Origin of the sequence: Pseudomonas aylmerensis (genome assembly GCF_001702265.1) — a bacterium.
Lineage (GTDB): Bacteria > Pseudomonadota > Gammaproteobacteria > Pseudomonadales > Pseudomonadaceae > Aquipseudomonas > Aquipseudomonas aylmerensis.
In genome coordinates this window covers 57,672-173,014 of the sequence record NZ_MAUE01000003.1, presented here as the reverse complement: position 1 = coordinate 173,014, position 115,343 = coordinate 57,672, and the positions used below count along the sequence as shown (strand labels likewise).

The following is a 115,343-nucleotide window of genomic DNA, read 5'->3' as shown; positions in this document are numbered from 1 at the left end:
TCCAGGCGCCGCATGATGGCGTGCACCCGGCGCAGGCCGCTGAGGGTCTTGAGGAAGACGGTGCTGTCGCGCACGGTGAGGTCGCCGCCCTCCACCAGCGGGTAGCCGAGCTGGCGCGCGAGGTAGAGGTGTTCGAAATAGCTCTCGTTGAAACGCCCGGGTGTGAGCAGCACGATCAGCGGCGGCTGGTCATCGCCGGGCGCTTGGCGGGCCAGGGTTTCCTGCAGCGTGCGGAAGAAACCGGTGAGGTGCTGCACCTGCAGGTCGCGGTACAGGTCCGGAAACGCCCGCGACACGATGGTACGGTTTTCCAGGGCATAGCCGGCCCCCGACGGCGCTTGCGTGCGGTCGGCCGTCACCCACCAACGGCCATCCGGGGTGCGCGCCAGATCCACCGCATACAGGTGCAGGAACGCCCCGTCCGGCGGCTGGATGCCCTGGCACGGCCACAGGAAGTTGTTGTGCCCGAACACCAGCTCAGCGGGCAGCAAGCCCTCGGTGATCAAGCGTTGCGGCCCATACAGGTCAGCCAGCACCGCATTGAGCAGGCGCGCCCGCTGGGCGATACCCGCTGCCAGCTGCTGCCACTCATCGGCAGCCAGTACGTGCGGCAACAGGTCCAATTCCCACGGACGGTCAGCGCCCTTGGGGTCGGCGTAGACGTTGTAGGTTACGCCATTTTCCTGGATCTGCCGGGTCAGCAGCGCCTGGCGCTGGGCCAGTTGCGCGGGAGTGCTGCGCTGCAGGTGATCGAGCAGGCGCTGCCAATGGGCACGCACCGCGCCGCTGTCGTCGAGCAGTTCGTGATAAGTGCCCGCAGTCAGCGGGTAACGGTCGAGCAAGTCGGGCATGGAACGCTCGGCAGAGGCAAGGGAAGTCAGATTAACTCAAATTTACTGCGATCCAATGTGGGAGCTGGCTTGCCTGCGACAGCGGTTTTCCAGTCATCTTATTGGCTGGCTGATACACCGCTATCGCAGGCAAGCCAGCTCCCACATTTTTCGAACCGCGTTCAGTCATTTTTATTGGGGAAACGCCGTAAATCCAGGGTCATCGGTAGCTCATCGTTGATGATCATCGTCGGTACCTGCAGCTTCCCAGGCGTATGCCCCAACCTGAAAAACCGCGCCATCCGCCGGCTCTCGGCTTCATTGGCATTCACCGGCAAGCTGTCGTAGTTGCGCCCGCCCGGATGGGCCACGTGGTACTGGCAGCCGCCCAGGGAGCGCTGCATCCAGGTGTCGAGCAGATCGAATACCAACGGCGCATGCACCGCGATGGTCGGTTGCAGACAGTTGGCCGGTTGCCAGGCGCGGTAACGCACGCCGGCAACGAACTCGCCGACGCGCCCGGTGGGTTGCAGCGGCACCGGGATGCCATTGCAGGTCAGCAGATAACGCTGCGGCGGCAAGCCGCTCAACTTCACCTGCAAGCGCTCCAGCGATGAATCGACATAGCGCACCGTGCCGCCCACCGCGCCCTCTTCACCGAGTACATGCCAGGGTTCCAGGGCCTGGCGCAATTCCAGTTCGATGCCGCTGACTGCGTAGTCGCCGACCTTGGGAAAACGGAATTCCAGGTGCGCGGCAAACCATTCGGCGCGCAGTGGGTAACCGGCGGCATTGAGTTCGACGATCACATCGGCAAAGTCCTGCTCGATAAAGTGCGGCAGCAGGAAACGGTCGTGCAGTTCGGTGCCCCAGCGCGCCAGCTTTGGCGGTGCATAGGGTTCACGCCAGAAGCGCGCGACCAACGCGCGCAGCAACAGCTGCTGGGTCAAGCTCATGCGCGCATGGGGCGGCATTTCAAAGGCGCGCAATTCCAGCAGGCCCAGGCGGCCGGTGGCGCCATCCGGTGAGTAGAGTTTGTCGATGCAGAACTCGGCGCGGTGGGTGTTGCCAGTCACGTCGATCAGCAGGTTGCGCAGCAAGCGGTCCACCAACCACGGCGGACACTCCTCGCCCGGTTCGGGCATTTGCGCGAAGGCGATTTCCAGCTCGTACAGCGCATCGTTGCGTGCTTCGTCGACCCGTGGCGCCTGGGAAGTCGGGCCGATGAACAGCCCGGAAAACAGGTATGAAAGCGAAGGATGGTTATGCCAGTAGCTGATCAAACTGCGCAGCAAATCCGGCCTGCGCAGGAACGGTGAATCCTTGGGCGTGGCGCCGCCGAGTACAAAGTGGTTACCGCCGCCGGTGCCAGTGTGACGGCCGTCGATCATGAATTTCTCGGTGGTCAACCGGGTTTGCCGAGCCTCTTCGTAGAGGAATTCGGTGCGCTCCACCAGCTCGTCCCAGGTGGCGGACGGCTGCACGTTGACCTCGATCACACCAGGGTCCGGCGTGACGCGGAAGTTGCTCAGGCGCGTATCCGCCGGCGGCTCGTAGCCTTCGAGCAGCACCGGGCAAAGCAGCTCTTCGGCGGTGGCTTCGATGGCGGCCACCAGCTCCAGGTAATCCTCCACGCGCTCCAGCGGCGGCATAAACAGGTACAGGCGCCCTTCCCTGGCCTCGGCGCACAGGGCGGTACGGGTCAGCCAGTCGGCGGACTCGTCTACCTTCGGCACGCGCTCGTCGCTCGGCGCGGGTTCACCGTGGCTCTGCAGTTGCGCGGTTGTCGGCAGCCCCGGCTGATCCTGGTTCGGGTCGGTGGGATGCACAAAGGGATATTCCGCCGCCGTCACCCACGGTTGCGAGGCCAAGGGCAAGCGATAGCCCAGCGGCGAATCGCCCGGCACCAGCCGGCAATGGTTATCGCGCAAGTACCAGCGCCCGCTCTGCCAGCGATCATTGGCGGCGGTGCGCGCCAGCGGCAGCACCTGGCCGATGACTTTATCCAGGCCCTGGCTGAACACTTTGCGCAGGCGTTCGCGCTCAAGGTCATCACTCAGGCGCGGGTCTTGGGCGGTGACGTTTTGCGGCAGCGCGCCTTCGCGCCACAGGTAATAGAAATTGTCTTCGAAGGCCGGGAACACGAAACGCGCCGGCAGCTTCAGACGCTCGGCGACACTGGCCAGAAAACGCCCGGCCAGCGCGCCATCGGCGCCGTAGTCCTGTTGTTCATCGGCGATCAGCGCGCTGTTGTGCCAGATCGGCACGCCGTCGCGGCGCCAGTAACAATTGAGCGACCAACGCGGCAGTTGCTCGCCGGGGTACCACTTGCCCTGGCCAAAGTGCACCAGGCCTTTGGGCGCATAGTGCTTGCGCATGCGCTGGAACAGCTCGGCGGACAGCCGTCGCTTGTCGGGCCCGAGGGCGGCGGTGTTCCACTCGGCGCCGTCGGGGTCGTCGATGGACACGAAGGTCGGCTCGCCGCCCATGGTCAGGCGCACGTCATCCTTGAGCAGGTCGCCGTCAATCTGCCGGCCCAGGGCCTGGATCGCCAGCCATTGCTCTTCGGTGTAGGGCTTGGTGACGCGTGGCGCTTCCCAAATGCGTTCAACCGACATCTCGTGGGTAAATTCGCACTCGCAGGGTTCCACCAACCCACTGATTGGCGCGGCGGATGATGGATCGGGACTGCAAGCGAGCGGGATATGCCCTTCACCGGCGAACAGCCCGGAGGTGGCATCCAGACCAATCCAGCCGGCGCCGGGCAGATACACCTCGCACCAGGCGTGCAGGTCGGTGAAGTCCACCTCCGTGCCGGACGGGCCGTCGAGGGCTTTGACGTCGGCGGTGAGCTGGATCAGATAGCCGGACACAAACCGCGCCGCCAAGCCCAGGTTGCGCAACAATTGCACCAGCAGCCAGGCCGAATCGCGGCAGGAACCGGAGGCGTTTTCCAGGGTAAATTCCGGGGTCTGCACGCCCGGTTCCATGCGGATCAGGTAACCGATATCGGCAGCCAGGCGCTGGTTGAGGCCGACCAGGAAATCCACGGCCGGCAGCGGCGTACGGTCGATGCCGGCAAGGTAGGCGGCAAATCTCGGCGTCAGCGGCAGGGTTTCCAGGTACGGCGCCAGCTCGCGCTGTTCATCGGCGGCGTAGGTGAACGGGATTTTTTCGGCGTAGGGCTCGAGGAAAAAGTCGAATGGGTTGAACACCGCCATCTCGGCGACCAGGTCGACTTCGATGCGCAACTCGTCGGTCTTTTCCGGAAACACCAGGCGCGCCAGGTAATTGCCCTGGGGGTCCTGCTGCCAATTGATGAAGTGCTGCTCGGGCAGCACTTTCAGCGCGTAGGACAAAATCCGCGTGCGGCTATGAGCCGCCGGGCGCAAACGCACGATCTGTGGGCCGAGTTCGACAGCGCGGTCATAGCGGTAATGCGTAACGTGGTGCAACGCGACATGAATCGACACGGCGGCCTCCTGCGAGCCAGGGCATGGACACAACGCGCGCAAGACTTATGCCAGAGCGGCGGTCATTGCGCTTTATCGTGGGACCCGGTGCAGTACAGCACCAAAACGGCGCCGTGGCTGCGGTAATGGTGCGAGGGTTGCACATTTATGTGGCGGTCATGTGAGCGGGGGTGGTGAATCTACCCAGTCAGCGAGCTTTTTGGCGGGCGCTGATGGCTTCGCGCAGGAGGCGAACTTCGACCAGTTTCTGGCGCATTTCACGGTGACGCTTGCTGTTGAACAGCAATAGCCCAAGCAATGGGAACACGAGGCTCAAGGCATACATCAGCGCATTCGGTTGATCATTGAGGGTTGGCAGTACACTCAGAAAGCACACCCCCAAAAGCACCACGACCGGCCACGTCCATTGGGGATGCCCGCGGGCGATCATGAAATTGCAGTGCACGATGATTAGCGTGAGCGCGATACCCACCAGGAAGGCGTACTTGGCGTTATCTGCCATGGACAGGCTGGGCATATAGCTGTCGAAGAACACCGGAACCGTAAACACGAGGGTGAAAATCGAGGCAAATATCGCCCCCATGAAGACCGGGAAATACGTCGACAGAAAACTGCGAATGCTGGGCAGTTCGTTCATTGCTCGGCCTCCTCATACAGCCCTACGGCAATTGTGCGCACGTTCCCCGACACTGCGCTGCCGGTAAAACCAATGACTGCGCCCAAGGCATCCTTGATCTGCGTGACCGTTGCATGTTTGACCTCGGTGGGCGTGAACCGCTTAGGCAACTCGCCCGACAACTGCTTCAGCTTGATCATCTTGGACGTCAGGCGTGGATCGTTGATGCTCAACAGCTCTTTGGTCAACTTGGCGCGCTCCTGTCGATTCAGGCCCCTGAGCACCTCCCTCACACTTTTTCCGGTGGCGGCCTTATTCAGCCGCACCAGCTTGACCGTTGCCAGCGCCGATGAACCTACCCCGACCAACGACGCCGCATCCAGGGCAATCATGGTGTATTGGTACCACTCCTCACTGTCGAGCTGATCATTGCGCGCGGGGTTACGGATCTCATTGACCGTGCGATAGCCGCTGGCAAAACACTGCACGGAACTGGCTGCCGCAGCCGTGTAGCCAAGCGCCACGACCACCGAACTGGCGCCTGCCGAAAACGGGACCGCGACGGAACCACTGAGCACCACAATCCAACCGATGACCGCGCCGGCACACGACAGCGTGGTATTGACCGCTTCGCCCACCAGCCGGGACTCACGCGGGTTGTCTTGCACCTGTTGGGCGAATTGCGTTGGCGCGATGTACTTCTGTGCCTCACGCAGGATCAACCGCTTGGGTGCGATGCTGCAGATAGGCTGGAATTCGCGCAGAGTGACGACGTTGAACTCGGCATCGATATACACAACACCGGCACCGACAATGGCGGGGTCGGCATCGATGGCAGCGAACAGGCGCGGCAGGTTGATCTGGCTTTCGATGCGCTGGCGCGCCATGAATTGGGAGCGGTTGGAGTCCATGCCAATGTTGAGCAGGGGGTTGCTCATGGGTGTTCTTCCTTGAAATGAAGGGTGCCTGAACTGACGCCTTCGCGAGCAAGCCCGCTCCCACATTCGCGCGCATTCTCATGCTGGAACTCGGACAAATGTGGGAGCGGGCTTGCTCGCGAAGGCGATTCAATGGGCGCCACCTTAACAAACAGGTACGCCAGCGAATAGAAAGCAAAACGCCAGCACGAGGCTGGCGTTTTGCATTTTCAGGTTGCGATCAGCGCGGCACGACCGGCTTGCGCGCAGGCTTGCCGCCCTTGCCCTTGGCCGCATCCGCGCGTTCCTTGGCTGCCTGCTTGTTGCGCGCCTGGGCGGCGGCCTTGGCTTGCTCGCGCTTGTCCCACGGGTTGCTGCCGTCGCTGCCACGCGGTGGCAGGCCGGTGTGCTGGGTGAGGATCCGGGTGGTGGTTTCCTTGGCAACCTTGTGGCTGCCGGCCGGCGTCGAGTTCTTGCGACGCGCGCTCTGGTAGCTGTCGGTGCTCGGCTGATGCAGCGGGATCAGTTGGTCCTTGCCCGGGCCGATCAAATCGGCACGGCCCATGCGGGTCAGCGCCTCACGCAGCATCGGCCAGCCTTTCGGGTCGTGGTAGCGCAAGAAGGCCTTGTGCAGGCGGCGCTGCTCTTCGCTCTTGACGATGGTCACCGCGTCGCTCTTGTAGGTGACCTTGCGCAGCGGGTTCTTGCCCGAGTGGTACATCGCGGTGGCGGTGGCCATCGGCGACGGGTAGAACGCCTGCACCTGGTCGGCGCGGAAGCCGTTGCCCTTGAGCCACAAGGCCAGGTTCATCATGTCTTCATCGGTGGTGCCCGGGTGGGCGGCGATGAAATACGGGATCAGGTACTGCTCCTTGCCCGCTTCCTTGGTGTACTTCTCGAACATGCGCTTGAACTTGTCATAGCTGCCAATGCCCGGCTTCATCATCTGGTTGAGCGGACCTTCCTCGGTATGTTCCGGGGCGATCTTGAGGTAACCACCGACGTGGTGGGTGACCAGCTCCTTGACGTACTCCGGCGACTCGACCGCGAGGTCGTAGCGCAGGCCGGAAGCGATCAAAATCTTCTTCACCCCCGGCAACGCGCGGGCGCTGCGGTACAGCTGGATCAAGGAGGAGTGGTCGGTGTTCAGGTTCGGGCAGATACCCGGGAACACGCACGACGGCTTGCGGCACGCGGATTCGATTTCCGGGCTCTTGCAGGCGATGCGGTACATGTTCGCGGTCGGGCCGCCGAGGTCGGAGATCACGCCGGTGAAACCCGGCACTTTATCGCGGATCTCTTCGATTTCGCGGATGATCGACTCTTCGGAACGGTTCTGGATGATGCGACCTTCGTGCTCGGTGATCGAGCAGAAAGTGCAGCCGCCGAAGCAGCCACGCATGATGTTCACCGAGAAACGGATCATGTCGTAAGCCGGGATCTTTTCCTTGCCGTACACCGGGTGCGGAACGCGGGCGTAAGGCATGCCAAACACGTAGTCCATTTCTTCGGTGGTCATCGGAATCGGCGGCGGGTTGAACCACACGTCCACTTCACCGTGCTTCTGCACCAGCGCGCGGGCGTTGCCCGGGTTGGTTTCCAAGTGCAGCACGCGGTTGGCGTGTGCATACAGCACCGCGTCGCCACGGACCTTTTCCACCGATGGCAGGCGGATCACGGTCTTGTCGCGGGTCATCTTCGGGCTGGCCAGGATCTGCACGACCTTGGCTTCTTCCGGATCGTCCTGCGGGCCTTTTTCCTGCTCGATGGCGCAGGCCTGGGTGTCCTGGGTGTTCACGTACGGGTTGATGATCTTGTCGATCTTGCCCGGACGGTCGATCCGCGTGGAGTCCACTTCATACCAGCCTGCCGGCGTATCACGACGAATGAACGCGGTGCCGCGCACGTCGGTGATGTCTTCGATCTTGTGACCCCACGACAGGCGCTGGGCCACTTCGACGATAGCGCGCTCGGCGTTGCCGTACAGCAGGATATCGGCGGTGGCGTCGATCAGGATCGAGTTGCGCACACGGTCCTGCCAGTAGTCGTAGTGGGCGATGCGGCGCAGGGAGGCTTCGATGCCACCGAGCACGATCGGCACGTTCTTGTAGGCTTCCTTGCAACGCTGGCTGTACACCAGGCTCGCGCGGTCCGGGCGTTTGCCGGCCATGCCGCCAGGGGTGTAGGCGTCGTCGGAACGGATTTTCTTGTCGGCGGTGTAGCGGTTGATCATCGAGTCCATGTTGCCGGCCGCGACGCCGAAGAACAGGTTCGGCTCGCCAAGCTTCATGAAGTCGTCTTTGGACTGCCAGTTCGGCTGGGCAATGATACCGACGCGAAAGCCCTGGGACTCCAGCAGCCGGCCGATGATGGCCATGCCGAACGATGGGTGGTCCACGTACGCATCACCGGTGACGATGATGATGTCGCAGGAATCCCAGCCAAGCTGATCCATCTCCTCCCTGCTCATTGGCAGGAATGGCGCAGGACCGAAACATTCGGCCCAGTACTTGGGATAGTCAAATAACGGCTTGGCTGTTTGCATGACGGTGACCGGTGTTGAGATGAAAAATCGCGGGCGCGGAATATAGCACAAATTTTGACCAATTCCGACGGCAACAGTCGGAATTGTGCTGAAGCCATCGGGGGCAAGCCCGCTCCCACACTGATTAGTGAATACATCCAGATGTGGCCGCTGGCGTGCCGGCGATGAGGCCGTTGAAGGCGCTGGGGCTTACTCGTCGTCGTCGAAGTTGTAACTACCTGGAGCCAGGTTCTCGAAACGCGTGTACTTGCCGATGAACGCCAGGCGGATAAAGCCGATCGGCCCGTTCCGCTGCTTGCCGATGATGATCTCGGCAATGCCCTTGTGCTCGGTTTCGGGGTGGTACACCTCGTCGCGGTACACGAACATGATGACGTCGGCGTCCTGCTCGATCGCTCCGGATTCACGCAAGTCGGAGTTCACCGGGCGCTTGTTGGGACGTTGTTCCAGGGAACGGTTGAGCTGGGACAGCGCCACCACCGGGCAGTTGAATTCCTTGGCCAGGGCCTTCAGGGACCGCGAGATTTCGGAAATTTCGTTGGTCCGGTTGTCGCCGCTGGAGCCCGGGATCTGCATCAACTGCAGGTAGTCGATCATGATCAAGGCGATGTCGCCGTGCTCGCGCACCAGGCGGCGGGTACGTGCGCGCATCTCGGACGGGCTGATACCGGCGGTGTCATCGATGAACAACTTGCGGTCGTTGAGCAGGTTGACCGCCGAGGTCAGGCGCGGCCAATCGTCGTCTTCCAGGCGACCGGCACGCACCTTGGTCTGGTCGATACGGCCGAGCGAGGAAAGCATACGCATGACCAGCGATTCGCCTGGCATCTCGAGGGAGTACACCAGTACCGTCTTGTCGCTGCGCAACACCGCGTTTTCCACCAGGTTCATCGCAAAGGTGGTTTTACCCATGGATGGACGGCCGGCGACGATGATCAAGTCAGCCGGCTGCAGGCCGCTGGTTTTCTCGTCGAGGTCGGTGTAGCCGGTGGAGATACCGGTGATGGCGTTGTCGGTGTTGAACAACGTGTCGATACGGTCGATGGCCTTGGTCAACAGCTCGTTGACGCCTACCGGGCCGCCGGTCTTAGGACGCGCTTCGGCGATCTGGAAGATCTGGCGCTCGGCTTCGTCGAGAATCTCGGCGGCGGTACGGCCTTCGGGGTTGAAGGCACTGTCGGCGATCTCGGTGCTGATGCCGATCAGTTGGCGCAGCGTGGCGCGCTCGCGAACGATCTGCGCATACGCCTTGATGTTGGCGACGGACGGCGTGTTTTTCGCCAGCTCGCCGAGATAACCCAGGCCGCCGACCTGGGAGGTCTGGCCTTCCTTGTCCAGCTGTTCGGCCAGGGTCACCACGTCGATCGGCGAGTTCTGGTCGGCCAGCTTGGCAATGGCACGGAAGATCAGGCGATGGTCATGCCGATAGAAATCACCGTCCGAGACTTGATCCAGCACGCGTTCCCAGGCGTTGTTGTCCAGCATCAGGCCACCGAGCACAGCCTGTTCGGCCTCGATGGAATGCGGCGGCACCTTCAGGGCAGCGGTTTGCAGATCGTATTGCTCAGGAGCTGAAATATCGTTCATGGCCACTTGGAATTAGGGGTTTGTAGAAAAACAAAAGGCACGACCTGTAAACAGGATCGTGCCCGATGTTAACCGCCTGGCACGCGAGGTGCCAGTCAGTTAGGTGCTGCTTAAGCTGCTACCACGACAACGCGTACGGTGGCTTCAACTTCAGCGTGCAGGTGCACGGCTACGTCGAATTCGCCTACGTTGCGGATGGTGCCGTTCGGCAGACGAACTTCGCTCTTCTGCACTTCAACGCCGGAGGCGGTCAGTGCATCAGCGATGTCGTGGGTGCCGATCGAACCGAACAGCTTGCCTTCGTCACCGGCGGTGGCAGTGATAGTCACTTCCAGCTCAGCCAGTTGGGCAGCGCGAGTTTCGGCCGACGCTTTTTTGTCTGCTGCGGCTTTTTCCAGCTCAGCGCGACGCTCTTCAAACGCAGCCAGGTTGGCAGCGGTTGCAGCGGTGGCTTTGCCGTATGGCAGCAGGTAGTTACGACCGTAGCCGGCCTTAACGTTCACTTTGTCGCCCAGGTTGCCCAGGTTGGCGACTTTTTCCAGAAGGATCAGTTGCATGTGAAAATCCTCTAACTTTTAACCTTCACCGTTCGCGTTATCGGCGTCTTTCGACGCGAGACGACCGCGAAAATCAATCAGGCCGTCGACAATGGCCAAGACCACGAGTAACGGATAGATCAGCTGCATGAACAGCAACAGCGTGACGTACAACCCCACCAGCCAGAACTTGGCCAGGCGCTTTCGCGCAACCAGCCCGTGAATCAGGGCCAGTCCGGCAAACACCAGCGGTACGCTGCAAATCGGCGCCAGCAAGGCCATCTGTGGACCGAAGTTCGGTCCGACAACCATGCACGCCAGCAGCAACATCGCCGGCCCCGCAGGGATTCTGATACTGCGAAATTCGCGACCAAAACCACCCGGGTTGTACAACAACGCCTGCCAATAACGCCCAAGAATCAGGCTCAGCACGCTGACGATCTGCAACAGTGCCGCTATCAGGCCGGTCAGGACCGGTGCAATCAGTGCCGCAAGGCGCGCTCGCTCATCTACCGTCAACTGCTGGTAGAGATCCCCGAGGGCCAGCGGCAGGATCTTGACGATCTCCTGCGCCAGCGCCTCGATATGCGGGCGGAAAGCCGCGCCAAGCATTACTGAGTACACCAACCCCAATGCCACGCTGACCAGCAGCGTGCGGACCCAGGACTCGCTTGCGCGTAAAACCAACGCAAGGCTCGATGACCCCAGCAGTACCAGAAGCACGCGTGGATCGTCGAATTGCAGCCACCAGACCAAGGCCGGCAGCAGTCCCAGGGCGAGAACGCCAAGGGCGTCCTTCAAACCGCGCCGCAGGAGCACAAGGCAACCTGCGGCAGCACCCAACCAATAAAGCAACGGCAATGCCGCACATCCAGCCACTACCAGAGTGGCCTGCACACGACCGCGCATGATGAACTCAGCTAAGGCGCGCATGCATTCAATCCCTTACTACTTGTCGACTGCCCGGTCTCAGCGGCCGTGGCTGTCGGTGTAGGCCAGCAGGGCCAGGAAGCGGGCGCGCTTGATAGCGGTGGCCAGCTGACGCTGATAACGTGCTTTGGTACCGGTGATACGGCTTGGAACGATTTTGCCGGTCTCGGATACGTAGGCTTTCAGAGTGTTGAGATCTTTGTAATCGATCTCTTTCACGTCTTCAGCGGTGAAGCGGCAGAATTTACGACGACGGAAGAAACGTGCCATTTGATAGGCTCCTTAAAAGGTCCGTGGATTACTCGTCAGCGTTATCGCTGTTGTCGCTGTCATCACTGTCAGCGCTATCAGCGCCTTCGTGCTCAGGACGGTCGCGACGCTCACGGCGCTCACTGCGGTTTTCTTCAGCCTTGAGCATCTCGGATTGGCCGGTAACGGCTTCTTCGCGACGGATGACCAGGTTACGGATCACTGCATCGTTGTAGCGGAAGTTGTCTTCCAGCTCGGCCAGGGCCTTGCCAGTGCACTCAACGTTCAGCATCACGTAGTGAGCCTTGTGAACATTGTTGATTGCGTAGGCCAGTTGACGACGGCCCCAATCTTCCAGACGGTGGATTTTGCCGCCGTCTTCTTCGATCAGCTTGGTGTAACGCTCAACCATGCCGCCGACTTGCTCGCTTTGATCCGGGTGGACCAAAAAGATGATTTCGTAATGACGCATGAATGCTCCTTACGGGTTGTAGCCTGCCGCTCAAAAACGGTCAGACAAGGAGTGAATGACACTTATGGATCTTGCCGCAGGGAGGCACATCGGTGCCTGCCAGGAAGGCAAGGGGCGCAATTGTAGAGAAGGGGGAGAAAGGGTGCAAGGTGATTGGTGATTATTTGAACAGCGCCCATACACCACAAAAACAAATGTGGGAGGTGGCTTGCTCCCGAAAGCGGTGTGCCAGTCACCCAATGCACTGGCTGATACACCGTATTCGGGAGCAAGCCCCCTCCCACATTTTGACCTGCGCCAGACTTGTTTATTTCTTGGCTTTAGCCTTGGCGCCGCGCTGGCGCTGGGCTTCGAACAGGCAGACGCCCGTTGCGACCGATACGTTGAGACTGCTGACGCTGCCGGCCATCGGCAGGTGCACCAGGTAGTCGCAATGCTCACGGGTCAGGCGACGCATGCCTTTGCCTTCGGCGCCCATGATCAGGATGGTCGGGCCGGTGAGGTCCTGGTCATAGATGCTGACCTCGGCCTCTCCCGCCGTGCCCACGACCCACAGGCCGCGCTGCTGGAGTTTCTCCAGGGTACGCGCGAGGTTGGTCACGGCCACCAGCGGAATCACTTCCGCCGCGCCACAGGCGACTTTACGTACAACCGGCGTCAACGTCGCCGACTTGTCCTTGGGCACGATCACTGCCAGCGCGCCGGCGGCATCCGCCGAACGCAGGCAGGCACCGAGGTTGTGCGGGTCGGTCACGCCGTCCAGCACCAGCAGCAGCGGCGCACCTTCGGTACGGTCGAGCAGCTCGTCAAGCATGGCTTCGCCCCAGACCTGGCTCGGGCTCACGTCCGCGACCACGCCCTGGTGGACACCTTCCACCCACACGTCCATTTCACGCCGCTCGGCCTGGCCGATCGCGACTTTGTTGGCAGTGGCCAGCTCGACCAGCGCTTGCACGCGCGGCTCGCTGCGACCTTCGGCCAACCAGACTTGCTTGACGCGCTTGGGATGGTGACGCAGCAACGCTTCTACGGCGTGTACGCCGTAGATTTTTTCCAGACTCATGACTTGGCCTTAGGTTTGCGCGACCCGCCGCTTTTCGCGGGGGCCGAACCCGCTTTTGGCGGGCCTTTACGGTGTTTACTCGGCTTGCTCGACGGCTTTTCCGCCCCGTGGGACTTTCCCCCAGACGCCGCTTTACCACCGCTTTTGGCTTCGTTGAGCAACTGCTGCTTCAACTCACGGCTCTTGCGCAGTTCGGCGTTTTTCGCCGCTGCGTCACTTGGGCGATAGGCTTCGGGGGCCTTGTCCTTGGCAGACGAACGACGACCCGCCTTGGCCGGCGCAGGCTCGGTGGCCGCCGCTTTCGCAGGAGCCCCCTTGCCCTTGGCGGCCGGGGCTGCGGTGTCGCTGCCACGTTTTTTCCGGCCAGTCGGTTCGGCCGGTTTGTCAGGCATGCCGAAGTCGATCTTGCGCTCGTCGAGATCGACGCGCATGACCTGCACTTCCACCGTGTCGCCCAAGCGGAAGCTGCGACCGGTGCGCTCGCCCGCCAGGCGGTGATGCACAGGATCGAAGTGGTAGTAGTCGCCCGGCAACGCGGTGACGTGCACCAGGCCCTCGACGTAGATGTCGGTCAGCTCGACGAACAGGCCAAAGCCGGTCACGGCAGTGATCACACCCGGGAACGACTCGCCCACGCGGTCTTTCATGAACTCGCACTTGAGCCAGTTCACCACGTCGCGGGTGGCTTCGTCGGCGCGGCGCTCGCTCATGGAGCACTGCTCGCCCAACTGTTCCAGGGCCGCTTCGTCGTACGGATAGATCCGCGCCTTCGGAATGGTCATGGCACCGGCGCGCTTGACGTGCGGGGTGTTCTGCTTGGAGTGGATCACGCTGCGGATCGCCCGGTGCGTGAGCAAGTCCGGGTAACGACGGATCGGCGAAGTGAAGTGGGTGTACGCCTCGTAATTCAGGCCGAAGTGGCCCTGATTATCGGCGCTGTACACCGCCTGGCTCAGGGAGCGCAGCATCACGGTCTGAATCACGTGGTAATCCGGACGGTCCTTGATGCTCGCAAGCAGAGCCTGGTAGTCCTTCGGCGTCGGGCCGTCCTTGCCTTTGTGCAGGGACAGGCCGAGTTCGCCGAGGAACGCGCGCAGTTTTTCCAGGCGCTCCGGCGGCGGGCCGTCGTGCACACGGTACAACGCAGGGATTTCGTGCTTTTTCAGGAATTCAGCAGTGGCCACGTTGGCCGCCAGCATGCATTCCTCGATCAGCTTGTGCGCGTCGTTGCGGGTGGTCGGGGTGATCGCGGCGATCTTGCGCTCGGAACCGAAGACAATCCGGGTTTCCTGGGTTTCAAAATCGATCGCGCCACGCACGTGACGCGCGCCCAGCAACACCTTGTACAACGCATACAGCTGCTTGAGGTGCGGCACGACGCCGGCGTATTCAGTACGCAGGGCCTTGGCTTCGCTGGTCTTCGGCGTTTCCAGGATGGTGCTGACCTTGTTGTAGGTCAGGCGCGCCTGGGAGTGGATAACCGCTTCGTAGAACTGGTAATCGGTCATTTCGCCGGTTTTCGAGATAGTCATCTCGCACACCATGGCCAAACGGTCGACTTTCGGGTTCAGCGAGCACAGGCCGTTGGACAATTCTTCCGGCAGCATCGGGATCACGCGCTCGGGGAAGTACACCGAGTTGCCGCGCACCTGGGCTTCGTTGTCCAGTGCCGAGCCGATTTTCACGTAGCTGGAAACGTCGGCAATCGCTACGTACAACTTCCAGCCGCCGGAGAACAGGCGCAACTTGCCAGGCTTGGCTTCGCAGTAGACCGCGTCGTCGAAGTCGCGCGCGTCTTCGCCGTCGATGGTGACGAACGGCAGATGGCGCAAGTCGATGCGCTTCTCTTTGTCCTTCTCTTCCACTTCGGGCTTGAGCTTGCGGGCTTCTTTCACGACGGCTTCAGGCCATACGTGAGGGATGTCGTAGGTGCGCAGCGCGACATCGATTTCCATGCCCGGCGCCATGTAGTTGCCGACCACTTCGATCACGTCGCCCTGCGGCTGGAAGCGCGGGGTTGGCCAGTGGGTGATCTTCACCTCGACGAACTGGCCGATCTTGGCGTTGGCGTTGCGGCCCGGGGTGATCAGCACTTCCTGCTGCACCTTGGGGTTATCCGGCACCACAAAGCCGATGCCGCCTTCTTCGAAGTAACGGCCGACGATGGTCTCGTGACCACGGGACACCACTTCGACGATCACGCCCTCACGGCGACCGCGACGGTCGAGGCCGGAAACGCGTGCCAGCGCACGGTCGCCATCGAACACCAGGCGCATCTGCGCCGGGCTCATGAACAGGTCGTCACTGCCATCATCCGGGATCAGGAAGCCGAAGCCGTCACGGTGACCGGCAATGCGGCCAAGGATCAGGTCGAGCTTGTCCACAGGCGCATAGGTGCCACGGCGGGTGTAGATCAGTTGAGCGTCGCGCTCCATGGCGCGCAGGCGGCGGCGCAGGGCTTCGAGCTGGTCTTCGGTGGTCAGACCGAATTCTTCGACCAACTGCTCGCGGCTAGCAGGCGAACCCCGATCGGCGAGATGCGCCAGGATCAGTTCGCGGCTAGGAATAGGGTTTTCATATTTTTCCGCTTCACGAGCGGCCTCGGGATCGAGGGACTGCCAATCGGCCATTAGAGAGTTTTCACCTTGTCTATATGCGGGTTAGTTTGGCATACGCGTATTGAAACGGGAAATTTCAGGCATCAACAAGCGTTTTAAAGGCCTTTGCAGCCCTCGGAACGCACCTTGCACGACCACTGGCGAAATTTTCCAGGTTTTTTTGATAGCAGGGCTTTACAGCCAAAATAGCGCTGCGTATAGTGCGCGCCATCGACGACGGCAACGTTGCCAGATAATGCCCAGGTGGTGAAATTGGTAGACACGCCAGCTTCAGGTGCTGGTGATCGCAAGGTCGTGGAAGTTCGAGTCTTCTCCTGGGCACCAAATTCAGATCAAACCCGCGAAAGCGGGTTTTTTCGTTTCAGGCCTTTGATTTTTAACGTGAATCCCGATTTATATTTTTGATATCAGGGGTTTACAGATCAAAAAGCCCTCCGTATAGTTCGCTCCATCAACAGCGCAAGCGTTGTTGATAATGCCCAGGTGGTGAAATTGGTAGACACGCCAGCTTCAGGTGCTGGTGATCGCAAGGTCGTGGAAGTTCGAGTCTTCTCCTGGGCACCAAATTCAGATCAAACCCGCGAAAGCGGGTTTTTTCGTTTCCGGGGTTTGAAAACATCAGCCTGGAAACTTTCCCGCCCGATTTACCCTCCCGTCCGCACCTGAGAAACTTTATCGTTTATCCTTGCAATGATTTGTTGCACTCAAGTGAGGAAAACCCCGGATGATGATCCGCGATACCCGTCTCAAGACATCCCTTCTGCGTGGCCTGACCATCACTCTGCTCGGCCTGACCCTGCTCTCGCCCAGTGCCTATTCCGCCGACAAGGTTTCCCTGACCTTGTACAACGGCCAACACAAAGAAGTCGGCGATGAACTCGCCAAGGCCTTCGAAGCCAAGACCGGCATCCACGTCAATGTGCGCAAAGGCAGCAGCAACCAGCTGGCCAGCCAGGTCGTGGAAGAAGGCGAGCGCTCCCCTGCCGACGTGATCTACACCGAAGAGTCACCGCCCCTGAACAAGCTCGGCGAGCAAGGCCTGCTGGCGAAGATCGATGCCAGCACGCTCGCGGTGTTGCCCAAGGACTACGTCGGCAGCAACGGCGACTGGATGGGCGTGACTGCACGTACCCGCGTCGTGGCGTTCAACCCCAAACTGATCGCCGAAAAAGACCTGCCCAAGTCGGTACTGGATTTCGCCGGTCCCGAGTGGCAAGGCAAGGTCGGCTTCGTGCCCACCAGCGGCGCGTTCCAGGAACAGGCCGTGGCGATCATCAAGCTGCACGGCCGCGAAGCCGCCGAAGAATGGCTGACCGGCCTGCGCGCCTTCGGCAAGGTGTACAGCAACAACATGGTCGCCCTCAAAGCTGTGGAAAATGGCGAAGTGGCTACCGTGCTGGTGAACAACTACTACTGGTTTGCCCTGAAGAAGGAAAAAACCAACCTGGATTCCCAGTTGCATTACTTCACCAATGGCGATGCCGGCGGCCTGATCACCGTGTCTTCGGCAGCAGCACTGAAATCCAGCAAACACCCCCAGGAAGCACAGCAGCTGCTGGCGTTCATGGCCAGTGAAGAAGGCCAGCGTGTGATTACCAACACCTCGGCCGAATACCCACTGCGCAAGGGCATGGAATCCAACCGTGGCCTCAAGCCCTTCAGCGAGCTGCAACCGCCGAAAGTCACGCCTGCCGACCTGGGTAACGCCGAAGAGGCCCTGGACCTGGAACGTGACGTTGGCTTGAACTGATGAACCCATCGCCACCCGCCCCCGCCCTGCGCGGGGGTTTCACCCCGCGACGCAAGCGCCCCTCGATCTGGTTGTTGCTCCCCGTCCTGCTCCTGGTGGGCCTGAGCCTGCTGCCGCTGGTGTATGTCGGGCTGAAGACCTGGCAGGCAGGCTGGGCAGAAGCGGTGCACTTGCTGTGGCGGCCTTACGTGTTTGGACTGCTACGCAACACCCTGGCGCTGATGGTCGGGGTGACGGTCGCGTGCGCCGTGATCGGCCTGTCCCTGGCGTGGCTGCTGGAGCGCAGCAACCTGCCGGGACGGCGCATCTGGGGCGTGATCCTGTGCCTGCCGTTTGCGGTACCGGCGTTTGTCAGCAGCTTTACCTGGGTGTCGCTGAGCGCCCAATTCGAAGGGCTCGGCGGGGCGATCCTGGTGATGAGCCTGTCCAAATACCCGCTGGTGTTCTTGCCGGTGGCGGCGACCCTGCGCAATCTTGACCCCTCGCTGGAAGAGTCGGCCCGCACCCTGGGGCTCAACCGCTGGGGCATATTCTTTAGGGTGACATTGCCGCTGCTGTGGCCATCGCTGCTGGCGGGAGCCCTGTTGATTGCCCTGCACATGCTGGTGGAATTCGGTGCGCTATCGATCATCGGATTGCAGACGTTCACCACCGCGATCTACCAACAGTTCGAACTGGAATTCAGCAATGCGAATGCCGCGATGCTCTCGGCGGTGCTGCTGGTGATGTGCCTGACGCTCCTGTGGCTGGAGTTGCGCGTGCGCGGCAAGGGCCGGCACGTGCGTATCGGCCAGGGCGCGGCGCGGCACGCGGAGCAGGTTCGACTGGGTAAATGGGCGCCACTGGGCCAAGTGTATTGCTTGCTGCTGGCGATCATCGGCAGCGGCATTCCCCTGGGCATGCTCGGGTATTGGCTGGCAGTTGGTTCGTCGGCGGCGTTTCCAGCGGCCGAAATTGGCGAGGCGCTGCTGTCTTCCCTGGCACTCTCGCTGGGCGGCGCCGCGCTGTGCCTGGTACTGGCAGTGCCGGTGGGGCTGCTGGTGGTGCGCTACAAAGGCCAACTGGCGCTCTGGGCCGAACGCCTGCCCTACCTGCTGCACGCCCTGCCCGGCCTGGTGATTGCGCTGACGCTGGTGTATTTCGCCCTGCATTACGTGCCGGCGCTGTACCAGACCTCGGCGTTGCTGCTGATTGCTTACGCGCTGCTGTTTCTGCCGCTGGCACAGGCGCCGATCCGTACCGCCCTGAACAAGGCGGCGCCGCAGCTGGAAGAGGCCGCACGTACGCTGGGTGCGTCGTCGTTCAGCGCGTTTTGCCGAGTGACCTTGCCGATTATTTTCCCCGCATTGGGCGCGGCGTTTGCGCTGGTGTTCCTGGATGCGATGAAGGAATTGACGGCGACGCTGCTGCTCAGCCCAACCGGGCTGAACACCTTGGCCACGGCGGTGTGGGCGCATACCTCGAATGTGGAATTCGCGGCGGCGGCGCCCTATGCGGCGTTGTTGATCCTGGTGTCGGGGTTGCCGGTGTATTTGCTTACGACGCGGATGTACTTGAGCCGCTGAAGCCGCCATCGCAGGCAAGCCAGCTCCCACACTTGACCGTATTCCAATGTTGTAACGCGGTCGAGTGTGGGAGCTGGCTTGCCTGCGATGAGGCCGAAACAGGCGACATCAAGCCCGGAACTGCCCCAGGCTCGCCTTCAACTGTGCAGCCAACCCATCCAGCACCTTACCGCTGGCGGTGGTCTCTACCACCGCCTGCGCCGCACGTTCGGCCTGGGCATGGATCACCTCGACCCGCCCACGCACCGCATGCGCGCCCTGCGCTTGATGCTCGGCCGCGCGCGTGGCGAGGCCGATGGCAGCGTGCACCTGCTCGACCGAGGCCTGCACCGTTTGCTGCAGGCGCACGCTATCGCGCAGCACCAATAAGCCTTCGTTGGCCTGGCGTCCGGCCTTGCCGATGGTTTCCACCGCCTCGCGCGCGCCCTGCTGCAGGGCCGCGATATGCGCCTGAATGTCACCAGTAGAGCTTTGAGTCTTGCTGGCCAACGCACGCACTTCGTCCGCCACCACTGCAAAACCACGCCCGGTCTCGCCGGCGCGCGCCGCTTCAATGGCCGCGTTAAGCGCCAACAGGTTGGTCTGTTCGGCAATACCATGGATCACCGTCAATACCACTTCGATCTGCTCGCTTTGCTGCGCCAGGCGCTCAATCACCTGCGAACCGGCTTGCACCTGCCCGGCCAGCGCTTCGATCAGGCTGCCGACTTCGGCCGAGGTGCGCGAGTTCTCATCGGTCGCCTGGCGAATATCCACCACCTGCTGCAACGCGGCCTGCATCGCATGGCTTTCGGCCTGGGCCTCGTCGGCCATTTGCGACAGCGCGCGCAGGCTTTCGGCGACTTCGTCACGCTGCAGGCCAGCGGCGGCATCGGCACCCGCATTGCGCAAGGTCATGGCGCCGATTTCCACACCGGTACGCTGGGCCACATCACCGGCTTCACGCACGATAGGCTGCAACTTATCCACAAAGCGATTGACCGCCGAGGCCATGTCGCCGATTTCGTCCTTGCTGCTGATCTGCACACGCTTGGTGAGGTCGCCCTCGCCCGCCGCCAGGTCATCCATGGCCGCAATCAACAGCTTCAGGCGATTGACCACGCGCCGCCCAAGCACGATCGCGATCAGCAGCAATACGCCAAAGCCAACCAGCGCGAGCCCCATGCCGATGCGCCAGCGCAAGGTGCCGGCAGCCTCCTGGACAGCGCTGGAGGTGTTGGCCGTCATCTGGGTCGCAGTGGCTTGCGCCGACTGCAACCGCGCGCCCATGGCGGCCGCGCTATCGGCAGCGGCGCCCTTGAGGCTGTCGCCCACCAACTGGTCACCGCTGGCAATCAGTGCAGCAAAACGCTTGTCCAGCGCGGCCAGGTCAGCCTCGACCGAGGCAGTCGAAACCCCCATGCGGACCTTGCCGATCTCGACGCCATTAGGGCTGATGGACGCCTCGACGTAATACACCGACGGATCGGTCTTGGCCGCATTCAACACTTTGTCCAACGCGCGTTCGCCCTGGCCCTTTTCCAGCAGCGCCTGGTTGATCGGGTTTTCTCGATTCAGGTAGCGCGTGAGGTGCTCACCCGCCGCATCGTCATACACCACAAACAACACGTTGGGATTGCGCTGGGCACGGCGGGCAAACTCCGACAGCGTCGGCACGTCGCTGTCCCACATGGCGCGCGGCGCTACCGAGGCAAGCAGTTGAGCCATATCGTTAGCGGAGTCCTGCAGGTCTTTTTCCAGGGTCGCACGTAGTTGCTTCTGCTCTTCCTGCAGACGCGTGGACAACCCGGCGGTAAGGCGCTGGCGAGTACTGGACGACAAGCTGTCGAGACTGGAAGTCACCTCTTTGCCAGCCTGGGCCAATTCGCCGGACAGTTTCTGGCTGTCGATACCCAGGCGATTGCCCAAATCAGCTTCCAGCGCCGTGACTGTGCTCCGGGTCAGAGCGACCGCCACCAGCACTTGCACCAAAAGAGCGATACCTAGGGTAACGAACACCGGCCGCAACAGACGGCTTTGTAACAATGAGAGAACGGCAGACATCTGGGAATCCCTCCACCACGGGTGCCATTAATTTGATAGCACCGCGAAAGAGAGAACCAAAGCAAGGGTCGTGCCGTTTGCCCGGCAGAAACGACAAAGGGCTCCCGAAGGAGCCCTTTGCTTTTTACATCAACAGCTTATTACGCGAACGGGTGACGCAGAACGATGGTTTCGTTGCGGTCCGGGCCCGTCGAAATAATGTCGATCGGAGCACCGATCAGCGTTTCAACGCGCTTGATGTACGCGCGCGCATTGGCTGGCAACTCTTCCAAGGTCTTGGCGCCCACGGTCGATTCGGTCCAGCCCGGCACTTCTTCGTACACAGGCTGCAGGCCCACGTAGCTATCAGCGTCAGTCGGGGCAACGTCCTTGCCTTCCGCATCTTTGTAACCGATGCAGATGTTGATGGTTTCCAGACCGTCGAGTACGTCCAGCTTGGTCAGGCAGATGCCCGAGATGCTGTTCACATCGATAGCGCGACGCAGGATAACGGCGTCGAACCAACCACAACGACGGGCACGACCGGTAGTTGCGCCGAACTCGTGACCTTGCTTGGCCAGGTGTGCACCGACTTCGTCGAACAGCTCAGTCGGGAATGGACCCGAACCTACGCGCGTGGTGTAAGCCTTGGTGATGCCCAGGATGTAGTCCAGGAACATCGGGCCAACGCCCGAACCGGTCGCAACGCCACCCGCGGTGGTGTTGGAACTGGTCACGTACGGGTAGGTACCGTGGTCGATGTCGAGCAACGAACCTTGGGCGCCTTCGAACATGATGTCTTTGCCAGCGCGACGCAGGTCGTGCAGCTCGGCAGTCACATCCAGCATCAGCGGCTTGAGCAGCTCGGCGTATTCCTTGCACTCAGCCAGGGTCTTTTCAAATTCGATGGCTGGCTCTTTGTAGTAACCGACCAGCATGAAGTTGTGGTAGTCCACCAACTCACGCAGCTTGTCTTCAAAGCGCGGCATGTTGAGCAGGTCGCCCACACGCAGGCCACGACGCGCAACCTTGTCTTCGTACGCCGGGCCGATGCCGCGACCGGTAGTACCGATCTTCAGCTCGCCACGGGCCTTTTCACGGGCCTGGTCCAGCGCAACGTGGAAGGACAGGATCAGCGGGCAGGACGGGCTGATACGCAGGCGCTCGCGCACCGGTACGCCTTTCTCTTCCAGCTTGGTGATCTCGCGCAGCAGGGCGTCAGGTGCGACCACCACGCCGTTGCCGATCAGGCACTGCACGCCTTCGCGCAGTACACCCGACGGGATCAGGTGCAAGACGGTTTTTTCGCCATCGATGACCAGGGTGTGGCCAGCGTTGTGGCCACCTTGGTAGCGCACTACGGCGGCAGCATGTTCGGTCAGCAGATCAACGATCTTGCCTTTGCCCTCATCACCCCATTGGGTGCCCAGGACTACGACATTCTTACCCATAACACTTGTCCTCATTCGCGCAAACTTGGTGCCGGCGATGGCCGGCAGGAAAACTCAAGAAGCCAGTGGCGATACTTGCCAAAGCCCGTTCTGCAGAATCAATTGCAGGTCGCAGTCCGCTTCACGGGCGGCGGCCAATGGCTGCCCAGGCAAGGCCTGGACAACACGCTGACCCTCACTGCGCAACTGGCAAACCTGCTGCCAGAGTGCTGCGTCCGTACTGTCGGGCATCCAGATGCCACCAGACGGCAGCTCGACCTCAGCACGCCCCAGGGTCACCAGGGTTTTCAAATCGGTGGAAAAGCCGGTGGCCGGACGCGCACGACCGAAGTCGGCGCCGATATCGTCGTAACGACCACCCTGGGCGATGGCTTGGCCAACACCCGGTACAAACACCGCGAACACCACACCCGTGTGGTAGTGGTAGCCACGCAACTCACCCAGGTCGAAATACAGCGGCAACTCGGGGAAGCGCGCCGACAACTGCTCGGCGATCGCAAACACATCATCCAGGGCAGCCAATACCGGCGCCGGCGCATTGGCCAGGCGCTCACGCGCCGCCGCCAGCACTTCACGGCCGCCGCACAGGTTGACCAGCGCGCGGAGCATGCCGGCCAAATCCGCAGGCACGCCTTCGGTCAGGGCGATGACTTCATCGATGGCCTTGCGTTGCAGGGCATCGAACAACTGTTGTTCCACTTCACCGGACAGACCGGCCGCACGGGCCAGGCCACGGTAGATACCGACGTGGCCGAGATCCATGTGGACATCCGGCACATCGGCCAGTTGCAGCATGGCCAGCATCAGGCTGATCACTTCGACGTCGCTGCTCGGGCTGGCATCGCCGTACAACTCGGCGCCCAACTGGATCGGGCTGCGCGAAGACGACAAGGCGCGCGGTTGAGCATGCAGCACGCTACCGGCGTAGCACAGGCGACTCGGACCTTCGCGACGCAGGGTGTGCGCATCGATGCGCGCCACTTGCGGCGTGATGTCGGCACGGAAACCCATTTGCCGACCCGACTGCGGGTCGATGACCTTGAAGGTGCGCAGATCCAGGTCCTGGCCCGCGCCGGTCAGCAGGGATTCCAGGTACTCGATATGGGGGGTCACGACGAACTCGTAACCCCAGCTCTGGAACAGATCCAACACCTGGCGACGCGCTACTTCAATGCGCGCAGCTTCTGGTGGCAGTACTTCTTCGATGCCATCTGGCAGCAGCCAGCGGTCTACCGTTGCCATTACGCCATTCCCCTATGATCCGGGCGGCCAGCCCTCGGCCGAGCCTTGAGTGAAGCAGAAAATACCCGGCCCCTGCATAAACAACGCGCAAGAACGACGTGACGAACGGCCTGCAAACGGCCTCGTCGGGCACTTTCCTCGAAAAACTGTGGCGTCTGCGCGGCCAAACAACAATCAAACATGCAGACGCAAAAAAGCCGGGAATTTCCCGGCTGCCGCATCATACACCCGTTTTCTGAAAGGATCACCCCGCCAGGCGTTTTAGCCGCCCGACGGAGTCACCCCTGCAGAATCACCGGCTGGTTACTTGGACTTTTCCAGGTAGCGGAAGAAGTCGCTGCTTGGGTCCAGCACCATGACGTCGGTTTTGTTCGCGAAGCTTTCACGGTAGGCGCGCAGGCTACGGTAGAACGCGTAGAACTCCTGGTCCTGGCCGTAGGCCTTGGCGTAGATCGCCGCGGCTTGAGCATCACCATCACCACGCGCCTCTTCAGACTCGCGGTAGGCTTCGGCCAGCAGTACACGGCGCTGACGGTCGGCATCCGCACGGATGCCCTCAGCCAGCTCGTTACCCTTGGCGCGATGCTCACGCGCTTCACGCTCACGCTCGGTGCTCATACGCTCGAACACGCTGCGGTTCACTTCCTTCGGCAGGTCGATGGCCTTGACCCGCACATCGATCACTTCGATGCCCAGCTCTTTTTCCGCCATCGCGTTCAACGAACGCGTGATGTCAGCCATCAGCGCATCACGTTCACCGGATACCACCTCGTGCAGGGTGCGCTTACCAAACTGGTCACGCAGGCCCGATTCCAGACGACGCGACAAACGCTCGTCGGCAATCTGCTTGAGGCCGGAGGTCGCGGTGTAGAAGCGCTCGGCATCCTTGACGCGCCACTTGGCGTAGGCGTCAACCATCACAGCTTTCTTTTCCAGGGTCAGGAAGCGTTGTGTCGGTGCATCCAGGGTCATCAGGCGGCCGTCGAACTTGCGCACCTGGTTGACGTAGGGGACTTTCACATGCAGGCCCGGCTGGACATCCGCCTGGACCACGCGACCGAATTGCAGCAACACCGCGCGCTCGGTCTGAGACACGATATAGAAGCAGTTCCAGGCAGCGATGACCACGACGACGCCCACAATCAGGGCGGTCAGCGATTTATTGCTCATCAACGACTCTCCCTGGTACGTGTTTGCTGTTGCAGCAAGTCAGCGGCCGCACGGGCGCTCGCTTCGTTGGCAGCGGCATTGGAACCGGTGGACGGTGCGCTGGTGCTGCTACGACCACCTTCGATCATCTTGTCCAGCGGCAGGTACAGCAGGTTGTTCTGCCCACCTTTGCTGCCGGTCACGAGCACCTTGCTGGTGTTGCTGAAGACTTCCTGCATGGTGTCCAGGTACAGACGCTCGCGGGTGACTTCGGGGGCCTTGCGATACTCGGCGACCAGCTTGGTAAAGCGATCCGCCTCACCCTTGGCACGCGAGACCACTTCGTCGCGGTAACCGTTGGCATCCTCGAGGATACGCTGGGCCTGACCACGGGCTTCCGGCACGACGCCGTTGGCGTAGGTTTCAGCCTGGTTGCGCGAACGCTGCTCGTCTTCACGGGCGCGGATCACGTCGTCGAAGGCTTCCTGCACTTCACGCGGTGCTGCTGCGCTCTGTACGTTCACCTGGGTGACAGTGATACCGGTGCGATACGTGTCGAGGAAGCGTTGCAGGCGTTCCTTGATTTCGCTGGCCATCAATTCACGACCTTCGGTCAGCACCTGGTCCATAGCGGTGGAACCCACCACATGGCGCAGGGCGCTTTCGGTCGCGTGCTGCAGGCTGATTTCCGGCTGATCAACGTTCAGCACGAAGTCCTGCAGGTTGCTGATCTTGTACTGCACGGTCAGCGGCACTTCGACGATGTTCTCGTCTTCGGTCAGCATCTGGCCCTGCTTGGTGTAGGCACGCTCACGCGTGACGTTCTCCATGTACTTCTTGTCGATCGGCGGGAAGTAGATGTTCAGGCCAGGGCCGACTGTCTCGTAGTACTTGCCGAAGCGCAGCACCACGGCCTGCTCCTGCTCGTCCACCACGTACACGGCGCTGTACAGCCATACGGCCGCCAGCACGACAAGACCCAGGCCCAGCAGGCCATAGCCACCGCCCTTGCTTGTGCGACCGCCGTCGTCACCACCACGTTTTTTTCCACCACCGAACAACCCATTCAGGCTTTCCTGCAGCTTTCGGAAGGCCTCGTCGAGATCTGGTGGCCCCTTGCGGTCGCCATTATTGCGGCGCTTACCACCCCAAGGATCCTGATTATTCGAGTTGCCACCCGGCTCATTCCAAGCCATAGCGCTCTCCATCTGATAAAGCAAAGACGCACCCACGGCGCGCCGACCAATGCTACAGAATGCCTGCTACTGCGGCACAACCGCTTTCGGAGGCTTTTATTGCAAAGTGTGTTGTTCGATGAACTCTGTCGGTACAACACCTTCCCGACTGACCAGCCGGTTCAGCTCCGAGCGCGGCAATCGAACGGCCAGCAAGCTGACACCTTCTTCGTCGTGTTCTTCTTTCTGTACCGCGCCCAACTCGAAAAACTGTGCACGCAGTCGAGCAAAACGCTGAGGCAAGCGCAAGGTGCCGACGAACAAATCGCTGCCGAGCAGTTCGGCAATCGCTTGTTCAAGCAGCTCCAGCCCCGTGCCATCTCGCGCCGACAGCCAGACCCGCTGGGGTTTGCCGTTCTCGTCGCGCTGGATTTGTGGCTCTACGCCTTCAAGCAAATCGAGTTTGTTATAGACCTCGAGGATCGGCAAGTCCTGGGCACCAATCTCGCCCAGCACCACCATCACCTGTTCAATCTGCAGCATGCGATCCGGTTCAGCCGCATCGATCACGTGCAACAACAGGTCGGAATTGCTCGACTCTTCGAGCGTAGACCGAAATGCCTCGACCAGCTTGTGGGGCAAGTGACGAATGAATCCCACGGTGTCGGCCAGGACAATCGGCCCCAGGTCATCCAGGTCCAGACGGCGCAAGGTCGGGTCGAGGGTGGCGAACAGTTGGTCAGCGGCGTACACGTCCGACTTGGTCACGTTGTTGAACAGCGTGGATTTGCCGGCGTTGGTATAGCCCACCAGGGACACGGTAGGGATATCCGCGCGCGAACGGCCACGACGCGATTGCTCGCGCTGGCTGCGGACTTTCTCGAGACGCCCCTTGATCTGGCGCAGGCGTACCCGCAACAGGCGTCGGTCGGTTTCCAACTGGGTTTCACCCGGGCCACGCATGCCGATACCCCCCCCTTGACGCTCAAGGTGAGTCCAGCCACGCACCAGGCGGGTGCTCATGTGGTCAAGCTGGGCCAGTTCGACCTGGAGCTTGCCTTCATGGGTACGGGCGCGTTGGGCGAAAATATCGAGAATCAGACCGGTGCGGTCGATCACGCGACACTCGAAGACACGTTCGAGGTTGCGTTCCTGACTGGGCGTGAGGGTGTGATTGAAGATCACCAGATCGGCTTCTTCGGCGTGAACCAGGTCGCGCAACTCCTCGACCTTGCCGCTGCCAATCAGGAATTTGGCGGTTGGCCGATGACGCGGTACGTTAAAAAACGCAACGGTCTCGGCGCCGGCCGAATTTGCCAACTCCTGAAACTCCTGCGGATCTTCGCGCGCCTCAGGGTCCTGTCCATCCAAGTGAACGAGGATTACCCGTTCACCACCACCGTGGCGCTCAAAGAACAAAGGAGACTCCTATCAGGCGTTACCTGGCTCAGCGTCACCCTGTTCGTCACCCGCTGCGCTAGGCAGGCGGATCGGACGTACTGGCACTACTGTCGAGATAGCGTGTTTATAAACCATCTGGCTGACGGTGTTCTTCAGCAGGATCACGAACTGGTCGAACGACTCGATCGTGCCTTGCAGCTTGATACCGTTGACCAGGTAGATGGAAACCCCCACTTTCTCTTTACGTAAAGTATTCAAGTAAGGGTCTTGTAGCGAATGCCCTTTTGACATGTGCCGCACTCCTTTAAGGATCAATAATAAAAATCGGAAAATAGATAGCTCATGGCCGTCACACCCCCAAGGATAGACGGCAATTGCAAGGACTCAGCTCAATATGGAGACCGTTCCCAAGTATTTCAAGGCGCGTGACAGATTGTCGCTGTCCAGGCTGTCCAACCAGTGCAAATCGCTCCAGCTGCGCAGCCAGGTGAACTGGCGCTTCGCCAATTGCCGCGTGGCAATGATGCCGCGCTCCTGCATTTCGGCTGACGTCAGCTTTCCATCCAGATGATCCCAGACTTGGCGGTAGCCTACAGCACGTATCGAAGGTAACCCCGGATGCAGGTCACCTCTGGAACGCAGTGCTACGACCTCCTCTACAAACCCCTGTTCCAACATAATTGTGAATCTTTGTGCAATTCGTTCATGCAGCACCTGGCGATTTGCCGGAGCGATGGCCAGATTCGCCACAGTATAGGGCAATTGTGACTGACCAGATGCGCCTGCATCAGCACTTTGCGCAGTTTGTTTCAGCCGATGTTCAGTCATGGTCTGGCCGCTGACCCTCCAGACTTCCAGCGCGCGAGTGAGCCGCTGGGGGTCATTCGGATGAATGCGCGCCGCCGACACCGGATCCACCGCCGCCAATTGGTCGTGCAGGGCTTGCCAGCCGTGGCGTGCAGCCTCGTCTTCAAGCTCGGCGCGGACCTGGGCGTCGGCGGGCGGCATATCGGCCAGGCCTTCCTGCAAAGCCTTGTAGTAGAGCATCGTACCGCCCACCAGCAGCGGAATATTGCCCCGCGCGGTGATCTCGGCCATGGCCGCCAACGCGTCGGTACGGAAATCCGCCGCCGAATAGCTCATCGCCGGGTCAATAATGTCGATCAACCGATGCGGATACTGTGCCAACAGCGCCTTTGAAGGCTTGGCCGTACCAATGTCCATGTCCCGGTAAACCAGGGCAGAGTCGACACTGATCAGCTCGCACGGGAGCACCTTGGTCAGCTCGATGGCCAGGTCGGTCTTGCCGGCTGCAGTGGGGCCCATCAGGAAGATGGCGGGGGGCAAGGCACTCATCAACGGCCGCGCAAGAACAGTTTGTCCAGGTCGTCCAGGCCCATTTGGGTCCAGGTCGGCCGGCCATGGTTGCATTGCCCGCTGCGCTCGGTGTTCTCCATGTCGCGCAGCAAACCGTTCATTTCCGGCAGGGCCAGGCGGCGATTGGCGCGGATGGCACCGTGGCAGGCCATGGTGCCGAGCAACTCGTTGATGTGCGCCTGGATGCGGTCGCTGGTGCCGTACTCCATCAGGTCAGCGAGTACGTCGGCAACCAGGCGATTGGCCTCGGCCTGCTTGAGCAGCGCGGGAATTTGGCGGATCGCCAGGGTTTCCGGGCCCAGGCGTTGCAGTTCGAAGCCCAGCTTCTGGAACACTGCGTGGTGCTCTTCGGCGCAATCGGCCTCGCGCTGGCTCACGGCCAGGGATTCCGGCACCAGCAACGGCTGGCCGCTGAGGCCTTCGCTGGCCATGGCGATCTTCAGGCGTTCGTACATGATCCGCTCGTGAGCGGCGTGCATGTCTACCAGCACCAGGCCATGGGCGTTTTCCGCGAGGATGTAGATTCCCTTGAGCTGCGCCAATGCGTAGCCCAGCGGCGGGATATCCCCTCCGCCTTCCGGCAGGGCAACGGCGCCTGGCTCGGCACCCGGCAGCGGCGCGAAAAACTCGCGATAGGCCGCCTGCGCCTCGGCCACCGGCACCGCGGATTGCGGACGCGGCGTGTATTGATACTGATAACCCGCCCCCGACCCCGCGCCCGGCGCGGTGTAGCTCGGCTGCGGTTGCGACGATTGCAGCAGGTTGCCGGCCAGGCTCATCTCGCCCTGAGGGCCGAATTCCCCGGCTTCAGGTCCGCTGGGCCGTACTACAGCGGTCACAATTGGCGCGGACAGCTGGTCGTCCGGGCGTACATCGCCCAAGGCGCGGTGCAGGGTGCCGTAGAGGAAGTCATGCACCATGCGACCATCGCGAAAACGCACTTCGTGCTTGGTCGGGTGCACATTGACGTCGACCACCGACGGGTCGACCTCGAAAAACAGCACAAACGTCGGATGACGACCGTTGAACAACACATCGCGATACGCCTGGCGCACCGCGTGGGCCACCAGTTTGTCGCGTACCGCGCGGCCGTTCACAAAGAAGTACTGCAAGTCCGCCTGGCTGCGGGAGAACGTCGGCAAACCGACCCAGCCCCACAGGCGCAAGCCATTGCGCTCGACTTCGATCGGCAGCGCCTGCTCCAGGAACCCGCCACCACACACCGCCGACACCCGCCGGGCGCGCGCGGCGTCGTCATTGGCTTCGTGCAGGCTGAGGATGGTCTTGCCGTTGTGGCGCAAGTGGAACGCCACATCAAAACGCGCTAAAGCCAAGCGCTTGATGACTTCTTGCAGGTGATCGAATTCGGTTTTCTCGGCCTTGAGGAATTTGCGCCGCGCCGGGGTGTTGAAGAACAGGTCACGCACTTCCACCGAAGTGCCCACCGGGTGCGCAGCCGGCTGGACCCGCGGCGCCATGTCGCGACCTTCGGTTTCAACCTGCCAGGCCTGCTCGGCGCCGCGCGTGCGTGAGGTCAGGGTCAGGCGGGCCACCGAGCTGATGGAAGCCAGGGCCTCACCCCGAAACCCCAGGCTCATGACTCGTTCGAGGTCTTCCAGGTCGCGGATCTTGCTGGTGGCGTGACGGGCCAGGGCCAGCGGCAGGTCATCCGAGGAGATGCCGCTGCCATCGTCACGCACGCGCAGCAGCTTGACGCCGCCCTGTTCCACGTCGACATCAATGCGCTTGGCGCCGGAGTCGATGCTGTTTTCCAGCAACTCCTTGATCACCGAGGCCGGGCGTTCAACCACCTCGCCCGCCGCAATCTGGTTGGCAAGGCGCGGGCTGAGCAGCTCGATGCGCGAACCACTGTTCAAGACTGATTCGCTCATTACTGTGCCGCCAGTTCAGTGCCGGGGATGGTCAACACCTGGCCGACTTTCAGCTCGTCGGTCTTCAGGTTGTTGGCGCTGCGCAAGGTCGCTGCCGACACCTGGAAGCGCACGGCAAGCATGGCCAGCGTGTCGCCAGGCTGCACGCGATGATCACGCGGGCCCTGGGCGATTTTCCCGGAGTCGCGCAGCCAGGCGATATACGTGCCCGGCGGCGGGTTCTGCTGGAAGAATTGGCGCACGCCGGCGCTGATCGAACGCGCCAGTGCCTGCTGGTGGCTGGCACTGGCCAGCTTCGACGCCTCGTTGGAGTTGGAGATAAACCCGGTTTCCACCAGGATCGACGGGATATCCGGCGACTTCAACACCATGAACCCGGCCTGTTCCACGCGCTGTTTGTGCAACGAGGTCACCCGGCCGATATTGCTCAAGACCTTCTGCCCGACGTTCAGGCTGGAGGTCAGCGAGGCGGTCATCGACAGGTCGAGCAGCACGCCAGCGAGCATCTTGTCCTTGTCGTCGAGAGACACGTTGCCGGCCCCGCCGATCAAGTCGGAACGGTTTTCGCTGTCGGCCAGCCAACGCGCGGTCTCGGACGTAGCGCCGCGATCCGACAAGGCAAACACCGAGGCGCCGAAGGCAGCCGCTGAAGGGGCGGCGTCGGCGTGGATCGAGACGAACAGGTCGGCGCCCTTCTTGCGTGCGATTTCGGTACGGCCGCGCAACGGGATGAAGTAGTCGCCGGTACGGGTCAATTCAGCGCGATAGCCTTTCATGCCGTTGATCTGGCGCTGCAGCTCACGGGCGATGGCGAGTACCACGTCTTTTTCATGCTGGCCGCGCGAACCGGAAGCGCCCGGGTCTTCGCCGCCGTGGCCGGCGTCGATCACCACGATAATGTCACGCTTGCCAGCCGGGGCTGGCGGCGGTGGTGGCAGCTTGACCTGCGGTTGCGACGGGTTGACCGGTACTGCCGGCACCGTGGCCACGCTTGGCGTCGGCGCCGGTGGAGGCGCAGCATCGGCAGCGTTGTCGAACAGGTCGACCACCAGTCGGTTGCCGTACTGGGCATTCGGGGCCAGGGAGAAACTTTTAGGCGTCACGACTTTTTTCAGGTCGATGACCACGCGCAGGTCGGTCGGCGTGCGTTGAGCCGAGCGCATGGCGGTAATCGGGGTATTGGCGGTGGAGACTTTCAGCGGCGCGGCCAGGGTCGCTCCGTTGATATCGATCACCAGGCGATCAGGCGACGTCAGGGTAAAGACACTGTGCTGGACCGGGCCAGACAGGTCGAACACCAGTCGCGTGTTATCCGGCGCTCGCCACAGGCGCACACTTTTCACCTGTGAAGCCGCCAGAGCATTGACAGTCATTGCCGCAAGCAACACCCCTACGACACTAACCAACGCGCGAAAGCGCATACCTAACCCCATCAATTATTTGAATTCCAATGCCAAAGCGGCGCACCACGACTGGCCGCGCGCGCTCTGGGGCAACAACTTCAGCTGACGTCCATGCTCATGCGGCGTAATGGTAATGGTCAGGTCCGGCTTTGGCAAAAAGCCTGTGCCTTTATCTGGCCACTCGATCAGGCACAACGCATCTTCATCGAAGTAATCACGGATACCCATGTACTCCAGCTCTTCGGGGTCCACCAGGCGATAGAGGTCGAAGTGGAACGCGCGAATCGCGCCGATCTCGTAAGGCTCGACCAGGGTGAATGTCGGGCTCTTGACCGCGCCCGTGTGGCCCAGGCCACGAATAATCCCACGCGACAAGGTAGTCTTGCCCGCCCCCAGGTCGCCTTCGAGAAAGATCAACCCGGCCCCGGCCGTGACCTGGGCGATGCGCTGACCAAAAGCAACCATGGCCTCTTCATCGGCCAGGAAAAGGATTACTTCAGACACGGCGACTGTTCCTCCAGCAATTGACGAATGGCAGGGATCAGGTCACTGGCAGCCAGCCCCCGACCAAAGGTGCCCTGGCGATCCCCCGCCGTGGCATGCAGCCACACGGCCAGGCAGCTGGCTTCATAAGCCGGCATGCCCTGGGCCAGCAGAGCGCCGACCAGGCCGGCGAGCACATCCCCCAGGCCCGCCGTCGCCATGGCCGGGTGACCTTGATCGCAGCGCGACACACGCCCGTCCGGACTGGCGATCAAACTGCCAGCCCCCTTGAGGATAGCCACTGCATTGAATTTCTGGCTCAACGCGCGCGCCACCTTAAGACGATCGGCCTGAACCTCGGCTGTCGAAATGCCCATCAAGCGGGCCGCTTCGCCAGGGTGTGGAGTGATCACGCAGTTGGCCGGCAGGCTGACGCTGCCGGTGGCCAGCTGATTGAGCGCATCGGCGTCCCAGACCTGCGGCAGCCGGGCATTCGCCGCGACTGACAACAGGCTTTTGCCCCAGGACGCTTCGCCCAGCCCCGGCCCAATGACGATCACCGAGATTTTTTCCAGCAAGCCCATCAATTGGTTGGCCGAACTGACGCCGACGGTCATGACTTCCGGCAAGCGCGCCAGTGCGGCGGGCACGTGCTCCAGGCGAGTCGCCAGGGACACCATGCCCGCGCCGCTGCGCAGGGCACTTTCGGCGCTCAGCAAGGCAGCGCCGCCAAAACCGCGGTCGCCACCGATCATCAGCAGGTGGCCGAACTGGCCTTTATGGGCGTCAGGGGAACGTGCAGCCAGTTGCGGCAATTGGCCGTGCAACAGCGGCTGAACGTCGGTTATTTCGTGTTTTGTCTGCGGCATGCGTCTTCAAGCTCCGATGTCTGGCAGAATTATACCCATCTAACCCGTGGTTTCCCGTGTCTCATGCCTGCTATTACCTCCGATCTGCCCGCCCTCGCCCAATCGATCAAAGACTGGGGCCGCGAGCTGGGCTTTCAACAAGTCGGCATCAGCGGCCTGGACCTGGCCGAGCATGAGCAGCACCTGCAACGCTGGCTCGACGCGGGCTATCACGGCGAGATGGAGTACATGGCCGCCCATGGCAGCAAACGCTCCCATCCCGATGAACTGGTGCCCGGCACCTTGCGCGTGGTGTCGCTGCGCATGGATTACCTGCCCGGCGACACCCAGATGGCGCAACTGCTGGCCAAGCCGGAAAAAGCCTACATCTCGCGCTACGCCCTGGGCCGCGACTACCACAAGCTGATCCGCAAACGCGTGCAGCAACTGGCCGACCGCATTCAGGCGCAGATCGGCCCGTTCGGCTTTCGCGCTTTTGTCGACAGCGCGCCGGTGCTGGAAAAAGCCATCGCCGAGAAGGCCGGCCTCGGCTGGATCGGCAAGAACACCCTGGTACTCAACCGCAAGGCCGGCAGCTATTTCTTCTTGAGCGAACTGTTTGTCGATCTGCCGCTCCCCGTGGACCCGCCGCACAGCACCGAACACTGCGGGCGCTGCACGGCGTGCCTGGACATCTGCCCCACCAATGCCTTCGTCGGGCCCTATGTGCTGGACGCCCGGCGGTGCATTTCCTACCTGACCATCGAACTCAAGAGCGCGATCCCTGAGGATCTGCGCCCGCTGATCGGCAACCGGGTATTCGGCTGCGATGACTGTCAGATCGTTTGCCCATGGAATCGTTTCGCCCGCTCCACCGCCGAAAGTGATTTCAAGCCACGGCACAACCTGGACAACGCCGAGCTGGCCGAGCTGTTTATGTGGGATGAAGATAAATTCCTCAGCAGCACCGAAGGCTCGCCGCTACGCCGCGCCGGTTACGAACGCTGGCTGCGCAACCTGGCCGTCGGCCTGGGCAACGCACCGTCGAGCATTCCGGTACTGGAAGCCCTGAAGGCGCGCCGTGACTACCCCTCGGACCTGGTGCGCGAACACGTGGAATGGGCGCTCAAGCAGCACGCCGAGCGCTAGTGCACGTCGTCGTTGTAGACGAACTTGGGCATTTCCCAGTGAAAACGGATCGCCAGCAGGCGCAATAGAAAGCCACTGAACAGGGTCAGCAGAATCGCCTGCTCGCTCGGCAGCTCCAGGTAGAGGCAGAGCATGTAGAACCAGGCGGCGAGGAACGACACGCTGGCGTACAGCTCCCGGCGGAAGATCAGCGGGATGTCGTTGCAGAAGATATCCCGCAGGATGCCGCCGAACACGCCGGTGATCACCCCGCTGACCGACGCCACCAGCATGCCGTGGCCCATTTCCAGGGCGGTCATGCAGCCAATCAGGGTAAAGGCCACCAGGCCGACGGCATCCAGCGCCAGGAACAGCGAGCGCAGGTGGCGCATCAGCGGCGCGATAAAGATCGTCACCAGTGCGGCGACGGAGGTCAGCACCAGGTATTCGGGATGCTTGACCCAGGTCAGCGGGTAGTGGCCGAGCAGCACATCGCGCACCGAGCCGCCGCCCAACGCCGTCACACATGCGATCAACACCACGCCAAACCAGTCCATGCCACGCCGACCGGCAGACAGCGCACCGGTCATGGCTTCGGCGGTGATGGCGATGAGGTAGAGCATCAGCAGCATGATGGCGATCCTTGCAGAGAGGCCGGCAGTCTAATCATTTGCTGATGGCACCAAAAGAGGGCGCGTGGCGAAAGACCGCGTCGCGCCCTTCGCGAGCAAGCCCGCTCCCACATTTAACCGAGTTCCACCTTTGGAATGCAGTCGAATGTGGGAGCGGGCTTGCTCGCGAAGGCGCCGGGCCAGGCGCCACAGATTCAGGCCTTGATGAAATGCTTGCGGTAATGCTGCAGTTCGGCGATCGACTCGCGGATATCGTCCAGCGCCAGGTGCGTGCTGCCTTTGTGGAAGCTGTCTTTGACTTCCGGCGCCCAGCGTGCGGCCAACTCTTTCAGGGTCGACACGTCCAGGTTGCGGTAGTGGAAGTAGCTTTCCAGCGCCTTCATGTGGGTATACAGGAAGCGACGATCCTGGCAGATGCTGTTACCGCAGATCGGCGACTTGCCCTTGGGCACCCATTTTTCCAGGAAGGCGATGGTTTCGGCCTCGGCCTCGGCCATGCTGATGCGGCTGTCGCGCACGCGCTGGGTCAGGCCGGAGTTGCCGTGGGTGCGGGTGTTCCATTCATCCATGGTGGCGAGCACGGCATCGCTGTGGTGGATGGCGATCACCGGACCTTCGGCCAAGGTGTTGAGGTTGCTGTCGGTGACAATGGTGGCCATCTCGATGATGACGTCGGTGTCGGGGTTCAGACCGGTCATTTCCAGATCGATCCAAATCAGGTTCTGTGGGTTTTGCATGGCTTGATTCTCTTGGCACCTTGGCTTAGCTGCGCAGTTTAGCAGGCAGGGGCGTGCTAGACTCGCGACCGTTTTACCCAACCTTTGCATTATCGACACGGAACACCAATGGCCAAACGCCAGCTCAATCGTCGCCAAAACTGGCGCATCGAAAAGATTCAAGGCGAACGCGCCGCCCGCGCCGCCAAACGTGAATCCTCCGCCGTGGAAGCGCTCGAGGGCGGCGACCTGGGCCCCGAACAGACAGGCCTGGTGATCGCACACTTTGGCGTGCAGGTCGAAGTCGAGGCGCTGGAAGGCGAACTCGCCGGCCAGGTGTTCCGTTGTCACTTGCGCGCCAACCTGCCTGCGCTGGTGACCGGCGACCAGGTCGTGTGGCGTGCCGGCAACCAGGGCATCGGCGTGATCGTCGCCCAGTTGCCGCGTACCACCGAGCTACGTCGCCCTGACAGCCGTGGCCAGCTCAAGCCGGTGGCGGCCAACGTCGACATGATCGTCATCGTGTTCGCGCCGCTGCCCGAGCCCCATGCCAACCTGATCGACCGTTATCTGGTCGCCGCCGAACACGCCGGCATTCGCCCGCTGTTGCTGCTGAACAAGTTCGACCTGATCGACGAGCAGAACGCACCTGCGCTCAATGCGCTGCTGGCGGTCTACCGCACCCTGGGTTACCCGGTGCTGGAAGTGTCGGCGCATCACGGTGATGGCATGGAACAGTTGCAACAGCAGCTGGACGGCCGCATCAGCGTGTTCGTCGGCCAGTCGGGCGTGGGCAAATCGTCGCTGGTCAACAGCCTGCTGCCGGAAGTCGACACCCGGGTCGGCCCACTGTCGGAGCTGTCCGGCCAAGGCACCCACACCACCACCACCGCGCGATTGTTCCACTTCCCCGGCGGCGGCGAACTGATCGACTCCCCCGGCATCCGTGAATTCGGCCTCGGCCACGTCAGCCGCAGCGATGTGGAAGCGGGCTTTATCGAATTCAATGACCTGATCGGCACTTGCCGCTTCCGCGATTGCAAGCACGACCGCGAGCCGGGTTGCGCCCTGCTCAAGGCCCTGGAAGATGGGCGTGTGCAGCAGCAACGAATGAACAGCTATCGGTCGATTATTGCGAGCTTGCCCGAGAGCAGTTATTGAGGGGCCATTTCTTGATACCTATAAATGGCAGCACCAAGCACCCTAGCCCATTGATTTAAAGGGTGCTGGCATCAAGAATCCGTGCAACTGGGTGGCCAATCGATGCAAGCCAGCTTGAATTCGAAATTCCTGATGCCCATCATCGCTCCGTCACCAGCGCAAGCTGGCAGGAGTCTGGATCCTTTTCGGGGTTGATCCAGCGGCGCAGAAGGGGCGAAGCAAGCTCCACTGCGCGTCGAATGAAGCCGCCTTCGGGCGGCTTTGCTTTTTGTGGGGTATTTACGATTGACTCTCTACTATCACCCCAAGCAAGGCGACGTTCTTCTTTGCGATTTCACACGAGGCTTCGTTGCCCCTGAAATGCTACAAAGAGCTGTGGGTGAAGTGCGACATGATTTACACCGTCAGCTTCGAGCGCCTGGATAAGCTCCAGAGAAAGACTCAAGCAAAAGGTCGAGAATATTTCGTGCCCCGGCTGGACACCAACGACATGCGAGGTGTTATCAGTGGAGTCAAAGCCTATCTCCCTCTTTGATAAGAAATGAAAAACGCCCCGATCAACCGGGGCGTTTTTCATTGTTGAGGTGGGCTGCTTGCAGCCTAGGAGCCCGTTGCAGGCGCCGTAGGATCCTTCACCCCGCCATCATCGAACAGGTTCAACTTCTGGCGCAGCTCATGCGCCGGCAACGGCTCCTGGCCGGGCGGGATGGCGTTCGGGTCGGCCGGTACTTCACCGGGCGCACCGTCGCCTGGGGTCGGAACCGGTGGCGCGGCGTGCTGGTCGCCTTCGATGGCACGCTGGGCCTTCTTGGTCAGCACGACGATGTCGATGCGGCGGTTGATCGGGTTGAACGGGTCCTTGGGATCAAACAGCTGCGAGGAGGCAAACCCCACCACGCGCGCCACTTGCGGGTCTGGATAGCTGCCGGCGACCAGGGCGCGACGCGCCGCGTTGGCACGGTTGGCCGAGAGTTCCCAGTTGCCGAAGTCACCCTGGCCCGCGTACGGCTTGGCGTCGGTATGACCGCTGATGCTGATCTTGTTCGGTACCGCCTTGATGGTGTCAGCCATCGCCAGCAGGATGTCTTCAAAGTACGGCTTCAACCGCGCGCTGCCCGAGTCGAACATCGGCCGATTGGCCGCGTCGGTGATCTGGATGCGCAAACCGTCCGGCGTGATCTCGAACGAAATCTGATCCTTGAATTTGAGCAGTTGCGGGTTTTCCTCGACCTTGGTCTGCAGTTCTTGCAGCAACAGCTCAAGGCGTTCCTGCTCGACTTGCTCAGCCATGGCCTCGACGGTATCGCGCTCGATCGGGATTTTTTCCTGAGGCGATTCGGTCTTGATTTCCGGGTTGATGGTGCGCTCCGGCGCCAACTGCGGCGAGCCGCCCAGGTCGATCACGAAGGGCGTGCCGCTTTCCGAGAAACCAATGGGGTCCTTGAAGTAGCCGGCGATGGCGATCTTCTGTTCGGGCGTGGCGGTGGACATCAGCCACAGCACCAGGAAGAACGCCATCATCGCCGTCGCGAAGTCGGCGAAGGCGATTTTCCAGGCGCCGCCATGGTGCCCCGCAGCGAAGCGCTTGACGCGCTTGATGATTATCGGCTGATTGTTTTCCATGGCTTAGCGACCGCGAACCGCTTGTTCCAGCTCGGCGAAACTTGGGCGATGTTTCGGGTACAGCACCTTGCGACCGAACTCCACCGCCAACGATGGCGGCATGCCCGACGCCGAAGCCACCAGGCACGCCTTGATCGCTTCGTAGAGGTTCACCTCTTCCTTGGCATCGTGGGCCAGGGAGGTAGCCAGCGGGCCGAAGAAACCGTAGGCCGCGAGAATACCGAAGAAGGTACCGACCAGGGCCGCACCCACGTGCATGCCGATGGCCTTCTGGTCGCCTTCGCCGAGGGACGCCATGGTCACCACGATACCGAGTACCGCCGCGACAATACCGAAACCGGGCATGCCGTCGGCGATGCCGGTCACGGCGTGGGAAGGATGTTCCAGCTCTTCCTTGAGGCTGAACAGCTCCATGTCGAACAGGCCTTCCAGCTCATGGGGCGCCATGTTGCCGGAGGACATGATGCGCAGGTAATCGCAGATGTAGGCGGTCATGCGCTCGTCTTTGAGCACGGCCGGGTACTTGGCGAAAATCGGGCTGGCCGCAGCGTCTTCGATGTCGGCTTCGATGGCCATCATGCCTTCGCGGCGGCTCTTGTTGAGGATCTCGTAGACCAGGCCCAGCACGTCCAGATAGAAAGAGTGGGTGAAGCGCGAGCCGAACATGCCCAGCGACTTCTTGATCACGTGCAGGGTCATGTAGCCGGGGTTGGCCTGCAGGAAGGCGCCAAACGCTGCACCGCCGATAATCAGCACTTCGAAAGGCTGGATCAGCGCGGCAATTTTACCGTGGGAGAGGACGTACCCGCCGAGCACACTTGCGATGACGACGATGATGCCGATAATTTTAGCCATAGGAGATGAGTACTTGCGCCGTCAGGTTCATGGACATATTTGGAGGAACTGAAAAACTCTTGTTCTACTTATCGGCAAAACTGCGCCAGACTATAGCCCGTTAAGGCGAAAAGCCAGTTCGGCCCGTTCCGGGCGTGTTGACCGCAAGTGATGATCGCGCCCCAATCATGGCTAATGAAACGACAGTCCCAACTGCAAAACCCAACTCCCTCGCTGCTTGGATCAAGCGCCTGGACGACGTGCTGCTGCCTGTTCCCCAGGCCAGCCACGAACGCGTGTGCAAAGCCATCCGCGATAGCCGCAGTTCGTTGCGAGACATTGCCGAACTGATGCAGAACAGCCCGGCCCTCGTGCTCAGCGTGATGCGCGAGGCCAATAGCCACACACATGGCAGCATGACGGCACCGGCGGAAAACCTTGAAGTGGCGCTCAATCGCCTGGGCCTCAAGCGCGCCGAAGAGTTGCTGGCACGCCTGCCCTCGGTCCCCGCCCAAGAGATTCCGGTGGCGTTGCGCCAATTGCTGCTGGTCAGCCAGCACGCCTCGCAGCAAGCCAACGGTTTGTTCGGCAGCCGCCTGGCGCGGTTGTGGCAAGACATTCACTGGGGCAGCCTGCTATTCCTGTCGCCGCTGTGGCCGATGGCGGTGGCCTATCCCAAGCTCCTCGAAGAGTGGGAACTGCGGGTTATCCACAAAGGCCAATCGGCGCGCGCAGTCGAGCAGGAATTGTTCGGCGTGCGCCTGCTGGACCTGTGCCTCGGCCTGACCGAAACATGGCACCTGCCGATCTGGGTATCCCAGGGCTATACCCTGCTGCGGAACGAACAACGCCTGCTGGTCAAGGCGCTGCATATCGCCCGCGAAGACGACCCGTTGCGCCACCAGCAATTGCTGGATGCCGACCCCAACCTGCGGCGCTGGCTGAATCAGCCGGCCAACACGGTACTGCTGGCCAACGGCCTGGCGATGTCGGCCCAGGAGTCCTGGACCTGTCCGCACACCCAGCGCTGGCAATACCTGACCGCGCTGTACCTGCAACAGCCTTTGGGCGACGTGCAGCAACAGGTGCACCAGCAAGCCGTCACCAGTGCGCGCACTACCTTGATGCCGGACCTCTGGCACCCGGCGCTGTCGCTGATCTGGCCATGGCATGTGCAGAAGATCCACCGCGGCCTCCTGCCGGCCCCGCCGCCGACCGCCGAAGCCCTGGCGGTGTGGCGCAAGCGCTGCACCGAATTGCTGGTGGAACCGAGCCGCTTCGCCAACGCCATGCACCTGACCACCTGCGCCAAGGAGGCCCTGTCGGCCAGCGGCATGCAGCGGGTGATGCTGCTGATGACCGACCGTGCCCAGAGCACCTTGCGTGTGCACCAGGTCGACGGCCTGCCCAAGGACGCCGCCAACCTGAGCCTGGATGTGGTCCACAGCACGCTGCTGCAGCGCTTGCTGGAAAAGTCCGCCCAGGTGCGCCTCACGCCTGACAACCACGCGCAATTCTCGGCGCTGCTGCCGCCGATCCTGCGGCGCCTGTTCACCGGCGAGCACCTGCTGCTGCGCTCGCTGAGCTGCAATGGCAAGGTCGTGATGCTGATGGTCGCCGACCAGGGCGGTGGGCCGTTCTCGGAAACCACCGTGCAGGCCTTCGGCAAAACCGCCCAATGCATCGAGAAAGCGCTGCACAGCTTTACCAACCGCAGCGCCTGATGCTTGCGCTACAATCGCCCTCTTTTATCGCCAACATTTGTGCCCAGGAGACCTCACATGCCTGACTTCTCTGGCTTGCCGCTGGTGATCGAGTCCAGCGACCTGCTCGGTCGACTGGATGCCGAACAGCTGATTCTGGTGGACCTCACCAGTGCCGCCCGCTACGCCGAAGGGCACATCCCCGGCGCGCATTTCGTTGACCCCAAGCGCACTCAACTGGGCCAGCCGCCGGCGCCCGGCCTGCTGCCCCACAAGGCCGACCTGGAAAAACTCTTCGGCGAACTGGGCCACACCCCGGACGCCACCTACGTGGTCTATGACGACGAAGGCGGCGGTTGGGCCGGACGCTTTATCTGGATGCTCGACGTGATCGGCCATCAGAAATACCACTACCTGGACGGCGGCCTGCTGGCGTGGCTGGCGGAACAACACCCGCTGTCCACCGAGGTCCCGCCAGCGGTCGGTGGCCCGGTCAGCCTCACGCTGCACGAGGGTCCCACCGCCACCCGCGAATACCTGCAAAGCCGCCTCGGCGCGGCCGACCTGGGGATCTGGGATGCGCGCGGCCCGCTGGAATACTCTGGCGAAAAAGTGCTCGCAGCCAAAGGCGGGCACATCCCCGGCGCGGTGAATTTCGAATGGACGGCCGGCATGGACAAGGCGCGCAACCTGCGGATCCGCCGCGACATGCCGCAGATCCTCGAAGACCTCGGGCTGACCAGAGATAAAGAGATCATCACCCATTGCCAGACTCACCACCGCTCTGGCTTCACCTACCTGGTGGCCAAGGCGCTCGGTTATCCGCGAGTCAAAGGTTATGCCGGTTCCTGGGGCGAATGGGGCAACCACCCCGACACCCCCGTCGAGATTTAAGAGTTAAGGACAGTTAATGAAAAAGCAGTTGTTTATCCTCAGCCAGTACCTGCTGCCGCACCACCTGCTGTCGCGGTTGGCCGGCTGCATCGCCGAATGCCGCGTGCGCTGGTTCAAGAATGCCTTCACCCGTTGGTTCGCCAAGCGCTATCAAGTGGACATGTCCCAGGCCCTGGTGGAAGACGTGACTGCTTATGAGCATTTCAACGCCTTCTTCACCCGCGCCTTGAAAGACGGCGCGCGCCCGCTGGATCAAACCCCAGGCGCAGTGCTGAGCCCTGCCGATGGCGCGGTCAGCCAGCTGGGTCCGATTGAGCACGGCCGTGTGTTCCAGGCCAAGGGCCACAGCTTCAGCGTGCTGGAACTGCTGGGCGGCGATGCAGCCGTGGCGGCGCCGTTCATGGGCGGTGATTTCGCCACCATCTACCTGTCGCCGAAAGACTACCACCGCGTGCACATGCCACTGGCCGGCACACTGCGGGAGATGGTCTACGTGCCGGGGCGGATTTTCTCGGTCAACCAGACCACCGCCGAAAACGTGCCGGAGCTGTTTGCGCGCAACGAGCGTGTTGTCTGCCTGTTCGATACCGAGCGTGGCCCGATGGCCGTGGTACTGGTGGGCGCGATGATCGTGGCGTCGATTGAAACCGTGTGGGCAGGCCTGGTCACGCCGCCGAAGCGCGAGCTGAAAACCTTCCGCTACGACGAAGCCGCACGGGCGCCGATCCACCTGGAAAAAGGTGCGGAACTGGGTCGCTTCAAGCTGGGTTCCACCGCGATCGTGCTGTTCGGGCCAGATCAGGTGAAGTGGGCAGAAGAACTGGTGGCAGGTTCGCCGGTGCAGATGGGCCAGGGTATCGCACTGCCGAAAGCCTGATCTGAATCTGACGAAAATCAACATACAGGAGCCGGGCTTGCCCGCGATGGCGGTGTTTCAGTCAACCCATCTGTGACTGAAGTACCGCCATCGCGGGCAAGCCCGGCTCCCACAGTGACCGCATTCCTGCAATTGAATCAGCTTATAGCTGACCGTCGCGATCACGGAAACCCAACAGGTACAGCACCCCGTCCAGCCCCAGCGTCGAGATCGCCTGCTTGGCCGATTGCTTGACCAACGGCTTGGCCCGGAACGCCACACCCAGGCCGGCAATCGCCAGCATCGGCAAGTCATTGGCGCCGTCGCCGACCGCAATGGTCTGCTCCAGGCGCAAACCTTCCTTGTGAGCCAATTCCTTCAGCAGATCGGCCTTGCGCTGCGCGTCGACAATCGGCTCCACCGCCACGCCAGTCACCTTGCCATCCACCACTTCCAGCTCGTTGGCGAACACATAGTCGATGCCCAGCTTGGCCTGCAATTGCTTGGCGAAGTAGGTGAAGCCGCCGGACAGGATCGCGGTTTTGTAGCCCAGGCGCTTGAGCTCGGCGAACAGGGTTTCGGCGCCTTCAGTCAGGCGCAGCGATGCACCGATGGCGTCCAGCACGCTCACATCCAGGCCCTTGAGCAGCGCCAGGCGCTCCTTGAAGCTGGCACGAAAATCCAGCTCGCCGGCCATGGCCCGCTCGGTGATCGCGGATACTTGCTCGCCGACGCCGGCCGCCTTGGCCAGTTCGTCGATGACTTCAGCTTCGATCAGCGTGGAATCCATGTCGAACACCGCCAGGCGGCGGTTGCGCCGGAACAGCGAGTCTTCCTGGAAGGCGATATCGACATTCAGCTCCTGGGCAACGCTGAGAAATTCGGCGCGCAGGGCCTGCGGATCGGCCGGCTCGCCGCGCACGGAGAACTCGATGCAGCCCTTGCCCTGGTCGGCCGGGGTGTCCAATGGCATGCGACCCGACAGACGGTCGATATGGTCGATATTCAAGCCGTACTGCGCGGTGATGGAGCTGACACGCTGCAATTGCTCGGCCGTGACCTTGCGGGTCAGCAGGGTAACGATGTGGCGTTTCTTGCCCTGGCCGGCCACCCAGTGCTGGTAATCGGCTTCGGACACCGGGGTAAAACGCACCTGCTGATCGAGCTTATAGGCCGTAAACAGGATGTCCTTGAGCACCGAGGACGCCTGTTCATTGCTCGGGATCTCCACCAGGATGCCGAACGACAAAGTGTCGTGGATCACCGCCTGGCCGATGTCGAGAATGTTCACACCACCCTGGGCCAGAACACCGGTAATGGCTGCGGTGAGACCCGGTCGGTCTTCACCGGTGATGTTTATCAGGACAATTTCGCGCAAGGCGCACCCCCAGGCTGGAAAAAAACCGCATTCTACCCACTTTCAGTGACCATCGGGCACAGCCAGCGCTTTGCCGGTCTTGGGCCTGTCGCTATACTGCGCGTCAACTTCACGGACCAAGAGCCGAGCTCAAGTGAACCGGCCCACGCCAGTAAAAACCGACAACTTCTTCCTGCTGATCTTCCGGGCACTGCGCCACCGCCGTGTACCGATCGCATTACGCATCGCCAGCCATAACGTGATCCTGGTCGCTCTGGCCCTGGTGATCTACGCCTGCGTGATGGGTTTGCAGTTCAAGCAGGCCATGCACGAGCAAGCCGACGCCCTGGGCGAAAGCTTGACCACCCAGACCGCCACCTCGGCGACTGAGCTGCTGGTGTCCAACGACATCCTCAGCCTCAACGTGCTGCTCAACAACCTGACCAAGAACCCGCTGGTGGCCCACGCCGCCATCTACAGCGTGGACAACCGGATCATGGCCGAAGCCGGGCAACGCCCGAAGAACGGCCTGCTGGGTGAAGCGGAAGGCTTGTACCAGAGCAATATTACCTTTCAGGATGTGAAGGCCGGCCAACTGCGCATCAGCCTCGACATGCAACAGTTCCAGCAGCCGATGACCATCAGCCTGCAGAGCATGGGCATCCTCAGCGCGATCCTGCTGGCATTGGCCCTGGCCTTGAGCCTGCGCCTGGGTCGGCATATCTCCACGCCGCTGATGCAACTGCGCATCTGGCTGCGGGATATCGACGAACACACCCCGGCCACCGACCGCCAGGACGAAATCGGCGACCTCGCCCGCCAACTGCACGCCAGCTTCGCCCCGGAACCGGTGGTACCCGAGGTTGAGCCCGAGCCGGAATACGACGACACCGACTACGACGACGAACCCGAGTTCGAAGTGCGCGACCTGCGTGACCCGGGCTTTGACGAAAGCGCCCCGGTAGCGGGCTTGAAGCCGGCGACACGCCAGGCCTTCAAGGCCGAAGAAGACGAACTGGACGACGAAGACCCATTCGCCGACCTGCGCGATACCACCTCGGCCAACACCGCGCCCAAGCCGGCGCCGGTGCGCAGCAGCGAACCCCAATACAGCGCCGTACTGGCCGTGCAACTGGGCGCCCAGGACCAACTGCGTCGCCTCCCCCGCGCTCGCCTGACCGAGTTGCTGGAACGCTACCGCGACTGCCTGGACCAGGCCGCCTCGCTGTACCAGAGCGAACTGCACACCCTGAACGATGGCAGCACGCTGATGCTGTTCCACAGCGAAGACAGCGGCGAAGACTATCTGACCAACGCCATTTGCTGCGGCGAGCTGCTGCGCGCCCTCGGCCATGAGTTGCAGATCGAAGTGGCTGACAGCGGCATCACCCTGCAACTGCAGCTGGGCCTGACTGTCGGCGATGATCTGTTCGGCATGAGCCAGATCGACCTGCTGCTGACAGAAATCGCCCAGGACGCCCTGGCCCTGTCCCAGCACAGCCGCAACCTGCTGCTGGTGGAGCGCAAGATCAGCGAAGACACGCTGATCCGCCAGCGCGCGCGCATCCGTCCGATTGCCAGCCCTGAAGGGGCGAGCTGTGTGGAGCGCTTGATGGAGCCGTATCCGTCGATGCTGGAGCGGCAGTTGGCGCGGATGCATGAGACCCGCGCGAAGGGCTGAAGAACAGCGCTTGGCCGACTGTAGGAACGGGCTTGTGTGGGAGCGGGCTTGCTCGCGAATGCGTAGGATCAGCCAATGAATTCGTTGACTGAACACCGCTTTCGCGAGCAAGCCCGCTCCCCACATTGAGCCCACGGCGTGACTCAAATCGCAGACAAAAAAAGGCCCGCTGAATCAGCGGGCCTTTTTTTGTCTGCGGTTCAGATCAGAACCTGAACACTTCCATATCCGTACGAATCGGCGTAGCCATCGGCATCTTCGGCTTTTCCGGCGCTGCCGGCTTGGCCTGTACCGGGGCTTGCTTGCGCGGGGCCTCGGCAATCGGCGGCTGGTTGGCCAATGGCTTGAGGGCCACCGACAACTGCTGTGCCAGATGCTGCAGCAACACGCCCTGGGCCTGGACCTGGGACGCGGTGGTGCCGGTGTGCTCTTCCTGCAGATGCACGATGCGGTTATCGCGCACCTGGCCACGACGGTCGATCAAGCGCCATTGCGCATCGAGGATCGCCGGCTGCGAAGCGCCGGAGTCGAGCCGCGTGATGGTCAGCAGGACCTGCACATCCGGGGTAAAGCCGGTTGGCGCGGGCGCGAGCACCACACGCTGGCTGTCCAGGTGACCCGCGACCTGGCGCAACATCAGCTGGTTGATATCGGAGGACAAACTGCCCGCCCAACGACCATCGGTGGAACCTTGCAGGCTGCCGTCGTTCTGACGTTGCAGCAGGGTTTCACGTTGCAGGTAGTCAGCCACGACCACCGGACCCAGCAAAACCGCCATGCCAGCGGTTTGCGCTGGCTGCGCCGGACTTCCGCTGTCCAGCTGGTACAGCGACACCGGCTGGTGTGTGCTGCAACCCGCCAGCCCCAAAAGGCCAGCGAGCATGAAAATAAAAGGAAGGCGTGGAGCAGTCATCATCCCATCCAGGTGGCTGCCACAAGGCGAACCACAATGTAATACTTAAAAATAACCTAAACACGCTCGGCCACGCCGGCGCTGGAAAGGCCATATCATCCGTGAATATGCGCCATGACTCCAGCGCCAAAGCGTCGATCTACGCGTTAAATCGTAGATCGAGGGCTCTAAACCACCTTAAACAGGTGTTTCCACCAACAAAGCATCCACCCGCTGGAAGCCACGCGGCAGTTTGTTGCCACGACGGCCACGCTCGCCCTTGTAGTGCTCGAGGTCGTCTGGGCGCAATGACAATGTGCGCTTGCCGGCCTGGAGAACCAGGGTGGCACCTTCCGGGATCACCGCGATGTCGGTCACGTACTCTTCGCGACTGGCCACCCGCTCACCGGGAATACCAATGATCTTGTTGCCCTTGCCTTTGCCCAACTGCGGCAGATCGCTGATCTTGAACACCAGCAGACGCCCTTCGGTGGTCACCGACGCCAGCCAATTGCTCTCGCGATCGTCCACCGGCCGCGGCAGGATCACCTTGGCATTGTTCGGCAGGCTCAACAGCGCCTTGCCCGCCTTGTTCTTGGCCTGCAGGTCTTCACCCTTGACCACGAAGCCATAACCCGCGTCGGAGGCGATCACATACAGCGCATCGTCGTCCGGCAGCAGCACACACTCGAAATTCGCCCCTGGCGGCGGCGTCAGCCGGCCGGTCAACGGCTCGCCCTGTCCGCGCGCCGATGGCAAGGTATGGGCCGGCACCGAGTAACTGCGCCCGGTGGAGTCGATAAACACCGCAAACTGGTTGGAACGCCCGGCAGCGGCGGTCTTGAAGCCATCGCCGGCCTTGTACGACAAACCAGTGGCGTCAATATCATGCCCTTTGGCGGAGCGAACCCAACCCTTTTCCGACAGAACGACGGTAATTTTCTCGTTCGGCAGCAGCTCTGTTTCGGTCAGGGCCTTGGCTTCAGCGCGCTCGACAATCGGCGAGCGGCGGTCGTCGCCATAGGTTTCGGCGTCTTTGATCAGCTCGCTGCGCACCAGCTTCTTGAGCTTGGCTTCGCTGCCCAGCAGGGCCTGCAGCTTGGCTTGTTCCCTGAGCAGCGCGTCCTGTTCGTCGCGCAGCTTCATTTCTTCCAGCCGCGCCAACTGACGCAGGCGGGTGTCGAGGATGTAGTCAGCCTGGATCTCACTCAGCTCGAAACGCGCGATCAGCTCGGCTTTCGGGTGCTCGGCGGTGCGGATGATGTGGATCACTTCATCCAGGTTGAGGTAGGCAATCAGCAAACCGTCCAACAGGTGCAGGCGGCGCTCGACCTTGTCCAGGCGGAATTGCAGGCGGCGGCGCACGGTCTGGATACGGAATTCCAGCCACTCCACCAGCAGGTTGCGCAGGTTTTTCAGCTGCGGCTTGCCGTCCAGGCCAATGATGTTGACGTTGACCCGGTAGCTGGACTCCAGGTCAGTACTGGCGAACAGGTGCTGCATCAGCACTTCGTGGTCGACCCGGCTGTTGGTCGGGATGATCACGATGCGGCAGGGGTTTTCGTGGTCGGACTCGTCACGCAGATCGGCGACCTGCGGCAATTTCGACGGCTTGGCCTGCATCAGCGCGGCGATCTGCTCCAGCACCTTGGCGCCGGACACCTGGTGCGGCAGCGCGGTAACAATAATGTCGCCATCTTCGATGTGATACACCGCGCGCATGCGCACCGAGCCCTTGCCGGTCTCGTACATCTTCAGCAAGTCGGCGCGGGGGGTGATGATTTCCGCTTCGGTCGGGTAGTCCGGACCCTGGATATGCTCGCAGAGCTGCTCCACGGTGGCCTTGGGCTCATCCAGCAAACGGACGCAGGCGGTGGCGACTTCGCGCAGGTTATGCGGCGGTACGTCGGTGGCCATGCCGACCGCAATACCGGTGGTACCATTGAGCAGGATGTTCGGCAAACGTGCCGGCAACACCAGTGGCTCGTCGAGTGTACCGTCGAAGTTCGGGCCCCAGTTCGCGGTACCCTGGCCCAGCTCGCTGAGCAGCACTTCCGAATAACGCGACAGGCGCGCTTCGGTGTAACGCATGGCCGCAAAGGATTTCGGATCATCCGGCGCACCCCAGTTACCCTGGCCGTCCACCAGCGTGTAGCGATAGCTGAACGGCTGGGCCATCAGCACCATGGCTTCGTAGCACGCCGAGTCGCCGTGGGGGTGGAATTTACCGAGCACGTCACCGACGGTACGCGCCGACTTCTTGTGCTTGGAATCGGCGTCCAGGCCCAACTCACTCATGGCGTAGATGATGCGCCGCTGTACTGGCTTCAGGCCGTCGCCGATATGCGGCAAGGCACGGTCCATGATCACGTACATGGAGTAGTTGAGGTAGGCATTTTCGGTGAAGTCAGCCAGCGACCGGCGTTCTACGCCATCTAAGCTGTCTGCGAGGATGTCACTCATGCGGGCCTCATCATTATTGGGTAAGGCGCAGCGGAACTGCCGCTGCGCTGATTCGATTCAAAAAGGGCGTGGCTCATGGCTGGGCGCTCCAGCCACCGGCCGGGGCGGCAAAACGATAGACCACCGGGCGCTTTTCACCATCGGCGCGAGGGCCGAAATTGTTGTCGATGCCGATCCACGCACCGTCCGCGTCCACCACCAGGGCTTCGGCCAGGCCGTAAGGCTGGGCATAGCGGCGCTCGGGCGTCAGGGTCTCGTCGGCGAACGACCAGCACAGCTCGACTTTGGCCGTGACCGCATCGCGCCGGCAAATCTGGAACGCGTTGCGCTCCAGGGTAAACAGCTTGCCGTTGAACAGGGCCAGGTCGGCAAAATCCTTCGAAACGGCCTTGGCATTGGTGAACTGCGCCGGCTGCACTTCCTGCCCGGCCTCGCTCAACAGCACACAAGGGCCATCACAGTCCCACAGGCTTTGCGGGCGCTTGATGGAAATCAGGCCGCGCCGCTCACGCTCGGCAGCCAGCCAGATCTGGTTGCCCTCGGGGTTCACCGCCAAGCCTTCAAACAAGGCATTGAAGTGCAGCAACATGCCGCTGGCGCGGGCTTCACGGACCATGCCCGGGGCAATTTTCAGCCACTCAGGCGCACCGTCCACCGGCACTTGCAGCACAGCGGCATGGGCTTCGCTGACAATGTAGCGGTTGCCCGCTGCATCGCAGCTGATGCCCTCAAAATCCAGGTCGCCACCGCGAATGAACGAAGCAGCCTTGGTGCGCGAACGCAAGCCCCAGGGCAACCCGGACTCCGGCACCGGCGGCACCTCGATCTTGACGGTTTCGGCCTGCCAGGTCGGCGCGCTGATATCCAGGCGGTAGATCTGGTCGTCGTCGCGGTCGGAAACCGTCCACAACGCCTTGCCACACAGCGCCAACCCCGACAGGTTACCGCCGCGCATGCCGTCCACCGCGTGTTCGGACACCAGTTTCAGCTCTGCCACGGGCGCGGCGACCACCGGAGTGGCCGCCAACCCGCTCAACATCAGGCTCGCCAGGGCGAAACCTGTGCGCATCAGCCCAGAACCTCGGCCAGATTGCCTTTGGATTCCAGCCAGGACTTGCGGTCCGGCGCGCGTTTCTTGGCCAGCAGCATGTCCATCATTTCCGAGGTTTCGGCGAAGTCTTCGCCCAGCGTCAACTGCACCAGGCGCCGAGTGTTCGGGTCCATGGTGGTTTCGCGCAGTTGCGGCGGGTTCATTTCACCCAGGCCTTTGAATCGCGTGACCTGTGGCTTGCCGCGTTTCTTCTCGGCGACCAGGCGGTCGAGGATGCCATCGCGCTCGGCCTCGTCGAGGGCGTAGTAGATTTCCTTGCCCAGGTCGATACGGTAAAGCGGCGGCATGGCGACGTAGACGTGACCGGCGTCGACCAACGGGCGGAAGTGCTGCACGAACAGCGCGCACAGCAAGGTCGCGATGTGCAGGCCGTCGGAGTCGGCGTCGGCGAGGATGCAGATCTTGCCGTAGCGCAGCTGGCTCATGTCTGCAGCGCCCGGATCGACGCCGATGGCGACGGCAATGTTGTGCACTTCCTGGCTGGCCAGCACTTCGCTGCCATCGACTTCCCAGGTGTTGAGGATCTTGCCGCGCAACGGCAGGATCGCCTGGAACTCCTTGTCCCGCGCTTGCTTGGCGGAACCACCGGCGGAGTCACCCTCGACCAGGAACAGTTCGGACCGCATCGGGTCCTGCCCGGCGCAATCGGCGAGCTTGCCAGGCAGCGCCGGGCCTTGGGTGATGCGCTTGCGCTCGACCTTCTTGCTGGCCTTCAGACGGCGGCCGGCGTTGTTGATCGCCAGTTCGGCCAGGGCCAGGCCCAGTTCCGGGTGTTCGTTGAGCCACAGGCTGAAGGCGTCCTTGACCACGCCGGAGACAAACGCCGCCGCCTCGCGGGACGACAGCCGCTCTTTGGTCTGGCCGGAGAACTGCGGCTCCTGCATCTTCATCGACAGCACGAACGCGATGCGCTCCCACACGTCTTCCGGCGCCAGCTTCACGCCGCGCGGCAACAGGCTGCGGTATTCGCAGAACTCGCGCATGGCATCCAGCAGGCCCTGGCGCAAACCGTTGACGTGGGTACCGCCCTGGGCGGTCGGGATCAGGTTGACATAGCTTTCCTGCACGCTGTCGCCGCCTTCCGGCAACCACAGCAGCGCCCAGTCGACGGCTTCTTTATTACCGGCCAGGCTGCCGCAGAACGGCTCGTTGGGCAGGCGTTCGAACTCGCTGACGGAATCTTCCAGGTAGGAGCGCAGACCGTCTTCGTAGTGCCACTCGACCTTCTCGCCGGTGCCTTTGTCTTCAAAGGTGACCAGCAGGCCCGGGCACAGCACGGCCTTGGCCTTGAGCACGTGCTTGAGGCGGCTGATGGAGAATTTTGGCGAATCGAAGTATTTCGGGTCCGGGGCGAAGTACACGCTGGTACCGGTGTTGCGCTTGCCCACGGTGCCGATCACAGCCAGGTCGGTGGCTTTATAGCCATCGGCGAAGGTCATTTCGTATTCGTTGCCGTCGCGCTTGACCTTGACCCGCACCAGGGTCGACAGGGCGTTGACCACCGAAATACCCACACCGTGCAAGCCACCGGAGAACTGGTAGTTCTTGTTGGAGAACTTGCCGCCGGCGTGCAGCTTGGTGAGGATCAGCTCGACGCCCGAGACGCCCTCTTCCGGGTGAATATCCACGGGCATGCCGCGACCATCGTCGGACACTTCCAGGGAGTGGTCAGCGTGGAGAATGACATGCACCGACTTGGCGTGGCCGGCCAAGGCTTCGTCGACGCTGTTGTCGATGACTTCCTGGGCAAGGTGGTTCGGCCGGCTGGTGTCGGTGTACATGCCGGGGCGTTTGCGCACCGGGTCGAGGCCCGAGAGGACTTCGATGGCGTCGGCGTTATAAGAGCTAGCGCTGGGAGTGGCCATGGGGTCTCGTCGTGAGTCGTTCGATTAAAAAGTGACCTGCGACTTTACAGTGCTGCAAAGTCGAAGGATTGATACTGATCTGCGCCAATGCCGGCAAAGCTGAGCAGCGCCGGCAATTGCTGGGCGAAGCCCTGGTAACCATGGTCGCCACCGGCCTGGATGCGCAAGGCACAGGCCCGGTAATACTGCTGGGCGAGGCGATAATCCAGTGTTTCATCGCCGGTCTGCAACCACACCTGATACCGCGCGGCATCCTGGGGCGCCGGTACTTCCAGCTCGGCCAGCGCCGCGACGTGATCATGGGTCAATTCCCAGGTTTCATCGGTGTAGAGGTTCTTCTGGGTGCCCAGGTAACCGTCGAACATCCGGTGGGGGCTGACCGCCGGGTTGACCAGCAGCGCCTTCAGGCCATGGCGTTCGGCAAGATGGGTTGCATAGTAGCCGCCGAGTGAGCTGCCGACCAGCAGTGGCCGCCCCAGCAGGGCAATGGCTTCCTCCAATTGAGGAATTGCCTGACGGGGATGGTGATGCAGGGCCGGCACACGCAGTTGGTCGCCCAGGCCAAGGTTGTCCATCACGGTCACCAACTGGCGGGCCTTGTTGGATGCGGGCGCGCTGTTGAAACCGTGGATATACAGGATCGAAGCGGACATGCCGGGCTCTCCATGCTTGCGCCAAAAAAGGCGCAGTTTACAGGGATCGGGGTGGCATGTGAGTCCCTCTATCTGAAGGACACAGAAGATCCACTGCGGGCGCTGGCTTGCCGGTGATGGCGGTGTTTACCGCCGTTAATAGCCGTTGCTGCCGTAATCGATGGTAAAGGCGAAGCCTTCGACGCGCTCTACGCCGGTCTCCAACCGTCCGTCGGCATGCAGGCGCAGCCAGCGGTAGCCCGGCGCCTGCTCGCTGACCTGGAAATCCTCACTGCCCGGCGCGAACTGGATGCAGGTCGACGGTGAGGCCAGCAGGCGTACGCCATTGCGCTCGCGGTCGATCTCCTGGTGCACGTGACCCCAGAGCACTGCCCTCACCTGCGGGAAACGGTCGAGCACGGCAAACAAAGCCTCGGGGTTGCGCAAGCCAATGGGCTCCATCCACGCGCAACCGATGGGCACCGGGTGATGGTGAAAGCACACCAGGTGATGGCGGTTCGGAGCTTCGCTCAAGGCCTGAGCCAGCAGTTGCAGCTGCTGGTCCTGCAGGTAACCCGGCACAGAGCCAGGTACCGCGGAGTCCAGCAAGGTAATGCGCCAATGGCCGACATCCACTACCGGCTCCAGCAGCGCGCTGCCCGTGGTCGCCTGAGCCATGATCTGCGGCTCATCGTGATTGCCCGGAATCCACCGCGCCGGAGCGCTGATCTGCTCGCTGAGGTGACGAAACTGCTGGTAAGACTCCAGTGTGCCGTCCTGGGACAGGTCACCGGTGGCCAGCAGCAAATCGATCTGCGGCTGCTGCTGGCGCACCAACTCGATCACCCGTTGCAGGCTTTCACGGGTGTTCATGCCCAGCAGCGTACCGTCGGCCTCGGCAAACAGGTGGCTGTCGGACAGTTGCACCAGCAACGCCGGCGCATCAGGGTTCAAGGTGGATACGCTCGGCAAGGCGCTCTCCCAAGGCAATCACAGGAATGGAGGGTTGGCGTGATTATGCTGGGGCAGGACGCAAAGAGGAAACCTAAGGAAGCTGACGCAGTTCACATCTACCGCACAACTTCAAACTCATGGCCCAGGGCCAGGCAGTGGCTCAACCATTCGCCGAGGAACACATTCAGTTGTGCTTTCTCATCGGGCTGGTGCATGAACACGTTGGGGTAAGGATAGATGCTGCGAAAGCGTCGTGCATGTTCCGCGCTGATCACTTCGGCCATTCGCGCGTCGTGGTACACCTGCACTTCCAGCTGTGGCACCGGCAGCCAGGGCAGGCTGTGCTCCTGGCGCACCCGCAGGGTGGTGGTGTACGGACAGTTGACGATGACTTCCAGCGCCAGCACTCCGAGCATCTGGTCCCCATGGGTGACACCGATGCGCCGCGCCTCTGGCGTGTGGCGCATGTCGGGAAGCAGGCGCATCAGCCGCGCGTAATTAGCCTCGCAGGCGGCTTGCAACCCGATCAGGTCGACTCGATAGCGTTCACGTGCCTTTACTGCCATAACCCCCTCACTTCCGCGCGATTAAGCGCAAGCCACTGCAGGGCAATGATGCTGGCTGCATTGGAAATTCTGCCGTCGCGCACCGCCTGCAGGGCATCTTCGAAGGCCCAGGTGGTGACGCGGATGTCTTCAGCTTCTTCTTCCAATCCATGGACGCCACCTACACCGGCGCTGTTGCAGCGGCCCAGGTACAAGTGCACATATTCAGTACTGCCGCCGGGCGACGGGAAATATCGCGTGATCGGCCACAGCGCCGAGAATGTCAGCCCAGCTTCCTCCTCGCCCTCGCGGTGCGCAACCTCCTCGGGTTGCTCGTCCTTGTCGATCAGGCCGGCGACCATCTCGATCAGCCACGGGTTGTCGGTACGGCCGAGGGCGCCGACGCGGAATTGCTCGTTCAGCACCACTTCGTCGCGCTGTGGATCGTAGGGCAGCACACACACGGCGTCGTGGCGAACGAAGACTTCGCGGTTGATCACCCGGCTCATGCTGCCGTCGAACTTCTCGTGGCGCAGTTGCATGTGATCGAGCTTGTAGAAGCCCTTGTGGAGATTATCGTGCTGAACAATTTCGATTTTGCTCGGCTTCGATTTTGCAAAGTCCGTCATGTCCCATCCTCGTTAAGCCTGCGCATTTGGCGCCATCCTAACGCGCTCATGCCCGTTGGTGCAGCCCCTTTCCGGTTGCCGGGATAGACGGCGAGCGTCAAACACACTCTAATCAGCTTAGTGGCGAACTGACTGCCCTGCCGGTAGTCGAAGCTCCACAAATTTCGCTCTTATCGATAGACGAAGGACATCCATGTCGCTTTTAAAAATCGCCTCCGTGGCCTGCATCGCATTGACCCTTGGTGCCTGCCAAAGCCTGTTCCAACCCAGCTATCGTGCCCCCCTGGAAGCCACTCGCGACGCCACCGAGCAAAGCAAGCCAGGCTGCGCCAGCACCGACTGCCCGCTGGTGAATATCGACACCGTGCACTTTGCCAAGGAACCCAAGCTGGACGCGTTGATCGAACAACGCCTGCTGGAAATGACCCGCACCACCCCGAGCGACCCGCTGCCGACCAGCCTGGAAACGTATCGCGAGCAGTTCCTCAAGACCGCCGCGCCACGCAACAGCATGTACTTGCAGGCCAAGGTACGCGAACAGCATGACGGCTTGGTGATCATCGAACTGTCCAGCTACCTGGATCAGGGCGCGACTCACGGCGAGCCCGGCCGCGCGTTCATCAACTATTCGCGCCAGCAGCAAAAAGCGTTGGCGCTGACCGACATGCTGCTGCCCGGCAAGGAAGAGGCTTTCTGGAAAGCCGCCCAGGTCGCGCACAACAGCTGGCTGATCAGCACCCGCCTGAGCCTGGAGCCGGAGTATGTGAAAACCTACCCCTTCCAGAAAACCCCGAACGTGGCGCTGACCTACGGCGGCGTGATCCTCAAGTACCCGACCAACACCATTGCGCCGTATGCCCTGGGCCACGTCGAGCTGCAGATTCCGTACTCGCGCCTGGACGGCATCATCAAGCCTGAGCTGGTGCCTGTGCGCCACTGAAGGCCCGGCCCAAAATAAACTGCAACAGCCCTGCCAGCACCAGTGCCGGCAGCGTCGCGCCGATGTCCGGGTAAAGGTTGGCCAGCACGTGGTAGGTCGCAATGCCGCCAAGCCAGGCCAACAATGCCGGCCAACGCAGGTTGGCCAGCGCACCCTGGCCACGACGGCGCAGGATGAAGTGATCCACCAGCACCACGCCGAACAGCGGCGCGAACACCGAGCCGATCAGCAACAGGAAGTTCTGGTACTGGGCCAACGGCGCAAAACAGGCGATCAGGGTGCAGATCACACCGATGGCCAGCGCCAGGTGCTCGACCTTCACACGCAGCAGCATCCCGCTGGACACCGCCGCCGAATGGATATCGGCGAAGGCGTTTTCCGACTCGTCCAACAGGATCAGCAGCAGCGGAATCCCCAGCCCAGCACCGGCCAATGCCAGCAACAGCGCATTCACTTCGCCGCTCGGCGCAAACGCCAGGGTGTAGGCCACGCCCAGGCTCATCAGCCAGAAATTGCCGATAAAGAAGCCCAGGGCCGTGCCGCCGAATACGCTTTTTGCCCGCTTGCCGAATCGCGAGTAGTCGGCAATCAGCGGCAACCACGACAACGGCATGGCGATCGCAATATCAAAACCCACTGCAAACGGCATCGACCCGTCGCCAGCCTGGGCCCAGAGTGTCGCGAGGTCGGCCTTGGCGAACAGGTTCCAGGTCAGCCACAGGCAGGCGGCGAGCAGCAGCCAGATGCCCCACTTGCGCAGGATCTGCCGTACGAACGTCAGCGGCCCGCTGACCGCAAGCAAAGTCGCCAAACCACCGAAAAACAGCGTCCACAGCAACGGGCTGGCCAACAGGCTGCCGTCGCTGAACGCCCGCGCGCCCAACAGGCTGGCGGCATCGCGCATCACAATGATTTCGAACGAACCCCAGCCGATCAACTGCAGCAGGTTAAGCAGCGCCGGCAGGCTGGCGCCCTTGGCCCCCAGGCTGAGCTTGAGCGCCGCCATTGCCGACAGGCCGGTGTCGCTGCCGATCACGCCGACGGCGGCCAGCAACAGCACGCCGACCAGGGTACCGAGGAAAATCGCCAGCAACGAGCCGGACAAGCCCAGGCCGGGTGCAAGCAACGCGCCGGTCTGCAGGACCATCAGGCCGATGCCGAGGGAGAACCACAGGGAGAACAGGTCGCGGGCGCCGAAGACGCGTTTGTCAGCAGGCACTGCAATGTCGGGGGAGTAGGTGCTGGGTTGAATACTCAAGGGGGTTATCTCTGAGGAGTATTTGTTGTTTGGGGGGATCGCTATCGCGGGCAAGCCCGGCTCCCACAGGGGACCGGCTGTGGACACAAAAGCTGTGTACACCGCGATCGACTGTGGGAGCCGGGCTTGCCCGCGATGACGGCGGTGCAGGCACCGCCGCCTCGGATCAGACCTTTTTGTAAAGCTGACTGCCTTCCTGCTTGAACCGCTCCGCCTGCTCGGCCAAGCCTTTGGCCACGTCCACATCCACCGCTTCGATGCGCTGGTTGGCTGCGTACTCACGCACTTCCTGGGTGATTTTCATCGAGCAGAACTTCGGCCCGCACATCGAGCAGAAATGCGCGACCTTGGCCGAGTCCTTCGGCAGGGTTTCATCGTGATACGACCGCGCGGTGTCCGGGTCAAGGCCGAGGTTGAACTGGTCTTCCCAACGGAACTCGAAGCGCGCCTTGCTCAAGGCGTTGTCGCGGATCTGCGCGCCGGGGTGGCCTTTTGCGAGGTCGGCCGCATGCGCCGCGATCTTGTAGGTGATGATCCCGGTTTTCACGTCGTCCTTGTTCGGCAGGCCCAGGTGCTCCTTGGGCGTGACGTAGCAGAGCATGGCGCAGCCGAACCAGCCGATCATCGCCGCACCGATGCCCGAGGTGATGTGGTCATAGCCGGGCGCGATATCGGTGGTCAGTGGGCCGAGGGTGTAGAACGGCGCCTCGTCGCAGCACTCCAGCTGCTTGTCCATGTTCTCCTTGATCAGTTGCATCGGCACGTGGCCGGGGCCTTCGATCATGGTTTGCACGTCGTGTTTCCAGGCGGTCTTGGTCAGCTCGCCGAGGGTTTCCAGCTCGCCGAATTGCGCGGCGTCGTTGGCATCCGCGATCGAGCCAGGGCGCAGGCCATCGCCGAGGGAGAAGCTGACGTCATAGGCCTTCATGATTTCGCAGATTTCGTCGAAATGCGTGTAGGTGAAGTTCTCTTTGTGGTGCGCCAGGCACCACTTGGCCATGATCGAGCCGCCACGCGAGACAATCCCGGTGACGCGCTTGGCGGTCAGCGGCACATAGCGCAGCAGTACGCCGGCGTGGATGGTGAAGTAGTCCACGCCCTGCTCGGCCTGTTCGATCAAGGTGTCGCGGAACAGCTCCCAGGTCAGGTCTTCGGCGGCGCCGCCGACTTTCTCCAGGGCCTGGTAGATCGGCACGGTACCGATCGGCACCGGCGAGTTGCGGATGATCCACTCGCGGGTTTCGTGGATGTGCTTGCCGGTGGACAAGTCCATCACCGTGTCCGAGCCCCAGCGAATGCCCCAGGTGAGTTTCGCCACTTCTTCTTCGATGGACGAACCCAGCGCGCTGTTGCCGATGTTGCCGTTGATCTTCACCAGGAAGTTACGGCCGATGATCATCGGTTCCAGTTCGGTGTGGTTGATGTTGGCCGGGATGATCGCGCGGCCACGGGCGATTTCTTCGCGCACAAATTCCGGGGTGATGATTTTCGGCACGCTGGCGCCGAAGCTGTGGCCGGCGTGTTGCTGGTCGAGCAGGCCGCTGGCGCGGGCCTCTTCGAGCTTCATGTTTTCGCGGATGGCGACGTATTCCATCTCGGCGGTGATGATGCCTTTGCGCGCGTAGTGCATCTGGGTGACGTTGGCGCCGGCCTTGGCGCGGCGCGGGTTCTTCACGTGGGCAAAGCGCAGCGCGGTCAATTCGGCATCGCTGAGGCGCTGTTGGCCGAAGTGCGAGCTGAGGCCGGACAGGCGCTCGGTGTCGCCACGCACTTCGATCCACGGCGAACGCACATCGCCGAGGCCTTTGCGCACGTCGATGATGACATTGGGGTCGGTGTAGGGGCCGGACGTGTCGTACACCACCACGGGCGCGTTGATTTCACCGCCGAAATCGGTGGGGGTCACGTCCAGGCTGATTTCACGCATCGGCACACGAATGTCCGGGCGGGTGCCTTGCACGTAGATTTTCTTCGAGCGGGTAAACGGCTGCACGGAGCCGGAGTCGACCTTGGCCGATTCACTCAAGTGCACGGTGTTTTTCAGTTTTGTACTTTTTATTTCTGTGCTCATCACGGGCTCTCCAACTATCCAGGTGGTGGATTTTTGTCGGAGCGAACCTGTGACGGATGGACGCACTGAAACCAGTGCTGTGCTTGGCGCACAAGAGCTGTTCGATTGTCGAACAACATCCCGGACGAAGCACAAGAGGACTCGCCGGGTGACGAGAAATCTTGTTCCCTACGCAGGCGTTAACCTGATCAGGTTCAACGGGATCCGGTATTTACCGATCTCAGCCTTCCAACAAGGCACCCCGACAAGAACGCGGCCAGTCTAGACCATGCCGTGGGCAAATTGCCAATAGCGGTGCATTCAGCGTGATGAATGGCGTGATTGCGGGATTGTTGCGCCGTGTCACCCCCACTACACTCGATTGCCGCCACAGTGCTTGACGCCAGGAATGGCCAGCCTTAGCCTTGGGCGCTAAATTATCACCGTAATATTTATTCTAGGGATCGCCTCATGCTGCGCAAACTCTCACTGGCTCTCGCCGTGTCTTGTGCGACCAACGGAATGGTCTGGGCAGCTGAAGCGCCCTTGTCCGCCAAAACCGATCTGGTCAGCGTCTACCAGGAAGCCGTGGATAACAACGCCGACCTGGCCGCCGCCCGCGCCCAATACGGCGCGCAAAAAGAAGTCGTGCCCCAGGCACGCGCAGGCTTGCTGCCGAACCTGTCGGGCGGTGCCGATATCAATAACGTGCGCACCCAGATCGACACGCCTGCCGCCACCGCCAACCGCGACGCGCACTCCTGGCGCGCGACCCTGAGCCAGCCGCTGTTCCGCGCCGACCGCTGGTTCCAGCTGCAAGCGGCCGAGGCCACGAATGAACAGGCCGCCCTGCAACTGTCGGCCACCGAACAGAACCTGATCCTGCAAAGTGCCGAAAGTTATTTCGCGGTGCTGCGCGCCCAGGACAACCTGGCCTCGACCAAAGCCGAGGAAAACGCCTTCAAGCGCCAGCTGGATCAATCCAACGAACGCTTCGATGTCGGCCTCTCGGACAAGACCGACGTGCTGCAATCCCAGGCCAGCTACGACACTGCACGGGCCAACCGGATTGTGGCGCAGCGCCAGGTGGACGATGCATTCGAAGCACTGATCACCCTGACCAATCGCCAGTACAACTCGATCCAGGGCATTGTCCACACCTTGCCCGTGCTGCCGCCGCTGCCGAATGACGCCAAGTCGTGGGTGGAAACGGCCGGCCGCCAGAACCTGAACCTGCTGGCCAGCAACTACGCGGTCACCGCCGCCGAAGAAACCCTCAAGCAGCGCAAGGCCGGGCATGCGCCGACCCTGGATGCCGTGGCCCAGTACGAGAAAGGCGACAACGACGCCCTCGGTTTCAGCAACCCGAATGCCTTCGGCACGCCGTACCGTGGCGATGTGGAGCAGCGCACCATCGGCCTGCGCCTGAACATCCCGATCTACAGCGGCGGCCTGACCAGCTCGCAAGTGCGTGAGTCCTACTCGCGCCTGGGCCAGACCGAGCAGCAACGCGAAGGCCTGCGCCGCCAGGTGGTGGAAAACACGCGCAACCTGCACCGCGCGGTGAATACCGATGTGGAACAGGTGCAGGCGCGCCGCCAGTCGATCATCTCCAACCAGAGCGCGGTGGAAGCCACGGAAATCGGTTACCAGGTGGGCACGCGCAACATCGTCGATGTGCTGGATTCACAGCGCCAGCTGTATTCGTCGGTGCGCAACTACAACAACAGCCGCTACGACTACATCCTCGACAACCTGCGCCTGAAGCAGGCGGCGGGCACCTTGAACCCCGGGGATCTGCAGGACCTGGCGCGCTACCTCAAGGCTGACTACAACCCCGATCGCGACTTCCTGCCACCGGACCTGGCCAAGGCCGCCGCCGAACAGCTCAAGGCCCGCCCTGGCTATTAAGCACACCGCATAACCCATGCAGGCGCTGGCTTGGCTGCGCCTGCATTTGAGTTGTGTGGTCAGTGGTTCAGGAGTTTGCCCAAGCCATCCAGCAAGCGCTGCAGCGCGCCCTGGTTGGCCTGCATCACCTTGAGTCCCGCCTGCGCCATCTTGCGGGCATCCTGCGGCAGTTCGAACAACTGGCGCACGGCTTCGGCCAGGCCTTCGGCGTCATCCACCTCTCGCAACGCCCCGGCTTCGCGCATCATTGCGGTGATTTCGAGGAAGTTGAACACATGTGGCCCCATGATCACCGGCTTGGCCAATGCCGCCGGCTCCAGCGGGTTGTGTCCACCGGTCGCGACCAGGCTGCCGCCGACAAACGCGCTGTCGGCCAGGGCATAGAGGAACAACAACTCACCCATGGTATCGCCAAGCAATACCGAGGTCTGCGCGGTCACCGGCGCGCCGCTGGAACGGCGCACCGTGACGAAACCCTGCTGCTCACACAGCTCGAACATCGGTCCGAAGCGCTCCTGATGGCGTGGCACCAGGATCAACAGCGCATTCGGATAGCTGTCGAGCAACTGGCGATGGGCAGCCAGCACCACTTCATCTTCGCCTTCATGGGTACTGGCCGCGATCCACACCGGACGCTCGCTGGCGCCCCATTGCTCGCGCAGCGCAGCAGCACGCAGCGGCAGCTGGGGGTCGATGGTCAGGTCGAACTTGATCGAGCCGGTGACCTCGACGGTGTCCGGCCGCGCGCCGAGGCTCAGGAAACGCTGGGCCTCGGTCTCGGTCTGCACCGCGAACAAGCTCATTTGCGACAGCATCGGCGCCGTCAGCTTGGCAAATTTTGCATAGCCCTTGGCAGAACGTGCCGACAACCGCGCATTCGCCAACGCCACCGGGATCCCGCGCTGGGCGCAGGCATGAATATGATTGGGCCACAGCTCGGTTTCCATGATCACCGCCAGCTTCGGCTGCACCCGGTCAAGGAAACGCTTGGCCGCGCACGGCAAGTCATAGGGCAGGTAGCAGTGCTGCACGCGCGGCTCATTGGCGAACAGCGCCTGGATACGCTCGGAACCGGTCGGCGTCATGCAGGTGACGGTGATCGGCAGGGTCGGATAACGCGCCAGCAGCCCGCGCACCATCGGCGCGGCGGCAATACTTTCGCCCACCGACACGGCATGCACCCAGATTCCGCCCGGCTGCAGCACCGGCAAGCCATAGGAAAACCGCTCGCCGATGCGCTTGGCATAGGCAGGCGCCTTGCGCGCACGCAGCCACAGACGTAAAGCCACCAACGGCAGCGCCAGGTAAAACAGACAGCTGTAGAGAGTTCTATTCATGGCGGCGGAGTTTATCGGCTTTTTCAGTCGATCGCCTGCAAGCGCTCGGCAAAACGTTCGGCAAGGAAGCGCGCGGCGGGCCCCAGGTGCTCATCGCGACGCCAGACCAGCTCCACCACCAGCGCCGGCGGCGTCCATTCGCTGTGCAGTTCCACCATCTGCTGCTGGTAGGTCGGGTATTGCACGATATGTCGGGGCAGCCAGGCCCAGCCGAGGCCACTCATCAGCCACTCGGCCAATACGTAGAAGCTGTCGGCGCGCCACACCAGCGGGCTGGCGGCTTCGCTGCCGGGGTAGACGCTGGTTTGGGTCGACATCAGCAACTGGCGAAACTGCGCCAGGCGCTGGCATGTCACGTAGTTCTCCGCAGCCAGCGGGTGGTTCACGCCGCACACGGTGACCATTTCCACACTGCCGACCACGCGCCGCTCCAGCGCCTCGGGGATCTGGTCGTGATAGAACAACAGGCCCAGGTCGGCCTTGCGCTCCACCAACTTGCGCGCCACATCGCCCTGGGCGGCGCTGGACAGTTGCACCTCCAGCAGCGGGTACTGCCCCGCCAGCGCCTCGAGGCTATCGAGTATCGGCTGGAACAACATGGCTTCGTCCTGGGCCAGGCGCAGGCAGGCTTCTTCGCCACGGGTCAACGACAGCGCACGGCCGTTGAGCCGCTCACACTGGCGCAAGACTTCACGCGCTTCCTCCAGCAACACACTGCCCGCCTCGGTCAGGCGTGGCTGACGGCCACTGCTACGCTCAAACAGGCTCAGGCCCAGGTCCGCCTCCAGCAAGGCAATCGCATTGCTCACTGCCGATTGCGCCTTGCGCTGGTCGCGCGCCACGGCCGAAAACGAGCGCTGTTCGGCGACACTGACAAACAGGCGCATCTGCTCCAGATTCCACTGCACGCTCATGGCTCAACCCATCTTTATTTCGGATAGGTAATGACTTTACCCCATCTGCCAGGCGTCTAGAATGCCAGCACTGTAGAAGCCGGACTCCTACACATCAGAACTCATCTCCGAGGAATACCCCCCATGAATGCCGCCTACCTCTACCTGGCTATTGCCATCTGCTCGGAAGTGATCGCGACCGTCTCCATGAAAGCCGTCAAGGGTTGGAGCACCCCCCTGCCGCTGGCACTGGTGATCGTCGGCTACGGCATCGCATTCTGGATGCTGACTTTGGTGGTGCGCACCGTGCCGGTGGGCGTGGCGTATGCGGTGTGGGCAGGCATGGGCATCGTGATGGTCAGTGTCGCGGCGCTGTTTATCTACGGGCAGAAGCTCGACGTTCCGGCCATGCTGGGGATGGGCTTGATTGTGCTGGGCGTGGTGGTGATTCAGCTATTCTCGAAAACCGCCGGGCACTGACACCCATCATCGCCGCATTTCGATCCCTGTATACTGCGCCTCTTGTCTTGAACACTGAGGTCGCCCATGCCATCCGTTATTTCCACCGACGTGCTGATTGTCGGCGCCGGAGTTGCCGGCCTCTGGCTGAATGCGCGCCTGCGCCGCCAGGGGTTTTCCACGGTGCTGGTGGAAAGCGCCACCTTGGGTGGCGGACAAAGCGTGAAGTCCCAGGGAATCATCCACGGCGGGGCTAAATACGCCCTGCACGGCGCCCTCACCGGCGCCTCCGAAGCGATTGCCGATATGCCGCGCCGCTGGCGCGAGGCCTTGGCCGGCAGCGGTGAGCTGGACCTGTCCGGCGTGCGCCTGCTGTCCGAAGCGCATTATCTGTGGTCCCCCGGCACGATCGCCGGCAACCTCACCAGCTTCTTCGCCAGCAAGGCCGTGCGCGGCCGTGTCGACCAGGTCAAGGGTGATGAGCTGCCGCCAGCCCTGCAGGACCGCCGCTTCAAGGGCAAGGTCTATCGCCTGGCCGAGCTGGTCATCGACGTACCGAGCCTGATCGAACGCCTGGCGCAACTGGCCGGTGACGGCTTGCTCGCCGGGCAACACATCGAGCCATTGCTGGAAGGCGACACCCTGGTGGGCCTGAAGGTCGATGGCCGCGAGATCCGCGCCCAGCGCATCGTGCTGAGCGCCGGCAAAGGCACTGCCGACCTGCTGGCCGCCCTCGGCCTGAGCCAGCCGGCCATGCAGACACGCCCATTGCACATGATCATCGCCAAAGGCCCCGGCTTGAAGCCGCTGTATGCCCACTGCCTGGGCGGCGGCACCAAGCCGCGCATCACCGTCACCACTCACCCCGCTGCCGACGGCAACTGGGTGTGGTACATGGGCGGCGATATTGCCGAAGCCGATGGAGTGGCGCGCACACCTGAAGAGCAGATCGCCACTGCGCAAAAAGAACTCGCGCAATTGCTGCCATGGATCGACATGCACCAGACCCGCTGGGCGACCCTGCGTGTCGACCGTGCCGAGCCGCTGCAATCAGGCCTCACACGCCCCGACAATGCCTTCGTCGCCGAACAGGGCCGCCTGCTGGTGGGGTGGCCGACCAAGCTGGCGCTGGCGCCGGACTTCGCCGATCGGGTGATCAACAGCCTCGAACGCGACGGCATCCACCCAAGCGCCTCCGAACCCCTGCCTGAGCTGCCTAAACCCGCCATCGGCGTACCCGCCTGGGAGCAACTGTTGCCATGAGCCTGCCGACCCTGCACGACCTGCATCGCCCTCTGGGCAGCACCGGCCTGTTGGTTTCGCCACTGGGCCTGGGCACCGTCAAGCTCGGCCGCGATCAAGGGGTGAAGTACCCCAGCGGGTTCACGATTCCCGATGATGACGCAGCGCGGATGCTGCTGCGCCAGGCCCGCCAGCTGGGCATCAACCTCATCGATACCGCGCCGGCCTACGGACGCAGCGAAGAACGCCTGGGTCCGCTGCTGCGCGGCCAGCGCAAGGACTGGGTGATCGTCAGCAAGGTCGGTGAAGAGTTTGCCGAGGGCGTGTCCCATCACGACTTCAGCGCCGCCCATACCCGGATGTCGATCGAGCGCAGCTTGAAAAGACTTGAAACGGATTTTATCGACCTGGTGCTGGTGCATTCCGACGGCAATGACCTGCATATCCTCAATGACTGCGAGGTCTATCAGACCCTGGCGGCGTTGAAAAAAGAAGGCAAGATCCGCGGCTTCGGGTTCTCCGGCAAAACCGTCGAGGGCGGCGTAAAGGCTCTGGAACAAGGTGATTGCGCGATGGTCACCTACAATCTGAACGAACAGGCCGAGAAAGCCGTCATTGATTATGCGGCGGCCCATGGCAAAGGCATCCTGGTGAAAAAAGCCTTGGCCAGCGGCCACGTGTGCCTGGAACCTGGAGTGGATCCAATTCGGGCGAGTTTCACGTTGTTGTTTGCGCAAACGGGCGTCGCCAGTGCTATTGTCGGGACCATCAATCCGCTGCACCTGGCCCATAACGTGGCGACCGCTGCCCAAGTCATTCGTCAACTCTGATGCCGCCGACGCGGCCGACCCCGTCGCAAGAAGGAGCCGACATGCCGCGAACGCTCATAAGAAAAAACCCCAGCAACTTCAAAACACTGCCACTGCACGTCGAAGCCACACCCGAAGGCCTGAGCTACCAGAGCGTGGGCATGCCGCTCAACTTTGCCCAGACCCTGCAACGCCGCAAGCCGGTAGACGTTCCGGACGCCGAGCGTTTCGCCCTTGAGCTGGCCAACCTCGGCGTGTCGGTGCGCCTGACCCTGCACTGGCAAAACAAGGATTACTGGGTGCTGGTGCGCCAGCGCCGCCAGGACCGGGGCGACGTAGTGCTCAAGCTGATCTCCGGCTATGTCCCCGCCCATGAACTGAACCTGCCGCTGCACACCGCCATCCAGGAAATTGCCGAAGAGTGCCTGCTGGAAACACCCGAAGGCTGGCTCAGCGGGCGCTTCAACGACACCTGGCTGCCGGCGCCCTACTCTGCCGCGCTGCATTATCGCGAGGCGCTGCCATTTCGCTTGAGCCCCCTGTCCGGCGCCGCGCGCCCGGTGCGGTGTGCGACAACCCAACTGATCGAGCGGCCACGGGCCTATGTGCACTTGCCGACCGCGTCGCTGCAGTTGATTTACGACTTGCGCCTGGAAGTGCCCAAAGAGGCCAAATCCCTGAGCCTGTTCCATGTGGATGAGCGCCTCGAAGGCGACCAACTGGTGGCACGCCTGGACCGCCAGCGCCCGGATTTGTACCTGATGCCTTTAAAGGACGGCCAGCCGCTCGCCGAGCTGTACACCGTCAAGAAAGATCAGCTGTATCCCGCCAGCACCCGTGGTTTGTACCTGGCCGAAAGCTTCGCCCAGCAGGAAGGCTGGCTGGTGCGCGAGGAGCGGATTCGCTGGAAGGATTGGCTCAGGCAGCAGGGCCTGGCGGAGCCGGAGAAGGAGTCGAAATTGAAGCGCCTGGCACGGCGCGTGCTGCGCAAGATCGTGCCAAAGAAAAAAGCCAAGGGCTAACGCAAACCCAATGTAGGCGCCGGCTTGCCTGCGATGGCATCACCTCGGTGCACATGATGTCCCCAGGCGCCCGCATCGCCGGCAAGCCAGCGCCCACATTGATTGCATTCAGCCGTTGAGCAAGCGCTCCAACCCAACCTTCAACGGGGTCGGCTCGGGCAGTTTGAAACTGGCCAGCAAGCGCTGGTTATTTGCCCGCGAATGCCGAATGTCGCCTGATCGCGCCGGCCCGTAAGTCACGACAGGCAGCTTGCCCACCGCTTCTTCCAGCGCCTGCAGCACTTGCTTGAGGGTGGTGGTGCGATTCCAGCCCACGTTGATCGCACCCAAGGGCGCGCCCGGGGCTTCGATGGCCTGCACCAGCACGTCCACCAGGTCTTCCACGTACATGAAATCGCGGGTTTGCTCGCCATCGCCGAACACGGCTATCGGCAAGCCCTGCTGGACACGCTCGCTGAAGATACTGATGACGCCGGAGTACGGCGACGATGGGTCCTGGCGCGGCCCGAAGATATTGAAGAAGCGGAAAATCACCGGCTCCAGGCCATGCTGGCGACGGTAGAAATCAAAGTAATGCTCGCCGGCCAACTTGTCGGACGCATAGGGCGTCAACGGCGCCTTGGTGGTCTCTTCGTCGATCGAAGCACCCTCGCCGTTGTTGCCATACACCGCCGCGCTGGAAGCGAAGACCACACGCTTCACGCCCGCCTGGCGCATCGCTTCGCAGACATTCAGGCTGCCGACAAAATTGCTCTGGTGCGTGCTCACCGGGTCATCCACCGAAGCCTGCACCGACGCTACCGCGGCCAGGTGCACCACCGCCGTGGTGCCGATGGCGGCACGCGCCACCAGCGCAGCATCGGCGACGTCGCCTTCCAGCAGCTCGACGCGCGGGTTGTCCAGCGGCAGGTTGCTGCGCTTGCCGGTGGACAGGTCATCCAGCACCCGCACTGCATAGCCTTTGGCAAGCAGCGCATCGACCAGATGCGAGCCAATGAAACCGGCACCGCCGGTGATCAGGACCCGCTTATCAGCGTTACTCATTGTTGCGGATCTTCTCGACAATGGCCGTGGTCGAGCTGTTCTCGACCAAGCCAAGCACTTTGACCTTGCCGCCGTAGGCGCTGACGATATCGGCGCCCACAACCTGGTCGACGGAGTAATCGCCGCCCTTGACCAGCACGTCCGGCTTGACCTGGGCCAGCAGGTTTTCCGGGGTGCCTTCAGGGAAGCTGATCACCCAGTCCACCGCACCCAGGCCGGCCAATACCGCCATGCGCCGGTCGACACTGTTGATCGGACGGCCCGGGCCCTTGAGGCGGCTGACCGACGCGTCATCGTTGACCGCGACAATCAGGCGATCACCCTGGGCGCGAGCCTGCTCCAGGTAGGTCACATGGCCAGCGTGGAGGATGTCGAAGCAACCGTTGGTGAACACAATGCTTTCGTTGTGGGCACGTGCATCGTCAATCGCCAGCAGCAATTGCTCGATGGTCAGCACGCCACGTTCGGAGCCTTCGGAACGCTGGATCGCGCGGCGCAGCTCGGGCGCGCTGATGGCAGCCGTACCCAGCTTGCCGACCACGATGCCCGCCGCCAGGTTGGCAAGTGCCACCGCGTGGGGCAGCTCTTCGCCGGCGGCGATGGAGGCGGCCAGGGTGGAAATCACGGTGTCACCGGCGCCGGTGACGTCGAACACTTCACGGGCCCGCGCCGGCAGGTGCATCGCCGGGTGGCCAGGACGCAGCAAGGTCATGCCGTGCTCGCCACGGGTCACCAGCAAGGCGCCGAGGTCGAGATCAGCCATCAGCGCCGCGCCCTTGGTCACGAGGTCGTGCTCATCGACGCAACCGCCGACGATGGCTTCGAACTCGCTGAGGTTCGGCGTGATCAGGCTGGCTCCGCGATAAATCGAGAAGTCCTTGCCCTTGGGATCAGCCAGTACCGGGATATTGCGCGCCTTGGCGGCCTGGATCAGCATCTGGTGGTTCTTCAACGCACCTTTGCCGTAGTCGGACAACACCAGCACCTTGATGCCTTCGAGCAACTCGTCGACCTGGCCACTCAAGGCCAGGGCGTCGGTGGCGAAGGGTTCTTCGAAATCGATACGCAGCAATTGCTGGTGCCGGCTCATGACCCGCAGCTTGACGATGGTCGGCTGGTGGGCAATGCGCTGGAACTGCGCGCGCACGCCGGCACCGCGCAGGCTGTTGGCCAGGCTGTCGGCGGCTTCGTCGTCGCCGGTCACACCCACCAGGGAGGCCGGGGCGCCGAGCGCGGCAATGTTAAGGGCAACGTTGGCAGCGCCACCCGGGCGGTCTTCGATTTGCTCGACCTTGACTACCGGTACCGGCGCCTCAGGGGAAATCCGTGAGGTACCGCCATGCCAGTAACGGTCGAGCATGACATCGCCGACCACCAAGACAGGGGCTTGATCGAATCGCGGCATGGACAACTTCATGGAGCAACCCACATACAAAATGAACAGGGGCGCGATATTAGCACAGGGTGAGCGCCGCCTAGTTCGAGAGCTTTATCGGCAATGCATCATGCGCGAAAACTGATCATTTTTTGAACAGAGCCGCGAGAACCTGCTCCACGGCATCAGCCAACTCGACCTCATCGGTATTGATTTCGCAGTCGGCGGCACGCGGCGCTTCATAAGGGCTGTCCAGGCCGGTGAACGCCTTGATCCGCCCTTCCAGCGCCGCGCGGTAGAGGCCTTTGGGATCGCGCCGCGCGCACACAGCGAATGGCGTGCTGATATACACCTCAAAAAACTGCCCCGGCCCGAACAGTGCCTTGGCAGCGGCTCGGTCGGCGCTGAACGGCGAAATCGCCGAGACGATCACGATCAACCCCGCGTCCACCATCAACCGCGCCACTTCACCGATGCGCCGGATGTTTTCCTTGCGGGCCGCATCACTCATGCCCAGGTCGTTGCACAGGCCGGTGCGCAAATTATCGCCATCGAGCACAAAGGTGTGTCGTCCCTGCTCGTTGAGCTGGACCTCCAAAGCATTCGCCAGGGTCGACTTGCCCGAGCCGGACAACCCGGTCAGCCATACGCAACAAGGCTGCTGGTGCTTGAGCGCCGCCCGTGCGGCCACCGACAGCGACAAGGCAAAGGGGCGGATCGATGCAGAACCATGGGACAGCGACTGGCTATTCATAACCCAGGACCTCGTAATCACGTTGATAGGCGCGCCGGACCAGGCGGCGCGTGCGCAAGGAACAGAACTCCCTGACCGGCTCGCTGCGCCGCCCGAGTGAAACATTCAGATGGGGCAGCGAGGTCGCCACGCCGAGGTGTTCGCACAGATGCTGGAAGTCTTGCTCCAGCGACTCCTGGCGCCCGAGAAAGTCCATCGCCATTTGCCCCATGTGATCGACCAGGAAGTCGGTCTGGGGCGCGAAATGCAGTTGGCGACGCAGGTTGTCCGGGTGCAGCCAGCCGGCAATGAAATGGTCGAAGTCGCGGTAGCTGGACACCAGGGCCTGGGCCTGCAGATCACGCGCGCCCATGTGATTGCTGCGCAAATAGGTATAGGCCGAGTAGGCGCGCTCCAGCGGGTCACGCACGAAGGCGAACTTGAAACTGCGCTCGCAGTGCTCGGGAAATTGCTGCTGGTACCAGTAATACGGCAAATGCCCCGGCCAGCGCCCATCCAGCAGCGCCGAACAGACGCTGCTGCCCGCGCATTTGGGCACGTGGATAAACACGCAGTTGTGTCGCTCGAAGGCAGGGGGAAGGACGGTCACCGCCGACAGGGATTTGTTCACTGCCTGGCGATCCACCACCGACAAACGCCCCAGCAGAAACGCCCGCTGGGGCTTGGGAAGCAGTTTCCACAACAGACGTTGCAACATTCCATTACCCACGCAAGAAGGTTAGCCCTCTCGTTCGTCATTCGAATCGAGAAGGCCAACATAACAAACGATAGGCAGCGAATTATTTGGCTTTGGTCAAGCGTGTATGGGGCTTGATACAAAAAACGGGGCGCATTGCGCGCCCCGGTGTGTCAGGTGATGTTCGCCGTCGCCGGCTCGTCCAGGCCCATGGCGTGCAGGCGCGAGTAATAGCCGCCCATGGCCAGCAGTTCGACATGCGTACCACGCTCGACAATTTCACCGTGGTCCATCACCAGAATCAGGTCGGCTTTCTCGATGGTGGACAAGCGGTGCGCGATGACCAGGGTGGTGCGGCCTTTCATGACCTTGTCCAGCGCCGCCTGGATATGGCGCTCCGACTCGGTATCCAGCGCCGATGTCGCTTCATCCAGAATCAGCAACGGGGCGTTTTTCAGCAGGGCCCGAGCGATTGCCAGGCGTTGACGCTGGCCACCGGAAAGCAACACGCCGTTTTCCCCGACTTCGGTGTCCAGGCCTTTTGGCAGCTCGGAGATGAAGTCCATGGCGTAGGCATCCGCCGCCGCTTTTTCAATGTCTTCGCGCGGCGCATCCGCCAGGTCGCCGTAGGCAATGTTATTGGCCACGGTGTCGTTGAACAGCGTGACGTGCTGGGTCACCTGGGCAACATGTCGGCGCAGGTTGCGCAGGCGGTAATCTTCGATCTCCACCTCGTCCAGCAGGATCTCGCCGGTCTCGTGATGGTAGAAGCGCGGGATCAGGCTCGCCAGGGTCGACTTGCCACTGCCCGAGCGCCCGACCAGTGCAATCATCTGCCCCGGCGCGGCACTGAAGCTGATGTTCTTCAGCACTTCGCGATCGGTACCGGGGTACGTGAAGCTCAGGTTGCGCACGTCCAGGCGACCGCTGACACGGTCACGCTCGACGGTGCCGCTGTCGACTTCAGGCACTTCATCCAGTTGCTCGAAGATGCTCTCGGCACCTGCCACGCCCTTCTGGATCGTCGAGCTGACTTCCGACAGCTGGCGGATCGGCTTGGGCAGCAGGCCCGCGGCGGTAATGTAGGCCACCAGGTCACCTGCCGTGGCGTCACCGCGCAGCAACAGGACCAGGAACATCAGCGCAGCCATGGCGGTGTAGATCACCAATTGCAGCATCGGCGTATAGACCGCGCCGGTCTTGTTCATGCGCAGTTGCTTGTCGGTGTTGCCCTGGCTGGCGGCGGCAAAGCGGCGCTCCTCGTAGCTTTCGCCACCGAAGCTGCGCACCACGCGGTAGCCCTGGATGGTTTCGGAGGCCACGTGCGTCACGTCGCCCATCGCCACCTGGATCTTCTTGCTCTGCTTGCGGAATTTCTTGCTGGTGCTGCCGACCATGACGGCAATCAGCGGCAGGATCGCGAGCATCACCAGGGTCAGTTTCCAGTTCATCCACAGCAGGTAACCGAACAGGAACACCACCGTCAGGCCTTCGCGGATCACGACTTTGATCGCATCCGTGGCAGCCCCGGTGACCATGGTCACGTTGAAGGTGATCCGGGAAATCAGGTGCCCGGAGTTGTGCGTGTCGAAATAACGGTTGGGCAGCACCAGCAGCTTGTTGAACAGCTGGACGCGCAAGTCATGCACCAGCCCCAGGGAAACCTTGGCCAGGTAGTAGTTGCCCAGGAACGAGCCGAGGCCCTGCCACGCCGCGATCAGAATGATCAGCAGCGGCACGGCCATCAGCAGCTTCAAGTCCTTGAACAACGGGATCTTGGGCAGGAACACCACGTCGGGGTTGCTCAGGCCATCCACGAAGTACTTGAGGATCCCGGCGAGCATGGGCTGGGTGGACGCAAAGATCACGAAGCCCACGATACTCAGCAGGAACATGCCCAGGTACGGTTTCACATAGCCCAGCAGCCTGAAATAAATTTTCAGGCTGGATTCCTGGTCCGCTTTGGGCGGTGCGTCACTCATGTGTCGAGCTCACTGATTGGGTAGGACGCGAACTTTATCACAAGCGTCGGGTTTGGCCCGAGCCCAGACCAAGACACTGGCCAGCGCAATCGGCAGCCACGAGATGAACCACTCGGCGCGGGGCGTGCCCGTCAGGCTCGCAGCATCGAACTGCATGGCCAGGAACGAAAACACCCACATGCCGATGATGCCCTTGCCGTAGAGCGTGTCGCGGGCCTTCCAGGCTTGCCACAACACGCCGAACCACAGCCCGCACCAGAGCAGCAGGCCCGGCAGGCCCAGTTCGATGGTGACATGCGTGAACAGGTTGTGGGCGTGATCGAAATAAAGGTTATCGGCAAAGACCTTGTAGTCCCCACCCAGGCCCAGGCCGGTCCACGGATGCTCGCCGATCATGTGCAAAGAGGCCATGAAGATCTGCGGCCGATAGGAAACACCACGGGCGAGCATCAGCGACTCCATGGCGAAGAACACCGCCACCGCCGCCACGACCGCAGCGATAGCAATCACGGTGCTACGTCGGTCACGGCACCAGGCCGGCATGGCGACCACGGTCAGCAACAGCGCCAATGCCGCGCCACGGCTCTGGCTCAACACCACGAAGAGCCCCAGCAATCCGATGGACAGCACCCACGCCACTTGCATCCAGCGGCCACGCGGCAGCCAATGCAGCAACCAGATCGCCGCCAGGCCGATCACGTAGGCACCCAGGATCGGGTGAGCCAATTGCCCCAGCCCTTCGAGGCGGGCAGACCAGGCGTTATGCTCGACCCCATAAAACTTGATGATCGCGACCAGCGACGACACCGCCAGCCCGAAACCGCCCCACTGCATCACGCGAATGATGCGATCGCTCTGACCACAGGCCAGCACCGAGAAAAACAGCAGGAACACGCCGATATACAGCAGGCGCTTGGCCTCGCGCGAAGGGTCCTCGGCATTGGTCCACGTCAGGCTGATCGCACCCCAGATGGCCAGCGCCGCGATCATCAGGCACATCCAGCGCTGCTCGCGCCAGACCTCCTTGAGACGCTCACGCGCCGACCAGGCGAACACCATGGCCGGCAACCAGAGAAACAGCGTCAATCCTTGTTGGTAAATCTTGTTGGTTGGCGCAAAGGCAATCGCCAGCAGAAACCAAAGCAACCCGAAAATCATCCATACCTGCGCCCAACGACTTGCCTGCATCACCCGCTCCTGAATACGTTCAACCTGCCAACCCGGCATGGTTAAAACCCAAAACTTTCGGCATTATTACCGATCACTGTGCCCGCGACTCCCCACAAGGCTTTCCAACGATGCAATGTTCAAGGCTTGCCCAAGCCGATTTAAACACGATGATTGAAGGCGCCAGAGTCCTGGAGAAGGACAGCTACGGGCCCAAAGTCTACCTGCTGTCTGACGGAAATATCCTTAAACTGTTTCGTCGTAAACGCCTGTTTTCATCCGCACTGTTTCGGCCGTACTCCAAGCGTTTTATCGACAACGTGGCGCAATTGCAGCAGCGCGGCATCCCGACCTTGACCGTGCTGGCGTACTTCCAACTGGCCGCGCCCGGCATGACTGCCGTGCTGTATCGCCCGTTGCCGGGGGAAACACTGCGGCAGATTTCCAATAAAGAAGGTTTTGACTGGCAATCGAATCTCGATCCGCTGGTGGCACTGATCCGCCGCCTGCACGCTGCCGGCATCTACTTCCGCTCCCTGCACCTGGGCAATATCGTGGTGACGCCGGAGAATGAAATGGGGCTTATCGACGTAGCCGACATGCGCTTCTTGCGCGCCCCGCTGAACCCGGAACTCGCGCGACGCAACTTGCAGCACTTCGCGCGCTATATTGCACGCGAGAAGCTGAACGATTGCTTTCCAATGCATGCACTGGAGCAAGCGCTGCTAGCGGCATGAGAACAGCCGCTGGGAGGTTTCACTGAAGTCTTTCCAGGCTTGCTCCGGCGCCAGCGCCTGCGACTGAGCCTCGACCACCGCCGTGGCAGAGGCCGCGAATGCCCGCGCCATCAGGCCGGCCCAGGCCTCTGCATCTTCCGAAGGTGCATACCAGCCGGCATCTGCCAACTGCTCGCGGAACACCGCCAGCTCACTGGTCAACACCGGCACACCGGCCATCACAGCCTCTTGCAGGATCAACCCGAGGCCTTCCTGGGTGGAGGGAATAGCCACCCAGTCGAACGCACGGTAAAGCGTCGCCGCGTCAGACAGATGCCCTGGCAGTGACACTTTGCCCTGCAAGCCAAGCTGCTCGATACGGGCTTCAAGGGCAGGCCGGGCCGGGCCCTCGCCGAGGATCACCAGGCGCGCGCCAGGCTGCTTGGCCGACACGTTGGCAAATGCCTCCAGCAAACAGCCAAAGCCTTTGCCGTCCACCAGCCGGCCTACCGCACCCAGCACCGGCGCGTCTTCCAACGGCAGGCTCAGGCGCGACCGCGCCTCTTCCCGGGAAAGCGCGGCTGCGCGGAAAGCAACCGGGTCGAAAGCACTGCGCAGCACCGCCACCGGCCGTTGCAGGTAGCGTTCAAGCGAGTCCGCCAGGGTTTGCGACACCGCCGCCAGCGTCAATTGCACGGCCGGGAATTGCTCGAACAGTTGCTGGTCAGCCCGCCGCAGGCGCGTGGCGCCATGAAACACCACGACTGCACGCACCTGCGGCAGACGCTTGAGCACAGGCAACATCACCCGGGCCACGCCGATCCCATCCAGCAGCACCACCTCTACCCCGTCGGGCAGGGCCTTCTCAAAGCGCGCGCGCATCCAGGGCATCATGAGCTTCCACACATGCCGCCCCTTGAGCCGGGCGGAGGAAAGCTTCCACTCGCGGGCCGGCTCACCGCCTTCTGCACTGCCTTGAAGCAGCCAGGTGTCAATCGGTGCGCGGCTGAGCGCGTGCGACAATATCTGTTGATGAACCTTCTGCACCGAGGCAAATGCAGAGCCACCGGCCCACATTATGTTGAGGATACTCATCGAAAAAAATGACCTTCTGCGGCGTAGTGGTGGCTTGTTGCACTTAACTATTGATCAACCAACCGATACCGACACCCAGTATCAGCATGAGAGCCAGCTTGATCCGCTCTCGCCGCTTGCGCTTCGCCTTGGTCAAGCGCTCTCCCGCCGTTGCCACGTGCAAACCGAAACCGGTGTGCAGGACCGCATCGCCCTCGAGGGTAACCGCCGGCAGATTCAACTCTGCGTAACGCCTGGAAAGCCCTTTCTCGCCTTCGAACCCTGCAAAGGGTGCGCACAACTGGTACTCCTTGAGTCGACGCAGGCCCGGGTTAAGCGAAAACCCTTGCCACTCGGGCTTATCGGACAGCAAGGGATAACACGGTACCCCGCCAATCACTTCGCGCGCCCCCAGGTGGATATAGGGGCTGTGCACCTGCAAATCGTAAACATAGTTGCGCAACCAGACTTGAAGAATATCCGGGCGCTGCTCCAGTACCACCTTGGAATCCTCGACAAACCCAGGTCGATAAAACGCCCAATCATCCTCGCAATGGAATATATAGGGGGTCTTGACCGACGCGTAGGCCAGGTCGATGGATGCCAACTGCCCAAGCTTCGGGCGATTGATCAAGAAGGTGCAATGTCCGCGCCAATGTTCGGGAATCGCCTGGCGTACGGCTTCGTCACCGGAGTCTTCGGTGATGAAGACTTCGCGTATTGCCGCCGTATTGAACAGATCGAAGCTCTCGAGTGTGCGCCTCAACAAATCGAAGCGACCACAACTGGTCACTACAAGCGTTATGTCGCTTTGATCGGAGAATTGCATTCAAGCCTCGATAATATCATATAGCCATCATCCGTGGCTATTTGGCCACTCTCAAACGCCCAACCTCAGACGCAACCTCTCCAGTAAGCTCAGCGGCGCACGTGGCCGCAGGGGTGGCTGGAGCACTTCGACAATGCGCTGGCCAATCCGGGCGAAACTGAACTGACTGACGGCCAGGTCCTGCCCGTTGCGCGCAATGTCTGCCGCCAGCTGCGGGTCGGCCCGCAAGACAGCGAGTTTTTCCTGCAACTGCGGGATGTCCTTGTAGAACACCACATTGACCATGTCCTTGAAACCAAGCGCCTGGTTTTCCTCGGCGCCCTGATCAAATGCCAGCAGTACGCAACCACAGGCCATGGCCTCGAAATTCTTGATCATGTACTCGCCCATGCCGACGTCGGCACTGACGAAAAAACGAATGCGGTTGAGGGTCGCGCAGTATTCCTCACCAGATTTGGTGCGCGTCACCACCAAAGGTTCAACCCGCGCCAGTTCATCCAGCAATGCCTTGCGGCCGCTGTAGGCCACACTGTTGGTACTGCCGACAAACGCCAGCTCGATGTCGCGTTCGCGCCCTTGCGCCTGCAACAGCGCCTGATCATAGCCCTTTGGCACGAACACGGCGTCAAAGCCTTCCGCGCGCAGGCGCTCAGTGACCATATGCCCGGAACTGATCACCCGCGCCCACGGCAGGCGGCGGTAGTGGGCGCTGAACTTGCCGGTATATTTACAGGGAATGTAGTTCTGGTAGGCGTCGTGCTCAAGGATCACCAGGTTGGGGATCGTGCGGATAAACCCGGCCTGGCGGATTTCCTGCTTGAAGCGCAGGAAGAACACGATGCGATCGTAACGGGTCACATCGACTTCGCGGCGGAAATAACCACGCAGGTTGCGCTGCTCATCGCTGCTCAGCCAACGGATATCACACTCGCAGTGCTCGGCCACGCCCTCGTAAAGACGGTCGAGGATAGCGCGCTGCTCTTTCTGCACCAGAAACAAAACTTTCATGACTTTCCCTTTCACAAACGCCAGAACAACTCATGCCGTCGTACGGCCTTGCGGAAAAATTCGTTCTCACCATACGGCGACCGCGCACGGCCCGCCAACACACGTTGCAACCAGCGTCGCACCCGGCGCTTGAACGGCGGCGCCGGCTGCAGGTCATGCATCATGCCCAGTGCCATGGCCTTGTCGCGCTGCTGTGCCAGCGACAGCGACAGGCTGCACGGCCACAACTGCAGCGCGTCATCGAACAGCGGCGGCAGTGCAATCCCGGCACCCGCGTCACCCATGGGCCAGCGGTCGTTGTCGTGCAGATGATTGGCGTAGCCCAGCACGGTGGTCGGCTGCCACTCCAGGCCTTGCAGGGCCTCGAGCACCGCTTGCTGCGCGCAGATGTGATCCGGGTGCGGGTCGAGGACAGGGTGAGGCAGCACGAGCACTTGCGGACGTGCGGTCAGCAGCAACTGGCGCAGATCAGCCAGCAAATTATTCCAGGTCGGCAAGCCGTCCTGATCCGCCGGCAGCGGGAACGCGTTGAACTGGCGAAACAGGCGGATATCGTCCAGCTCGGCCTCGCGCGAAGCGACAGGCTGATCGGGCGTGGCGCGCATCGCCGGCAATTGCAGGCAGAAATAGCCCAACTGCACGCAATGCGCCTCTGGCACACCGGCCCAACGCGGCACGGCGATGCTGTCCCAGGCGCGCAAACGCCCCTTGATCCGTGCGGCTTCAGCCGGGTCCAGGCCCATCTGCTGATAGTGCTCGGCTTCGATTTCACCCGCTGTGAGGGTCACGATCCATGGGTTCTCGGCCTGGCTGTACAGCCCGAAGGCGGCCAGCTCGGCATCGTCGGCATGCGGCGCGATGACCATCACGCGTTGCGCCGAGTAGTCCGGCGTAGCCCAGGCCCACAGGCGGGGCGCGCCCTGCAGCGTGCAAAAGCGCCCGCGCAGGCGCAGCTCACCGGCCATCAGGGCCGGGGCCAAACCACTCAGATTCAGATAACGCAGGCCATTCACACCGCGTTCGAAGGCTTGCCGGTCGACGCTGTCAGCGCCGTAAATCTCAATCGCCGGGTCGAGAAAACGCCCCAGCCAGCCGCTCTTGACCTTGATGGCCAACACCAGCGTCGCACCAGCTTCCAGCGGCCCATCCACCCGCAGCCGGCCCCCCTCGAAACTAACCCCCGCCACCTCGGCATCCGCCGAAAAACGGTACTGGTAATCTTCGTTGGGCGCATAGAACAAATGGTCGGCAAACCAGGCTTCATGAGCCGCCCAGGCCAGCACACCCAGTACCAGCGGCAGCCACCAGGCGACGCCGACGCCGATCGCCACCAGCAGCACCAGGCCGATCAGCACGCCGATGCGTTTGTTGCGCCGATGGCGCTTGAGCAATTGCTGTTTGCGGCTCATACGGTCAGCACCGGCACGGGGTTGCACCAACGGTCCTTGTATTCCCGGTCGGCCCGCCCGAACGAAAACCGCAGCGGCTTGCCGGCTTCACGGGCGTGCTCCCAGGCACTCTGGGTGTTGAGGAAACTGAGCACACTGCCCGGACTGAAAGCGCGGGTTTGCGGATCGACACCGCCGTTGACGTATTCCACGCTGATCCACTCGGGCGACTCGACCCGATACACCAGCTGGACCGCAATCGGCGCGTCATTGAGGAAAATCACCGAGCCGATCAGCCATTCGCGCAGCAGCTCGATCACCTCGGCCATGTGCTCGGCACCCGTGGCGACAAAGCCCCAGCGCCGCAGAAACAAATCGCAGTAGATCACTGCCAGTTCCTGGCTGGAAAACTCGCTCACCGGCCGCACGACACCACCGGCCTCTTCCAGCAGGCGCAGCTCGCGGCGCTGGTTGTAGCGAAATTTCTTCGACAGTTCCTCGGGCGTGCGGGCCATGGCCAATTGCTCGGCCTGTGGCCTGAGCCCACTGAAACGGCCTTCGTTCAGCGCCGACAGGTAGCGCGCGCGGTGGCGCAAGGGGGCCTGGGTATCAGGCGCGGCAGGCAGGATCAGCTCGGCGTTGCCGAGGTCGAACAGGCCCTTTTTGCCGCGCTGTTTGAGCACGTCCTTGGACAAGGCCAGGTCGCGCCCCCACGTGGCGATGCACGCCTGCATTTTGCCGCCCTGCTCCCAGGCCAAATAGCGCACCGGGATGTCAGCCAGGCCGGCCAGGCGTTCGATCACCTGCGGATGAGTGGCGACACTGCCGCCAAAACGCTGCCAGGCGTCGCTGTAGACAGGCGCGTCGACGACGGACCAGCCCCGCTCGCGCCAGCCTTGGAATCGATTGAGCATCAGGCCCCCGCGGTCAGTTCAATAACGTGCGGCAGTTGCCAGAAGGTAGCGCGTACCGCCTGATCCGAGAAACGCTCGCGCAGACGCTCCAGCATCATCTCGGCGCACTGCCGTTGCTGGTGTTGATCCATCGCCGCCAGGTGCCGCAGCCCCTGCGCGAGGTGTTCGGCATCGCCGAAGGGAAACAGGATCCCGACCCCCTCGACCACTTCCTTCGCCCCGCCACAGGCCGTGGCCAGCAACGGTACGCCGGCCGCCATGGCCTCCAGCAGTACCATCCCGAAGGGTTCGTGATCGGAGCTCAGCGCAAACACATCGAATGCGCGGAAATACCGGCGCGCATCCGGCACTTGGCCGAGGAACAGCACCTTGTCGGCAATCCCCAGCTCCCGGGCGAGTTCCTTGAGGTCTTGCTCCAGGCGCCCGCTGCCGAGGATCGCCAGGCGGCTTTCGCCGGGCAAGTGCGCCAGTGCCAGGGCAAAGCCCTTGAGCAGCGTGGCCTGGTCCTTGTCCGGGTGCAGGCGACCGACATTGCCGATCACCCATTCGTCCGGCGACAACCCCAGCGCATCACGGGCCTCATGCACCGGCACCTGAATAGCCTGCAAGGCGTCGACATCGATACGGTTGTACAAAGTCTGGATACGTGCGGCAGGCCAGGCTGGCAGGCAGCGGCGCATGTCGTCACGCACGGCGTCGGACACCCCGAGCAGGCTCAGGCGCTTGCGGAAAAACCCGGCAAACAGCTTGCGGCTGCGACGCTGGTAGTCACCAAAGGCGTGATGCACGCCAATCACCGGCAGCCGCGTCGCCAGCAAGGCCACGTAGATCGGCTTGAAACGGTGGGCAATACAGAAACTGAAACTGCGCGAGGCGGCAATCTTGCGCAACTGCGCAATGGCCGCCAGCTTCAGGCCGCGCACGGCCTTGGAGCTGAACTCCATGAACAACACTTCATCGCTGGCACACCCGGCGGCCACCTCGGGGTCGGCGACCCCGGTGAGGAACACCGTGGTCACCTTGTAGCCAGAGCCTGCGAACAGACTGGCGTACTGCCGGGCGCAGTCCAGGAACGGCCCGTCATAGCCGTGGCAGAACTGCAGGACGTGGCGTTCAGCCGAGCGCGTCATAAGGGTCCACGCCGTCTTTGACGACCAGGATGTCTTCCATGATCAGGTACTGCAGGTCCGAGCCGAAGAACATGTTCAACGCGTCGGTCGGCGAGCAGATCATCGCTTCGCCACGACGGTTGAGCGAGGTGTTCAGCGATACGCCGTTACCGGTCAGTACTTCCAGCTCTTTCATCATGTCGTAGTAGCGCGGGTTGTACTCGCGCTTGAGCACCTGGGCACGGGAGGTGCCATCTTCATGGACCACTTCGGGCACGCGGGTCTTCCACTCTTCCGCCACTTCAAAGGTGAAGGTCATGAACGGCGCAGGGTGATCGACCTTGATCATCTGCGGAGCCACGGTGTCGAGCATCGACGGGCAGAAAGGCCTCCAGCGCTCGCGGAACTTGATCTGGTGGTTGATGCGGTCCGCCACGCCGGTGGCGCTTGGGCAGCCGATGATCGAACGACCACCGAGGGCACGCGGGCCGAACTCCATGCGGCCCTGGAACCAGGCCACCGGGTTGCCGTCGACCATGATCTTGGCGATGCGCTGCGGCATGTTCTCGATCTTGCGCCAGTTCGGCTTGCTCTCGTGCCTGGCGCACGCAGCGATCACGTCTTCGTTGCTGTAGGACGGGCCGAGGTAGACGTGTTCCATCTTCTCCACCGGTACACCACGGGCGTGGGACACGTAGGCCGCCGCACCGACGGCAGTGCCGGCATCGCCCGACGCCGGCTGCACGAACAGCTCCTTGACGTCGTCACGGGCAATGATCTTCTGGTTCAGCTTGACGTTCAGCGCACAGCCGCCGGCGAAGGCCAGCTTGCCGGTGTCTTTGAGGATGTCGCCCAGGTAGTGGTCGATCATCTGCAGGGCCAGCTTCTCGAACAGTGCCTGCATGCTCGCGGCGTAGTGGATGTACGGCTCGTCGGCGATGTCGCCTTCGCGCTTGGGACCCAGCCACTCGATCAGTTTCGGCGAGAAGTAGAAGCCCTTGCCCTTCTCTTTATAGCGGCGCAGGCCGATGACGTTGGCGTAGTCGGTGTTGATCACCAGCTCGCCGTTCTCGAAGGAGGCCAGGCGCGAGAAATCGTACTTGCTGGCGTCGCCATACGGCGCCATGCCCATGACCTTGAACTCGCCGTCGAGCATCTCGAAACCAAGGAACTCGGTGATCGCGCCGTACAGGCCGCCGAGGGAGTCCGGATCGTAGAATTCCTTGATCTTGTGGATCTTGCCGTTTTCACCGTAGCCGAAGAAGGTGGTGGCGTACTCGCCCTTGCCGTCGATCCCGAGGATCGCGGTCTTCTCCTGAAAGCCCGAGCAGTGGTAGGCGCTGGAGGCGTGGGCCAGGTGGTGTTCAACCGGTTCGATCTTGATTTTCTTCGGATCGAAGCCCAGTTGCTCCAGGCACCAGACGATCTTGTTGCGATAGCGCTTGTAGCGACGGTTGCCCATCAGGATCGCGTCGAGCGCGCGATCCGGGGCATACCAGTAACGCTTGGCATAGTGCCAGCGCGCCTCGCCGAACAGGCTGATCGGGGCGAACGGGATCGCCACCACATCAACGTCGGAAGGCTTGATGCCGGCCTGTTCCAGGCAGAACTTCGCCGATTCGTAGGGCATGCGGTTCTTTGCATGTTTGTCGCGTACGAAGCGCTCTTCTTCGGCGGCCGCGATCAGCTTGCCGTCGATATACAAGGCTGCGGAAGGATCATGGCTAAGGGCGCCGGACAGGCCAAGAATCGTCAATGCCACAGGGGTCTAGCCTCTTTTAGTCTGCATGCAGGCGGGTTGCGCCTGAAAAAAGTGTGTTTCCCACCTGGGCAGGAAACAGCTAAAGGGCGGGATTATAGCTCAAAAGCAGTGGGAAGCTGTTAGCGGCGAGCGGCAAGAGGGACTAGCGGAAGATCTCGATGCTGCCGTCCTTGTTCTGGCGGTAGATCGTATAGGGCAGCACCAACGTGTCCAGTACGCCGGAGGCGACGAAATCGATGGTGAAGACCGGGAAGGCATTGCCGGCGGCGTCGGACACGCTTTGATCCTTGAGGCTTTTTTCAGGCCTGGGCTCGCCATTGAGCGAACAAAATCCGTAGATCACCCCGCTGTAGATGCGCGGAACGTTCTCGCAGTGGCTGCGCGAATCCTTGAGGTTCTGGCTGGCCACGGCGTCCGGGCGGAACACGGTGTTGATCGTTCCGCAACCGGCCAGCGCCAGCACCGCTGCCAGGCACGCGACTATCGACGTACTCCTCACGTACAACTCCTTTTGACCCATCGGCCATTGTCATGGGCGGGGCTGACCACGCTAACATCGGGCCGTGTGTGAGCCCAGCGCCAACGCGCCGACGGATTCCGTAGGCCGATTCCTAAATGAAATAAATCGCCCGAGTCACTAAACTCGCGCCCTTTTGCGCGTTTACACCCTAAGCGCCACGGATTCCGGCTGAACCATGACCCCGCTCACTCGCTTCACCCTGTTGCTGCCCGGCCTGCTCGCCCTGTGTGACACCGTCCGTGCAGACGACACTGCCCTGATCCTCGACCCCAGCGTCGTCACCGGTTCACGCAGCGCCAGCCCGACGTTCGACCTGCCGTACTCGGTGGACGGCATCAGCCGCGAGCAGATCAGCGACGGGCAATTGGGCATCAATGCCTCTGAAGCCCTGTCCCGCGTGCCTGGCCTGGTGGTGCAAAACCGCCAGAACTATGCGCAGGACCTGCAGATTTCTTCCCGCGGCTTCGGCGCGCGCTCGGCGTTCGGCGTGCGTGGCATCAAGCTGATTGCCGACGGCATTCCCGCCAGCACCCCGGACGGCCAGGGCCAGGCCGCAACCTTCAACCTCGACACCGCCGAACGCATCGAAGTGCTGCGCGGGCCTGCCGCCACGCTGTATGGCAGCAACGCCGGCGGCGTGATCCAGATGTTTTCCCGCGACGGTGAAGGCCCGCCGCGCATCGGCGCCGAAACCCTGGTGGGCAGCGACGGCCTGAACAAAAACCACTTGAGCGCCGAAGGCGCCGCCAATGGTGCGGGCTTCGTCCTCGACGCCTCGCGCATGGACACCAACGGTTATCGCGACCACAGCAGCGCGCGCCGCGACCAGACCTTCGCCAAGCTCAATTTCCAGCCCGATGACGACAGCAAGCTGGCGCTGATCTACAGCAGCCTGGAGCAGAACGGGACGCAGGACCCGCTGGGGCAGAAATGGCAGGCGTATAAGGCAGACCCTCGCTCCGTGGACCCCGCCGCGTTGCAGTACAACACGCGCAAAAGCATCGATCATCAGCAATTGGGGATGAATTACGAGCGCTACATCGGCGATGCGACGTTGCAGGTGAATGCGTATACGGGGCGCAGGAGTGTGATTCAGTATCTGTCGATCCCCAAAGGCACCCCGTCCAACGAACGCGGCGGCGGCGTGGTGCAATTCGACCGCAAGTTCTACGGCGGCAGCGTACGCTGGATGCAGCCCATCGACAGCGCGCCGGGTGAGCTGACGATCATCACCGGGCTGGACTTCGACCAGAGCGAAGACAGCCGCCACGGCTACCAGAACTACAGCGGCACCACCCTTGGCGTAAAGGGCCAGCTACGCCGCGATGAAATCGACACGGCGCGCAGCCTCGATCCCTACCTCCAGGCCAACTGGGCTCTCGACCGCTGGACCCTGCAAGCCGGCATCCGCCACAGCACCATGCAACTGGACGTCGACGATCAATTCCTGAGCAATGGCGACGCCAGCGGCAGCAAGACCTACCAGAAAAACACCCCGTCGATGAGCGTGATGTACGCGTTCACGCCCGAGTTGCACGGCTACGTCAGTGCAGGCAAAGGTTTCGAAACCCCTACCCAGGCAGAATTGGCCTACGCGCCAGGTAATGTCGAGGGCTTCAACTTCGGCCTGAAACCGTCCGAAAGTACCCAATATGAAGTGGGCCTGAAGGCCCAACTGAACGACACGCGGATCAACGCGGCGGTGTTCCAAATCACCACCGAGGACGAACTGGTAGTCGACCAGTCCCTGGGCGGGCGCACCAGCTACCAGAACGCCGGCCGCACCCTGCGGCGCGGTTTCGAACTGGGCATCGAAAGCCAGTTGGCCGAACACTGGAGCACCAGCCTTGCCTACACCCGCCTGCAAGCCACCTATGACAGCGACTTCATCGGCGGCGGCAAGCCCGTCGACAAAGGCAACTACCTCCCCGGCGTGCCGCAAACCACCCTGTTCGCCGAACTGAACTGGAAGCCACGGGACTGGGTCAGCACTGCCATCGAAGGCATGTACCGCAGCAAGGTCTACGTCGAAGACACCAACCAGCAACACGTCGCACCCGGCTACAGCGTGTTCAACTGGCGCGCCCGTTTCGAGCAGAAAGTCGAGCACTGGACCTTCCACCAGACCCTGCGCCTGGATAACCTGCTCGACCGCCAGTACGTCGGCTCGGTGATCGTCGGCGACGGCAATGGCCGCTACTACGAAGCAGCGCCCGGACGCTCCTGGTATGCGGGAGCCGGCGCGCAGTACCAGTTCTGATGCGCCCACCGAACTCAAGCAGCCTGCCCGCTGCGCCGAAAGCGTTTGCACGCCTTTTTCAGCAAGCAATGCCCATGAAGCGCATCGCGTCACGTGTGGGAAACGGCAACTATAAAACCCACATTATCCGGGTCAAGGCTGAATAACCCCGGCTAGCTGCGCTCCAGCACACGGCGACTGGCAAAGCTGAAGGTCAGCACCACAAAAATCAGCACGCCGGTCGCCACCTGCTGCCAGTAGAAATTCCAGCCGATCAGCAGCAGGCCGTTGGCGATCACGTTGATAAACAGCACCCCCAGCAAGGTGCCGGGGATATTCGCCCGGCCCTGTCGGCTCAACGTCGTGCCGATGAACACCGCGCCAATCGCATTGAGCAAAAACGCATTGCCGGACAGCGGCACGTAGGCGCTGACCGTCGAGCTGAGCAACACCCCCGCCACCCCGCAGGCCAACGCGGTGGCCAGCGCCACGACGGTCACGATGCGCCGCACCGACAACCCCGAGTAATACGCCAGCAGCGGCTGGGTGCCCTGGGCCAACAACTCACGGCCCAGGCGCCCGCGCGCAAGTGCCAGGCCGTAGAACAGTGCCAGCCCAAGGACGATCAGCAGCGGGATCAGGCCGGTCAGTTCGGGCTTCACGCCCTGGGCGATATAGATCGGCTGACCGCCGTCCGACAGCAACTGCTGGGCGCTGGTGCCAATAAACAACGTCCCCAGGGTCGCCAGGAAAGGGCTGATGCGCAGCCCGGCGATCAAGCCGGCATTGAACACCCCGACCAGCAACGCAGCGACCAGCGCCCCCGTGGCAGCTACCGCCCAGCCATGCCCACCATTGAGCAGCACGACGAAGCTGAAACTGGCGAAATCCAGCGCGGTGCCCACCGACAGGTCGATACCGCCGGCGGCCACGGCGTAAGTCATGCCGATGGCGACAATCGCCAGCAACACGAAGTTGTTCAGCAGCAGGCTGTGCAGGTTGCCGGCGCTCAGGAACCCTGGCGCCTGCACGGCGAACACCGCGACGATCAGCGCAAACACCAGCGGCAAGGTCAGCGGCAACAAGGCGCGCAGGTTCATGGGTGGACTCCTCGGTTCAAGGCGCTGGAGGCGGCGACCACCAGCAAGATCAACACGCCTTGCACACCATTGACCCAGAAGCTCGACACGTTGAGCAACTGGAAGCCATTGATCAGAAAACCGATCAACAGCGCAGCGAGCAAGGTGCCCGGGATACTCGCCACCAGTCGCCTGGAAAACACCACGCCAAGAAAAGCGATCGCCACCACCGACAGCAACATGTCGCCGGAACCGGTGGTACTGCCGCTGAAAAAAGCCGCCGAACACAGCGCGGCCACCGCGGCGCACAACCCCGACAGCAGGTAGCTCGAGAGCACGTAGGCCGGCACCCGGATCCCGGCTGCCTGCGCCGCCTGTGGGTATTCGCCGACCGCATGCAGGCGCAGCCCGTAGGCCGAATGCTGGATCAGCAAGGTCAGCACGCCCGCCGTCACCAGCAGCACCCACGCCAGTGCCGGCACCGCCAGCCAGGTGCCGCCGCTGAGCAGGTCGAGCAGCGGCGAGTCGGTAGAGACCACGGTGTTTTCCGTCAGCACCAGCTCCAACCCGGCCAGTACGTTCATGCTCGCCAGCGTCGCCAGCAACGGTGGCAAGCGCAGCAGCACCACCGCCAGGCCGTTCAGCACGCCGACCGCCAGGCCACAGCCCAGGGTCAACAGCACGCTGAGCCAAAGCTCCAGGCAGGCATTGTTGAGCCGGCTGAACACCGCCGCGCACAGCCCGAGATTGGCCGCCAACGACAGGTCGAGTCCGCCGGCCACCACATTCGAGCCGCCGCCGATAATCACGCAGGTCAGCCCGAAGGCCAGCACGCCGAGGATCGCCGACTGGCTGAACACATTGGCCAGGTTACCCACCGACAAAAAATTCGGTGCGGCCACGGCAAACCCCACCAGGATCGCCAGGAACACCCCTACCGAACCCCGGCGCAGCACCAGCACCCACACGCGTTGCGAGAACCCAGGCGTCACGACATCAAGCATGTTCGACCTCCCGCGCCGGCAGCGCTGCAGCGGGCACGGCCCCCGTCGCACAGGCCAGCAACTGATCGCTGTCAGCCTCGCCGGCATGGAATTCACCGGCGATCTCACCGCGATGCAGCACCACAATCCGATCACTGATACCGAGCAATTCCGGCAAGTCCGAAGACAGCACCAGCACCGCCGCGCCCGCTTCCACCAGACGTCCGATCAAGCGATAGATCTCCACTTTGGCGCCCACATCCACACCCACGCAGGGCTCATCCAGCAGGTACACGGCCGAGCGCCGACTCAGCCATTTACCCAACGCGACTTTTTGCTGGTTGCCGCCGCTCAGTTGGCTGACCGCCGCGTGTGGGCCGGGCGCCTTGATCGCCAGTTCATCGATCAAGCGCACGCTCTCCGCGTGCTCCTGGTGCCGACTCAACAGCCCCCAGCGACTGAACCTTCCCAGCCCCGCCAGCGTGAGGTTTTCCAGCACCGACAGCAGCGGCGAAATGCCCTGGCTCCGCCGCTCTTCCGGCACCAGGGCGATGCCCGCTGCAATCGCCTGGCCCGGCGAGCGCAGGCGCAACAGGCGCCCGTCCAGGTGCACGCTGCCGCTGTCGGCGCGCTCCACGCCGAACAAGGTCTTGAACAACTCTTTGGCACCTGAGCCGACCAGCCCGGTCAGCCCGAGGATTTCTCCGCGGCGCACCTGCAGGTCAATCTGCCGATAACGCCGCGCCAGGCTCAGCCCGCGCACCTGCAACAACGGCGGGCCCAATTCGACCTTGGCCTTGGGGTACATCTCCTGCACCTCGCGGTTGACCATCAGCCGCGCAATCTCGGCGCTGGAGGTGTGTCGTGGCTGCACCACCGCCACGTCGCGGCCATTGCGCAACACGGTGACTTCATCGCACAGGCTGTCGATTTCCTGCAGGTAATGGGAGATGTACAGAATCGACAACCCCTGGTCACGCAGACGCTTGACGATGCGCAGCAACTGGTCGACTTCACGCTTGACCAACGCCACGCTGGGCTCGTCGAATACGAGGATTTTCGGCTGGCGGATCAACGCCCGGGTAATTTGCAGCACTTGGCGCTCGGCGCTGTTCAGTTCGCCGACCAAGGCGCCGGCCGGCAGTTGCAGATCAAAATATTCGGCCAGCAAGCGTTCGGCCTCACGCTGCTGTCGGCGCCGATCCACGAACGGCCCGCGGCGCAATTCATGGCCGAAAAACAGCGCCTCGCCGACAGTGAAACTGGCCGGCAGCAGGCGCTCCTGATGGATGAACTGCACGCCCAGCGCATCCACCTGGCGCGGCGACAAGGAGGCATAGGATTGGCCGTCGATACTGATCTGTCCCGCATCAGCCTTGTGAAGGCCGGCAAGGATCTTGATCAAGGTCGACTTGCCCGCGCCGTTCTCGCCCACCAGCCCGTGAATGCTGCCACGCTCGACCTTCAGGCTCGCATCATCCAGCGCCTGGGTGGCACCGAAGCGTTTGCGCAAGTGCTGCAGGTGCAATGCCGCCATCAGTCACCCCGCAATTGCTGGACCTGCGCCAGGTTGGCGGCGGTGGTCAGCAGCGTGGGCACATGGGTTTCCTTGGGCAGGTCACGTTGGCCGGCCAGGTAACGCGCCACGTTCTGCACGGCGGTCTTGCCGATCAGCGCCGGCTGCTGCGCCACCACCGCGCCCACCGGCGAGTTCGCCTGGCCGAGCAGCGCCAGCACTTCGGGGGTGCCGTCGACGCCGTAGGTCTTGATCTCGGTGCGCTTGGCATCGATCAATGCCTTGCTCGCGCCCAGTTGCGGGATGTCCCACGCCGACCAGATCGCCGAGACGCTGCCCGCCGGGTATTTGTTGAGCAGTGCCGACACTTGGGAATAGGCGTCCTGCACGGTATTGGGGATCACATCGCGCAGTTCCGGCTGGATGATCTCCAGCTGTGGGTAATCCTTGAGCGCCAGCTTCAACTGGTCATAACGGATCGCGCACACCGGCACGCCGTAGAAACCATTGAACACCAGGATCTTGCCCTTGCCGCCAGCGTCCTTGATCAACTGATCGGCCAGCGCCTTGCCGGTGGCGACGTTGTCCGAGGTGGTGTTGTTGAGGCTGTATTGCGAGGGCGCATCGATGGTGAACAGCGGGATGCCGGCCTTGCTGATGCGCTTGAGCCAGGGGTCGATCACGCTGAGGGTACCGAGGGTCTGGATCACCGCGTCCGGCTTCTGGGTGACCACGGTCTGCAGCTGCGTCACCAGGTTTTTGTCGTTACGCCCGGCATCCAGGGTGATCGGTGTACCGCCCAGGCGCTTGATCTCATCGACCTGCGCCTGGAACGCCTTGATATCGAAATAGTGACTGGTGCCGGTCATGCTCACCGCAATGCGCTTGCCGGCCAGGGACGGCACGGCATCATCACCTTCTGCAGCATGGGCCACGCCACTCAGCAGCAGGACGGCGCCAAGGTAGATTAAACGGGAAAGCGAGGAAAGGCTGGAAGGCATACAGGGCTCCGCTGCAAACGGTGAAAGGGTTCACCAGGTGCTATTGCAGAGCCCGTGCCAGGATTTTTAATGAGTTAAATCAGCAAGATAAAAACCCAAAGCGAAAGTGTGATGTCGTTCTTGAACACAACTGCCCAATCGCTGTTGCCCACGCAACACCTGCCACGGGGTGTTCGCCCCCAGCTTGCGCATTTCGACTAAAGCGCCTGCGTTGACACGCTGGAATCGCAAGCATAGAACCTGGCGCAAAGGGACTGGGGGATCCCGGTCGGCGCTCTAGCCTCGGTGAGTTTCATCGGGGCTTTTCGCTTGCTGGAATGCGGAATTGCCTGAAACGAATTTTATCTGCCCCCCCATGCGAATGTGGGAGCGGGCTTGCCCGCGAAGGCGACCTGACAGTCGACCAGCATGTTGGATCAGACTGAGTACCTATCCCTTTCTGCGGCAACGGCGGCTACGGGTGCCGCTCTTGCAGCGGGTCACTTTCGAGAAGCGCGAAAGCAACCAAAGCGCTCTTGCCCCTACGCTCGGTGTGCCCGTCATCCGACATGGATTTGGCGGGCCGCCCTCGCCGGCAAGCCGGCGCCTACAGTTTGGGCAGTCGCTGATCGATCAGTTGGTACAACGCGCTGCTCTGCGGCCAGTTGCGCATGAACCGCGCGCGGTCCCTGGAATACGCCGGGGTGAAGCTCGCGATTGAGCTGTGTTGGCACATGGCGTCGAGGTCGATCAGCGACCAGCGGTCCTTGTCCCAGAACAGGTTATGACCCTTGAAGTCACCATGGCTGATGCGTTCGCGGATCAGCTCGGCGAACAGCTGATCCAGCGCCTGCAGTTCGTTTTCCGGCGCCTCGCCGTTTTCAACGTACGGCGCGAAGCGCTCGATGATGTCCGGACCCGGCAGGTATTCGGTGACCAGGTATGCGCGGCTGCGCAGCCAGAGAAAACGCTTTTCCAGCACGGCCAGCGGCTTGGGCGTGGCGATGCCGAGGAAGGCCAGGCGGTTGCCTTCGCGCCAGGAATGCCAGGCGCGACTGGGGCGCCAGAAGCGCTTGAGCCAGTGGGCAAAACCCTTGATGTTGTAGCGCTTGATCACCAGCGGCCGACCGGCCACCTCGACCTTGGCCACGCTGGCGGCCCCGCCGGTCTTGTACAGGTGGCCCTGGTCGAGCAATGCATCCGCCTGCTCCAGTACCGAGAGCATCGCCGGCTCTTCCTCGCGACGAATCGCGCGCAAGGCGAAGGCCCCTCGCACCACGCTGAACAGCGTGCATTCGCGGCCGACCTTGTGCAGAAAGTCTTTCAGGCGCCAGGCACTGACCTTGCGCACCTGTTTCTCCAAGGCTTCCAGCGGCAGGGCGTGCTCGCTGTTGCCCAGCAGGTAGTACACCAGCAGTTCTTCGGTAAACGGCTCGAGATTTTTTGGCAACTGGGCGAAAAACACCCCGAGGTTTTCCAGCACACGGTTTCGTGACAGCGGCTTACCGGCTTCTTCGACGCGAATCCCGGCGCCATCGATCAGGTACAGCTTGCCGTCCTGGCGCAGCAGGTTGTCCAGGTGCAGGTCTTCCTGCCACAGCCCTTTGGCGTGCATCTGCGCGACCGCACCCAGCGCCTCGGCCAGCACCGCTGTCTGCTCGTCGGCCAACGGCGGCAGGCCTTCGACGGCGTGCCAGGCATCAGCCAGACTCTCAGCGCCCTCGATAAATTCGAACAGCAGCCAACCGCCCTCGCCTTCCTGCAAGCCATCGGCGAGCAGCAACGGGGTGGTCAGGCCTTGCTCGGCGAGCAGCCGCACGCCGCGCAGCTCACGCTGAAAATGCCGCGCCGCCTTGCTACCCACCAACAACTTGGCCAGCACCGGACGCCCGCGCCACACCGCCGCGCCCACGTAGCGCTCGCCTGGCAACACGCGCAACAGGCTCAGCAGTTGCAACTGGCCGGGGCCGGCGGCATCGGCAAGATCCAGAGTGAGGGGCAGGCTCGGTGTGCGGCCGGCGTTTTTCAGCTCGGACAGACGCATCAGCGGTTCTCCTTGTGGCTACGCCGTTTCGTCAGGCGCTGCAGCCAGGTGCCGACCAATGCACTGCCCTCAGGTTGATCGAGGTAGGCCGCCAGCAAACGGCGCACCTGCGCATCCGACCATTGCGGCGCACGGCGCAACAACGGCTCCAGGTCCTTGACCCGGTCACGCCAGCCGAACAGCAGCGGGCGGGTTTTCTCCAGATCGATCAACTGCGCGGCATAACCGTCACCGGTGGCCTGCAGGAAAATATGCTTGGGGTAGAAACAGCCATGCACCTGGCCAACGCTGTGCAGCCGGCGCGCCAACAGGCCGCAGGCCAACAGGATCGCGTGGTGCTGGGCGTCGCTCAGGTGCGCCCACTGCTCCAGCAGCGAGTCCAGGTCATTCCAGCCGTCCAGGGCGCGGGTCAGCAGCATCGCGCGGTGTTCGCCGGCGACCTTGCGCTCGCCATAGAACGCCGCCTGCAACGCCGGGATACCGAGCTTGCGGTAACGGCTGATATTGCGAAATTCGCGCGAGAAACTGGGCTCGCCCAACGGCCGGTGCAAGCTGCGCGTGAGGTAGTTGCTCTGGCGCTTGAGGTAATAGCCGTGGCCGTCCAGCTCCAGGCGAAACACACTGCTCCAGCCGCCACGGCTGGTGTTCGGCTCGTCCACCGCGTCCAGTTGCTTGGCCCACAGCGCGTCGAATGTCGCGAGGCCGTGGCGCTCCAACAGGGCGCGGTCTTCGGCCGCCAGGAAATCACTCATTCGCGTCCCTCGAAAAACTTCACCACGTGGCGAATACGCTGTTTGTCCGATGCACTCAGGTGCCGGCGCTGACGGTACTGCATGTAGAAACGCAGGCGCTGGGTGGCTGACAGGTGATACTTGGCCACCTTGTCCAGGCACGCCAGGTCCTTGGTGATGCGGTACTTGAGCCAGAAGCCGCGCCAGAAATCGCCATTGGGGCAGTCGATCAGGTACAGGGTCGACTGGTCGTCGATCAGCAGGTTGCGCCACTTCAAATCGTTATGGGTAAACCGATGGTCGTGCATGGTTCGCGTGTATTCAGCGAGCTGGCGGCTGACCGCGTCGACCCATTTGGGGTCGCGCAGGCGCGCATCGTTACGCTCGGCCAGCACCGAGAGGTCTTCGGTCCTCGGCAATTCGCGGGTGATCATCGCCCCACGGTCGTAGGCCAGCCCCTTGCGCGCGAGGCCCCAGGCGACCACGTCGGCGGTGGGGATGCCCCACTTGGCGAAGCGCTTGAGGTTCTGCCATTCGGACTTCACGCGCGGCTTGCCCAGGTAGCGCCGCAAACCCTTGCCGGCGCCGGTGTAGCGCTTGACGTAGTAATTGACCCCGCCGCGCTCCACGCGGATCACTTCCGACAAGGGATCGCGGGTCAGGCGTTCGCCTTGCAGGGCGAACACCGCGTCGAGGCTTCCAAAATCATCCGCCAGGTGGGCGTAGGCAGGTTCCAGGTTCCAACCCGCCATCAGATCGCATCCCCATAACGTTGCTTGCGCGCGTACAGCTTGTCGGCCTTACGCTGCATCAGGCTCAACGATGCCGATTGCTCCGCCAGGATCTGGCGCAGCGGCTGGCGGAAGTAGCCCTTGAGGAAGCGCAGTTTGTCGCGGCGCGTCAGGCCGATGTCCAGCGCCGAGTAGTACAGCGCGGACAAGTCCTTGTCGCGCCAGCGCAGCGGCAGATGGGCACGCAACTGGGCGCGGTGCAGGTCGATCACCGAGAGCTTGATGTTGTTCGCGTCGATGGGCCTGGAAGTGTCCAGCAAGAAGTGGCAGAGGTAGCAGTCACGGTGATTGACGCCACCACGGTGCATGTCGCCCACCATGCGTGCCAGTTCGTGTGTGAGCGCATGGCGCAGCGCGGGGGCAGGCGGTTCGGCGACCCAGTTGATGCTGAGGTCTTCGAGGCTGAGGGTCGGCGCCAGTTCTTCGGTGATGATGAACGAGTGCTGGTCCGCCGGGTTGCTGCCCTTTTCACCGAAGGCCACGCCGGTCATGGTCGGCACGCCGAGTTCCTGCAAGCGATGAATCGCCGCCCACTCAAGGCCGGCGCCGAGCACCGGAAGCTTGGCGGTGATCAGGTTCTTGAAGATTTCACCCCAGCCGATACCCCGGTGGATTTTGACGAAATACGGACGGCCCTCCACCTCTGTGCGCAAGGTGCGACGTGCCGCCAGTTCACGGAATACCTGGCCTTGCAGTTGCTCGACTTCGGCGAAGGCATCGCGCCCGGCCCATAAAGTCTTGAACGGTTCGGCAAGAATCAACTTCATCGTTTTGGCTCCGCCAGAATCACATCCGCAGCGTGCTGCGGCATGCTGTAGAGGTCGGCCGTCTCGGCGAAGGCCAACCCATTGCGGCCCCAGGCCGCGCGCTGTGCAGTGTCGGTGAGCATGCGAGCCAGGTACTGGTTGAGCTGGCTCTGTTCGAACGGCTCATCCAGCACCAGGCCACTGTCGGCTTCGGCGATGTAGTGGGCGTAACCACACACGGCCGAGACCAGCACCGGCAACCCGGCCACCAGGGCTTCGAGCAATACGGTGCCGGTGTTTTCGTTGTACGCCGGGTGGATCAACACATCGGCGCCCAGCAGGAAACGCGGGATATCACTGCGGCCCTTGAGGAACTGCACATTGTCGCCCAGGCCCAGGGTCGCGCTTTGCAGCTGGAATACCTTGGGGTCGTCCTGGCCGATTACAAACAGGCGCGTGCGTTTTTTCAGTTCCGTCGGCAGCGCGGCCACGGCTTTCAAGCTGCGATCGACGCCTTTGGTCTTGAAGCCGGAGCCGATTTGCACCAGCAGCAAATCGTCGTCGGCCAGGTTGAATTCCTGGCGGAAACCCTGGCGAATCTCGGCCGCATTCGGCGGCGCGCGACGGTCCTGGGCAATGCCTGGCGGCAGCAGGTGAAAGCGTTGCAGCGGCGTGTCGTAATGCTTGATGAACAACGGCTGCTGCACTTCGGAGATCATCAGGATCTCGGTCTTGGCATCCTTGGCGAACACCGCGCGCTCGTACTCGGCAAAGTGGCGATAGCGACCAAAATTGCGGTACAGCGAATGGCGCAGGTTTTGCGCCTTGTCTTCGAAGCAGCCATCGGCGGCGTAGTACACGTCCAGGCCAGGCATCTTGTTGAATCCGATCAGGCGGTCGACCGGGCGCTTGGCCAGGTCCTCGGCCATCCAGGCGCTGAGTTTTTCGTTGCGCCGATGGTTGAAGAATGCCTTGACCGGCGCCACCAGCACTTCGAAGCCCGGCGGGATGTCACCTTCCCAGATCAGCGTGTAGACACGAATCTGATGGCCGCGCTGCTGGCACTCCAGGGCGATGCGCATGAAGTCACGCTGCAGGCCGCCGAAGGGGAAGTATTTGTACAGAACAAAAGCCAGTTGCATCAGTGCAGTTCCTCAGCCAGTAACAACGTGCTCAGCCGGCTCGCCACACGCTCAGGGTTCAGGCGCGTGAAGCACAGGGGCGACTCGCGCTTGATGTCGAACCGACGCAGGTCATCCGCCGTCGGTTGATAGGTACAGTTCTTTTGCAGGCACGGTGCGCATGACCAATCGCTGGCCAGGTGAATCTGGCCCTTGCCGTAGGCGCCGGTCAGGCCGGGATTGGTCGGGCCGAACAGGGAAATGGTCGGCACATCCAGCGCCGCCGCCAAGTGGCCAAGGCCGGTGTCCACCGCCACACAGGCGCGGGCACCGGCCAATACGCGGGCGACGCCGGCCAGGTTCAACTTGGGCAGGACCTCGGCATTCGGCAGGCCCTGGGCCAGGCGCTCGGCCCGGGCCTTTTCGACCGGGTTGCCCCACGGCAACTTCACGTCCACCCCCAGGCGGCCCATGCGTTCGGCCAGCTCGCGCCAGTAGGCTTCGGGCCAGTGCTTGGTGTCCCAGGTGGTGCCGTGCAGCAGCAGCACGAAGGGCTTTTTCGGCGGCAGGCCGAGCAACTTGTCGACGCTCAGGCCATAGTCGCCCAGGCCTTTGGGCAAGTCATAACCGAGTGCCACGGCAAACAGCTGGCGCAAACGCTCCACCGCATGCTGCCCACGGGCCACGGCCAGGCGGCGCGAATAGAAGCGCGCGGCGATTGGCTCACGGGCCGACTGCTGGTCAAAACCCGCCACCGGGGCCCGCACGTAACGGGTCAACCAGGCACTTTTGAGCAGACCCTGGGCATCGATTACCAGGTCATATTTGGTCGACTGAATGCGCTGCTTGAAGCGTCGCCACTCGCCACTCTTGAAGGTCTGCCAAAGGTTCTTGCGCCAGCGGCGGATCGCCACCGGGATCACCTTGTCCACCGCCGGGTGCCAGGTGGGGATTTCGGCAAAGCCTTCTTCCACCACCCAGTCGAATTGAATGCCCGGGATCGCCCGCGCGGCGTCGGTAAGTGCCGGCAACGCGTGGATCACGTCGCCCAGGGATGAGGTCTTGATTACCAGTACGCGCAAACTATCGGACCTCGACCGCAGAGCCCTGCAACCGCTGCAAGGCTTCGTTCACCGGCTGCGGCAGCAATTGGCGCATGCAGTTGTAATGGCCGAAACGGCAGGTGCGATCAAAACAGGGGCTGCAATCGAGTCCCAGGCGCACCACTTCGACCTGGTCGGCCAACGGCGGAGTGAAGCCCGGCGAGGTGGAGCCGTAGACCGCCACCAGCGGGCGGTTCAGTGCAGCCGCCACGTGCATCAGGCCGGAGTCGTTGGACACCACCGAGTCGGCGCAGGACAGCAAGTCGATGGCCTCGGCCAGTGACGTATCGCCACTGAGGTTCACGGCTTCTTCGCGCAGGCCGGGAATCAGGCGCTGGCGAATGTCCTCGCCGACCGGGTGATCCTTTTTCGATCCAAACAGCCACACCTGCCAACCTTCGCGGATCTTGGTCTCGGCGACTTTGGCGTAATGCTCCGACGGCCAGCGCTTGGACTCGCCAAACTCAGCACCCGGGCACAGCGCCAGCACCGGGCGATCGAGTTGCAGGCCGAACTTGGCCAGCGCTGCATCGCGGGTGACTGGGTCGATCTGCAGGCTCGGGCGCGGGTACGGCGTCGGCAATTCGGCGCCGGGGGCGTAGGCCAACGCCATGAAACGCTCGATCATCAGCGGGTAACGCGCCTTGTCGAGCTTGCGCACGTCATTGAGCAGGCCGTAGCGAAACTCGCCACGCCAGCCGGTGCGCTTGGGAATACCGGCGAAAAACGGCACAAGCGCCGACTTCATCGAGTTGGGCAGCAGGATCGCCTGGTCGTACTGGCCGGCCAGGGATTTGCCGATACGCCGGCGGGTCGCCAGTTCCAGGGCACCGTGGCCGAGCGGAAAGCTCAAGGCCTTGCGCACTTCGGGCATGCGCTCGAGGATCGGCCGGCTCCACTCAGGGGCAAGCACGTCGATCTGGCAGTCCGGATAGCGCTGGCGCAGGCACTGGAACAGTGTCTGTGCCATCACCATGTCACCGACCCAACTGGGCCCAACGATCAGAATATTCATGTAGTTTCCACAAACGATGCGGGGAGGCTTATGCCTCCCCGCCTCGAAAATTACTGTAGGTCACGGTTGGCCCGGTAACAGCTTTGTGCGGGAGCGGGCTTGCTCGCAAAAGCGATCTGTCAGCCGCCACATCGAGTGACTGAACTACCGCTTTCGCGAGCAAGCCCGCTCCCACCTTTATTCGAGCTTCAGCTTAACCCCAGTTCCTGCCAGATTCGCATCACCTGGCGCCGTTCGTCGGCGAACTGATCCCCGGCTACCGTACCAGCCTCATTCTGCAGGGCCTGGCGGTGCGCGGCGGAGCGGTAGGCTTTATACACCTCGCGCAGCAGATGAGCATCGGCGGCGGGCATCAACCCCACCTGCTCCAGGCCTTCCAGAATGCGGATATTGTCGGTATAGCGCAGCAACGATGGATGCTGCGCAGACCACGCCAAAGCCGCGTATTGCACCATAAATTCAATATCGACGATACCTCCGGCGTCCTGCTTGAGGTCGAACAGCGCCGTGGCTTCGAAGGCATTGGCGCCGGTGCCGGCCGCCGTGCCCTTGGTACCCAGGTTGTCACGCATCTTGGCGCGCATCTCGCTGACCTCCTGGCGCAGCTTCGCCAGATCGCGCTCACGCCCCAGTACCTTGGCCCGGACCTGCTCGAACGCCTGGCCCACATCCTGGCTGCCGACCAGCACGCGCGCGCGGATCAGGGCCTGATGTTCCCAGGTCCAGGCTTCATTTTGTTGATAGCGATCAAACGCGCCGAGCGAACTGACCAACAGCCCGGACGCGCCCGAAGGTCGCAGGCGCATGTCCACCTCATACAGCTGGCCGGAGTTGGTCTGGGTGGTCAGCAGATGGATGATCCGCTGGCCCAGGCGCGTGAAGAACTGCGCGCCATCAATCGGCTTGGCGCCGTCAGTCTCGGCCTGCGGGTCGCCATCGTGGATAAACACCAGGTCCAGGTCCGAACCATGCCCCAGTTCGATGCCGCCGACTTTCCCATAACCGACAATGATGAACCCGGGATCGCACAAGGTGCCGTCCAGCCGTTGCGGCGAGCCGTGGCGCGCCACGGTCTGGCGCCAGGCCAGGGCCAGTACCTGTTCGAGGATGGCTTCGGCGAGCCAGGTCAAGTAGTCGCTGACTTTCATCAACGGCAGGCTGCCGGCGATTTCCGAGGCCGCCACGCGCAGGCGGTGAGCCAGCTTGAAGTGCCGCAGGGCCTCCATCTGCTGCTCCAGGTCATCCTCGGGGATCCGCGTGAGCCGCTCGCGCAACTCGGCGGCAAGTTCCGGCGCCAATGGCGGCTTGAACAGGCGGCCTTCGTTGAGCAACTCGTCGAGCAGCAGCGGGAAACGCGTGATCTGCTCGGCAATCCACGGGCTGGCGGCGCACAGGGTCAGCAGGCGGCGCAGGGCGTCGGGATTTTCCGTGAGCAGCACCAGATAGGCAGAGCGCCGCGCGACGGCCTCCACCAGCGGCAATACACGTTCGAGCACCAGGTCCGGGTTGGCGTGTTCGACGGCCTGGGCCAGCAGGCGCGGGATAAACGCGTCCAATCGCTCGCGACCGAGGCGCTGCATGGCGCGCAATTGCGGGCTGCTGCGCAGGCCGGCCAAGGCCTTGAGGGCCTTGGGCGCGTCAGTGAAGCCGCCCTCCGCGAGCTGGCGACACGCAGCCTCTTCGTCCTGGGACTCTTCCCACAGCGGCAACCACTCTCCGCCCACGACCAGTTCGCCCTCTTCGCCCTCTTCTTCATCCGGATCCGCGATGACCTGGCGGAAATGCCAATCCACCCGGCCACGCCAGTACATCAGGCGCTCATGGAACGCGGACCAGTCGGCAAAACCGAGCATAAAGGCAATGCGCGCCTGGTCCTCCGGGCTGTCCGGGAGCATTTGCGTCTGGCGATCGGCAATCGCCTGGATCGCGTGCTCGGTGTAGCGCAGGAATTCATAGCCGTTGCGCAACTCGGCGATCACCGCCGGCGGCAGGTAGCCCTGGCCTTCGAGGGTGCCGAGCACTTTGAGCAGCGGCCGCTGCTGCAGGCTGAGGTCGCGACCACCGTGGATCAACTGGAAGGCCTGGGCGATGAACTCCACCTCGCGGATGCCACCCGAGCCCAGCTTGATGTTTTCGGCCATGCCCTTGCGCCGCACTTCCTGCTGGATCAACTGCTTCATGGTGCGCAGCGCTTCGATGGCGGAAAAGTCCAGGTAACGGCGGTACACGAAGGGGCGCAGCATATCGAGCAACTGCGCACCGGCGACCTGGTCGCCGGCGACCACACGCGCCTTGATCATGGCGTAGCGTTCCCAGTCGCGCCCCTGGTCCTGGTAGTACTGCTCCAGCGCGTTGAAGCTGAGCACCAGGGCGCCAGCCGAGCCGTAGGGGCGCAGGCGCATGTCGACACGGAACACGAAGCCGTCGACGGTCATCGGATCGAGGGCCTTGATCAATTTTTGACCAAGGCGAATGAAGAACTCCTGATTATCCAGGGAACGCTTGACGCCCACCGTCTCCCCGCCCTCGGGGTAGGCGAAGATCAGGTCGATATCCGACGACAGGTTCAGCTCCACCGCACCGAGCTTGCCCATGCCGAGGATCACCATGTGCTGGGCTTCGCCGCTGCGCCGGCCAGTCGGCGTGCCGAACTGCACGCAATGGCGCTGGTACAGCCACTGGTAGGCCTGGTCGATGCTGGCGTCGGCCATGTCGGAGAGGTCTCGGCAGGTTTGCACCAGGTCCGCCTGGCGGGTCAGGTCGCGCCAGATGATGCGCACTTGCTGGCGCGTGCGCTGGCGGCGCAGCACGCGGCCCAGCTCATCTTCTGTTTCGGCCTGTTGCACGGCGCCGGCGATCTGGCCGCACAGCTCGCCCGGCGCAAAGCCGCGGTCCAGCTCGCCCCAGGCCACCAGCTCGAGCAACATCAAAGGGTCACGCACACTCTGTTCAATCACGAAATCACTGGCGGCGCACACGCGGGCGAAGTCGGCCCACCGTTGCGGCGTCCACGCAGAAAGGCCATGATCGTCGTCCAGCGCGGCCACTGCGTCACGAAATGACTGCTCGGCCCGGCTGGCGTAAGGCAAGAGAATGGCGGGTAATTCGGCCAGTGTTGGCAGGCTCATGGTCTATCCTTGATCGGCGCGTAAATGGCTTGTAGCTGTGAACGCAAGAACCACGCTCGATGAAGGACTGTCGAACAAAAGTTAGAAATAGCTGAAAAATCATTAATTTTGGCAGGCAACATTAAACTTCTACCTTTTCTTGTTCGCAAAAGATCAACAATAACGATTATGCTCACCAGCCAGACCGAGCAATCCGCTCAGTCTTGTGTAGTTTTACTACTCGTATATACATTCGAAAGGCTGAAATGGCCGACGATTTGTAGTAAAACTACAGGACGCCGAAGCAACCTTCGGCCATCCAAGAATTTATGTCGTCTGCCCACAAGGCCAGTCGCAAACTTCAGGCAACCGATTCTGGTAGCCTTTCCGCCCTGGAGCAAGCCATGCAAGACCTCGATCCCGTCGAAACCCAGGAATGGCTGGACGCCCTGGAATCGGTTCTCGACAAAGAAGGCGAAGACCGTGCTCACTACCTGATGACCCGTATGGGCGAACTCGCGACCCGCAGCGGCTCGCAACTGCCCTACGCCATCACCACGCCGTACCGCAACACCATCCCCGTTACCCACGAAGCACGCATGCCTGGCGACCTGTTCATGGAACGCCGCATTCGCTCGCTGGTACGTTGGAACGCCATGGCGATGGTAATGCGCACGAACTTGAAAGATTCTGACCTGGGCGGTCACATCTCCAGCTTCGCTTCCAGCGCAACCCTGTACGACATCGGCTTCAACTACTTCTTCCAGGCCCCGACCGACGAACACGGCGGCGACCTGATCTACTTCCAGGGCCACACCTCGCCAGGCGTCTACGCCCGTGCGTTCATGGAAGGCCGTATCACCGAAGAACACATGAACAACTTCCGCCAGGAAGTGGACGGTAACGGCCTGTCGTCGTACCCGCACCCTTGGCTGATGCCTGATTTCTGGCAGTTCCCGACTGTATCCATGGGCCTTGGCCCGATCCAGGCGATCTACCAGGCACGCTTCATGAAGTACCTGGAAGCGCGCGGCTTCATCCCGGAAGGCAAGCAGAAAGTCTGGTGCTTCCTGGGCGACGGCGAGTGCGACGAGCCGGAATCCCTGGGCGCCATCTCCCTGGCTGGCCGCGAGAAGCTGGACAACCTGATCTTCGTCATCAACTGCAACCTGCAGCGCCTCGACGGCCCGGTTCGCGGCAACGGCAAGATCATCCAGGAACTCGAAGGCGTGTTCCGCGGTGCTCAGTGGAACGTGACCAAAGTCATCTGGGGCCGTTTCTGGGACCCACTGCTGGCCAAGGACGTCGACGGTATCCTGCAACGCCGCATGGACGAAGTCATCGACGGCGAGTACCAGAACTACAAAGCCAAAGACGGCGCGTTCGTACGTGAACACTTCTTCAACACGCCTGAACTCAAGGCGATGGTTGCCGACCTGTCCGACGACGAGATCTGGAAACTCAACCGTGGCGGCCACGACCCGTACAAGGTCTACGCGGCGTACCACGAAGCGGTCAACCACAAAGAACAACCGACCGTCATCCTGGCCAAGACCATCAAGGGTTATGGCACCGGTGCCGGCGAAGCGAAAAACACTGCGCACAACACCAAGAAAGTCGATGTCGACAGCCTGAAGTTGTTCCGCGATCGTTTCGACATCCCGGTCAAGGACGAAGAGCTCGAGAACCTGCCGTTCTTCAAGCCGGAGCCGAACAGCGCCGAAGCCCGTTACCTGAGCGAGCGTCGTGCCGCACTGGGCGGTTTCGTGCCACAGCGTCGCGCCAAGTCCTTCGACATCCCTACACCGCCACTCGATACCCTCAAGGCTATCCTGGACGGCTCGGGCGACCGTGAGATCTCCACCACCATGGCCTTCGTGCGGATCCTCGCGCAGCTGGTCAAGGACAAGGAAATCGGTTCGCGCATCGTCCCGATCATCCCGGACGAAGCCCGTACCTTCGGTATGGAAGGCATGTTCCGTCAGTTGGGCATCTACTCCTCCGTCGGCCAGCTCTACGAGCCAGTCGATAAAGACCAGGTGATGTTCTACAAGGAAGACAAGAAGGGCCAGATCCTCGAAGAAGGCATCAACGAAGCGGGCGCCATGAGCTCCTTCATCGCTGCCGGTACTTCGTACTCCAGCCACAACCAGCCGATGCTGCCGTTCTACATCTTCTACTCGATGTTCGGTTTCCAGCGTATCGGCGACCTGGCTTGGGCAGCAGGCGACAGCCGTACCCGTGGTTTCCTGATCGGCGGCACCGCCGGCCGTACCACGCTGAACGGCGAAGGCCTGCAACACGAAGACGGTCACAGCCACATCCTGGCTGCCACCATCCCGAACTGCCGCACCTTTGATCCAACCTACGGCTATGAGCTGGCGGTGATCATCCAGGACGGCATGAAGAAGATGACCGAAGAGCAGCAGGACGTTTTCTACTACATCACCGTGATGAACGAGTCCTACCAGCAGCCAGCCATGCCGGCCGGTGTCGAGGAAGGCATCATCAAGGGCATGTACCTGCTCGAAGAAGACACCAAGGAAGCGGCGCACCACGTGCAGCTGATGGGCTCCGGCACCATCCTGCGTGAAGTGCGTGAAGCGGCTAAGATCCTGCGTGACGAGTTCAACGTCGGCGCTGACGTCTGGAGCGTTACCAGCTTCAACGAACTGCGTCGCGATGGCCTGGCCGTAGAGCGTCACAACCGCCTGCACCCTGGCCAGAAGCCACAGCGCACCTTCGTGGAAGAGTGCCTGACCGGCCGTAAAGGCCCGGTGATCGCTTCGACCGACTACATGAAACTGTTTGCTGAACAAATTCGCCAGTGGGTCCCGTCCAAGGAATTCAAAGTCCTGGGCACCGACGGTTTCGGCCGCAGTGACAGCCGCAAGAAGCTGCGTCACTTCTTCGAAGTCGACCGTCACTTCGTGGTGTTGGCAGCCCTGGAAGCCTTGGCTGACCGTGGTGAGATCGAGCCTAAGGTAGTGGCTGACGCTATCGTCAAGTTCGGGATCAACCCGGAAAAACGCAACCCACTGGACTGCTGAGGAGATTTTTTGTGAGCGAACTCATTCGCGTACCTGACATCGGCAGCGGTGAAGGTGAAGTAATCGAGCTGTTTGTGAAGGTCGGCGACACCGTCGAAGCCGACCAGAGCATCCTGACCCTGGAATCTGACAAGGCGAGCATGGAAATCCCTGCTCCCAAGGCCGGCGTGGTCAAGAGCCTGAAAGTGAAGCTGGGCGATCGCCTGAAAGAAGGCGACGAACTGCTGGAGCTGGAAATCGAAGGTGCCGCTGATGCGGCCCCTGCGGCGGCCCCGGCTGCCGCTGCTGCACCAGCCCCTGCTGCTGAAAAGCCTGCTGCTGCCGAGGCCGCTCCGGCCCCGGCTACTGCACCTGCCGCCGCCAGCGTCCAGGACATTCACGTCCCGGACATCGGCTCGTCAGGCAAGGCCAAGATCATCGAGCTGCTGGTCAAGGTCGGCGACACCGTCGAAGCCGACCAGTCGCTGATCACCCTGGAGTCCGACAAGGCCTCCATGGAAATCCCTTCGCCGGCTGCCGGCGTGGTGGAAAGCATCGCGGTCAAGCTGGAAGACGAAGTCGGCACTGGCGATTTCATCCTCAAGCTCAAAGTCCAAGGCGCAGCGCCGGCTGCCGCTCCAGCACCAGCGGCCGCTCCGGCTGCCAAGGCTGAATCGGCTCCGGCTCCGGCTGCTGCCGCCCCTGCGCCTGCTGCCAAAGCCGAGGCCGCTGCGGCCCCTGCTGCTGCCGCTCCAGCGCCAAGCGGTGCCAAGGTGCACGCCGGCCCTGCCGTGCGTCAGCTGGCCCGTGAGTTCGGCGTTGAGCTGAGCGCCGTGTCGGCCACTGGCCCTCACGGTCGCGTGCTGAAGGAAGACGTGCAGGTCTACGTCAAGGCCATGATGCACAAAGCCAAGGAAGCGCCAGCTGCTGGCGGCGCTACCGGTGGTTCGGGCATTCCGCCGATCCGCACCGTGGACTTCAGCCGCTTCGGCGAAACCGAAGAAGTGCCGATGACCCGCCTGATGCAAATCGGCGCGGCCGGTCTGCACGCCAGCTGGCTGAACATCCCGCACGTGACTCAGTTCGACCAGGCCGACATCACCGACCTGGAAGCTTTCCGCGTTGCGCAGAAAGCCGTGGCCGAGAAGGCCGGCGTGAAACTGACGGTGTTGCCACTGCTGCTCAAGGCCTGTGCACACCTGCTCAAGGAACTGCCGGACTTCAACAGCTCGCTGGCGCCAAGCGGCAAGGCGATCATTCGCAAGAAATACGTGCACGTAGGTTTTGCGGTCGACACCCCGGATGGCCTGCTGGTACCGGTCATCAAGAACGTCGACCAGAAGAGCCTGCTGCAGCTTGCCGCTGAGGCTGCTGCACTGGCTGCCAAGGCCCGTGACAAGAAGCTCACCCCGGACGACATGCAGGGCGCGTGCTTCACCATCTCCAGCCTCGGCCACATTGGCGGCACCGGCTTCACGCCGATCGTCAACGCGCCGGAAGTGGCGATCCTGGGTGTGTCCAAGGCAACTATCCAGCCTGTGTGGGACGGTAAAGCGTTCCAGCCAAAGCTGATGCTGCCGCTGTCGCTGTCCTACGATCACCGTGTGATCAACGGCGCCGCCGCTGCACGCTTCACGCAGCGCCTGAGCCAACTGCTGAACGACATCCGCACCATCCTGCTGTAAGCCGCAACGGCCTCCCCTTCAGCGGGGAGGCCCTTGCCGCACCGATTTCCGAGCGCCACGCTCGTACCTCAACCCCGCCACTTGGCGGGGCTTTTTTTGCCTGCGTACCGGGTAAAAATTGAACAAGCCAAACAGGTTTGTACACCTTCCGTCACATCGATTGAAGAAACCCCTCGCTCGGCCGATAACCCCCTTATAGCACTTAGCCTTCATCCTCTCTTGTCAGCCCGCGCCGCATGATGCAACCTTGCCGCAGGCAGCAGAAAAGAGGGCGTGAGCCCGGCGCCGTGCGCGTTATTTCAAGTGAGTCTCCCCCATGAAAAGCCAACCCGATGTCGCCCGTATGGCGGCCGAGGTAGTGACGCAGTTACCGGTGCCTTCGCGCCTCGGTATGCTGCGTTTCGAGCGGCTTAATGAGGCAAGCTGGGCCCTGCTCTACCTCGACCCCAACTGCGAGCGCCAATTCGGCCTGCCGGCGGTCGAGCTGTGCGCCCTGATCGGCACCCCCTACGCCAGCCTGATGGAGCCCCAGGCGCGCTATCAACTGCACGACACCATCCAGCAGCAACTGACCCAGAGCCCTCACTACCTGGTGCGCTACACCCTGCACACCAGCGACGGCCCACTGAGCCTGCTGGAAATGGGCGAAGCCTACAAACAGCACAATCGCCACCTGCTGCGCGGCTACCTGATGGTGGTCGACGGCCTGTTCAGCGAAGTGCCTTCCCCCGCCCCCACGGCGGAGCTGGAGAGCCAGAACAGCCGCCTGCAGATCGCCCTGGAGCTCAACCAGCGCGCCCAGCAGGAACAACTGCAGCACCTGGAACGGGTGCGCGCCCAGCAGGAGCTGATCCTGTTGCTGGCCCGCCAGCGCTACACCACTAACAATTCGCTGCAGGAAGCCGCCGAACTGATCACCCGCAGCGCCTGCGATATCTACCAGATCGACTGCGCCAGCATCTGGAACCTCGAAGGCCAGCGCCTGGTGCCGATTTCGGCGTACCACCGCGCGGACCAACGCCACCATATGCCCGAGGCGATCGACGCGAGCGGCTTTCCCGACTACCTCGAAGCCCTGCACACTAGCCGCGCCATCGACGCCACCAACGCCATGCGCGACCCGCGTACCCGGGAGATGGCCGAGAACCTGCGGGCCAAGGACATCTACGCGATGCTCGACGCGAGCATCCGCGTCGATGGCCAAGTGATCGGCGTGTTGTGCCTGGAACAGGGCGGCAGCCCGCGCGCCTGGCAGGCCGATGAAATTGCCTTCGCCGGTGAACTGGCCGACCAGTTCGCGCAAGTCATCAACAACCACAACCGCCGCACCGCCACCAGCGCCCTGCATCTGTTCCAGCGGGCCGTGGAACAAAGCGCCAACGCCTTCCTACTGGTCAACTGCGATGGCGTGGTGGAATACGTCAACCCGAGCTTTACGGCGATCACCCAGTACAGCGCCGAAGAGGTCCACGGCCACCGCCTGGCCCAACTGCCAGCCCTGGAGAACCTCAGCGAACTGCTGTTCGATGCGCCCTCGAGCCTGGCCAAAAGCAATAGTTGGCAGGGCGAGTTCAAGAGCCGGCGCAAAAACCTCGAGCCCTACTGGGGCCAGCTGTCGATCTCCAAGGTGTATGGCGATAATCGTGAGCTGACCCACTACATCGGCATCTACGAAGACATCACCCAGACCAAACTCGCGCAGCAGCGCATCGAGCGCCTGGCCTATACCGACAACCTGACCAACCTGGGTAACCGCCCGGCCTTCATCCGCAACCTCGACGAGCGCTTTGCCCGCGACAGCGACAGCCCGATCAGCCTGTTGCTGGTGGACATCGACAACTTCAAGCGGATCAACGACAGCCTCGGCCACCAGACCGGCGACAAGCTGCTGATCAGCCTGGCCCGGCGCCTGCGCAACAGCCTGAGTGCCGGCGGCAGCCTGGCGCGGTTTGCCAGTAACGAGTTTGCGGTGTTGCTCGACGACACGGACCTGGAGAGCGGCCAGCAGGTCGCCAGCCAACTGCTCGCGACCCTCGACAAGCCGATGTTCGTCGACAACCAGTTGATCAGCGTCACCGGCTCCGTGGGCCTGGCCTGCGCGCCGCTGCACGGCCGCGATCCACAGACATTGATGCGCAACGCCGGGCTGGCCCTGCACAAGGCCAAGGCCAACGGTAAACACCAGGTGCAAGTCTTTACCGAAGCGCTGAACGCCGAGGCGAGCTACAAGCTGTTCGTGGAAAACAACCTGCGCCGTGCCCTAACCCAGAACGAGCTGGACGTGTTCTACCAGCCCAAGCTGTGCCTGCGCAGTGGCCGTTTGCTGGGCATGGAAGCGCTGCTGCGCTGGAACCACCCGGAAAAAGGCATGATCCGCCCCGACCAGTTCATCAGCGTGGCCGAAGAAACCGGGCTGATCATCCCCATCGGCAAATGGATCGCCCGCCAGGCCTGCCGCATGAGCCGGCAATTGAGCGCCGCCGGCATGGGCAACCTGCAGGTGGCGATCAACCTGTCGCCCAAGCAGTTCTCCGACCCGGACCTGGTGGCGTCCATCGCCACGATCCTCAAGGAAGAACAGCTGCCGGCCAACCTGCTCGAGCTGGAACTGACCGAAGGCCTGCTGCTGGAGGCCACGGAAGACACGCGCCTGCAACTGGACCAATTGAAAAGCTTCGGCCTGACCCTGGCCATGGACGACTTCGGTACCGGTTACTCGTCGCTCAGCTACTTGAAAAAATTCCCCATCGACATCATCAAGATCGATCGCAGCTTTATCCACGAAATCCCGGACAACCAGGACGACATGGAAATCACCTCGGCGGTGATCGCCATGGCCCACAACCTCAAGCTCAAGGTGGTGGCCGAAGGCGTCGAAACCTCCGAGCAACTGGCCTTCCTGCGCCGGCATCGTTGCGACGTGGGCCAGGGCTACCTGTTCGACCGGCCGATCCCGGGTGCAGAGCTGCTCGAGAAGCTCAAGCGCTACCCGCGCGGGCCAATCGCCTGACAGCGCCGTAACACTCGGGCACACTGGCGGTCTGAATTCTTACCCAACTCAATCTGACTGAGAGGACTGCCCATGGTCTTGCGCTCGGAAATTCTGGTGAACAAAAACGTGCTGCCTACTCAAGAACAAGCTTTGCCTGGCCGTGAAACTCCGATGAACCTGCCACAGACGCACTTCGTCAACGGCAACCCGCTGCTGGGCCCGTTTCTGGATGATGTCGGCTTCGCGATTTTCGGCCTGGGGTGCTTCTGGGGTGCCGAGCGCAGGTTCTGGCAGCGCGATGGCGTGGTCAGCACCGTGGTCGGCTATGCCGGCGGCTTCACGCCGAATCCGACCTATGAAGAAGTCTGCTCGGGCCTGACCGGCCACAGCGAAGTGGTGCTGGTGGTATATGACCAGGCCAAGGTCAAGTATGAAGACCTGCTGAAAATGTTCTGGGAATTGCACAACCCGACCCAGGGCATGCGCCAGGGCAATGACATCGGCAGCCAATACCGCTCGGTAATCTATGCGACCACGCCTGAGCAATTGGCCGCGGCGAAGGCCAGCGCACAGGCGTATCAGCAAGAACTGAGCAAGGCCGGCCTGGGTGCGATCACCACGCAAATCGAAGAAGCACCGACCGTGTACTTCGCCGAGGCGTACCACCAGCAGTACCTGGCGAAGAATCCGCAGGGCTACTGCGGGATTGGCGGCACGGGCGTGACCTGTCCGATCTGAAGGTCGGAGCGACAAGCCATAAGCCGCAAGCTACAAGCTGCAAGCTGCAAGTGGTGTTCGCTGCTGTCACTTGCAGCTTGCGGCTTGCAGCTTATAACTATTCAGCTATGAGCCAATCCATCTGCCAGCCACCCTGGGTCTGGCCAAGCTTCTTGGACAGCCACGGCAGCAGCTCACGCAATTCCTCTTCCAGGCCCCACGGCGGGTTGGCGATCGCCAGGCCCGAGCCGGTCAGGGTGTTTGGCGTGTCCAGCGGATGCACCAGCAATTCCACCCGCAGCAACTTCGGCGCACCGGTGCCGGCCAGGTCCTGGTAGAAACGGCGCAACATGCGCTGATCCTTCACCGGGTACCAGATCGCCGCCACGGTTTGACGCATCCGGCCTATCGCTTCCTTGAGGGAGGCGGCGCAGCGTTGCATTTCATCGAGTTGCTCGAACGGCGGGTCGATGAGCATCAGCGCACGCTTTTCCGGCACCGGCAGCAGTGCGCGAGGCACATGCCAGCCTTCGCCCAGGTGCACCTTGACCCGGCGATCACCCTTCATGTTGTCCTTGAGCAGCACGCCATCTTCGGGGTGCTTTTCGTTGAGCAACACGCGGTCCTGCGGCCGGGTGAGACGTCGTGCCAGCTCCGGTGAGCCCGGGTAGTAGCGCAACTGACCGTCCGGGTTCATCTCATGCAACACGCGCATGTAGTCGGCGGTCAGCGGCGGCAGGTCGCTCGCGCCCCACAGGCGGGCGATGCCTTCCAGGTATTCACCGGTGCGGTTGGCCTGGTCGCCCTGCAGGTCGTACAGACCAATGCCGGCGTGGGTATCGAGGTAGGCGAACGGCTGCTCCTTGCGCGACATCAGGGCGATGAGGCGGGTCAAGGTCAGGTGTTTGAAGACATCGGCGTGGTTGCCGGCGTGAAAGGCGTGACGATAATTCATGGTTGCTCCTGCGCAGGGGGCGAAGTTTACCTTCTACACGGGCAAAGGTGCAGGGCTGCGTGTCGGGCGGTGCTTATGTCGCAAACGCAGGCATACCCCCGAAAACAATCTAATGCCCCCGGTGGGCGCGGGCTTGCCCGCGACGCAAGTGACGCGGTATTACCCGTAGTGCGCGGTGATGCCATCGCAGGCAACCAGCCCCCAGCGTTCTCGACGGGGGCATCCAGGAATCCAAGGAGGTCAATAACCATCATGAAAGACGCCACCCTTGCACTGCACCACGGTTTCAAGTCGGACCCGACCACCAAGGCCGTCGCCGTGCCGATCTACCAGAACGTCGCTTTCGAATTCGATAACGCCCAGCACGGCGCCGACCTGTTCAACCTGGATGTGCCCGGCAATATCTACACACGGATCATGAACCCCACCAACGATGTGCTGGAACAACGCATGGCGGCCCTCGAAGGCGGGATCGCCGCCCTCGCCGTCTCGGCTGGCAGCGCTGCAATCCACTATGCGATCCAGACCCTGACCCGTGCCGGTGACAATATCGTCACCACCCCGCAGCTGTATGGGGGCACCTACACCCTGTTCGCCCACCTGCTGCCCAGCTTCGGCGTGGACGTGCGCTTCGCCCGCAACGACTCCGCCGAGGCCATTGCCGAACTGATCGACGACAACACCAAGCTGGTCTACTGCGAAAGCATCGGCAACCCGGCAGGCAATATCATCGACATCGAAGCCCTGGCCGACGTCGCTCATGCCCGCGGCGTACCGCTGATGGTCGACAACACCGTGGCCACGCCGATCCTGTGCAAGCCGATCCAGTTCGGCGCCGACATCGTGGTGCACTCGGTAACCAAATACGTGGGTGGCCACGGCAACTCCCTGGGCGGCGTGATCGTCGACAGCGGGACGTTCCCGTGGACGAAATACGCGGATAAATTTCCCGGCCTCAACCAGCCCGAGCCGGCCTATCACGGCGTGGTCTACACCGAGAAATTCGGCCCTGCCGCTTTTATCGCCCGCGCCCGTACCGTGCCCTTGCGCAACACCGGCGCCGCCCTTGCGCCGATGAATGCGTTCCTGCTGCTCCAAGGCCTGGAAACCCTGGCCCTGCGCATGGAGCGCCACACCGAGAACGCGCTGAAAATTGCGCAGTTCCTGCAAGACCATGCCGACGTGGAGTGGGTCAGCTACGCAGGCCTGCCGGATCACCCGCACCATGCGCTGGCGCAGAAATACATGCAGGGCAAACCGTCGGCGATCCTGTCCTTCGGCTTGAAGGGCGGCTATGAGGCCGGCGTGCGCTTCTACGATGCGCTGCAGATCTTCAAGCGCCTGGTGAACATCGGCGACGCCAAATCCCTGGCCTGCCACCCAGCCTCCACCACCCATCGGCAAATGAACGAGCAGGAGCAGGCCAAGGCCGGCGTGAAGCCGGAGATGATCCGCCTATCAGTCGGTATCGAGGCGATCGAAGACCTGGTCGAGGACCTGCAACAGGCACTCGACTCAACCCGACTCTGAAACCAGGTAGTCGGCCAGCGCCTCGTGGCTGATCTGCGCACGACGCACACAATAGGTGACCTTGTGCCGCAGGGTCGCCGGCGTAAACGCCGTGTACACGTCCGGGCGCTGCTCTTCGAGCCATTGCAGCAGGTTGTCGACCAGAATGTGCGGCGGTTGCGCTGCCAGATGCTCCAATACTGGCGCAGGCACCCGCCACCAGGGGCAGGGGTTGGCCTCGGTCACGGGCCCCGGTACCACCGCCAGCGGTTGACCATTGATCAGATACCGCTGGAACACTGGCAGCACCTTCCCCGCCTCATCGCCCAATGCCTGCAAGATCGGGTGAAACTGAGCCCCATCCCAGAAGCGCAAAAACACCTCTTGGTTATCGGGCAGGTACACTTTGGTCAGGCCTTGCAGGTGCGCAAGCACGGTCTCCAGCGGGCTGGACGATATCGCCAACCACCCCCAATCCGTGGCGGCGCTGGCAGCAACCCAATCGAGGAAAGCGCTACCCGGCTCGACAATGCCCACATAAGGCATGACCTCATCCCAGTCAGCGTAGGCGGTGCCGGCCCACACGGGGTGCGGCAGATTCCCGGCCGTCATGGCTTGCCAGGCAGCATACGGCTTGGCCTCGCTGGCACTGCCCAACACCGCGAAAAGCCGCTCATGGGCAAGCAAAGGGTATTCGGCCAACCAGGCGCCTGGCGTCAAACGTGGAGGCATCAGGCTGGACTCCTTGCCCGGGTGGATTGACCAGCCAGATCGCACTGGCCGTTCTTGCATCGCTCGCACTCCTCGCAAAAGGGTGCGCTGCGTTTCAGGCTGGCTATCTGCACACGACTTAATGGCGCGGCAAGCACTGCGAGCAATGTCTCCTTCAAGCCCGGCAGCAAAGGTGCGGCCGGCGCTGCGGGAGCACCGCCCAGTTGAATCGGCACGCTGCTGAATATGCCGCCCGAGGACAGCGTGATCGATTGCCCGCCCGCCTGAATCGTCACACTCGCACCGGCATCGATGACCACACTCTGCCCCGCGCCGATCTGAATGGTTTGCCCGGCCCGCATCTGCTGCGAGCCGCCGACCACCAGGTGATCATCCTGCTTGAGTTCAGTCAGCCGATTGCCATGGGTGATGCGTTGTTCTTCGCCCTGCAGTTCATGGTGCGATTCACCACCCACCCTCACCCGCCGCCGGTTATCCACCTGCACCTGCTGATCATGCAGCACATGTTGGGTCCAATCCCGCTGGGCACGCAGGTAGATTTCCTCGGCGCCCTTGCGATCTTCAATGCGCAACTCGTTATAGCCGCCCCCACCGGGGCTGCTTTGGCTGCGGAAAATGCTGCGGGTCTTTTCCGCGGGCAGGTCGAGGGGCAACGTCGTCGCCGCGTTGGGCACGCACCCCATCACCAGCGGCATGTCCATGTCACCATTGACGAAACCCACCAGCACCTCCATGCCGACCCTGGGGATCAGCACCGAGCCATAGCGGTCATGCGCCCAGCCACTGGCGACCCGCAGCCAGCAACTGGAATGCTCGTCATGTTCACCGCCGCGATCCCAGGCCAGTTGCACCTTGACCCGCCCGTATTCGTCGCAATGGATCTCACTGTCGGCGGGGCCGGTGACCACGGCACTCTGATAACCCGAAATAACCGGGCGCGGCTGCTCAGGCAATGGCGGGCGAAAGATCACCTCCCACGGCGCGGCGACAAACTCATTGCGATAACCCTGGCGAAACGCTGCGCCAGACACCTCCGTAACAGCCTCTTCCAACACCTGCGGTTGCTTGCCTGCATGCGTGACCTCGCGCACCAGCCACACATCATTCCAAGCCGCGCGCGGGTGCCCGCTCAGCGTGAGGAACCGACCACTGGCCAGCGCCGGCACATCACCGCTGCCATGGGCCAGCTGGTAATCACTGCGATGACGCTCCAGCCCACGCTGCGCCAGGTATTTGCCATGGGCACGGTCGTTGAAATGGCCGGGGAAACCCTGCTGCTCAAGCGCGGGAAGCTGCTCACCGGCGGCCGCACTCTCCAGGGCGAGGCGCGGTTTTTGAAAGTCATAATCGCGTAGATTGACCGACGTGGTACGCGTGGCCAAGCGCACGGCAAACCGCTTGATTGCCGGCGCCTCAGCCACCATTCCGGAGCCGGGCGCATACGGCGTGGACTGTTCAGCCTGGGCAAACACCGTCTGGTCATCGCCAAAGACCAGCAAATGCGCTTCGGGCGAATGCTGGAAGTGATAGTGAATCCCCACCTCCGCACATAGCCGCTGAATGAACGCCAGATCGGTCTCGCCGAACTGCACGCAATACTCGCGCGGTGGGTAAGTACCACTCAGGCTGAACTGGAATTGGTCGCTCTGGATGCCCTGCCCCACCAATACCCGCACCACAATCTGCGGCACCGTCTGCTGCTGGAAGATCCGCTGGTGGCTGCTGTGCTGCAGGTACGCCAGCTGCGGCACCAGGCTGAGCTGATAGCGCGTGAGGCGTCGCCCGGAATCGCCCTGCGCCACGCGGTAGACCAGGCCATGCACCCCGCGTCCCTGGGCATCGAAGCCAAGGTACACCTGGCGATGCAGCAAGCTTTCCAGCTCCAGGTCAGGTTGCTCGCTGACCAGCTCAAGGTCAAAACAATAGGGCTGGCTGATGGCTTCGGTGCCGTGAAACTCGAACACCTTGAGTTCACTCGGCACCCCATCCAGGGTCAGGGTAAAGGCACTTTGATTGGCAGGAGCGAACATCCGGTGTTTCTCTGCGAGGGGTAGGCGGCAGATTCTGCACCACTGCTCCACGCTAAAGAGCATGCTCACTGCAAATCAGTAAAACCCTACATAGGTGCGTCAGAATCTTCTTTGGCTCGTCTGAAATCACACGCAAAAAAAGGCCCGCCATCCGTAGGATGCGGGCCTTTTCTTTAACTCATCAGGCGCTCAGCGCCCGGCGAATTACTTGTTGAGGTTGTAGTCTTTTTCCGCAGCATCAAAACGCTCGATCATGCCGGCGGTCGGTGCGCCCAGCTTGCTCACGAAGTAGATCGCCAGGCTGGCGAAGATGAAGCCTGGGATGATTTCGTAAAGGCCGAGCAATTCGAAGTGCTTCCACACGATTACGGTGATCGCGCCGACCAGGATCCCGGCCAGTGCGCCGTTGCGGGTCATGCCTTTCCAGATCACCGAGATCAGTACCACAGGACCGAACGCGGCACCGAAGCCGGCCCAGGCATAGCTCACCAGGCCCAGCACACGGTTGTTCGGATTGGCAGCCATGGCGATAGCGATCAGCGCCACTACCAGCACCATGGCGCGGCCGACCCACACCAGCTCGACCTGGGAAGCATTTTTGCGCAGGAAGGTCTTGTAGAAGTCTTCGGTCAGCGCGCTCGAACATACCAGCAGCTGGCAGCTCAAGGTGCTCATGACCGCTGCCAGGATGGCCGACAGCAACACGCCCGCAATCCATGGGTTGAACAGC

Annotated in this window: 92 protein-coding genes, 2 tRNA genes and 1 riboswitch (2 of these 95 cut by a window edge); of the genes, 23 read left to right on the top strand and 71 right to left on the bottom strand. The window is 62.3% G+C overall.

Annotated features, from left to right (window positions below; genetic code table 11):
• From BBG20_RS03135 to rnr, 12 genes are all read right to left on the bottom strand, one after another.
• Positions 1–851, bottom strand: the 5' portion of a protein-coding gene (locus BBG20_RS03135) for a circularly permuted type 2 ATP-grasp protein (protein ID WP_065900148.1). The gene continues 1,636 nt to the left of window position 1, outside the view; the window shows 851 of its 2,487 coding nt (coding positions 1–851); the start codon lies at positions 849–851; its stop codon lies off the left edge, out of view.
• A 161-nt stretch (positions 852–1,012) separates the two neighbouring features.
• Positions 1,013–4,303 (bottom strand): transglutaminase family protein, encoded by a 3,291-nt coding sequence (locus BBG20_RS03130; protein ID WP_065900144.1) that lies wholly within the window; start codon positions 4,301–4,303, stop codon positions 1,013–1,015.
• A 187-nt stretch (positions 4,304–4,490) separates the two neighbouring features.
• Entirely contained in the window at positions 4,491–4,940 is a 450-nt protein-coding gene (locus BBG20_RS03125; RefSeq protein WP_065900143.1) for a hypothetical protein, read from the bottom strand.
• Positions 4,937–5,857 carry an NAD synthetase gene (locus BBG20_RS03120; protein ID WP_065900142.1) on the bottom strand — a complete coding sequence of 307 codons (921 nt, stop codon included), beginning with the start codon at positions 5,855–5,857 and terminating at the stop codon, positions 4,937–4,939. The genes BBG20_RS03125 and BBG20_RS03120 overlap by 4 nt, the downstream gene beginning before the upstream one ends.
• Positions 5,858–6,077: 220 nt before the next feature.
• A complete protein-coding gene (locus tag BBG20_RS03115) occupies positions 6,078–8,381 on the bottom strand; it encodes a YgiQ family radical SAM protein (protein ID WP_065900141.1) in 2,304 nt (767 codons plus the stop codon).
• A gap of 189 nt (positions 8,382–8,570) precedes the next feature.
• Complete coding sequence (gene dnaB / locus BBG20_RS03110) at positions 8,571–9,968, bottom strand: replicative DNA helicase (protein WP_065900140.1); 1,398 nt, start codon at positions 9,966–9,968, stop codon at positions 8,571–8,573.
• A gap of 110 nt (positions 9,969–10,078) precedes the next feature.
• Complete coding sequence (gene rplI, locus BBG20_RS03105; protein ID WP_003171376.1) at positions 10,079–10,525, bottom strand: 50S ribosomal protein L9; 447 nt, start codon at positions 10,523–10,525, stop codon at positions 10,079–10,081.
• An 18-nt stretch (positions 10,526–10,543) separates the two neighbouring features.
• Complete coding sequence (locus BBG20_RS03100; RefSeq protein WP_065900138.1) at positions 10,544–11,437, bottom strand: YybS family protein; 894 nt, start codon at positions 11,435–11,437, stop codon at positions 10,544–10,546.
• A 36-nt stretch (positions 11,438–11,473) separates the two neighbouring features.
• Positions 11,474–11,704, bottom strand: a complete 231-nt coding sequence (gene rpsR, locus BBG20_RS03095; protein ID WP_002551829.1) for a 30S ribosomal protein S18 — start codon at positions 11,702–11,704, stop codon at positions 11,474–11,476.
• Between the two features lie 28 nt (positions 11,705–11,732).
• Positions 11,733–12,155 carry a 30S ribosomal protein S6 gene (gene rpsF, locus BBG20_RS03090; protein ID WP_003236224.1) on the bottom strand — a complete coding sequence of 141 codons (423 nt, stop codon included), beginning with the start codon at positions 12,153–12,155 and terminating at the stop codon, positions 11,733–11,735.
• 307 nt (positions 12,156–12,462) lie between these two features.
• The gene (gene rlmB, locus BBG20_RS03085) at positions 12,463–13,218 is read right to left on the bottom strand and encodes a 23S rRNA (guanosine(2251)-2'-O)-methyltransferase RlmB (protein ID WP_065900136.1); all 756 of its coding nucleotides are present in this window, start codon (positions 13,216–13,218) and stop codon (positions 12,463–12,465) included.
• The gene (gene rnr / locus BBG20_RS03080) at positions 13,215–15,848 is read right to left on the bottom strand and encodes a ribonuclease R (protein WP_065900134.1); all 2,634 of its coding nucleotides are present in this window, start codon (positions 15,846–15,848) and stop codon (positions 13,215–13,217) included. Before rnr ends, rlmB begins: the two co-directional genes overlap by 4 nt.
• Before the next feature lie 225 nt (positions 15,849–16,073).
• On the opposite strand from rnr, the gene BBG20_RS03075 reads away from it, so the two are divergent.
• From BBG20_RS03075 to BBG20_RS03060, 4 genes are all read left to right on the top strand, one after another.
• Positions 16,074–16,160, top strand: a tRNA-Leu gene (locus tag BBG20_RS03075).
• Between the two features lie 153 nt (positions 16,161–16,313).
• Positions 16,314–16,400: transfer RNA gene (locus BBG20_RS03070), tRNA-Leu, on the top strand.
• A 160-nt stretch (positions 16,401–16,560) separates the two neighbouring features.
• Positions 16,561–17,586, top strand: coding sequence for an iron ABC transporter substrate-binding protein (locus BBG20_RS03065; protein WP_065900132.1), 1,026 nt, complete (start codon positions 16,561–16,563; stop codon positions 17,584–17,586).
• Positions 17,586–19,151 carry an ABC transporter permease gene (locus BBG20_RS03060; protein WP_065900130.1) on the top strand — a complete coding sequence of 522 codons (1,566 nt, stop codon included), beginning with the start codon at positions 17,586–17,588 and terminating at the stop codon, positions 19,149–19,151. The genes BBG20_RS03065 and BBG20_RS03060 overlap by 1 nt, the downstream gene beginning before the upstream one ends.
• 108 nt (positions 19,152–19,259) lie before the next feature.
• Here BBG20_RS03060 and BBG20_RS03055 read toward each other — a convergent pair whose 3' ends face one another.
• The 12 genes from BBG20_RS03055 to BBG20_RS03000 form a co-directional block, all read right to left on the bottom strand.
• Positions 19,260–21,194, bottom strand: coding sequence for a methyl-accepting chemotaxis protein (locus BBG20_RS03055; RefSeq protein WP_065900128.1), 1,935 nt, complete (start codon positions 21,192–21,194; stop codon positions 19,260–19,262).
• 140 nt (positions 21,195–21,334) lie between these two features.
• A complete protein-coding gene (locus BBG20_RS03050; protein ID WP_065900126.1) occupies positions 21,335–22,624 on the bottom strand; it encodes an adenylosuccinate synthase in 1,290 nt (429 codons plus the stop codon).
• A 54-nt stretch (positions 22,625–22,678) separates the two neighbouring features.
• On the bottom strand, positions 22,679–23,866 hold the full coding sequence (locus tag BBG20_RS03045) for an ATP phosphoribosyltransferase regulatory subunit (RefSeq protein WP_065900124.1): 1,188 nt from the start codon (positions 23,864–23,866) through the stop codon (positions 22,679–22,681).
• 303 nt (positions 23,867–24,169) lie between these two features.
• Complete coding sequence (hflC, locus tag BBG20_RS03040) at positions 24,170–25,036, bottom strand: protease modulator HflC (RefSeq protein WP_065900122.1); 867 nt, start codon at positions 25,034–25,036, stop codon at positions 24,170–24,172.
• The gene (gene hflK / locus BBG20_RS03035; RefSeq protein WP_028615515.1) at positions 25,036–26,211 is read right to left on the bottom strand and encodes an FtsH protease activity modulator HflK; all 1,176 of its coding nucleotides are present in this window, start codon (positions 26,209–26,211) and stop codon (positions 25,036–25,038) included. The genes hflC and hflK overlap by 1 nt, the downstream gene beginning before the upstream one ends.
• A 96-nt stretch (positions 26,212–26,307) precedes the next feature.
• A complete protein-coding gene (hflX, locus tag BBG20_RS03030) occupies positions 26,308–27,609 on the bottom strand; it encodes a ribosome rescue GTPase HflX (RefSeq protein ID WP_065900120.1) in 1,302 nt (433 codons plus the stop codon).
• 12 nt (positions 27,610–27,621) lie between these two features.
• Positions 27,622–27,882 carry an RNA chaperone Hfq gene (gene hfq, locus BBG20_RS03025; RefSeq protein WP_003188059.1) on the bottom strand — a complete coding sequence of 87 codons (261 nt, stop codon included), beginning with the start codon at positions 27,880–27,882 and terminating at the stop codon, positions 27,622–27,624.
• A 93-nt stretch (positions 27,883–27,975) separates the two neighbouring features.
• Positions 27,976–28,947, bottom strand: a complete 972-nt coding sequence (gene miaA, locus BBG20_RS03020) for a tRNA (adenosine(37)-N6)-dimethylallyltransferase MiaA (RefSeq protein ID WP_065900118.1) — start codon at positions 28,945–28,947, stop codon at positions 27,976–27,978.
• Positions 28,947–30,860: a DNA mismatch repair endonuclease MutL gene (gene mutL / locus BBG20_RS03015; RefSeq protein ID WP_065900116.1), complete on the bottom strand. Its 1,914-nt coding sequence runs from the start codon at positions 30,858–30,860 to the stop codon at positions 28,947–28,949. Before mutL ends, miaA begins: the two co-directional genes overlap by 1 nt.
• Complete coding sequence (locus BBG20_RS03010) at positions 30,860–32,293, bottom strand: N-acetylmuramoyl-L-alanine amidase (RefSeq protein ID WP_201143427.1); 1,434 nt, start codon at positions 32,291–32,293, stop codon at positions 30,860–30,862. The genes mutL and BBG20_RS03010 overlap by 1 nt, the downstream gene beginning before the upstream one ends.
• A 3-nt stretch (positions 32,294–32,296) precedes the next feature.
• Positions 32,297–32,767, bottom strand: coding sequence for a tRNA (adenosine(37)-N6)-threonylcarbamoyltransferase complex ATPase subunit type 1 TsaE (tsaE, locus tag BBG20_RS03005; protein WP_065900112.1), 471 nt, complete (start codon positions 32,765–32,767; stop codon positions 32,297–32,299).
• Positions 32,755–33,615, bottom strand: a complete 861-nt coding sequence (locus BBG20_RS03000) for an NAD(P)H-hydrate dehydratase (protein WP_065900110.1) — start codon at positions 33,613–33,615, stop codon at positions 32,755–32,757. Before BBG20_RS03000 ends, tsaE begins: the two co-directional genes overlap by 13 nt.
• Positions 33,616–33,678: 63 nt before the next feature.
• Between BBG20_RS03000 and queG the strand changes: the two genes are divergently transcribed.
• A complete protein-coding gene (gene queG / locus BBG20_RS02995; RefSeq protein WP_065900109.1) occupies positions 33,679–34,743 on the top strand; it encodes a tRNA epoxyqueuosine(34) reductase QueG in 1,065 nt (354 codons plus the stop codon).
• On the opposite strand, the gene BBG20_RS02990 is transcribed toward queG, so the two are convergent.
• Together BBG20_RS02990 and orn are read right to left on the bottom strand one after the other, a co-directional pair.
• Positions 34,740–35,357, bottom strand: a complete 618-nt coding sequence (locus BBG20_RS02990; RefSeq protein ID WP_174555870.1) for a trimeric intracellular cation channel family protein — start codon at positions 35,355–35,357, stop codon at positions 34,740–34,742. The two genes, queG and BBG20_RS02990, sit on opposite strands and share 4 nt — an antisense overlap.
• Before the next feature lie 191 nt (positions 35,358–35,548).
• Positions 35,549–36,091: an oligoribonuclease gene (orn, locus tag BBG20_RS02985; RefSeq protein ID WP_010213620.1), complete on the bottom strand. Its 543-nt coding sequence runs from the start codon at positions 36,089–36,091 to the stop codon at positions 35,549–35,551.
• 108 nt (positions 36,092–36,199) lie between these two features.
• Here orn and rsgA point away from each other — a divergent pair, with 108 nt between their 5' ends.
• On the top strand, positions 36,200–37,231 hold the full coding sequence (gene rsgA / locus BBG20_RS02980; protein ID WP_065900107.1) for a small ribosomal subunit biogenesis GTPase RsgA: 1,032 nt from the start codon (positions 36,200–36,202) through the stop codon (positions 37,229–37,231).
• Between the two features lie 600 nt (positions 37,232–37,831).
• On the opposite strand, the gene motB is transcribed toward rsgA, so the two are convergent.
• Complete coding sequence (gene motB, locus BBG20_RS02970) at positions 37,832–38,854, bottom strand: flagellar motor protein MotB (protein WP_065900105.1); 1,023 nt, start codon at positions 38,852–38,854, stop codon at positions 37,832–37,834.
• Between the two features lie 3 nt (positions 38,855–38,857).
• Positions 38,858–39,709, bottom strand: coding sequence for a flagellar motor stator protein MotA (gene motA, locus BBG20_RS02965; protein ID WP_065900103.1), 852 nt, complete (start codon positions 39,707–39,709; stop codon positions 38,858–38,860).
• A gap of 167 nt (positions 39,710–39,876) precedes the next feature.
• Here motA and BBG20_RS02960 point away from each other — a divergent pair, with 167 nt between their 5' ends.
• Genes BBG20_RS02960 through asd form a run of 3 tightly spaced genes read left to right on the top strand, consistent with a single transcriptional unit; the run spans position 39,877 to position 43,162 of the window.
• On the top strand, positions 39,877–41,412 hold the full coding sequence (locus tag BBG20_RS02960; RefSeq protein ID WP_065900101.1) for an HDOD domain-containing protein: 1,536 nt from the start codon (positions 39,877–39,879) through the stop codon (positions 41,410–41,412).
• A 57-nt stretch (positions 41,413–41,469) separates the two neighbouring features.
• On the top strand, positions 41,470–42,285 hold the full coding sequence (locus BBG20_RS02955; protein WP_065900099.1) for a rhodanese-like domain-containing protein: 816 nt from the start codon (positions 41,470–41,472) through the stop codon (positions 42,283–42,285).
• Between the two features lie 16 nt (positions 42,286–42,301).
• Positions 42,302–43,162 carry an archaetidylserine decarboxylase gene (gene asd / locus BBG20_RS02950; RefSeq protein ID WP_065900098.1) on the top strand — a complete coding sequence of 287 codons (861 nt, stop codon included), beginning with the start codon at positions 42,302–42,304 and terminating at the stop codon, positions 43,160–43,162.
• Between the two features lie 142 nt (positions 43,163–43,304).
• Here asd and serB read toward each other — a convergent pair whose 3' ends face one another.
• The gene (gene serB, locus BBG20_RS02945; protein ID WP_065900097.1) at positions 43,305–44,519 is read right to left on the bottom strand and encodes a phosphoserine phosphatase SerB; all 1,215 of its coding nucleotides are present in this window, start codon (positions 44,517–44,519) and stop codon (positions 43,305–43,307) included.
• Positions 44,520–44,652: 133 nt separating this feature from the next.
• Between serB and BBG20_RS02940 the strand changes: the two genes are divergently transcribed.
• The gene (locus tag BBG20_RS02940; RefSeq protein ID WP_065900096.1) at positions 44,653–46,179 is read left to right on the top strand and encodes an AhpA/YtjB family protein; all 1,527 of its coding nucleotides are present in this window, start codon (positions 44,653–44,655) and stop codon (positions 46,177–46,179) included.
• Between the two features lie 205 nt (positions 46,180–46,384).
• On the opposite strand, the gene BBG20_RS02935 is transcribed toward BBG20_RS02940, so the two are convergent.
• The 8 genes from BBG20_RS02935 to BBG20_RS02900 all read right to left on the bottom strand — a co-directional run bounded on the left by BBG20_RS02935 (position 46,385) and on the right by BBG20_RS02900 (position 55,270).
• Positions 46,385–47,092: a PqiC family protein gene (locus BBG20_RS02935; protein WP_065900095.1), complete on the bottom strand. Its 708-nt coding sequence runs from the start codon at positions 47,090–47,092 to the stop codon at positions 46,385–46,387.
• A 177-nt stretch (positions 47,093–47,269) separates the two neighbouring features.
• Positions 47,270–49,534: a DNA topoisomerase IV subunit A gene (gene parC / locus BBG20_RS02930; RefSeq protein WP_065900093.1), complete on the bottom strand. Its 2,265-nt coding sequence runs from the start codon at positions 49,532–49,534 to the stop codon at positions 47,270–47,272.
• A 73-nt stretch (positions 49,535–49,607) separates the two neighbouring features.
• Positions 49,608–50,603, bottom strand: coding sequence for an esterase-like activity of phytase family protein (locus BBG20_RS02925; RefSeq protein WP_065900091.1), 996 nt, complete (start codon positions 50,601–50,603; stop codon positions 49,608–49,610).
• Entirely contained in the window at positions 50,603–52,510 is a 1,908-nt protein-coding gene (gene parE / locus BBG20_RS02920; protein ID WP_065900089.1) for a DNA topoisomerase IV subunit B, read from the bottom strand. The genes BBG20_RS02925 and parE overlap by 1 nt, the downstream gene beginning before the upstream one ends.
• A 44-nt stretch (positions 52,511–52,554) precedes the next feature.
• Positions 52,555–53,163 carry a YqiA/YcfP family alpha/beta fold hydrolase gene (locus BBG20_RS02915; protein WP_065900087.1) on the bottom strand — a complete coding sequence of 203 codons (609 nt, stop codon included), beginning with the start codon at positions 53,161–53,163 and terminating at the stop codon, positions 52,555–52,557.
• A 135-nt stretch (positions 53,164–53,298) separates the two neighbouring features.
• Entirely contained in the window at positions 53,299–54,114 is an 816-nt protein-coding gene (cpdA, locus tag BBG20_RS02910) for a 3',5'-cyclic-AMP phosphodiesterase (RefSeq protein WP_065900085.1), read from the bottom strand.
• 98 nt (positions 54,115–54,212) lie between these two features.
• Positions 54,213–54,662 carry a DUF1249 domain-containing protein gene (locus tag BBG20_RS02905; RefSeq protein WP_017526444.1) on the bottom strand — a complete coding sequence of 150 codons (450 nt, stop codon included), beginning with the start codon at positions 54,660–54,662 and terminating at the stop codon, positions 54,213–54,215.
• Positions 54,653–55,270 carry an NUDIX domain-containing protein gene (locus BBG20_RS02900; protein WP_065900083.1) on the bottom strand — a complete coding sequence of 206 codons (618 nt, stop codon included), beginning with the start codon at positions 55,268–55,270 and terminating at the stop codon, positions 54,653–54,655. The genes BBG20_RS02905 and BBG20_RS02900 overlap by 10 nt, the downstream gene beginning before the upstream one ends.
• Before the next feature lie 193 nt (positions 55,271–55,463).
• Between BBG20_RS02900 and BBG20_RS02895 the strand changes: the two genes are divergently transcribed.
• Positions 55,464–56,210, top strand: coding sequence for an RsiV family protein (locus BBG20_RS02895; protein ID WP_065900081.1), 747 nt, complete (start codon positions 55,464–55,466; stop codon positions 56,208–56,210).
• On the opposite strand, the gene cytX is transcribed toward BBG20_RS02895, so the two are convergent.
• Both cytX and thiC read right to left on the bottom strand, forming a co-directional pair.
• The gene (cytX, locus tag BBG20_RS02890; protein WP_065900080.1) at positions 56,179–57,468 is read right to left on the bottom strand and encodes a putative hydroxymethylpyrimidine transporter CytX; all 1,290 of its coding nucleotides are present in this window, start codon (positions 57,466–57,468) and stop codon (positions 56,179–56,181) included. The genes BBG20_RS02895 and cytX overlap by 32 nt on opposite strands.
• 166 nt (positions 57,469–57,634) lie before the next feature.
• Positions 57,635–59,539 (bottom strand): phosphomethylpyrimidine synthase ThiC, encoded by a 1,905-nt coding sequence (thiC, locus tag BBG20_RS02885; protein WP_065900079.1) that lies wholly within the window; start codon positions 59,537–59,539, stop codon positions 57,635–57,637.
• Between the two features lie 148 nt (positions 59,540–59,687).
• A riboswitch (TPP riboswitch) is annotated at positions 59,688–59,793 on the bottom strand.
• Positions 59,794–59,989: 196 nt separating this feature from the next.
• Between thiC and BBG20_RS02880 the strand changes: the two genes are divergently transcribed.
• Positions 59,990–61,429, top strand: a complete 1,440-nt coding sequence (locus BBG20_RS02880) for a TolC family outer membrane protein (protein WP_065900078.1) — start codon at positions 59,990–59,992, stop codon at positions 61,427–61,429.
• Between the two features lie 59 nt (positions 61,430–61,488).
• Here the strand turns inward: BBG20_RS02880 and waaA are convergent, their stop codons facing one another.
• Entirely contained in the window at positions 61,489–62,766 is a 1,278-nt protein-coding gene (gene waaA / locus BBG20_RS02875; RefSeq protein ID WP_065900077.1) for a lipid IV(A) 3-deoxy-D-manno-octulosonic acid transferase, read from the bottom strand.
• 23 nt (positions 62,767–62,789) lie between these two features.
• On the bottom strand, positions 62,790–63,680 hold the full coding sequence (locus tag BBG20_RS02870) for a LysR family transcriptional regulator (protein WP_065900076.1): 891 nt from the start codon (positions 63,678–63,680) through the stop codon (positions 62,790–62,792).
• A gap of 123 nt (positions 63,681–63,803) precedes the next feature.
• Here BBG20_RS02870 and BBG20_RS02865 point away from each other — a divergent pair, with 123 nt between their 5' ends.
• The 4 genes from BBG20_RS02865 to BBG20_RS02850 all read left to right on the top strand — a co-directional run bounded on the left by BBG20_RS02865 (position 63,804) and on the right by BBG20_RS02850 (position 67,191).
• Positions 63,804–64,139 (top strand): DMT family transporter, encoded by a 336-nt coding sequence (locus BBG20_RS02865; RefSeq protein WP_065900074.1) that lies wholly within the window; start codon positions 63,804–63,806, stop codon positions 64,137–64,139.
• A gap of 66 nt (positions 64,140–64,205) precedes the next feature.
• A complete protein-coding gene (locus tag BBG20_RS02860) occupies positions 64,206–65,381 on the top strand; it encodes an NAD(P)/FAD-dependent oxidoreductase (protein WP_065900072.1) in 1,176 nt (391 codons plus the stop codon).
• A complete protein-coding gene (locus tag BBG20_RS02855) occupies positions 65,378–66,190 on the top strand; it encodes an aldo/keto reductase (RefSeq protein WP_065900070.1) in 813 nt (270 codons plus the stop codon). The genes BBG20_RS02860 and BBG20_RS02855 overlap by 4 nt, the downstream gene beginning before the upstream one ends.
• A gap of 41 nt (positions 66,191–66,231) precedes the next feature.
• On the top strand, positions 66,232–67,191 hold the full coding sequence (locus tag BBG20_RS02850; RefSeq protein WP_065900069.1) for a metal ABC transporter ATPase: 960 nt from the start codon (positions 66,232–66,234) through the stop codon (positions 67,189–67,191).
• Between the two features lie 108 nt (positions 67,192–67,299).
• On the opposite strand, the gene BBG20_RS02845 is transcribed toward BBG20_RS02850, so the two are convergent.
• The 6 genes from BBG20_RS02845 to BBG20_RS02820 all read right to left on the bottom strand — a co-directional run bounded on the left by BBG20_RS02845 (position 67,300) and on the right by BBG20_RS02820 (position 74,210).
• A complete protein-coding gene (locus BBG20_RS02845) occupies positions 67,300–68,235 on the bottom strand; it encodes an NAD-dependent epimerase/dehydratase family protein (RefSeq protein WP_065900068.1) in 936 nt (311 codons plus the stop codon).
• Positions 68,228–69,652 carry a bifunctional D-glycero-beta-D-manno-heptose-7-phosphate kinase/D-glycero-beta-D-manno-heptose 1-phosphate adenylyltransferase HldE gene (gene hldE / locus BBG20_RS02840; RefSeq protein ID WP_065900067.1) on the bottom strand — a complete coding sequence of 475 codons (1,425 nt, stop codon included), beginning with the start codon at positions 69,650–69,652 and terminating at the stop codon, positions 68,228–68,230. Before hldE ends, BBG20_RS02845 begins: the two co-directional genes overlap by 8 nt.
• Before the next feature lie 103 nt (positions 69,653–69,755).
• Complete coding sequence (gene cysC / locus BBG20_RS02835; protein WP_065900065.1) at positions 69,756–70,364, bottom strand: adenylyl-sulfate kinase; 609 nt, start codon at positions 70,362–70,364, stop codon at positions 69,756–69,758.
• On the bottom strand, positions 70,357–71,061 hold the full coding sequence (locus tag BBG20_RS02830; protein ID WP_065900063.1) for a sulfotransferase family 2 domain-containing protein: 705 nt from the start codon (positions 71,059–71,061) through the stop codon (positions 70,357–70,359). The genes cysC and BBG20_RS02830 overlap by 8 nt, the downstream gene beginning before the upstream one ends.
• A gap of 152 nt (positions 71,062–71,213) precedes the next feature.
• Complete coding sequence (gene msbA / locus BBG20_RS02825) at positions 71,214–73,022, bottom strand: lipid A export permease/ATP-binding protein MsbA (protein ID WP_065900061.1); 1,809 nt, start codon at positions 73,020–73,022, stop codon at positions 71,214–71,216.
• A 9-nt stretch (positions 73,023–73,031) separates the two neighbouring features.
• Complete coding sequence (locus BBG20_RS02820; protein WP_065900059.1) at positions 73,032–74,210, bottom strand: O-antigen ligase family protein; 1,179 nt, start codon at positions 74,208–74,210, stop codon at positions 73,032–73,034.
• 149 nt (positions 74,211–74,359) lie between these two features.
• Here BBG20_RS02820 and BBG20_RS02815 point away from each other — a divergent pair, with 149 nt between their 5' ends.
• On the top strand, positions 74,360–74,926 hold the full coding sequence (locus BBG20_RS02815; protein WP_177343918.1) for a BUD32 family EKC/KEOPS complex subunit: 567 nt from the start codon (positions 74,360–74,362) through the stop codon (positions 74,924–74,926).
• Here BBG20_RS02815 and BBG20_RS02810 read toward each other — a convergent pair.
• The 8 genes from BBG20_RS02810 to BBG20_RS02775 form a co-directional block, all read right to left on the bottom strand.
• Positions 74,915–76,000 carry a glycosyltransferase gene (locus BBG20_RS02810; RefSeq protein ID WP_065900055.1) on the bottom strand — a complete coding sequence of 362 codons (1,086 nt, stop codon included), beginning with the start codon at positions 75,998–76,000 and terminating at the stop codon, positions 74,915–74,917. The two genes, BBG20_RS02815 and BBG20_RS02810, sit on opposite strands and share 12 nt — an antisense overlap.
• A 43-nt stretch (positions 76,001–76,043) precedes the next feature.
• Complete coding sequence (locus BBG20_RS02805; RefSeq protein WP_065900054.1) at positions 76,044–76,808, bottom strand: glycosyltransferase family 2 protein; 765 nt, start codon at positions 76,806–76,808, stop codon at positions 76,044–76,046.
• Between the two features lie 51 nt (positions 76,809–76,859).
• Complete coding sequence (locus BBG20_RS02800; RefSeq protein ID WP_065900053.1) at positions 76,860–77,816, bottom strand: glycosyltransferase family protein; 957 nt, start codon at positions 77,814–77,816, stop codon at positions 76,860–76,862.
• A gap of 11 nt (positions 77,817–77,827) precedes the next feature.
• Positions 77,828–79,225, bottom strand: a complete 1,398-nt coding sequence (locus BBG20_RS02795) for a PIG-L deacetylase family protein (protein ID WP_065900052.1) — start codon at positions 79,223–79,225, stop codon at positions 77,828–77,830.
• On the bottom strand, positions 79,222–80,118 hold the full coding sequence (locus tag BBG20_RS02790; RefSeq protein ID WP_065900050.1) for an antimicrobial resistance protein Mig-14: 897 nt from the start codon (positions 80,116–80,118) through the stop codon (positions 79,222–79,224). Before BBG20_RS02790 ends, BBG20_RS02795 begins: the two co-directional genes overlap by 4 nt.
• Positions 80,118–81,248, bottom strand: coding sequence for a glycosyltransferase (locus BBG20_RS02785; RefSeq protein ID WP_065900047.1), 1,131 nt, complete (start codon positions 81,246–81,248; stop codon positions 80,118–80,120). Before BBG20_RS02785 ends, BBG20_RS02790 begins: the two co-directional genes overlap by 1 nt.
• Positions 81,232–82,989 carry a carbamoyltransferase family protein gene (locus BBG20_RS02780; protein WP_065900046.1) on the bottom strand — a complete coding sequence of 586 codons (1,758 nt, stop codon included), beginning with the start codon at positions 82,987–82,989 and terminating at the stop codon, positions 81,232–81,234. Before BBG20_RS02780 ends, BBG20_RS02785 begins: the two co-directional genes overlap by 17 nt.
• A 142-nt stretch (positions 82,990–83,131) precedes the next feature.
• On the bottom strand, positions 83,132–83,509 hold the full coding sequence (locus BBG20_RS02775; RefSeq protein WP_065900044.1) for a YceK/YidQ family lipoprotein: 378 nt from the start codon (positions 83,507–83,509) through the stop codon (positions 83,132–83,134).
• Positions 83,510–83,684: 175 nt separating this feature from the next.
• Here BBG20_RS02775 and BBG20_RS02770 point away from each other — a divergent pair, with 175 nt between their 5' ends.
• A complete protein-coding gene (locus BBG20_RS02770) occupies positions 83,685–85,769 on the top strand; it encodes a TonB-dependent receptor family protein (protein ID WP_065900042.1) in 2,085 nt (694 codons plus the stop codon).
• Positions 85,770–85,921: 152 nt separating this feature from the next.
• Here the strand turns inward: BBG20_RS02770 and BBG20_RS02765 are convergent, their stop codons facing one another.
• From BBG20_RS02765 to glnE, 12 genes are all read right to left on the bottom strand, one after another.
• Entirely contained in the window at positions 85,922–86,848 is a 927-nt protein-coding gene (locus BBG20_RS02765; protein WP_065900040.1) for an ABC transporter permease, read from the bottom strand.
• Positions 86,845–87,831 (bottom strand): ABC transporter permease, encoded by a 987-nt coding sequence (locus BBG20_RS02760; RefSeq protein ID WP_065900038.1) that lies wholly within the window; start codon positions 87,829–87,831, stop codon positions 86,845–86,847. The genes BBG20_RS02765 and BBG20_RS02760 overlap by 4 nt, the downstream gene beginning before the upstream one ends.
• Positions 87,824–89,347: a sugar ABC transporter ATP-binding protein gene (locus BBG20_RS02755; RefSeq protein ID WP_065900036.1), complete on the bottom strand. Its 1,524-nt coding sequence runs from the start codon at positions 89,345–89,347 to the stop codon at positions 87,824–87,826. Before BBG20_RS02755 ends, BBG20_RS02760 begins: the two co-directional genes overlap by 8 nt.
• Entirely contained in the window at positions 89,347–90,327 is a 981-nt protein-coding gene (locus tag BBG20_RS02750; RefSeq protein ID WP_065900033.1) for a sugar ABC transporter substrate-binding protein, read from the bottom strand. Before BBG20_RS02750 ends, BBG20_RS02755 begins: the two co-directional genes overlap by 1 nt.
• Before the next feature lie 586 nt (positions 90,328–90,913).
• Positions 90,914–92,350 (bottom strand): lipopolysaccharide kinase InaA family protein, encoded by a 1,437-nt coding sequence (locus tag BBG20_RS02745; protein WP_065900032.1) that lies wholly within the window; start codon positions 92,348–92,350, stop codon positions 90,914–90,916.
• A complete protein-coding gene (locus BBG20_RS02740) occupies positions 92,350–93,102 on the bottom strand; it encodes a lipopolysaccharide kinase InaA family protein (RefSeq protein WP_065900031.1) in 753 nt (250 codons plus the stop codon). The genes BBG20_RS02745 and BBG20_RS02740 overlap by 1 nt, the downstream gene beginning before the upstream one ends.
• Positions 93,099–93,833, bottom strand: coding sequence for a lipopolysaccharide kinase InaA family protein (locus tag BBG20_RS02735; RefSeq protein WP_065900030.1), 735 nt, complete (start codon positions 93,831–93,833; stop codon positions 93,099–93,101). Before BBG20_RS02735 ends, BBG20_RS02740 begins: the two co-directional genes overlap by 4 nt.
• Positions 93,833–94,639, bottom strand: coding sequence for a lipopolysaccharide core heptose(I) kinase RfaP (gene rfaP, locus BBG20_RS02730; protein ID WP_065900029.1), 807 nt, complete (start codon positions 94,637–94,639; stop codon positions 93,833–93,835). The genes BBG20_RS02735 and rfaP overlap by 1 nt, the downstream gene beginning before the upstream one ends.
• Positions 94,636–95,760 carry a glycosyltransferase family 4 protein gene (locus BBG20_RS02725; protein WP_065900028.1) on the bottom strand — a complete coding sequence of 375 codons (1,125 nt, stop codon included), beginning with the start codon at positions 95,758–95,760 and terminating at the stop codon, positions 94,636–94,638. The genes rfaP and BBG20_RS02725 overlap by 4 nt, the downstream gene beginning before the upstream one ends.
• Positions 95,760–96,821, bottom strand: coding sequence for a lipopolysaccharide heptosyltransferase I (gene waaC / locus BBG20_RS02720; RefSeq protein ID WP_065900026.1), 1,062 nt, complete (start codon positions 96,819–96,821; stop codon positions 95,760–95,762). Before waaC ends, BBG20_RS02725 begins: the two co-directional genes overlap by 1 nt.
• A gap of 1 nt (position 96,822) precedes the next feature.
• Positions 96,823–97,857 carry a lipopolysaccharide heptosyltransferase II gene (gene waaF / locus BBG20_RS02715; RefSeq protein WP_065900023.1) on the bottom strand — a complete coding sequence of 345 codons (1,035 nt, stop codon included), beginning with the start codon at positions 97,855–97,857 and terminating at the stop codon, positions 96,823–96,825.
• Positions 97,858–98,045: 188 nt separating this feature from the next.
• Positions 98,046–100,985: a bifunctional [glutamate--ammonia ligase]-adenylyl-L-tyrosine phosphorylase/[glutamate--ammonia-ligase] adenylyltransferase gene (glnE, locus tag BBG20_RS02710; protein ID WP_065900021.1), complete on the bottom strand. Its 2,940-nt coding sequence runs from the start codon at positions 100,983–100,985 to the stop codon at positions 98,046–98,048.
• Between the two features lie 383 nt (positions 100,986–101,368).
• Between glnE and aceE the strand changes: the two genes are divergently transcribed.
• From aceE to msrA, 4 genes are all read left to right on the top strand, one after another.
• Positions 101,369–104,014, top strand: a complete 2,646-nt coding sequence (aceE, locus tag BBG20_RS02705) for a pyruvate dehydrogenase (acetyl-transferring), homodimeric type (RefSeq protein WP_065900019.1) — start codon at positions 101,369–101,371, stop codon at positions 104,012–104,014.
• 11 nt (positions 104,015–104,025) lie between these two features.
• Positions 104,026–105,678, top strand: coding sequence for a dihydrolipoyllysine-residue acetyltransferase (gene aceF / locus BBG20_RS02700; protein WP_065900017.1), 1,653 nt, complete (start codon positions 104,026–104,028; stop codon positions 105,676–105,678).
• Between the two features lie 316 nt (positions 105,679–105,994).
• Complete coding sequence (locus BBG20_RS02695) at positions 105,995–108,688, top strand: putative bifunctional diguanylate cyclase/phosphodiesterase (protein WP_065900016.1); 2,694 nt, start codon at positions 105,995–105,997, stop codon at positions 108,686–108,688.
• Between the two features lie 72 nt (positions 108,689–108,760).
• On the top strand, positions 108,761–109,408 hold the full coding sequence (msrA, locus tag BBG20_RS02690) for a peptide-methionine (S)-S-oxide reductase MsrA (RefSeq protein ID WP_065900014.1): 648 nt from the start codon (positions 108,761–108,763) through the stop codon (positions 109,406–109,408).
• Positions 109,409–109,505: 97 nt separating this feature from the next.
• Here msrA and BBG20_RS02685 read toward each other — a convergent pair whose 3' ends face one another.
• A complete protein-coding gene (locus tag BBG20_RS02685) occupies positions 109,506–110,342 on the bottom strand; it encodes a 23S rRNA (adenine(2030)-N(6))-methyltransferase RlmJ (RefSeq protein WP_065900013.1) in 837 nt (278 codons plus the stop codon).
• 252 nt (positions 110,343–110,594) lie between these two features.
• Between BBG20_RS02685 and BBG20_RS02680 the strand changes: the two genes are divergently transcribed.
• Positions 110,595–111,872, top strand: a complete 1,278-nt coding sequence (locus tag BBG20_RS02680) for an O-acetylhomoserine aminocarboxypropyltransferase/cysteine synthase family protein (protein ID WP_065900012.1) — start codon at positions 110,595–110,597, stop codon at positions 111,870–111,872.
• Here BBG20_RS02680 and BBG20_RS02675 read toward each other — a convergent pair.
• From BBG20_RS02675 to putP, 3 genes are all read right to left on the bottom strand, one after another.
• Positions 111,858–112,583 (bottom strand): DUF4123 domain-containing protein, encoded by a 726-nt coding sequence (locus BBG20_RS02675; RefSeq protein ID WP_065900008.1) that lies wholly within the window; start codon positions 112,581–112,583, stop codon positions 111,858–111,860. The two genes, BBG20_RS02680 and BBG20_RS02675, sit on opposite strands and share 15 nt — an antisense overlap.
• The gene (locus tag BBG20_RS02670) at positions 112,583–114,613 is read right to left on the bottom strand and encodes a type VI secretion system Vgr family protein (protein ID WP_065900006.1); all 2,031 of its coding nucleotides are present in this window, start codon (positions 114,611–114,613) and stop codon (positions 112,583–112,585) included. Before BBG20_RS02670 ends, BBG20_RS02675 begins: the two co-directional genes overlap by 1 nt.
• 204 nt (positions 114,614–114,817) lie before the next feature.
• Positions 114,818–115,343, bottom strand: the final stretch of a protein-coding gene (putP, locus tag BBG20_RS02665) for a sodium/proline symporter PutP (RefSeq protein WP_065900004.1). Its footprint extends 959 nt past the window's final position; only the last 526 of its 1,485 coding nucleotides appear in the window; its start codon lies beyond the right edge, outside the window; its stop codon occupies positions 114,818–114,820.

Bases quoted from the DNA above. Each gene is read 5' to 3' on its own strand.
- BBG20_RS03125 (WP_065900143.1), bottom strand. From the start codon at position 4,940: ATGAACGAACTGCCCAGCATTCGCAGTTTTCTGTCGACGTATTTCCCG.
- BBG20_RS03120 (WP_065900142.1), bottom strand. From the start codon at position 5,857: ATGAGCAACCCCCTGCTCAACATTGGCATGGACTCCAACCGCTCCCAA.
- BBG20_RS03115 (WP_065900141.1), bottom strand. From the start codon at position 8,381: ATGCAAACAGCCAAGCCGTTATTTGACTATCCCAAGTACTGGGCCGAA.
- dnaB (WP_065900140.1), bottom strand. From the start codon at position 9,968: ATGAACGATATTTCAGCTCCTGAGCAATACGATCTGCAAACCGCTGCC.
- rplI (WP_003171376.1), bottom strand. From the start codon at position 10,525: ATGCAACTGATCCTTCTGGAAAAAGTCGCCAACCTGGGCAACCTGGGC.
- BBG20_RS03100 (WP_065900138.1), bottom strand. From the start codon at position 11,437: ATGCGCGCCTTAGCTGAGTTCATCATGCGCGGTCGTGTGCAGGCCACT.
- rpsR (WP_002551829.1), bottom strand. From the start codon at position 11,704: ATGGCACGTTTCTTCCGTCGTCGTAAATTCTGCCGCTTCACCGCTGAA.
- rpsF (WP_003236224.1), bottom strand. From the start codon at position 12,155: ATGCGTCATTACGAAATCATCTTTTTGGTCCACCCGGATCAAAGCGAG.
- rlmB (WP_065900136.1), bottom strand. From the start codon at position 13,218: ATGAGTCTGGAAAAAATCTACGGCGTACACGCCGTAGAAGCGTTGCTG.
- rnr (WP_065900134.1), bottom strand. From the start codon at position 15,848: ATGGCCGATTGGCAGTCCCTCGATCCCGAGGCCGCTCGTGAAGCGGAA.
- BBG20_RS03065 (WP_065900132.1), top strand. From the start codon at position 16,561: ATGATGATCCGCGATACCCGTCTCAAGACATCCCTTCTGCGTGGCCTG.
- BBG20_RS03060 (WP_065900130.1), top strand. From the start codon at position 17,586: ATGAACCCATCGCCACCCGCCCCCGCCCTGCGCGGGGGTTTCACCCCG.
- BBG20_RS03055 (WP_065900128.1), bottom strand. From the start codon at position 21,194: ATGTCTGCCGTTCTCTCATTGTTACAAAGCCGTCTGTTGCGGCCGGTG.
- BBG20_RS03050 (WP_065900126.1), bottom strand. From the start codon at position 22,624: ATGGGTAAGAATGTCGTAGTCCTGGGCACCCAATGGGGTGATGAGGGC.
- BBG20_RS03045 (WP_065900124.1), bottom strand. From the start codon at position 23,866: ATGGCAACGGTAGACCGCTGGCTGCTGCCAGATGGCATCGAAGAAGTA.
- hflC (WP_065900122.1), bottom strand. From the start codon at position 25,036: ATGAGCAATAAATCGCTGACCGCCCTGATTGTGGGCGTCGTCGTGGTC.
- hflK (WP_028615515.1), bottom strand. From the start codon at position 26,211: ATGGCTTGGAATGAGCCGGGTGGCAACTCGAATAATCAGGATCCTTGG.
- hfq (WP_003188059.1), bottom strand. From the start codon at position 27,882: ATGTCAAAAGGGCATTCGCTACAAGACCCTTACTTGAATACTTTACGT.
- miaA (WP_065900118.1), bottom strand. From the start codon at position 28,947: ATGAGTGCCTTGCCCCCCGCCATCTTCCTGATGGGCCCCACTGCAGCC.
- mutL (WP_065900116.1), bottom strand. From the start codon at position 30,860: ATGAGCGAATCAGTCTTGAACAGTGGTTCGCGCATCGAGCTGCTCAGC.
- BBG20_RS03010 (WP_201143427.1), bottom strand. From the start codon at position 32,293: ATGGGGTTAGGTATGCGCTTTCGCGCGTTGGTTAGTGTCGTAGGGGTG.
- BBG20_RS03000 (WP_065900110.1), bottom strand. From the start codon at position 33,615: ATGCCGCAGACAAAACACGAAATAACCGACGTTCAGCCGCTGTTGCAC.
- queG (WP_065900109.1), top strand. From the start codon at position 33,679: ATGCCTGCTATTACCTCCGATCTGCCCGCCCTCGCCCAATCGATCAAA.
- orn (WP_010213620.1), bottom strand. From the start codon at position 36,091: ATGCAAAACCCACAGAACCTGATTTGGATCGATCTGGAAATGACCGGT.
- rsgA (WP_065900107.1), top strand. From the start codon at position 36,200: ATGGCCAAACGCCAGCTCAATCGTCGCCAAAACTGGCGCATCGAAAAG.
- motB (WP_065900105.1), bottom strand. From the start codon at position 38,854: ATGGAAAACAATCAGCCGATAATCATCAAGCGCGTCAAGCGCTTCGCT.
- motA (WP_065900103.1), bottom strand. From the start codon at position 39,709: ATGGCTAAAATTATCGGCATCATCGTCGTCATCGCAAGTGTGCTCGGC.
- BBG20_RS02960 (WP_065900101.1), top strand. From the start codon at position 39,877: ATGGCTAATGAAACGACAGTCCCAACTGCAAAACCCAACTCCCTCGCT.
- BBG20_RS02955 (WP_065900099.1), top strand. From the start codon at position 41,470: ATGCCTGACTTCTCTGGCTTGCCGCTGGTGATCGAGTCCAGCGACCTG.
- asd (WP_065900098.1), top strand. From the start codon at position 42,302: ATGAAAAAGCAGTTGTTTATCCTCAGCCAGTACCTGCTGCCGCACCAC.
- BBG20_RS02935 (WP_065900095.1), bottom strand. From the start codon at position 47,092: ATGACTGCTCCACGCCTTCCTTTTATTTTCATGCTCGCTGGCCTTTTG.
- parC (WP_065900093.1), bottom strand. From the start codon at position 49,534: ATGAGTGACATCCTCGCAGACAGCTTAGATGGCGTAGAACGCCGGTCG.
- BBG20_RS02925 (WP_065900091.1), bottom strand. From the start codon at position 50,603: ATGCGCACAGGTTTCGCCCTGGCGAGCCTGATGTTGAGCGGGTTGGCG.
- parE (WP_065900089.1), bottom strand. From the start codon at position 52,510: ATGGCCACTCCCAGCGCTAGCTCTTATAACGCCGACGCCATCGAAGTC.
- BBG20_RS02915 (WP_065900087.1), bottom strand. From the start codon at position 53,163: ATGTCCGCTTCGATCCTGTATATCCACGGTTTCAACAGCGCGCCCGCA.
- BBG20_RS02905 (WP_017526444.1), bottom strand. From the start codon at position 54,662: ATGGCAGTAAAGGCACGTGAACGCTATCGAGTCGACCTGATCGGGTTG.
- BBG20_RS02900 (WP_065900083.1), bottom strand. From the start codon at position 55,270: ATGACGGACTTTGCAAAATCGAAGCCGAGCAAAATCGAAATTGTTCAG.
- BBG20_RS02895 (WP_065900081.1), top strand. From the start codon at position 55,464: ATGTCGCTTTTAAAAATCGCCTCCGTGGCCTGCATCGCATTGACCCTT.
- thiC (WP_065900079.1), bottom strand. From the start codon at position 59,539: ATGAGCACAGAAATAAAAAGTACAAAACTGAAAAACACCGTGCACTTG.
- BBG20_RS02880 (WP_065900078.1), top strand. From the start codon at position 59,990: ATGCTGCGCAAACTCTCACTGGCTCTCGCCGTGTCTTGTGCGACCAAC.
- waaA (WP_065900077.1), bottom strand. From the start codon at position 62,766: ATGAATAGAACTCTCTACAGCTGTCTGTTTTACCTGGCGCTGCCGTTG.
- BBG20_RS02870 (WP_065900076.1), bottom strand. From the start codon at position 63,680: ATGAGCGTGCAGTGGAATCTGGAGCAGATGCGCCTGTTTGTCAGTGTC.
- BBG20_RS02865 (WP_065900074.1), top strand. From the start codon at position 63,804: ATGAATGCCGCCTACCTCTACCTGGCTATTGCCATCTGCTCGGAAGTG.
- BBG20_RS02860 (WP_065900072.1), top strand. From the start codon at position 64,206: ATGCCATCCGTTATTTCCACCGACGTGCTGATTGTCGGCGCCGGAGTT.
- BBG20_RS02855 (WP_065900070.1), top strand. From the start codon at position 65,378: ATGAGCCTGCCGACCCTGCACGACCTGCATCGCCCTCTGGGCAGCACC.
- BBG20_RS02850 (WP_065900069.1), top strand. From the start codon at position 66,232: ATGCCGCGAACGCTCATAAGAAAAAACCCCAGCAACTTCAAAACACTG.
- BBG20_RS02845 (WP_065900068.1), bottom strand. From the start codon at position 68,235: ATGAGTAACGCTGATAAGCGGGTCCTGATCACCGGCGGTGCCGGTTTC.
- hldE (WP_065900067.1), bottom strand. From the start codon at position 69,652: ATGAAGTTGTCCATGCCGCGATTCGATCAAGCCCCTGTCTTGGTGGTC.
- cysC (WP_065900065.1), bottom strand. From the start codon at position 70,364: ATGAATAGCCAGTCGCTGTCCCATGGTTCTGCATCGATCCGCCCCTTT.
- BBG20_RS02830 (WP_065900063.1), bottom strand. From the start codon at position 71,061: ATGTTGCAACGTCTGTTGTGGAAACTGCTTCCCAAGCCCCAGCGGGCG.
- msbA (WP_065900061.1), bottom strand. From the start codon at position 73,022: ATGAGTGACGCACCGCCCAAAGCGGACCAGGAATCCAGCCTGAAAATT.
- BBG20_RS02820 (WP_065900059.1), bottom strand. From the start codon at position 74,210: ATGCAGGCAAGTCGTTGGGCGCAGGTATGGATGATTTTCGGGTTGCTT.
- BBG20_RS02815 (WP_177343918.1), top strand. From the start codon at position 74,360: ATGATTGAAGGCGCCAGAGTCCTGGAGAAGGACAGCTACGGGCCCAAA.
- BBG20_RS02810 (WP_065900055.1), bottom strand. From the start codon at position 76,000: ATGAGTATCCTCAACATAATGTGGGCCGGTGGCTCTGCATTTGCCTCG.
- BBG20_RS02805 (WP_065900054.1), bottom strand. From the start codon at position 76,808: ATGCAATTCTCCGATCAAAGCGACATAACGCTTGTAGTGACCAGTTGT.
- BBG20_RS02800 (WP_065900053.1), bottom strand. From the start codon at position 77,816: ATGAAAGTTTTGTTTCTGGTGCAGAAAGAGCAGCGCGCTATCCTCGAC.
- BBG20_RS02795 (WP_065900052.1), bottom strand. From the start codon at position 79,225: ATGAGCCGCAAACAGCAATTGCTCAAGCGCCATCGGCGCAACAAACGC.
- BBG20_RS02790 (WP_065900050.1), bottom strand. From the start codon at position 80,118: ATGCTCAATCGATTCCAAGGCTGGCGCGAGCGGGGCTGGTCCGTCGTC.
- BBG20_RS02785 (WP_065900047.1), bottom strand. From the start codon at position 81,248: ATGACGCGCTCGGCTGAACGCCACGTCCTGCAGTTCTGCCACGGCTAT.
- BBG20_RS02775 (WP_065900044.1), bottom strand. From the start codon at position 83,509: ATGGGTCAAAAGGAGTTGTACGTGAGGAGTACGTCGATAGTCGCGTGC.
- BBG20_RS02770 (WP_065900042.1), top strand. From the start codon at position 83,685: ATGACCCCGCTCACTCGCTTCACCCTGTTGCTGCCCGGCCTGCTCGCC.
- BBG20_RS02765 (WP_065900040.1), bottom strand. From the start codon at position 86,848: ATGAACCTGCGCGCCTTGTTGCCGCTGACCTTGCCGCTGGTGTTTGCG.
- BBG20_RS02760 (WP_065900038.1), bottom strand. From the start codon at position 87,831: ATGCTTGATGTCGTGACGCCTGGGTTCTCGCAACGCGTGTGGGTGCTG.
- BBG20_RS02755 (WP_065900036.1), bottom strand. From the start codon at position 89,347: ATGGCGGCATTGCACCTGCAGCACTTGCGCAAACGCTTCGGTGCCACC.
- BBG20_RS02750 (WP_065900033.1), bottom strand. From the start codon at position 90,327: ATGCCTTCCAGCCTTTCCTCGCTTTCCCGTTTAATCTACCTTGGCGCC.
- BBG20_RS02745 (WP_065900032.1), bottom strand. From the start codon at position 92,350: ATGCGTCTGTCCGAGCTGAAAAACGCCGGCCGCACACCGAGCCTGCCC.
- BBG20_RS02740 (WP_065900031.1), bottom strand. From the start codon at position 93,102: ATGAGTGATTTCCTGGCGGCCGAAGACCGCGCCCTGTTGGAGCGCCAC.
- BBG20_RS02735 (WP_065900030.1), bottom strand. From the start codon at position 93,833: ATGGCGGGTTGGAACCTGGAACCTGCCTACGCCCACCTGGCGGATGAT.
- rfaP (WP_065900029.1), bottom strand. From the start codon at position 94,639: ATGAAGTTGATTCTTGCCGAACCGTTCAAGACTTTATGGGCCGGGCGC.
- BBG20_RS02725 (WP_065900028.1), bottom strand. From the start codon at position 95,760: ATGCAACTGGCTTTTGTTCTGTACAAATACTTCCCCTTCGGCGGCCTG.
- waaF (WP_065900023.1), bottom strand. From the start codon at position 97,857: ATGAATATTCTGATCGTTGGGCCCAGTTGGGTCGGTGACATGGTGATG.
- glnE (WP_065900021.1), bottom strand. From the start codon at position 100,985: ATGAGCCTGCCAACACTGGCCGAATTACCCGCCATTCTCTTGCCTTAC.
- aceE (WP_065900019.1), top strand. From the start codon at position 101,369: ATGCAAGACCTCGATCCCGTCGAAACCCAGGAATGGCTGGACGCCCTG.
- BBG20_RS02695 (WP_065900016.1), top strand. From the start codon at position 105,995: ATGAAAAGCCAACCCGATGTCGCCCGTATGGCGGCCGAGGTAGTGACG.
- msrA (WP_065900014.1), top strand. From the start codon at position 108,761: ATGGTCTTGCGCTCGGAAATTCTGGTGAACAAAAACGTGCTGCCTACT.
- BBG20_RS02685 (WP_065900013.1), bottom strand. From the start codon at position 110,342: ATGAATTATCGTCACGCCTTTCACGCCGGCAACCACGCCGATGTCTTC.
- BBG20_RS02680 (WP_065900012.1), top strand. From the start codon at position 110,595: ATGAAAGACGCCACCCTTGCACTGCACCACGGTTTCAAGTCGGACCCG.
- BBG20_RS02675 (WP_065900008.1), bottom strand. From the start codon at position 112,583: ATGCCTCCACGTTTGACGCCAGGCGCCTGGTTGGCCGAATACCCTTTG.
- BBG20_RS02670 (WP_065900006.1), bottom strand. From the start codon at position 114,613: ATGTTCGCTCCTGCCAATCAAAGTGCCTTTACCCTGACCCTGGATGGG.